The following is a 112449-nucleotide window of genomic DNA, read 5'->3' on the forward strand; positions in this document are numbered from 1 at the left end:
GGCGGCCGCCTGCAGCCGTTGCAGGAACCGGCGGTCAAGGCCTATCTCGAGATCGCCGCCAAGCACAATCTCGACCCGTCGAAGCTGGCGATCGCCTATTGTCTCACCAAGCCCTTCATGGCCTCCGTCATCATCGGCGCAACGTCGATTGCCCAACTCGAGACCGATATCGGCGCAGCCAACGTGACGCTGTCGGAAGAAGTATTGGCAGAGATCGAGAAAGTGCATCGGGTGTATCCGCTGCCAATGTAATCTCCAGGGATAAGGCGCCTTGCCCGTTTTCGGGCGAGGCGCAACGACGGCCTTGGATAACAGCTGCCCACCTGATTTTGCTTTGCGCACGCTATGAGAGCTGCCCGCGCCCTGATTGTCGCGCATAAGTATTGATCGATACGTAAAGTTACTTTAGTCTGATCTGACTTATAATCTCATCTGGATAGTCAGAATGTTCGATGTAAGAAAACTTACTTTTTCCAGCATGGCAGCTATTTTCGATAGATTTCACAGCAATAAATCTATGCAGAGAATGATATTCAATGCCATTCGTCTGAACCGGCCCCAGATATCAGACATCATCTTGAATGAAGACGTCAGATTTATTAGTTATTGCTTATCAAGGAGGGAGCGGTCCAAAGCCCAGATCATGCAGGATTTATGGGTCTGTTTTGAGCTGTCGGAAAAGAGAAACGGGTTTTTCGTGGAATTCGGTTCAACCAATGGACTGAAAAACAGCAATACTTGGCTGCTCGAAAAGAAATTCGACTGGAACGGTATCCTGGCCGAACCCAATCCAATCTGGCACGCGGATCTCGCGGCCAACAGAACAGCCGCTATCGAGCACAAATGCGTCTCTTCGAAATCCAACGAGATTGTCACGTTTATCGCGACCGATGAATCCGATCCCGAACTGAGCGCGATCGCCGATTTCGCCAAGGGCGACCACTTCTCCGACGTTCGCAGCCAGGGAAAGCACATCCAGGTGGAAACCATATCCCTGGACGATCTGCTGGAAAAATATCAGGCACCGCCCACCGTAGACTATCTGTCGATCGACACGGAAGGCAGCGAGCTGGACATATTGTCCGCCTACAGCTTCGACCGGAAATTCGATCTCATATCGGTAGAGAACAATCCAAAGACGGAAAAAGCGATACAAGGGCTGCTGGAGAGCAAGGGATACAAGAGAGTATTCGAGCAATTCTCCCAATGGGACGGCTGGTATGTCTCCGGCAGGCTTCGGGACGGAAAAAAGATCGAGATAGCGGCACCGTCATCTTGATATGCTGGTGGGTCGCATCTGCGAGACCACTTCCCGACCTTCAATGTTTGAGTTCTTGCACCATGGGCAGTTCTCTTTCATCGCCACCCGCCCGGCGACACTCGCCACCCGATATAGGACAATTTCTAGCACAAACATGAATTTCGATAGTTATTTCATCGAAATCGATCGACACATTTCAGATTTCATATATAAAAAACTGCACAATTCACTCTAAGAAAGATATGTTTTCTTACAGTTTACACTGACATGAAGAAAACAACCCAATATCCATTATTCTAAACCAGGAAATTATCAGCTTTAAACCTTAATTATACTGAAACTGATATTTGACCGGAACATCCCCCTAAAAGAGAGGTTCTGGGAATGCGTCGGCTCCAATATGCAATCTGGGCAATTACCTTCAGCGCGACTACGGCCATCTCGTCTATGGCGTGGGCTGATGGCTTCGAAAACATCGTCATCTCCTCAGCCAAGGGCGCAGAGACATCCGAAGACACTTTTGCCCCGGATACCGCCAAAATATTCGTATCGGCCGACCTGACAGATGACATCAAATCGGGATCGACGATCACCGTATCCTGGATAGCCGTAGATACCGCCGGAGCGGCTCCACCGAATTACAAGATCGACGAAGTGAGCTTCGATATCAAAACGAATGAAAATCAGGTCGATTCGTCGATCACCAGGCCGAACAGTGGTTGGCCCATCGGCACCTACAACATCACATTCTCGGTCGATGGCAAGCCGATGGAGACCTCCGACTTCTCCATAGAAGAATAAACCCCTGACCTGGCCAGCGTCTTTGCGCCTGGCCAAGTCAGGGAAAGTGCCTTGGTTCATCGGTTCGAAACATACGCGTCACAGCAAACTTCACGGACATACGTATTGCCATAAGTGACGAAAGCACCCTTCGGGATCTCTTTGCTTTTTCTCAATCGCTGGAACAGCTAAGAATAGATATTCTTGCCATAAACACCCCTGACGGTGACGGCAAAAAGTGCGTCGGAAGTCAGATGAATGGCCAGGGGAGTCTTTGAATTTTGAACGAATGATCGTGCGGTCTCAAAATTCTTGTAAGTGGCAATCTCAATATATTGCTTGCCATACTTGTTTTCGTCGAATTCACGCACCCATACTGATGTGCGGCGCAGATAGCCGGCTTTGTCACCGATCAACACTTGGTACCAGTCCCCGTTGCGACCGACGATCTCCAAGCCGCTTCCATTCGCAAAAGTCGCAATTGTCCGTGATCGTATATCGCGGCTCGCCTTTAAGGAGACTGATCCCTGGTCATCTTGAATAAGTCCGTTTCGAGCGACCGGAATTTGCGGCAACGATGGCTTTTTGCTTGGTGCCAACGTCTTATTCGCGTTGGCTACTGGGGGCTCATTCGATGACGATTCGGCTTCAAAATCCTGCACTTCCTGCAATGACATCGTTGTCACCCGGAACTGCGTCATTTCGCTCGATGACAGATAGCGGATATCGTTGCTGTCGTATTTGAGAGCAAGTTGCAGCAGGCTGGGATCGACGCCCATCTCGGTCATGTAGGAAATCACGTCGGCTGTCTGCACCTGAATAGCCGCAACGGCGTCCTCCACATTCATTCCTCTGGTATCGTCAAATGAAGATTTGTGAACGCCGATTGAGCCCGGCTCGGCAAAACGATTTATCCCACCTAGAAATGATAGGGAACAGGCCGAGGCACAGACCAAGTCCCGCACGGCGACGGTGTTCAGTCCCAGAGATCGGATCAGACGGCCAAACTCCATGGCTTTGTAGACATTCCCACCACCGCTATCGAAGCTGACAGAAAGCGCGTGGTTAGAAAGAACCTTGCTGCGAAATACGCTCAAGTCGTCATCAGCATCAAACCTGCCGGCCACCACGATAAAATTATCGCCATCCTCTGTCGTCCCAACGTCGTAGCTTAGCCGTGCCGCAGCATCATTCGCGATGAGGGCAAGCCCGAAAACAAGACTTGCTGAAGCGAACTTTCTTTTTGAGATATTCACGAACCCACCCCCTGCACTACCCCATCAGCATGAATTCCATAGCTGCTATCGTTTCACAAGCGGCACCAACACGTAGCCAAATGTGTTTCACTCTTGGCCTCCCCTTGCCTTTCCCGCAAAAATCCGTATAAGCCGCCGTGTTCGCAACCCGGTCTTCTGGCTGGTGGCTGAACGGAGGGCCGGTTTTCCTTTGGGAAGATCGTCGGAACGGAAGCGTTCCAGCCTCCCGTGTCTCCGCTCTCGACCGTCTCGGAAACGCTTTTCTTGCTTGGGGTTATCCCTCTCAGGAGCAGTCGTTGAGGCTTAGCCGCTAGAGCCCGGGTGCAGATCAACGCAAGAAAGGCGAAGCTATCATGGCTCTTTACGAACATGTATTCCTTGCCCGACAGGATATTTCCGCACAGCAGGTCGATGCCCTCGTAGAACAGTACAAGGGTGTTATCGAAGCTAACGGCGGTAAAGTCGGGCGTATCGAAAACTGGGGCCTCAAGTCCCTTACCTATCGCATCAAGAAGAACCGCAAGGCTCATTACGCCCTGATGGACATCGATGCACCGGCCGCTGCCGTCCACGAAATGGAACGTCAGATGCGTATCAGCGAAGACGTCCTGCGTTACATGACGATCGCTGTTGAAAAGCACGAAGAAGGCCCGTCTGCGATGATGCAGAAGCGCGACCGCGACGACCGTCCGCGCCGCGATGGCGACCGTCCGGAGCGCAGCTTCGGCGACCGTGATCGTGGTCCGCGCCCGGACCGTGGTGATCGTGAAGACCGTCCGCGCCGTCCGCGCGAAGATCGCGTATAAGGAGATTTGAGAAATGTCTGAAGTTTCCTCCGCACCGGTTCGCCGTCCGTTCCATCGCCGCCGCAAGACCTGCCCGTTCTCGGGCGCCAATGCGCCGCGCATCGACTACAAGGACGTCCGTCTCCTGCAGCGCTACATTTCCGAGCGTGGCAAGATCGTTCCGTCCCGCATCACGGCCGTTTCCCAGAAGAAGCAGCGCGAACTCGCCCAGGCGATCAAGCGCGCCCGTTTCCTCGGCCTGCTGCCTTACGTCGTCGCTTAATTCAAGCCGACGCTGCATGATTTGAGGGAAGGCATTCGTGCCTTCCCTTCTCCCTTTCGCGGTGGGCGCGGATCGGAACTCTAAACCCCATGTTGGGGACGGCTTTTGGACCAGAGTGTCGGAAGCATCCTCTAACTGCTCATACGAAGCAGGACAGCGACGTGAAAAATTTGAACGCTAAAGTGCTGGCTATCGGCGCCCTCGCCGGTTTTACCGCTGCCTTACTCGTGTATGGCGCGACGGTACAGCCGTTGCTGTTCATCCTATTTGGCGCGCTCTCCGCCCTCCCTATTCTCATTGTCGGCCTCGGCTGGGGCAACATTGCCGTCATCACCGCCGTCGTTACGGCCGGCATTGTCGGCGCGGTCGGCCAGTCGCCGTCCTTCGGGCTTTTCGCCGTACTCATGGCGCTGGTGCCGGCCTGGCTCAGCCACCTGGCCAATCTCGCACGTCCCGCCTCCGAACTCGGCGGCCCCGAGCATCTGACGGCCTGGTATCCGCTCTCGGACATCATGCTGCATCTCTGCGGCCTTGCCGCCGCCGTCATCGTCATCGTCGGCGCGATCATGGGCTACAACGCCGATCTCGTCGGTCAGGTGGTCGATGCCTATGTCAGCGTCATGAACCAGCAGCCGCAGCCCGAGCTTCAGCTCAATCCGGCGGTGATCGACAAGACCAAGTCGCTGATGCTCTACGCCATTCCCCTCGTCTGGGGCATGATTTGGGTCATGATGCTGCTGGCCGCCTACTACATGGCCATCCGCATCGTCGCAGCCTCCAGCCGCAACCTGCGCCCGCGCGAGGACATTCCCTCTGCGCTGCGCATGAACCGCAACGCGATCTTCGTCTTTCTCGCGGCTGTTGTCGCCATGTTCTTCGGCGGCATCCCGGCCTTGATCGGCGCCGCCACGCTTGGCGCCTTCGGCGCCGGCTTTATCGTTTCCGGCTTCGCTTCGCTGCATTATCGCACGCGTGGCAAGGACTGGCGCATTCCCGTGCTGATCCTCTGCTACCTGACGTCGCTGATGCTGACGGTGCCGCTCTTCATCATCCTTGTTCTCGGGCTCTACGATACGCGCAAGGCGATCGCGCTCACCCCGAACAAGAATGCCGAAATACCCAAACAACCAGACACGAAAATCTGACATCTGAAAGGAACACTAAAATGGAAGTCATTCTCCTGGAGCGCATCTCCAAGCTCGGCCAGATGGGCGAAGTGGTTAAGGTTCGCGACGGCTTTGCCCGTAACTACCTGCTGCCGCTCGGCAAGGCGCTCCGCGCCAACGCCGCCAACAAGACCCGTTTCGAAGCTGAGCGTGCAACGCTCGAAGCCCGTAACCTTGAGCGCAAGAGCGAAGCCCAGAAGGTTGCCGACGTTCTCGGCGGCAAGTCCTTCATCGTCGTTCGCTCGGCTGGCGAAACCGGCCAGCTCTACGGTTCGGTCGCTGCCCGTGACGTCGTTGAAATCCTCGCTGCTGAAGGCTTCAACATCGGCCGTAGCCAGGTTCACATGAACACGCCGATCAAGGCCATCGGCCTGCACGCCGTTGCGATCGGGCTTCATGCTGAAGTCGAAATCACCGTCGAGCTCAACGTTGCCCGTTCTGCTGAAGAAGCCGAACGTCAGACCAAGGGCGAAACCCTCACCTCCGCTGACGCCATCTACGGCATCGACGAAGATGCCCTGCGTCCGGAAGACTTCTTCGATCCGGAAGCCGACGGCAACGCCGAAGACGACGACGCATAATTTCCAGCCCCTCGCTGGATATCGAAAAGCCCGGATCTCACGATCCGGGCTTTTCTTCTTTGCGGCCATAGAAGCCGGGCCAACGTACGTTTCCCGGAATTGCTTCAGTCGTCGTTGACACCAACCTCCGGCTGGGAGTCCTTGTCGATCGAGACAACGACCGACATGCCCGGTGCCAGATCATCCGCCAGCGGTTGATCCTTGTCGATCTTGATCCTGACGCCGATGCGCTGCGCGACCTTGGTGAAATTGCCGGTCGCGTTGTCAGGCTTGATGACGGCGAATTCCGAGCCCGCCGCCGGCGAGAAGCGCTGGACGTGACCCTTGAGCTGGCGGTGGCCGAGCGCGTCGACCGAGATCGTCGCGGGCTGATCGATCTTCATACCGTCGAGCTGGGTTTCCTTGAAATTGGCGATCACCCAGATATCCTTGGGCACGAGACCCATGAGCTGCGTTCCAGCGGTCACATATTGGCCGAGGCGCACGCCGACTTCTCCGACACGCCCGTCCTGCGGTGCGACGATGGTCGCGTTCTGAAGATCGATCTCGGCAAGCTGCACGGCCGCTTCCGCGCCGCTGACGCCGGCCTCCAGCGAGGCGCGGTTGACGATGATCGTCGTGAGGTTCTGCTGCGATACGTCAAGGGCCGCCTTCGCCTGGTTGACCGATGCCTGCGCCTGTTGCAGCGTCGCCTGTGCCTGCTCGGAATCACTTGTCGTGGACACGCCCTTGGCCACCAGCGTCGTGACGCGATCTGCAGCAAGCTGTGCACGCTTCAGCGCGGCATTGGCGCTGTCGATCTGCGCCTGGCTGGAGGCGATGCCGGCCTTGGCGGCTTGCTCCTGCTGCTGCGAATTGGCAAGCGCCGCCTTCTGGCCGGCCAGCGTCGCGCGCGCCTGCGCCACCTTCTGCTGATAGATGCGGTCGTCGATCTTGGTCAGCACCTCGCCCTGCTTGACGAGCTTGTAGTCCTTGATCGGGACATCGGTGATATAGCCGCTGACCTGCGGGCTGATGGTGGTGACATAGCCTTTGACATAGGCATCGTCGGTCGTCTCGACAGAGCTTTTGAAGGGCGGCAGATGCCAGGCATAAAGCACCAGCATGACGCCGCCGACACCGGCAAGAACGGCAATGACTTCGATGGGGGAGCGAACGAGCCTCGACATGGCGCTATTTCATATCCTCAGGGGTTGGATGCTACGGTCTGCGGCCGATTGTCGGCCAGCCGCGCCTTGATGAAGCGGTAGAATACATGCAGCGAAAGTCCGGCAAGCGATACGACGGCGATTACGCCGGCAACCAGGAAAGCATCGGCATAGGCGAGCGTATTGGCCTCGCGGGTAACCTGCGCACCGAGCAGCGCCAAACCCTCGCCCTTCAAGAGCGCGCTGTCGCCGATCACCTTGCCGTAGGATGATGAAAGCTGGCTGACACGCTGGGCAACATGCGGATCGGTCAGCAGCACGCGCTCGGTCAGTACGGCGGAATGAAATTTTTCGCGGATAACGATCAGCGTTCCATAGAATGCCGAGGCGATCAGGCCGCCGATACTCTGCGTGAAGGTGAAGACCACGAAGAAGGTCACCAGATAAGGCGGACCTTTCGAAAAGGCCGCCTTGAAGCCCTCGGACATGGAAGGCGGCAGGAAAAGAGCCGCTCCCGCCGCGACCAGCGCCTGGCTGAGAAACATCTGCTCGGGCCGGGTCAACGTGGTGACCTGCGCATCCATGAAGGCGCCCGCCGCCATCATGACGAGCGCTGCAAACTGGATCTGCCAGCTCAGCCCATAGCGCATCAGCACCGTGCAGACGAGGCCGCCGAAAATCGTGAAAACCAGGATGATCCAATAGAGCATCGAGAGCTGGTCATAGAGCAGGCCAACGGCATTCTGATAGAACGTCATGATGATCGCACTCTGCTCGCCGAAGATGATGCGAAAGAGCAGAAGAATGCCGGTCAGATGCAGGATTGCCGGACTGAGCAGCCAGCGGACGTCGATCAGCGGCGTCGCCCTGCGCAGCTCTATGACGGCGGCGAGCGTCAGGCTGGCGATACTGATCGCCAACAGCACGCCAAGCCAGGGCACTTCCAACCACCAGTAAAGCCGCCCGACGGAGAGAACGACAGCCAGACAGCCGAAACCGATGGCGATCAGCAGATAGCTGATGATATCCCCGAAGACGATAACCTTTACGCGCGGCGGCGGCGTCAGCGGCAGCAGATAGATGATCGGCATGACCAGCAGCGCCAGTGCCATTTCCAGCGTATAGAGCCCGCGCCATTCACCGTAGTCGAGCAACGACGGCGAGACGAGGCGCGTGATGGGTGCGGCCAGCAATGTGTTCATCATCGCCAGGCTGACGCCGATGGTCATCTTCTTCGCCGGTTCGAAGGCTTCCAGCATGTAGAGAAAGCCGAGCGTCGAAAGCGGTGCCGCGGCAATGCCGCTCAGAAAGCGGACGACGATGGCCGATTGCAGGTCGGAGACGAAGAGATTGAGCAGCGAGGCGACGACGAAGCCGATAATGCTGACCTCGGCGAAATTGCGCACGCCATACTGCATGCGGATCTTCACCAGCGCGATGGCGAGACTGACGTTCGGCGCCATATAGGCGGCCGACAACCATACCGATTCGGTGGTCGTCGCAGCGATCGAACCTTGGATCTGGGTGAGATTGGCAAGAGCGAGATTGAGACCGAGGCCCTGCGTCAGGAAGAACATGACGGATGCAGCGATGTAGAGCAGCATCTTCCAGCCGGGCATGGGCGGTGGAGCAGCTTGAACAGCAGGTGCGGCGGCGGTGGCTTTCGCATTTGCGATCGGGCCTGGCTCACCGCTCATACGTCACCTCATGACTTGCCCACATTCTGCAGATTTGCAGTCATGGCACGGATGACCTTGAGAGCCATGCCGATATCCTCGTCCGGAATTCCCTGCAAGATATCCGCCCGCACGCCGCTGGCAAGAGCCTCCACTTCGGCGGCCACGAGTTTTCCGGATTCCGTCATGAAAATCTGCTTGGCGCGCCGATCCGACGGCACAGCGCGACGCTCGATGAAAGTCTGCGCCTCCATGGCGTCGAGAATGCGGACCAGTGTCGGGGTCTCAAGCTCGAGCTCGTCGGCGAGTTCCCGCTGATTGATACCATCACGGCGCGACAGCTTATGGAAGACCCGGGCTCTCGCCAATGTCATTCCATGCTCGCGCACCAGGCTGTCGAACGCCGCCCTAAGCTTCCGATTAAAAGCGGAAAGCTCGTCGAAGATTTCTCGGCGTTGTGGCTGACCCGGCATATACCTACTTTATATGATTAAAAACCTACCCTATTTCTAGGAAATAGCTGGATTTTTTCATTTTTACAAGGGCGACCGCCAGTTTACCGATGTATGCCGGGGCGGGCTGAGTTAAAATCATCGTCAGACATTCTGCATAAGTGATTCGCGCGTCGGCAATTCCATTGCAAGCCAGCGACAAAGACTTTTTTACTGCGGAGAGTTTGTCCCTGTGGATGAGTGGAACAACGTGAATAGCGCGAGCGAATTCGTCTCGCGCACCACGCCAACGCTCTTCTGCAATTGACCGTGACACCGGAACGTCGCAAACCATTCGGCACACCAAGAGACGAAGAGACGGAAAATGAACGAAGCTGCGCGCAACATTGCCGCCATTGCTCCCGCCGAAGCGCATTACCGCGAGGCGCCGAACAATATCGAGGCGGAGCAGGCCCTGCTCGGCGCCATTCTCGTCAACAATGACGCCTATTACCGTGTCTCCGACTTCCTGAAGCCCATCCATCTCTATGAGCCGCTGCATCGGAAGATCTACGAAGTGGCGGGCGACATCATCCGCATGGGCAAGACCGCCAATCCGGTGACGATCAAGACCTTCCTGCCGGCCGACGACAAGGTCGGCGACATGACCGTAGCGCAATATCTTGCCCGCCTCGCCACCGAAGCCGTGTCGATCATCAATGCCGAGGACTACGGCCGCGCCATCTATGACCTTGCCCTGCGCCGCGCGCTGATCACCATCGGCGAGGACGTGGTCAACATCGCCTATGACGCACCGCTCGACATGCCGCCGCAGAGCCAAATCGAGGACACCGAGCGCCGGCTGTTCGAGCTTGCCGAAAACGGCCGCTACGACGGCGGCTTCCAAGCCTTCAACGACGCGGTAGCGCTGGCGATCGACATGGCGGCCGTCGCCAAGGAACGCGATGGCGGCCTGTCGGGCATTTCCACCGGCATTCATTCGCTCGACAGCAAGATGGGCGGCCTGCAGCGCTCTGACTTGATCATCCTCGCCGGACGTCCCGGCATGGGCAAGACATCGCTTGCCACCAACATCGCCTATAACATCGCCGCCGCCTTCGAAGGCGAAGTGCAGCCGGACGGCTCCACCAAGGCGAAGAACGGCGGCGTTGTCGGCTTCTACTCGCTGGAAATGTCGTCCGAACAGCTCGCCACCCGTATCATCTCCGAGCAGACGGAAGTCTCCTCGTCGAAGATCCGCCGCGGCGACATCAACGATGCCGATTTCGAAAAGCTGGTCGCCTGCTCGATGATGATGCAGAAGGTGCCGCTTTTCATCGACCAGACCGGCGGTATCTCCATCGCCCAGCTGTCTGCCCGCGCGCGGCGCCTGAAGCGACAGCGCGGCCTCGATGTTCTCGTGGTCGACTACGTTCAGCTGATGACCGGCTCGGGGAAATCGAACGAGAACCGCGTCCAGGAAATCACCCAGATCACCACCGGCCTGAAGGCGCTCGGCAAGGAACTGAACGTTCCTATCGTCGCACTCTCTCAGCTCTCGCGCGCGGTCGAAAGCCGCGACGACAAGCGGCCGCAGCTGTCTGACCTTCGCGAATCCGGCTCGATCGAGCAGGACGCCGACGTGGTGCTTTTCGTGTTCCGTGAAGAGTATTATGTCAAGAACTCCGAACCACGCGATCCGGCCGATCCGAAATACGCCGAATGGGAAGCCCTGTTCGAAAAGGTGAAGGGCACGGCCGATGTCATTATCGCCAAACAGCGCCACGGGCCGACCGGTACGGTGAAGCTCGCCTTCCAGTCGGAATTCACCCGCTTCGCCGACCTCGCCGACCCATCCTTCTCCCCCTACGAGGAGCATTGATGACGGTCGCTCACGGCACATATGTGCAGTGCAGCACTTTCTCTTTGCAGCGATGATCACTATCCTGGCCGGAGCAACAGTCCCCTCCGGCCATTTTTCGTTCAGGCGGTTTCATGACAGATAGTTTCGACGACAATGACGCTTTCGCCGCTGCCGGCCTGCGGCTGACGGTCGATCTGGACGCCCTTGTCGAGAACTGGCGCGACATGGCGCACCGCTCGGGACGCGCCCGCACCTCAGCCGTCGTCAAGGCGGACGCCTATGGGCTCGGGATCGAGGATGTCGGTGAGGCGCTCTATCTGGCCGGCGCCCGCGATTTCTTCGTTGCGACCGCCGATGAGGGCGCGACATTGCGGCTCTACGCTCCTGATGCACGCATCTTCGTGCTCTCCGGCATCTGGCCTGGCATGGAGCGCGTCTTCTTCGAAAACGATCTCGTTCCCGTCATAGCCTCGGAAGAGCAGCTCACCTTCTGGATGTCGGTGCTGTCGGATTATGGCGACTACCCTTGTGCGCTACAGGTCGACACCGGCTTCAACCGACTCGGCCTGCCGATGGAGGATGCGCTGGCGCTTGCCGACGACGTCTCCCGCCCGGCAAGCTTTGCGCCGGTGCTGGTCATGAGCCACCTTGCCTGCGGCGACGATCCCGCCAATCCGATGAACCGGCAGCAACTGGAAGCTTTCCGCAAGGTGAGCGCCGCCTTCGAAGGCATCGAGGCGAGCCTTGCCAATTCCGCCGGCATCTTTCTCGGCCCGGAATATCATTTCGATCTTACCCGTCCGGGTATCGCCACCTATGGCGGCGAGGCAGTCCCCGGTATCGCCAATCCGATGCGCCCGGTCGCGACAGCCGAAGCGCGGATCATCCAGACCCGCTTCGTAAAAGCCGGCGAAACCGTCGGCTATGGGCGGGCGATGCAGCTTACGCGTGACAGCCGTCTGGCGATCGTTTCCGCCGGCTATGCCGACGGCTATATGCGCGGCCAGTCGAGCGGCGGCGTACCGCTGCGCCAGACCGACCTGCCCGGCGGCCATGGCTTCATCGCCGGCCACAGGGTTCCTGTTGCCGGCCGCATCACGATGGACCTCACCATCTTCGACATCACCGATCTGCCGGACAATCTCGTCCGCGCAGGCGACTATGTCGAACTCTTCGGCAGCAATATTCTCGTGGACGACGCGGCACGGGCAGCCGGTACGATCGGCTACGAAATGCTGACGAGCCTGGGGCTCCGGCATGAGCGACGGTATGTTTCGGAAGAGGCTGAGGAATAGCCGATCTCAGCGCGTGCTGATCGCCAGGCGGACGCCCAAGGCCACGAACAGCGCGCCAAGCCCACGATCCAGCCACAAGCCGACGCTTCGATTGCGCCGCAGCGCCTCAGTGAGACGGCCGCCGAGGAGGATAAGCGGCGGCTCGATGAAGGCGGCGACCACGATGATGAGACTGCCGTGCAGCAGGAGCTGCGCCCAGACCGGACCGGCGCCTTCAACGACGAACTGCGGCAGGAAGGCGAGAAAAAAGATCGCTACTTTCGGGTTGAGCAACGACACGAAAATACCCTGCCGATAGATCCGGCTCCACGGCAATGTCTTGCCCGTCTCCTTGATCCAAGCACCCTCGCCCTTCGAGCGCAGCGCCTGAATACCGAGCCAGATGAGATAAGCGGCCCCCGCCCATTTTATTGTCGAAAAGGCGATCGCGGAGGCGGCCAAGATTGCCGACAGCCCGGCGGCCGCCATGAGCACATGCAGACACGCGCCGCTCCATATGCCAAACAGTGCAGCAAAACCTGAGCGTATGCCGCTTCTGACCGTATGGCCCAGAATGAAGGCGATGTCCGGTCCCGGCGACAGATTGAGAAGTGTCGCTGCGGATAGAAACGCGATCCAGTGTGCAAGCGAATAGTCGAACATCGGTCATCATCCATCAAAAAGCTGGCATAAGCCTGACACGATCGCCGTTGATGCGGAAATCATTAGTTTTGATAGGCCGCGAAAGACATTATCTGACAGCCGATCGCGATTCGCTTTGAAGAGCGAAGCATTCGAACATTGAGAACAGCATCCGATGGCAAAAGCCCGTACACAATTCATCTGCCAGAACTGCGGCACGATCCACAATCGCTGGGCGGGAAAATGCGACGGCTGCGGCGAGTGGAACACCATCGTCGAGGAAGATCCGATGGGCGGCATCGGCGGCGGTCCCGCCAAGGTGCCGAAGAAGGGTCGAGCGGTGACGTTGACGGCGCTGTCCGGCGAAATCGAGGAAGCGCCGCGCATCTATACGGGCATCTCCGAGCTTGACCGGGCGACCGGCGGCGGTTTCGTGCGTGGTTCGGCCGTGCTGGTCGGCGGCGATCCCGGCATCGGCAAATCGACACTGCTGATGCAAGCGGCTGCCGCCCTTGCCCGGCGCGGACACAAGATCGTCTATGTCTCCGGCGAAGAAGCGGTGGCACAGGTTCGCCTCCGCGCCCAGCGGCTGCACGCCGCAGACACCGACGTGATGCTGGCCGCCGAAACCAATGTCGAGGATATCCTGGCGACGCTTGCCGAAGGCAAGCGGCCGGATCTTGTCATCATCGATTCCATCCAGACGCTGTGGAGCGAGCTTGCTGAATCCGCGCCCGGCACGGTGACGCAGGTACGCACCGGCGTGCAGGCGATGATCCGCTTTGCCAAGCAGACGGGCGCCGCGATGGTGCTGGTCGGCCACGTCACCAAGGACGGCCAGATCGCCGGCCCGCGCGTCGTCGAGCATATGGTCGATGCCGTTCTCTATTTCGAAGGCGATCGCGGCCATCACTACCGCATCCTGCGCACAGTCAAGAATCGCTTCGGCCCAACCGACGAGATCGGCGTTTTCGAAATGTCCGATATGGGCCTGCGCGAAGTGGCCAATCCGTCCGAACTCTTTCTGGGCGAACGCAATTCCAAATCGCCGGGTGCCGCCGTCTTTGCCGGCATGGAAGGCACGCGGCCGATATTGGTCGAGGTACAGGCGCTGGTCGCCCCGACATCGCTCGGCACGCCGAGGCGCGCCGTCGTCGGCTGGGATTCAGCGCGGCTATCGATGATTCTCGCAGTTCTCGAGGCGCATTGTGGCGTGAGGCTCGGCCAGCACGACGTCTATCTCAATATTGCCGGCGGTTATCGCATTTCTGAGCCGGCTGCCGACCTTGCCGTCGCTTCTGCACTGGTTTCCTCCCTGGCCGGTATTGCCCTTCCCGCCGATTGCGTCTATTTCGGCGAAGTCAGCCTGTCGGGCGCCGTCCGGCCGGTTGCGCACACCGGCCAGCGCCTCAAGGAAGCCGAGAAGCTGGGATTTTCAGCAGCGCTTCTCCCGACTGCCTCCGCCGACCTGCCGAAAGGCAATGGCGGACGCTGGAGCGAGATCGACAGCCTGCCGGATCTGGTGGCGCGCATTGCCGGATCGAAAGGCGCGCTCAAGCGTGCGGAAGACGAAGACTGAGCCTTACTTCAGCCGTTCTTGACGGCAAGAGAGGCGCATAGTGAGGCCGATGGCAGCCGTGCTTGGCATGGCAAGTCTTGGAGTGGATTATACATGCCCATTACGATTTTCGACGGTATTGTTATCGGCGTCATCCTGTTCTCCGCCGTTCTGGCCATGGTGCGCGGCTTTTCGCGCGAAATCCTCTCGATCGTCAGTTGGGGCGGCTCGGCCGTCGCCGCCTACTATCTCTATTCGCTGCTCGTACCCTATGCGCTGCGCTACACGGCAGACACGCGTATCGCGACGATCGCCTCTGCCGCGGTCATCTTCCTCATCGCACTGATCATCATTTCCTTCATCACCATCAGGATCGCCGATTTCATCATCGACAGCCGCATCGGCGCGCTGGATCGTACGCTCGGCTTTCTGTTCGGCGCCGCCCGCGGCCTGCTGCTGATGGTCGTCGTCGTCGCCTTCTGGAACTGGCTGGTCGCGCCGCCTGCCCGTCCTGATTGGGTCAACAACGCGAAATCGAAGCCTTTCCTCGATTCGATGGTCGAAAAGCTGAAATCCGCGCTTCCTGAGAACGTTCAGGCGATGCTCCCGGCCGAGATCATCAACAAGATCGCGCCGAATCAACAGCAGTCGCAGCCGCAGGATGGTGGCGCCGCGAACGATACGGCACCGTCCGACGACGCACCTGCGCCGCAAACGAATAACTAACAGTGCGTTTACAGGCTTGACCCGCCGGGCGATAATCGCCATGTGAACGCCATGAAAACCGAAGATCCGGCCCGATAATCTTTCCGGCCGGATTTTCAGCTATTTTTGCATTCAGTAGCGATGCCGCCCCGACCCACCCATGTTGAGAGCAAAGGTCCTGCAGCCATGACCCATTCCCTTTCCATCGAGGATGATATCGACGGCGATACGCTGCATGAAGAGTGCGGCGTATTCGGCATTCTAGGCCATCCCGATGCGGCAACGCTGACGGCGCTCGGCCTGCATGCCCTGCAACATCGCGGCCAGGAAGCAGCCGGCATCGTCTCCTTCGACGGCCAGCGCTTTCATTCCGAACGGCGCATGGGCCTCGTTGGCGATCACTACACCGACCCTGCCACGCTGGCCCGCCTTCCCGGCGACCGGTCGATGGGCCATGTGCGCTACTCGACGACCGGCGAAACCATCCTGCGCAACGTACAGCCGCTGTTTGCCGAACTCGAAGTGGGCGGCATCGCGATCGCTCACAACGGCAATTTCACCAACGGCCTGACCATGCGCCGGCAGTTGATCGCCGACGGTGCGATCTTTCAGGCGACGTCAGACACCGAAGTCGTCCTCCATCTCATTGCCCGCTCCAAGCAGGCCTCCTCCTCCGACCGCTTCATCGATGCGATCCGCCAGATGGAAGGCGGCTATTCAATGCTCGCGATGACGCGCACCAAATTGATCGCAGCGCGCGACCCGATCGGCATTCGGCCGCTGGTGATGGGCGAACTCGACGGCAAGCCGATCTTCTGTTCGGAGACCTGCGCGCTTGATATCATCGGCGCCAAATACGTCCGCGACATCGAAAACGGCGAAGTCGTCATCTGCGAGATCCAGCCGGACGGTTCGATCACCATCGATGCCCGCAAGCCGGAAGTCTCTAAGCCAGAGCGCCTTTGCCTGTTCGAATATGTCTATTTCGCCCGTCCCGATTCTGTGGTCGGCGGCCGCAACGTCTATGTCACCCGCCGGAACATGGGCATCAACCTTGCCAGGGAAGCCCCCGTCGAGGCCGATGTCGTCGTGCCGGTGCCGGATGGCGGCACGCCGGCGGCCATCGGCTATGCGCAGGAAAGCGGCATTCCCTTCGAGCTCGGCATCATCCGCAACCACTATGTCGGCCGCACCTTCATCGAGCCGACGCAGCAGATCCGCGCTTTCGGCGTCAAGCTCAAGCATTCCGCCAATCGCGCTATCATCGAAGGCAAGCGCGTCATTCTCGTGGATGATTCCATCGTGCGCGGCACCACCTCGGTGAAGATCGTGCAGATGATCCGCGATGCCGGCGCCCTTGAAGTGCATGTGCGCGTCGCCAGCCCGATGATCTTCCATCCGGATTTCTACGGCATCGACACGCCGGACGCCGAAAAGCTGCTCGCCAATCAGTACAACAGCCTGAAGGCGATGGGCGATTTCATCGGTGCCGACTCGCTGGCATTTCTGTCGATCGACGGCCTCTACCGCGCCGTCGGCGGCACGCCGCGCGACAATGCGCAGCCGCAGTTCACCGACCACTATTTCACCGGTGACTATCCGACCCGCCTGCTCGACCGGGAAAGCACCAGCAATGTGCGCAAGCTCTCCATGCTTGCCAGCAACGGCTGACCCCGGTAACTGCTGACAAGGGGCGTTTCTTCGCCCCTTTCCTTCCCTAGAGCATTCGGATCCAGGCAGCATGAGCGTCAATCTCAAGGACAAGATCGCCCTCGTTACCGGCGCATCGCGCGGTATCGGCTATTTCACCGCTCTGGAACTGGCCAAGGCCGGCGCGCATGTGATTGCCTGCGCCCGCACGGTGGGCGGCCTTGAGGAGCTTGACGACGCCATCAAGGCTGTCGGCGGGTCCGCAACGCTCGTGCCTTTCGATCTTGCCGACATGAACGCGATCGATGCGCTCGGCGCGTCGATCTTCGAGCGCTGGGGCAAGCTCGATATTCTCGTCGCCAATGCTGGCGTGCTCGGCGTCATCTCGCCGATCGGCCACATCGAGGCCAAGGTGTTCGAGAAAGTGATGACCGTCAACGTCACCGCGACCTGGCGGCTGATCCGCTCGGTCGAGCCGCTGTTGATGCGCTCCGATGCCGGCCGCGCCATCATCCTGTCGTCGGCCGCGGCCCATCGCTGCCGGCCCTTCTGGGGCGCCTACTCGGCCTCCAAGGCCGCCGTCGAGGCGCTTGCCCGCACCTGGGCCGGAGAAACCCAGAGCACACCGCTGCGCATCACCAGCATCGACCCCGGCGCCACCCGCACCGCCATGCGCGCCCAGGCTATGCCGGGCGAAGATCCAGATACGCTGCCGCATCCCCGCGACGTGGCTCAGGCCATCGTGCCGCTCGCCGGCCCGAATGTGACCGAAACCGGCAAACTCTTCGTCGTGCGCGAGAACAAGCTCGTCGATTATCGGACGCCGGAATAATCGCTCGCTGGGTCCCTATCCTGGCTCTTGACCAATCACTGTAGTCGAGCGATAAAGCCTGCCATGAAAACGGTTATCTGCATTATCTGCCGGAAAATTATTCGCTAGCGCTTCGCTGGCCTGGCCGTTTTCGTCTCCCAAAATCCAAGATGACAAACGCCCCGGCCTGCCGGTGACGATATTTTTCGGATTTATGCCTTTGGGAGAATGAAATGGGTACCGAGCCACAATTGAAGCTGTACAACACGCTGACGCGCGAAAAGGTCGACTTCCAGCCGATCGATCGCGAGAACGTGCGCCTGTATGTCTGCGGCCCGACTGTCTATGATTTCGCCCATATCGGCAATGCACGCCCGGCCATCGTCTTCGACGTGCTGTTCCGGCTGCTCAGGCAGGTCTATGGCGAAAACCACGTTACCTATGCGCGCAACATCACCGACGTCGACGACAAGATCAACGCGAGGGCACTGCGCGATCATCCTGGCCTGCCGCTGAACGAGGCGATCCGCCTGGTCACCGAGAAGACCGAGACGCAGTATTATCAGGACACGACTGCCCTCGGTTGCCTGGAGCCGACGGTGCAGCCGCGGGCGACGGACAACATCGCACAGATGATCGAGATCATCGAGAAACTGATCGCCAGAGGCCATGCCTATCAGGCGGCGGGCGAAGTATTGTTCGACACAAAGTCCATGGCCGATTACGGCCAGCTCTCGAAGCGCAATCTCGATGAGCAGCAGGCCGGCGCCCGCATCGCCGTCGACGCCCATAAGAAGAGCCCCGGCGACTTCGTACTCTGGAAGCTATCCGCCGAGAACGAGCCCGGCTGGGAAAGCCCCTGGGGCCGCGGCCGTCCGGGCTGGCATATCGAGTGCTCGGCCATGAGCGGACGCTATCTCGGCGACGTCTTCGATATCCATGGCGGCGGTCTGGACCTAATCTTCCCGCACCATGAAAACGAAATCGCCCAGTCGCGTTGCGCCCATGGCACGGACGTGATGGCGAATGTCTGGATGCACAACGGCTTCCTGCAGGTCGAAGGCCGCAAGATGTCGAAGTCGGAAGGCAATTTCGTCACCATCTACGAACTGCTGCAGACGGAGAAACTCGGCGGCCGGACCTGGCCAGGCGCGGTGCTGCGGCTTGCCATGCTGATGACGCACTATCGCGAACCGATCGACTTCTCCGTGAAGCGACTGGAAGAGGCCGAAAGGCTTCTCGCCAAGTGGCCAGCGGCGGATATCGGTAATGCCAAGCCGGACGCCACCGTGCTGGTCGCCCTTGCCGACGACCTCAACACCGTCGTCGCTATTCAGGCGCTGCATGCCCTGGCGCAAGCCGCCAATGCCGATGCCAGCATCTTGCCCGTGTTTGCGGCAAGTGCTGCATTGCTCGGTCTGCTGCCCGAGAAGGTCGAGATGGATGATGCCGTCGCTTCGGAGATCGATGCACGGGTGCGAGCACGTCTGGAACTGCTGAAAGCGAAGAACTTTGCCGAGGCAGACAAGATCCGAGACACCCTTCTGGCTGAAGGCATTCAGCTAAAGGACGGCAAGGATCCGGCAACGGGCGAGCGCATCACGACCTGGGAGGTCAAGCGGTGAGTGTGACCTACACCGGCGGCTGTCAATGCGGTGCGGTTCGTTTCCGGGTGCGGGGCGAGCTCAAGGACGCGTCGATCTGTCATTGCCGGATGTGTCAGAAGGCCTTCGGCGCCTATTATGCACCACTGGTCTCGACGCGCGGTGCCGAGCTTGTCTGGACGCGGGGGGAGCGGAAGACGTTCCGGTCGTCGAATTTCGTCGAGCGGGGTTTCTGCGGCGATTGCGGCACGCCGCTGACTTATGAGGCGCCGGATGGCATAGCGGTCGCGGCGGGCGCCTTCGATGATCCGGCGCTATTGCCGCCGGTGGTGCAGTTCGGCACGGAAGGCAAGATCGGCTTTGTCGACGGCCTGCATCTGCTGCCCGGCCACCGGACGGAAGAGGATGCGGAACAGGCGCCCTTTGTGCTGGAGCTTGTGTCCTATCAGCATCCGGACCACGATACGACAGCATGGCCACAGGAGACGGGTCAATGACCAAGGCGGCGGGATATAGCGGTGGATGCCAATGCGGCGCGGTTCGCTATCGTACCGCCGGTGCGCTCGGCTATCCGCATCTCTGCCATTGCCGCATGTGCCAGAAGGCATCCGGCAACTATGCCCTGCCGCTGGGCAGTGCCAAGTTTACGGACTTCGAGCTGACGCGCGGCGAGCCCTCGTGGTTTCATTCGTCCGACCTCGTGCGCCGCGGCTTTTGCGGCACCTGCGGCACGCCTCTGTTCTATGATATTCCCGGCGCGGACTCCATCAATGTGACGCTTGGTTCGCTGGACGAGCCGATGGCGGTGCAGCCCGTTGCGCAATCGAACCTCGCGGGAAAAATGCCGTGGTTCCATGCGCTGGATGTGCTGCCGGTGGAAGCGGATGAAGATGAGGCTGACCGCACCGAGGCGATCCGCGCGTCCAACCATCAGCATCCCGATCACGATACCCAAACCTGGCCACAGGAGAAGAGCCATGACTGAAGTCACCAGAAGCGGAGGATGCCAGTGCGGCGCGGTGCGGTTTCGCATTCGCGGTGAACTCGGACGCCCCTCGATCTGCCATTGCCGCATGTGCCAGAAACAGTTCGGCAGCTTCTTCTCCGCTCTGGTGACCGCACCGGACGGTAAGCTGGAATGGACGCGCGGCGAGCCGACCTATTTCCAGTCCTCGGTCAACATCGAGCGCGGCTTCTGCAAGAATTGTGGCACGCCGCTGACCTATCGCCATCCCGGCGGCCTGGAGATCGCCATCGGCGCCTTCGACGAACGCGACGATCTGGCGCCGCAGATCCAGGTGAACCACGCTTCGCGCCTGCCCTGGGTCGAAACCATATTCCAGCAGCCGGTACATCAGGATCCGGATTTTTATGCCCAGCAGGAACGGATCATTTCCTTCCAACACCCCGACCATGACACCGACGTGTGGCCCTCGGAAGGGCTGAAAATATGACGGAAGTTTTGCGCACGCTTTACCCGGAAATCGAGCCCTATGCCTCCGGCTATCTCGATGTCGGTGACGGCCATGTCATCTATTGGGAACGCGCCGGCACGCCTGGCGCCAAGCCTGCCGTCTTCCTGCATGGCGGCCCGGGCGGCGGCATCTCGCCGAGCCATCGCCGTCTGTTCGATCCGGCGCTCTACGACGTGACATTGTTCGACCAACGCGGCTGCGGCAAGTCCACGCCGCATGCGGGGCTCGAGGCCAACACGACCTGGCATCTGGTCGATGATATCGAGCGGCTGCGCGCAATGGCGGGTGTCGACAAGTGGCTGGTGTTCGGCGGCTCCTGGGGATCGACGCTGGCGCTCGCCTATGCGGAAACCCATCCGGGGCATGTTTCGGAACTGGTCGTACGCGGCATCTATACGCTGACCAAAGCCGAGCTCGACTGGTATTATCAGTTCGGCGTCTCGGAAATGTTCCCGGATAAGTGGGAGCGCTTCTTAGCGCCGATCCCGCCGGAAGAACGCCACGAGATGATGCTCGCCTATCACCGCCGGCTGACGCATGAGGACAAGGCGGCACGTCTCGAGGCCGCCAAGGCATGGTCGCTCTGGGAGGGCGAGACCATCACGCTTCTGCCCGACCCTTCGACCAGCACGCCGTTCGAAGATGCGGAATTCGCGCATGCCTTCGCGCGCATCGAGAACCACTTCTTCGTCAATGCCGGCTGGATGGACGAAGGCCAACTGCTGCGCGATGCCTACAAGCTGAAGGACATTCCCGGCGCTATCGTTCATGGCCGCTATGACATGCCCTGCCCGGCAAAATATGCCTGGGCGCTGTACAAGGCATGGCCGAAAGCGGAATTTCATCTGATTGAAGGCGCAGGCCATGCTTATTCCGAGCCCGGTATCCTCGACCAGCTGATCCGCGCCACCGATAAGTTTGCAGGGAAGATCTGAGCCTGAACGATACCTCTCCCCGCCCCTTCGACAAGCTCAAGGTGAGGAGAGGAAGTGACTGAGCAAGAAGAAACCGGCTCGCCGGAGGAAACAGTATGACACGCGAAAAAATCTATCTCTTCGACACGACCTTGCGCGACGGGCAGCAGACGCCCGGCATCGATTTTTCGGTCGAGGACAAGATTTCGATCGCCACCATGCTGGATGAATTCGGCCTCGATTATGTCGAGGGCGGCTATCCCGGCGCCAATCCGACCGATACCGCCTTCTTCAATGAGAAGCGGACGCAGACGGCATCCTTCGTCGCCTTCGGCATGACCAAGCGCGCCGGCGTTTCCACCTCCAACGATCCGGGCCTTGCGACCCTCCTGCAGGCCAAGGCGGACGCGATCTGTTTCGTCGCCAAGAGCTGGGACTATCACGTCAAGGTCGCGCTCGGCTGCACCAACGAGGAAAACCTCGAAAGCATTGCCGAAAGCGTCAAGGCGGCTGTTGGCGCGGGCAAGGAAGCGTTGGTCGACTGCGAACATTTCTTCGACGGCTACAAGGCCAATCCGACCTATGCACTGGCCTGCGCCAAGACGGCTTACGAGGCGGGGGCGCGCTGGGTCGTGCTCTGTGACACCAATGGCGGCACGCAGCCGCCGGAAGTGCGCGCCATCGTCGAGGCCGTGATCGCTGAGGGCGTTCCGGGGCACTGTCTTGGCATTCATGCTCATAACGATACCGGCCAGGCGGTCGCCAACTCGCTTGCCGCCGTCGAAGCCGGCGTGCGGCAGATCCAGGGCACGCTCAACGGCATCGGTGAGCGGTGCGGCAATGCCAATCTGATCACGCTGATCCCGACGCTGGCATTGAAGAGGACCTATAGTGAGCGTTTCGAAACGACGATCGATGGCGAACGGCTTCTTGGCCTCACCAGCCTGTCGCATGCCTTCGATGAGCTGCTGAACCGCTCGCCGGACCATCAGGCCCCCTATGTCGGTGCCTCCGCCTTCGCGACCAAAGCCGGCATCCATGCCTCGGCACTGCTGAAGGATCCGCGCACCTACGAGCATGTGCCGCCGGAAACCGTCGGCAATTTCCGCAAGGTGATGGTCTCCGACCAGGGCGGCAAGTCGAATTTCATCAATGCGCTGAAACGGCGCGGCATCGAGGTCGGCAAGGACGACCCGAAGCTCGATCGGCTGATCCAGATCGTCAAGGAACGGGAAGCCACGGGCTACGCTTATGAGGGCGCCGATGCCAGCTTCGAGCTTCTGGCGCGCCGCACGCTCGGCACCATTCCGGACTTCTTCGCCGTTGACGGCTTCCGCGTCATGGTGGAGCGCCGCTTCGATTCCCACGGCCGTGTGAAGACCGTTTCGGAAGCGGTGGTCAGAATCATCATCGACGGCCAAACGATCATGTCGGTTGCCGAAGGCGACGGCCCGGTCAACGCACTCGACCTGGCGCTGCGCAAGGATTTCGGCAAATACCAGCATGAGATCGACGATCTGGAGCTGGCTGACTTCAAGGTGCGTATTCTCAACGGCGGTACGGGAGCCGTGACCCGTGTCCTGATCGAATCCACCGATAGCGACGGCGTGCGCTGGTGGACGGTCGGCGTTTCCGAAAACATCATCGACGCCTCGTTCCAGGCGCTGATGGATTCCGTAATCTACAAGCTGATGAAGAACCGGCATATGGCGGGCAAAATCGCGGCGGAGTGATCCGCCGCTCATCAAAAACCTTGACCATGCCGTCAAGGAAATGAATTGGCCCCGCACGACGCTTTGGAGTAATCCCGTCCTCAATAAAAATAGCATGGGCGGAAAACACCAATGGCTACCGACACGGTCGCACCTGACGTCAAGAACGAGGACAGCCTGCGCGGCTTCGGCTTCGCGCTGACGGCCTACCTCTTTTGGGGCGTCTTGCCGCTCTACATGAAAGCCTTGGCGCATATTCCGGCCACGGAGATCGTCGCCCACCGTATTTTATGGTCCGTACCCGTTGCCGGGGTCGTGCTTCTGGCGCTCGGTCGTATGGGCGATATCAAGGCGGCACTCAGCAGTCCACGCACGGTCGCCATGGTATCGCTGACGGCGACGCTGGTGACCATCAACTGGGGAACCTATGTCTGGGCGATCAGCGCCGGACATTCGCTCGACGCGGCGCTCGGCTACTTCATCAATCCGCTGTTCAGCATCGCGCTCGGCGCCCTGCTGTTGAAGGAGAAGCTGGCACCGCTACAGATCGCCGCGATCTGCCTTGCAGCGGCAGCGGTGGTCATTCTGACCATCGAGGCCGGCACCGTGCCCTGGGTGGCGCTGACGCTGACCTTATCCTGGGGCTTCTATGCCTTTTTCCGCAAGACGCTGCCGGTAGGGGCAAACCAGGGCTTCTTCCTGGAGGTGCTGCTGCTCTGCATTCCGGCTACGCTTTACATCCTCTATCTGGAAGCGCGCGGCGAAGGCCATCTCTACCGCACGGGCATCTCGGATACGGCGCTTCTGCTCGGTTGCGGCCTGGTGACCGCCCTGCCGCTGATGATCTTCGCCAATGGAGCGAAGCTACTCAGGCTCTCCACTATCGGCATCATGCAGTATATCGCGCCGACGATGATCTTCCTCATCGCCGTCTTCGTATTCAAGGAGCCTTTCGGCACGACGCAGATGATCGCCTTCTCGCTGATCTGGGCGGGGCTGGTGCTCTATAGCTGGTCGATGCTGCGTCAAAGCCGGGCACGCTAACCGGAAAACATGGTTAGCAAGTCCTTAATCAGAGCTTTGAGATAACAGCCTCTTCGCCATCACGCGGTCCCTGCACTTCAGCGGCATGCTTGCGGATCGCCGGGATGATGTCGGCAATCTGGTCGATGACCAGCGGCTGGACGCGATGGGACGTATGGATGAAGCCTTCTTCCGTCATGTGGCGGATCAGCTCCATCATCGGATCCCAGAAACCGTTGATATTGGCAAAGACCATCGGCTTCTCATGACGGCCGAGCTGGCCCCAGGTCATGATCTCGACGATCTCCTCCAGCGTGCCGATACCGCCCGGCAGCGCGACGAAGGCGTCGGCGCGCTCGAACATGCCATGTTTGCGCGTATGCATGTCCGGGGTTATGATGAGCTCGTCCAACTGGCCGAGCGAATGGCGCGTCGCTTCCATATCGACGAGGAATTCCGGAATGATGCCGGTGACCTTGCCGCCATGCGACAGGACACCGCTTGCCACAGCGCCCATGATGCCCTTCGTTCCGCCGCCATAGACGAGGCGCAGCCCGCTCTCGGCGATGTGCTTGCCAAGCTCGCGGCCCGCGGCCATGTGGGCAGGATCGCGTCCCGGCCTGGAGCCGCAATAGACGCAAATGGATCGAATTGGCGCAGAATCGTCAGTCATAAATGCAAACAACTATGCTGCAGATGCTCAGTCAAGAATTTTCACAAGAAAACTTGTGCCAGAACATGCGGAAATGGCTGAGAAAGCTTGTAAAAGCAGGCGAAATCGTTAGCAATTTCAAGAGTGGGGACGATGCCGCCGCTTGGAGATAAATGATGATGAAGAACCGTGCCGGCTGGCTGGCTCTGTTGGTGCTGGTAATTGCGACCCTCCTGATGGTCTTTTTCGTGATGCCGCGCATCAACGGCGACAAGAAGCCGATCGGCGACGCCGTCAATCAGGCCAGCGACGCGGTAAAGAATACGATTACGGAGAGCGCGCAAAAAGCTGACGATGCGGCGCAAAAGGCAAGCGAAGCAACGCAGAACGCTGCCACAACCGCAATCAATGCCGCCGATGTCGTCAAGAAGCTCACCGATCTCAGCGGCGCGGCGACCGCCTCCCTCGCCGACTTCAAGGCGCTCTTCAAGGACGGCAAGGGTCCAAGCGAGGATATATTCGCAGCCACCAAGACGAAGGTGATCACGGCGCTGCAAGCGATCGTTGGTTTTGCCGTTCCCCAAGGGACGGACGCCACCACGACCGCCCTGGTCGACAAGGCGCATGACGGCGCCGGCAAGGCGCTCGCCATCATCCAGTCGCTTCCGGAAAACATCGCCGATGCCAATGCCGCGATCGACAAGGCGCTGGCAACGCTGACCGGCCAGGCCACACCGCAGACACAGGCCGCAGCCGGCTCCTCGACGCCGTCCTTCGACGTGCTGCGTGTCGAGCCCGACGGCTCCACCGTCATTGCCGGCTCGGCCGAGCCCAATTCCAAGCTGGAAATCGTCGACGGCGACAAGGTGGTGACGACCACCCAGGTCGGGCCGACCGGCGATTTCGTTGCCGTACTCGACAATCCGCTGCCGCCCGGCGACCATGAACTGGCGCTGCGCGCAACCGGCAAGGACGGCAAGGCCGTGACATCGGAAGAAGTCGCTACCGTTTCGGTTCCGAAGGACGACAAGAGCCAGCTTCTCGCCATGGTTTCCAAGCCCGGCGCGGCAAGCCGCATCATCACCGCACCATCGGCCAAGCAGGGACGCGTCACTCCGAGTGAGCAGACGACGGCCACCGACGCCAAACCACAGGACAATGCCGCCGTGGCATCCGCCAATCCGGCGACCGCCACTCCACCTGCCGCAACGTCCAGCGGCGAGCCGGACGTAATGGTCAATGCGGTCGAGATCGAGAACGACCGTATCTTCGTTGCCGGAACGACCAAGCCGAACACCAAGGTCCGTGCCTATGCCGACGACAAGCTGATCGGCGAGATCACGGCCGGAGCCGATGGGCACTTCGTCGTCGACGGCACGTTGCCTCTGGCGGTCGGCGACCACAAGATCCGTGTCGATGTCCTCGGCGCCAACGGCGACGTCGTGGTCCGCACCAGCGTCAACTTCACCCGCCCCGCAGGCAATCAGGTGACCGTTGCAGCACAGACACCAGCGGCTGCCGGTGCCAGCGGCAGTCCTGCTGCCACCACCATGGTGCCGCTTGATGAAGGCGAACTCGGCAAGCTGACGGAGAATGCCTCCAAGGCCTTCACCCTGCTTAAGAGCCTGTTCGCCGATGGCAAGCAACCGAATGCCGAACAGCTCGCCGCCGCCCGCTCGGGAACGGAAATCGCGCTCAAGTCCCTTTCGGAATTCCGTCCCACGATCGATGCGAATGCGGCGCTGAAACAGGCGGCCACGGATGCCTCCAACGCGGCGCTCAAGGCGCTGTCCACGCTTCAGGCCCTGCCGAAGGATCCGAAGTCGGTTGGCGATGCGCTGCCCAATCTCGATCAGATGATCGCCGCCGTCGCCAAACCGGAAAAAGCGGCGCCGGCAAGTGCCGAAACCGCCTCCAATGGCGGCGGCCCGAAAACCATCGAACAGGCGCCGCTATCGCAGGACACCAATGCGGTCATCATCCGCCGCGGCGATACGCTCTGGCAGATCTCCCGACGCATCTATGGCGCTGGCGTGCGCTACACGACGATTTACATCGCGAACGAAGACAAGATCAACAATCCGGACCGCATCCTGCCGGGCCAGGTCTTCGGCCTGCCGAAGGACGCGCTGCCGAATGCTGAAGAGCTGCACCGCAAGCGGCTTTCGGGCGGGCACCTGTAAAAGGCACGCTTCACGACAGACCGACACGATATGGCCAGGCGCGATCAGCGGCTGGCCATTGCTTTTACCCGCCATAAAAATGGTATAAGCCTGCCTCCAACCCCATTGCCCTGGTCATGATCCGACCGGGCCTTTCCAGCCAGGCTGCGCGATTGCGCACCGTTGCCCGGCTGCCTCACATATTCGCCGGAGACGGACATGGCAGACCGCAAGAAAACCATATCGGCGGATAGCAGCAATCCATTGAATACGCTCGTCAATCTCTGGCCCTATATGTGGCCGACGGGGCGCATGGACCTGAAGATGCGGGTCGTCTGGGCGACCGTCTATCTGCTGATCTCGAAATTCTTCCTGCTGCTGGTCCCGTATTTCTTCAAATGGTCCGTCGATGCGCTAAACGGCAAGCTGGACATGCAGGGCATCCTGCCGGCCTTCATGGTCGGCGCCCTCGCGCTCATCGTCGCCACCAACGTCACGCGCCTGATCCAGCTCGGTCTCAACCAGCTTCGCGACTCGCTCTTTGCCAGCGTCGGCCAATATGCCGTGCGCCAGCTCGCCTACCGGACCTTCGTGCACATTCATGAGCTGTCGCTGCGCTTTCATCTCGAGCGCAAGACCGGCGGTCTGTCGCGCGTCATCGAGCGCGGCACCAAGGGCATCGAGACGATCGTCCGCTTCACCATCCTCAACACCGTCCCGACCTTCGTCGAGTTTCTTTTGACCGCGATCATCTTCTGGCGCGGCTACGGCTTTTCCTATCTCGCCATCACGGCGGTCACGGTCTGGCTCTATATCTGGTTCACCGTCAAGGCGAGCGACTGGCGCATCTCCATCCGCCGGACGATGAACGAGAGCGATACGGACGCCAACACCAAGGCGATCGATTCTCTCCTGAACTTCGAGACGGTCAAATATTTCGGCAACGAGGAGATGGAGGCCAAGCGTTTCGACCAGTCGATGGCGCGTTACGAGAAGGCCGCCACCGGCGTCTGGACGTCGCTGGGCTGGCTGAACTTCGGTCAGGGCGTCATCTTCGGCCTGGGCACCACGGTCATGATGGTCGTCTCCGGCTGGGCCGTTCTCAACGGCCACCAGACGGTCGGCGACTTCGTCTTCATCAATGCCATGCTGCTGCAGCTTTCCGTGCCGCTCAACTTCATCGGCTTCGTCTACCGCGAAATCCGCCAGGGTCTGACTGATATCGAGGAGATGTTCGACCTTCTGGAGGTAAAGCCCGAGGTGACGGACGCACCCGACGCCAGGGAACTGGTCATCGGCCAGGGCGCCATTTCCTTCAAGGATGTGCATTTCGCCTATGACGCCGCCCGGCCGATCCTCAAGGGCATCTCCTTCGAGGTGCCGGCCGGCAAGACTGTCGCCGTCGTCGGCCCCTCGGGCGCCGGCAAATCCACCCTGTCGCGGCTGCTCTACCGCTTCTACGACGTCCAGAGCGGTACGATCACCATCGACGATCAGGATCTGCGCACGGTGACGCAGAAGAGCCTGCGCAAGGTGATCGGCATGGTGCCGCAGGACACCGTGCTTTTCAACGACACCATCGCCTACAACATCCGCTACGGACGGACGGGTGCGAGCGAGGACGAGGTGATGGCAGCAGCCGAAATTGCCCAGATCGGCGACTTTATCCGCCAGTTGCCCGAGGGTTTCGAAACCAAGGTGGGCGAACGCGGCCTGAAACTTTCCGGCGGCGAAAAGCAGCGTGTCGCCATTGCCCGCACCGTTCTCAAGGCCCCGCCGGTGCTCATCCTCGATGAAGCGACCTCGGCGCTGGACACCACGACCGAACAGGAAATCCAGACGGCCCTCGACGTCGTCTCCAAGAACCGCACGACGCTGGTCATCGCCCACCGGCTCTCCACCGTCATCGGCGCCGACGAAATCATCGTGCTGAAAAGCGGCGAGATCGCCGAACGCGGCACCCATGCCGTCCTTCTGGAACAGAACGGCCTCTACGCCTCGATGTGGAACCGCCAGCGCGAGGCAACGCAGGCCGAAGAACATCTGAAGCAGGTGCGCGAGAACGACGACCTAGGCGTGGTCAACCGGCTAGCGCCGGCGCGCTGAAGCAAGCGGCTGTCATGAGACTGAGATGCGCGCTTGATAGCGAGAGCGGTCACTCATTCGAAGAGGCCCCCGAATGCGCAATCTCGCCAGAACCTTTACCCTCCTTCTCGCCGTCGGTCTTGCCGCGCCGGTCTTCGCCGACGAAGCCAAGCCATTTGCCGATGCCAAGGAGATCAATCTCCTGAACCTTCTGCCCCCACCACCGGCCAATGACTCGGCCCAGACCAAAGCCGAGCTGGGAGAAATCCTGACGCTGCAGGTGACACGCACCCCGGAAATGGCGGCCCGTGCCGTTGCCGACGCCGAGGAAAACGTCTGGCGCTTCTCCGACGTCATCGACAATCCGAAATTCACCAAGGAAAACCTTCCGAAGTTCTCGGCCTTCTTCGATCGTATCGTCGAAACCGAGGGCGCCGTCGTCGATCCGGCCAAGGATGTCTGGAAGCGCCCGCGCCCGCATCTTTACAGCGATCTCGTCAAGCCGATCGTGCCTCTGTCGAAGTCCGGTTCCTATCCGTCCGGCCACACGACGCTCGGAACACTGATGGGTATCGTGCTTTCGAACATGGTGCCGGAAAAGAAGGCTGCCATCATGACCCGCGCCTGGGAATACGGCCATAACCGTATCGTCGGCGGCATCCACTACGCCACCGACATTGAGGCCGGCCGCATCGCGGGCACCGTCATCGCGCAGACCATCACGACCCATGAGGACTATAAGGCCGAATACGAGGCCGCCAGGGACGAGCTGCGAGCCGCCCTCGGCCTCTGATCTTCGCTGATCACAGCACTGGTATCAGCAAGCCGCCGGACCATCTTCCGGCGGCTTTTCATTTGCTGTCGCGACGGCCCTTTCAGCGTCGCGACAGCTTGTGCGTGATCATGCGTTTCGGAATGCGGGCTTATCCCGGCCGGTTTCGCCTGGGGGTGACTGCGTGAAACCATTGCCCATGACGGCTTTTGCCTGTAGTCACCGTCAACTGGCAATCATAGGAGCCCGCCATCGATGAGCTTGTTGAATAGCGTACGCAACGTAATCGTCCCCGTGCACAAGGAAGGTTATCCCTTCGTCGCAGGCTTCTTTGTTGCATCGCTGGTTCTGGGCTGGGTCTTCAAGCCGCTCTTCTGGATCGGCCTGATCCTGACGCTCTGGTGCGCCTATTTCTTCCGCGACCCCGAGCGCATGACGGCGCAGGACGACGATCTCGCAATATCGCCCGCTGACGGTAAGGTCTCCGGCGTGCAGATGGTCACGCCGCCGGCCGAGCTCAATCTCGGCACCGAGCCGATGCTGCGCGTGTCGATCTTCATGAATGTCTTCGATTGCCATGTGAACCGCTCGCCGATGCGCGGCCGCATCACCAACATCGCCTATCGCCAGGGCAGCTTCCTCAATGCCGAGCTGGACAAGGCGAGCGAGCAGAATGAGCGCAACGGCCTCGTGATCGAAACCAAGCATGGCGAAATCGGCGTCGTGCAGATCGCCGGCCTTGTTGCCCGCCGCATCCTTTGCTTCGTCAATGTCAACGAGCCGCTCGACGCCGGCGAGCGCATCGGCCTAATCCGCTTCGGTTCGCGTCTCGATGTCTTTTTCCCCGCAGGCGCCGAACCACGCGTCGCAGTCGGTCAGAGGGCGATTGCCGGCGAGACCATAATCGCCGAATTCGGCTCGCCGAAAGGCCCGACCGTTAGCCGCCGTAGCTGAGCCTCAAGGAAACGAGCAGGATGAAGACGCCTTTTCCACCCTTCGAGCCGAATGGTCCCAATGACGAGGCGCGCGGGCCGCGCCTTAGGGAAATTCCATTGCGGCTGATGGTCCCGAACATGATTACCGTCCTGGCGATCTGCGCGGGCCTGACCGGCATCCGTCTTGCTTTCGAAAACCGCTATGAGCTTGCCGTGGTCGCCGTGCTGGTTGCCGCCTTCCTCGACGGCGTCGACGGGCGCGTGGCGCGGCTGATGAAGGCCACGTCCAAATTCGGCGCGCAGATGGATTCGCTGGCCGATATCGTCAATTTCGGTGTCGCGCCGGCGCTTGTCGTCTATGTCTTCCTGCTCGATCAGGCACGCTCGCTCGGCTGGATCGCAGCCCTGATCTATACCATCGCCGCCGGCTTGCGCCTTGCGCGCTTCAACGTCATGGCGGAGCGCGAGCACAAGGCGTCGTGGCAGTCGGAATATTTCGTCGGCGTGCCGGCGCCGGCCGGCGCCATGTTGGTACTGCTGCCGGTCTATCTCGGCTTTCTGGGCGTGGAGCCGAGCAGAACCTACGCCTATTGGGGTGCCGCCTATACCGTGCTGATCGGCTTCCTGCTGGTCAGCCGCCTGCCCGTCTGGTCCGGCAAAACGGGAGGTAATGGCATTCGCCGCGATCTCGTGCTGCCGGCCATGCTGGCAATCGTCGTCTATGTGGCGCTGCTGATGAGCTACACCTGGCATGTCATGGTGGTGACCGTGATTGCCTACCTGCTGTCGCTGCCGCTCGGCGCCCGCTCCTGGGCGCGCAAATACGGCACCTTCACCATCAACGGCCCCGCCGATCCCGACGTCGACGATTCCAACGACGATATCGGTCGGCATATCTAGCCCAAAAGCCGGCATGGCTCGACGCGCCGCTCGTCTCGTTAGACGACTGGTTGCGACGTTTCACGCAAAGCGCGAAGATGGTTAATGAAGAATTAACACCCTGAGTAGGCGAGGAAAATACGAAAATTTCGCCCTCATCTCGCGAAATATGGTCGGTGTTTACAAAAGCTGATCGCCAGACGCCTTTGATTTGTCATGATTTACGACACATTAGCAAAGCAGTTTGGTGATTCAGAAAACACCAGCGGGAACAAGGTGAGGAGTAACCCATGACCACGAAGAAAGACGAAGCGGCACAACCGCAGGCAAAGATCGATCCGAGCTTGCTTTATCGTCCGCTCGGCCTGAAGGCCGTTCTGGCAGCACATCTGATGCTGAAAGCCAAGCCGATGAAAAAGAAGATCGCCTAAGACCAGACATTATTTGCCAGCCAGGGGGAGCCGACTGTTAGCAGCGGCTTGTGGCAGCGCCGATCTCGACACGAAGCCGTTCAGAAGAGGTTCAACTGGCCATCGCCAGGGTCCGGCTTCTTCGGCGGCTTGGTCGGAGCCTCTATCGCTACCGGCTCCTGCAAGTCAGGTCCCATATTGGCGACCTTGTTGACGCGATCCGAAACCGGGATCGCCTCGAAGAAGTCCTCCTGAACCGGTGCCATCAGGTCGAGAACCTCGCGCGGCTCCTGTGTCTTGCAATCCAGCCAGCGGGCAAAATCCTCCGGCTTGATGACGACGGGCATGCGGTCATGAATGGGACGCATCGCTCTGTTTGCAGCCGTCGTCAGGATCGCACCGGTATCGACTTCCGACCCATCGGCCGATGCCCATGTCTCCATCAGGCCGGCAAAGGCGATGACGCCGCCATCGCGCGGGCGTATCCAATAAGCTTGAGACTTCTCGCCGCTCTCCTTGGCGGGGCGGCGCCATTCGTAGAAACCCGAAGCGGGGATCAGAATGCGCCGATGACGCATGGCGGCGCGGAATGAGGCCTTGCCGATTGCGGTTTCGGCGCGGGCATTGATCAGCAGCGGAAATTCCTTCGGTTCCTTCACCCAGGCGGGCGTAAAGCCCCAGCGCACCAGCACCGCGCGACGATCCGGCAGATTGCTGCCCCGTTCCTGCCGATCGCCCGAGATGACGACGAGGATCGGCTGTGTCGGCGCTATGTTATAGCGCGCAGGAAAGCCTTCGCTGAGCAGGACGCCCAGCGCCTCGCCCACGTATTCCGGCGTCGATGTCAATGCAAAGCGTCCGCACATAGGGTTTGTTTTGCACCCTGAAAGCGCCGGGTCAAGGAGAAGGTCAACCGCGCGGGCCGAAGAGAATGATGGCGCCACCCGCAAGGCAGACCACGGCGCCGAAAATATCCCAGCGATCGGGCAAACGTCCCTCGGCCAGCCAAAGCCAGAGAATGGAGGCGACGATATAGACGCCGCCATAGGCCGCGTAGGTACGCCCCGCCGCATCGCTCGGCACCAGTGCCAAAAGCCAGGCGAACAGCGCCAGCGACACCAGGCCGGGCGCCAGCCACCAGATGGGCTTTGCCAGCCGCAGCCAAGCCCAGAAGGCAAAACAACCGGCAATTTCCGCCAGCGCGGCAAGGGCATAGAGTGCGTAGGTCATGATGATTTCCAGCAACGCGGGCGGCGGTCTCGAATCGAGGTTCTGATTTACGACTAAAAGGGCTTTCATCCGGCACAACAAGAGCCGTATCTTGCGAGGGCTTAGAGCTTTCATCACCGCCTGATATTTCCCTCGGAATCCGAAGATCCATGACCTCGATCCCCCGCCCCGCCTCTTCCGCCATTCTCGAACGCGACGGTCGTTTCCTGTTGGTGCTGCGCCGCAATCCGCCGTCGGCCGATATGTATGCTTTTCCAGGCGGACGGGCCGAGGATGGCGAAACACCAGCGGAAACGGCGTTGCGGGAGTTCGAGGAGGAGACAGGGATATCGGCCCGCAATCCCCGTCTGTTCGAGACTTACGATCTGCGGAGCCATGCAGCAGACGGGAGGCTCACCAGTCACTTTCTCCTCTCCGTCTTTCGGGTCGATGCCGACGAAGAAGCGACCGCCGAAGCGGCCGACGATGCCGCCGCGATCGGCTGGTACTCGCTGGAAGAGATCCGCGTCCTGCCCGTTCCGGCAAGCGTTCTCGAATGCGTCGAGCGGATCGCCGCAACCCGCGACTGACGGGATCAGCCGGGTTCCCGCGTTAACGATGCTTAACAATAACAGGGTGGAAAGCGAGCATTTCGCCTTGTTCCCGTCATGCTTGCCATATCAATTGGGCACATGATTCATCGTCGCCTCATTCATCCGCTTATGATCTGCGCCGCGCTTGCGGCCGCATTTCCGGCGTTTGCGCAGTCGGCGACGACCGTTCCGCAGGGACAGGCGCCCGCCAATAGTGGCGACGCCGAGCAGCCGACGCCCTATGACGACCAGCTTCTGCGGCTCTCCGAAATTCTCGGTTCGGTCAACTATCTGCGCAACCTCTGCAACTCCTCCGCTGAAGACGGTTGGCGGGTTGGCATGCAGCAATTGCTCGATGCCGAGACCAAGAACGAGCCGAAACGCAAGGAAAGACTGACCGCCGCGTTCAACCGTGGATACAGATCCTTTGCGTCGGTTTACACGAATTGCACGTCGCAGGCCGTTGTCGCGGAGGAGCGATACCGTAACGAAGGTGCAACACTTGCTACAGAAATAACCGCTCGCTTTGGAAATTGACGATTTATTAACCCCTTTTCGTACCGAGCCGTGTCGTTTTAGGAAAAGGCTGATAGAGTCGTTAAGCAAGCGGTAAGGACAATGGACGTCTCGAGGAAAGAAATGATGGAAGCCAGCCTGAACGAAATCGATGACATGATCGTCCACGAAAAGATGCAGGCAGCGCTGGAATACCAGAACGAAGCGTGGGCTGACGGGATGGCCGATGGCATTGAGCCGGAGATCATTGCCGACGCTGCGATTGCCCATGCCATCCGCGAGACTATTCGCATTCATGGGGAACAGGGCGCTGAGGCCTTGCTCGAATCGCTTAGGGAACGCATGCTTGCTGGTGAATTCTCTCCGAACCGCACCCTGCAATAACAGCCAGAGATCCTTTATGCATATCGTACCGGGCAATGAGTTTCGACGTTCCATTGCCTCGCTCGCTGCCGCGACCATGTTTTTCGGTAGCCTTGCCCAGCCGCTTCCCGCTCTCGCCTTCTCGCTGATCAATCCCCCCGCCGCTCAGCCGGGTGCTGCGAGCAAGCCCGCGCAGCAGAACAATGACAAGCCGGTCGAGCAGGCGCTGGAGGCGCCCTCCAAGGCTCTTCCCATGCCGGACCCGCTGGTCAAGAGCCAGGGGCAATCCAGCAGCAACGCCACCACCAGCGATGCCTCGACCAGCGGCAAGTCAGCAGAGATCATCTACGATATCAGCAAGGTGCCGGAACCGGTGCGCAAGCTACGCGAAACCATTGTCGAGGCAGCCGCTTCCGGTGATCTTGAGCGCCTGCGCCCGCTGATGAATATCGGCGGCGGCCTCAACCAGACGCAGGTGACGGCGGACGATCCGGGGGAAGACCCGATCAAGACGCTGCATGATCTCTCCGGCGATTCCGATGGCATCGAGATCCTGTCCATCCTCCTCGATATCCTGTCGAGTGCCTGCGCCCATGTCGGCCAGGGAACGCCGAACGAAATGTATGTCTGGCCCTATTTCGCCGAGAAGGACATCAAGACCCTGACCGCGCCGGAAAAGGTCGACCTGATGCGGATCGTCACTGCCGGTGATTTCTCCGACATGCTGGAATTCGGGGGCTATAATTTCTATCGCGTCGGCATCACGCCCGACGGCAAGTGGAAATTCTTCACCTCCGGCGAATGATCCGGCCGCAGAACTTGCGGTTCCCGAGCAGAGGCCCTACCTCTGGGCGATAGGCGAAATTAGCGGGTTCATCATGCCAGCCGTATTCCTCAGAGATCGCTCCTTTCTTCGCGTCACCGGCGCTGAGGCGGAGCCTTTCCTGCACAATCTCATCACCACCGACCTTGTCTCGCTCGGCACGGACGAGGCGCGTCCGGGCGCGCTGCTGACGCCGCAGGGCAAGATCCTGTTCGACTTCATGATCTCCAGGGACGGCCCCGGCTTTCTACTGGAGACCGATACGGCGCAAAGGGATGGGCTGCTGAAACGGCTCACCATGTACCGGCTGCGCGCACCGGTCGATTTCGCTGTCGGGGAAACCGAGGGCGTTACGGTCGCCTGGGGCGACAATGTTGCCGAAGGCCCCAGGGACAGCCGCTTCGCCAAGGCGGGCATTGCATTGACGCGGACATCAGGTCATCACGGCGACGATGCCGAGGCACTTTACGAGGCGCTGCGCATTGCCAATGGCATTGCCGTTTCCGGCCAGGATTTCGCCCTGCAGGACGCTTTTCCGCATGACGTGCTGCTGGACCTCAATGGTGGCCTCGGCTTCCGCAAGGGCTGCTATGTCGGCCAGGAAGTGGTTTCCCGCATGCAGCATCGCAGCACCGCGCGCCGCCGGGTCGTCATCGTCATCGGCAGCGCCGATCTGCCCGCAAGCGGCACGGAACTGACCGCCGGCGGCAAGCCGATCGGCACGCTCGGCTCTATCGAAGGCGCCAACGGGCTTGCCATTGTCCGCATCGACCGCGCCGGCGAAGCTATTGCGGCCGGCACGCCGATCCTGGCAGCCGGTCACGAGGTCTCCGTTGCACTGCCCGTTTGGTCCGGCCTCTCCTTCCCGACGCAGACCGATGAGGCGTCGGCATGACATCGGGTGCTACCCCGCGTGCCTGGCAGCGCATGCTGTCCGGTCGCAGGCTCGACCTACTCGACCCCTCGCCGCTCGACGTCGAAATCAGCGACATCGCCCATGGCCTTGCCCGCGTCGCGCGCTGGAACGGCCAGACCTCGGGGGATCATGCCTTTTCGGTGGCGCAGCATAGTCTCGTGGTCGAGGCGATCTTTCGCCAACTCAATCCGGCGACACCGGACGAACTGCTGGCAGCACTGCTGCACGATGCTCCCGAATATGTCATCGGCGATATGATCTCACCGTTCAAATCGGTGGTCGGCGGCGAGTACAAGCTGGTGGAAATGCGCCTGGAAGCGGCGATCTACCGGCGCTTTGCCCTGCCGCCGCATTGTGCTCCGCAGTTGAAGGCAAAGATCAAGAAGGCCGATACGGTGTCCGCCTATTTCGAGGCGACGCTGCTGGCCGGTTTCACGTCAGCGGAAGCGCGAAAGTTCTTCGGCCAGCCGCGTGGCATTACACAGGACATTCTGCCGATCCAGCCGATGCCGGCGGTGGAAGCCCAGCGGCTTTTCCTGAAGCGTTTTGAAGCGATCGAAGCCGAACGCGCCAGCGTGAGTGCCGAGGCATGACCGCGATCGTCGTATCGCCGCTGGCCCGCATCGCGGAAATGGCCGTACGCCACGGTGCATCCGAAATGATCAGCCTTATGGCGAAGGAACAGAGCTTTCATCGTCCCGCCGTTATCAAGGCGGATAGGCATCTGTTGCTCGGCATGAACGATATCAGCTTTGCCGGCACCGGCAATCTTGTCGCGCCGCAAGAGACGCATGTCCGCGACATCATCGATTTCGCGAGAAGCTGGAATCGCACCGCGCCGCTGCTGATCCATTGCTGGATGGGCGTGTCGCGCTCGCCTGCAGCGGCTTTGATCGCAGCCCTTGCCGTCCATCCCGAAGAGGACGATATGGTTCTCACCCGTCGCCTGCGCGCCGCCTCACCCTATGCCACACCGAACACGCGGCTGGTCATGATCGGTGACGATGTGCTTGGCCGTAAGGGCCGGTTGGTCGACGCCGTCAAGGCGATCGGCCGGGGTGCTGACGCGGACGGCAATGCGCCCTTCGTGCTGCCGCTATTGGCGAAGATCGACGTCCCATAAAAAAACGGAGACTGCATTTGCGCAATCTCCGTCCATTTCAAGTCTTAGCCGTAACCGCCGATCAGGCGGCAACGCTGTCCGTCTGATCCGTATCATACTGACCATAGGTATTTTGATAAACGTTCATCGAGGCCTGCATCTCGCTGATGAAAACTTCCAGAGCATTCTGGTCAGCAGTATCGCCGCTGCTATCGCCAGAGGATTGCTCCTGCGACAGGACATCGGCGGCGGACGGATCGGTCGGCTTCAGGACATCGAGGCCTTCGGCGAACTGATCCTTGTCCAGCGAGCCTGAGTTTTGGGTATCCAGGCTCTTGAACAGGTTCGCAGCATAGCTTTCGCTCATGTCCTTCGGGCGTCCGGCCACGAACTCGTCGGAGGAAACCTTGCCATCCTTGTTGGTGTCAAGGCTGGCGAAGAGCTGGTCCATCGGTGATTGGTCAGACGAGTCGTCGCTCGACGTGTCAGTGCCGGTCTGGCCGCTGGCGCTCGCCTGCTGCATTTGCAGCAGCATGGACGCCAGATTGCCAGAGAACGCACTCGTCGGGCTCTGATCGCTGCTGTCATCGCTATCTTCGTCGCCGAGAACGCTCGCCGACAGAAGCCCTGATTGTGCTGCTTCCTGCAGCTCCTGGGCGTCCACAACGCCGTCATGGTTTTTATCAAGGGGATTGTACGAGGCAGCGCTCATGCTGCTTCCAACTGAAGAAATACCACTCATCCAAATCTCCTGAAGTAAACGCCATCCGGCGCTTTCCGTGGGACGCAGTACGCTTGTTGAAATGCCTGATGGGATAGGCCGATTTGGAGAGGTGGTCAAAGATAGGTGTTAATTGATCATTAACCCCAATTGACAAGCATAGAATCACATCACCGGTGGGTCTCCGCATGCGGAAGACAACCGGCGCGTGGCAAAGATCGGAACAAATGCCGCGAATCACTAAGGCGGCAAAACTATTGGATGACCGCGCAGGCCAGCCGCTTGCCGGCACCGCCAACGGGCTGGCTGCGGTAATCATCGGAGTCCGCGTGGATCATCAGCGTCCGGCCACGGATGCCGTTCTTACCGTCGAGCGATACCATGCCGTTGAAAACCTGCGCCCGCAGCTTGCCGTCCTGATCGACATATTGATTGGGCATATCGCCGGCATGCGGACCATTGGCCGCAAGCAGACCATGCTCCGCCTTGGTGGGATTGAAATGGCCGCCGGCGGAATCGAATCCGTGCGTATGGTCGCAGCGATCGCTCTCGTGGATATGGAAGGCAACCCAGCGGTTGACCGGCAGGCCGGAGACATCGAGCTCGATCAGCACGCCCGTCTTCGCCTCTGTCAGGACCGCCCGTCCCGACTGCTTGCCGTCGGCACCGACAAAATTGGCGATCGCCGTCTGCTTGCCCTGCGCGAACGCCGGCAAAGCCGAAACCAGCGCCAGCGTTGCGGCAATAATGATCGTTCTCATGGATACATCCTCCCTTTTGGCATTACCAATGCAACGCATCACGGGGACGGGTGTTCCGGCGAGGAGGAAAATGAATGGTTTCAATCACAAAGAAGCGGTCCGCCGTTGTCCGGCGAACCGCTATAATCACACTGGCAAAAGAGGATCAGGCCGCTGCGCTGTCCACGTCGTACTGGCCGTAGGTGCTGTTATAGGCATCCATCGGCGTCAGCAGGTCGAGGTCGAAAGCGCTGTTCGTCTCCAGCGATTTGCCCGTCGCAGTCGTGCCGGCAATCGGCATTTGCATAAGCTTCGCCATCAGGCTGCTCAGCGCACTGCTTGTTCCATCGCTGCTTTCGGCATTCGAATCGGCCTCGAGGATACCCGGGCGTTCATCGGCTTCACGCTCCTCACGGCTCAGGACACCATCATCATTCGCGTCGAGCCGCGAAAGAGTGCCCCGATAAGGATAGGAACTGTTGGATATGGAAGATACATGGGACATACAAACCTCCTAGGGTTAGGAGCCGCCTCATGCGACATCGTTTGTACGCAATACATTTCAGTTGAACTATATATGTGCTGATAGGCCGGTTCTCAGCACCGGTAAAGGCCAAATTGTTAATGAGTATTAACAATAGTTTCCAAGTTATAAATTAACACACCCTAATAATTCTAAAGCCGCCAGCAAACCAGAACACGCCATCTCCGGCGCGTAATCCCCTGGAATCATAGGTAAATTGACTGATCTACCCTTACTCCCCGGCTCATTTCGTATAATGTGCGGCCAAGAGCCCATGGAGGGGACATCATGGATTTGCTGCTGATCGCGGTCGTGGTCGTCGGTATTTTTATACTGCGGAGCTACAATCTACGGCTAGGAAAGCTCGAAAGCCGCGTCCAGGAGCTGCAAAATGCACTCGCCGGCCGGGTGCTGGCCATGGGAAGCAGCGAATCAGCCAGTGCGGCCGAAACCATCGATGTGGCCGATTCATACACCGAGGCTGCCGCGCAGCCATTGGCAGAGACGGTCGCGGCGCCTGCGGTGGAAGCCGCCGCCATGACCGATGACGGTGAAACGGCACCAATCCACGAGACCACCGCTCCCGCCTTTGCCCGGGATACCGCGGTCTCCAGTAACGAAAGCCTGGAAAGCACGATCGGCGCCCGCTGGGCCGTATGGGTCGGCGGCATCGCGCTGGCATTCGGCGGCATTTTCATGGTCAAGTATTCGATCGAGAGCGGCCTGCTCAGCCCTGGCGTGCGGCTGGCGCTTGCCGCGCTCTTCGGCCTTGTCCTTGTCGCGGCCGGCGAAGTGATCCGTCGCCGCTCCGAACCCGTTCTTGCCAACACCTTCCAGAATGCGATGATTCCCGGCGTGCTGACGGCGGCGGGTGTCGTCGCGCTGTTCGGCTCGACCTATGCCGCGCATGGCATTTACGGCTTCATCGGACCGGCGACCGCGTTCTTTCTCCTGGCATTGATCTCCCTTGCCACCCTCGGCTTGTCGCTGTTGCACGGCCAGGCGCTTGCCGGCCTCGGTCTGCTGGCCTCGATGGTCACCCCGGCCCTGATCGCCTCGACGGCGCCAAGGCCGTGGGTGCTATTCGGCTATCTCGCCCTGACCTGGCTCGCCACCGCAACCGCATCGCGGCTGCGCCGCTGGCAGATCGCGCCCGCCTTGGCCAATGTGCTCCTCGGCCTTTGGGCACTGCTCTACATTACAAACAGCCCTGTCGTTGACCTTAGCCCCGTAACACTCGCCATGCTGGTGATGATCGCCGGTACGATCTTCATCTGGCCGGGGCGTTATGAAGCCGTAGCAGCACCTAGCGAAGACCCTCCAGCGCTAGCAGAGCTAAGCGACTCAGAAGAGTCGCCAGCCTCGCAACCCGCGAGCCATCCGGTCCTGTTCCTGGCCCGCGAGCCGCTCGGCATGACGCTGACGGCATCCATTGGCGCCAGTGCAGTCGCCCTGTCGCTGTTGGGCTACAGCCTGCTGAACGGATACCCACTGCCGAACGCTACCCTTCTGTTCGCGGCGATCGTTGCGGCGGTCGCGGCCTTCGGAGCCAGCCGTTTGCATGCGGCCTGGGCGGCAATCCTGTCGGTCGCCGCCGCCGGCCTTGGCATGTCCATGGTCCTGACATCCCCGATGAATGCCGCGGATTGGGGTCTCGCGGAGGTCTCGCCGGCGCTTTATAATGTCGTGGTCTATGAAGGTCTCGGCCTCGGTGCAGTCTTCGTGCTGATCGGCGTCTTTTTCCTCAAACGGTTCGGCGAGAGCGAGAAGCCCTTTGCGGCGGTCTGGAGCGTCATCATGGCGGCCACGCCGCTGGCGATCGCTGTCATCAGCTATATCACCTTCGGCAACTGGACCCGCGACTGGCTGCATGGGCTCTATGGCATCGGGCTCGCCGTCATCCTGATGGCGCTCGCCGAATGGCAGCATCGCCGCTCCGCCGAGAGCAGTCTGGCGCTGCCGACGAATATCCTCGCGGCCGGCTCCTTCGCCGCTGCCGTCCTTGCCCTGCATACGCTTGCCCACGACGCCGTGGCGACGATCCTGCTGCCGGTGCTGGGCATTGCCTATCTGCTGGCCGGGCGGGTCCGCTCGTGGCTGGTGCTGCCATGGACGATGGTCGCGGCGCTGATCATCGCCATGGGGCGCATTGCCTGGCAGCCGACGATCGTCGACCCGGGTGAGCTCGGCACGACGCCGGTCTTCAACATGCTGCTTGCCGGCTACGGTATCCCCGCCGCACTCGCCGTCTGGTCCGCCTTTGAGGTCAGGCATTTGCCGAGCCTCAGACTGCGCAACGCATTGCAGGCGCTGGCGAGCCTTCTGGTGCTGCTGACCATCGCCATCCTCGTGCGTCATGCGATGAATGGCGGCGTGCTGAATTCAAACGTTCCGACGCTTGGCGAACAATCGATCTACACATTGCTGGCGATCGGAGCCTCGGCGACGCTGATGGCGCTCGATCTCAGCGCATCGAGCCCTGTCTTCCGCTATGGCGGCATGGCAGTCGGCGTCCTCTCCGTCATCTCGATCCTGACGCTGCATCTGCTCGGGCTCAATCCGTTCATCACCGGCGAGAGTACGGGCCGGATCCCCTTCTTCAACCTGCTGCTGCTCGGCTATCTGCTGCCGGCGCTCGCCTATGCCGGGTTGGCGCTCTATGCGCGAAACAGGCGGCCCCTGCCCTATGTGACCATGCTGGCAGTCGCCGGCGCCGTCATGACCTTTGCCTGGGCGACGCTATCGGTGCGCCGCTTCTGGCAGGGCGAGTATATTGCGCTCTGGAACGGCTTCATTCAGGGAGAACTCTACTCCTACTCCGTCGTCTGGTTGGCGATCGGCATCGCCCTTCTCTGGCTCGGGGCACGCTTCGATGCGCGCAGCCTGCGCATCGCCTCCGCCGCGCTGGTCTTCGTCGCCGTCGTCAAGGTCTTCCTGATCGACATGGCAAATCTGGAGGGTTTCCTGCGGGCACTGTCCTTCATCGGCCTCGGCGCGGTATTGATCGGCATCGGCTTGTTCTATCAGAAGCTCCTGACGGGCAAGAAGGCCTCGGAGTGATTGCAGAGAATCTCCGCGCTCGATAGGAACAGGAGAGATCATTCCGACACGGGGCTGACGATGGACACCAACAGGATGGCGCGGGCCTTTGCCCCGTTCGAAACGCTGGCTGCGGATCTTATCCCGCATTCGGCCGATGGCGATGACGGTTCGCATGACATCGCCCATATCCTGCGCGTATTCAGAAACGCCATGGCCATCCAGGCCGAGGAAGGCGGCAATGCCCGCATCCTCGCCGCCGCCGTATTGCTGCATGACTGTGTCTCGGTCGAGAAGAACTCGCCGCATCGCGCCCAGGCATCGAGGCTCGCCGCCGAGAAGGCATCCGGTGTTTTTAGGGAGCTTGGATGGGCCGATGAGGATATCGCCGCCGCTGCGCATGCCATTACCACGCACAGCTTCTCGGCCAATCTGCCGCCGGAAACGCTGGAGGCGAAGATATTGCAGGACGCCGACCGGCTGGATGCGATCGGCATGGTCGGCGCCGCCCGCTGTTTCTATATTGCCGGGCGTATGGGCTCCGGTCTCTACGATCCGTTCGATCCACTTGCCACGGAGCGGCCGCTTGACGACAAGCGCTTCGCCATCGATCATTTCGAGACGAAGCTGTTCAAACTGGCGGATGGGTTCCAGACCGAAGCCGGCCGCAGGTTCGCCGGCGACCGGCATGAGCGGCTGAAGACCGTGCTGGCAATGTTCATCGACGAAATCTGAGGGCTATTCATGCAGGTCAGCGACCTCTTCATCTATCCGCTCAAGAGCGCGCGCGGCATAGCCATTTCCTCCGCCACCATCGATGCCTTCGGTCTGGCCGGCGATCGCCGGGCCATGCTAGTCGACCCCTCAGGCCGTTTCATTACCCAGCGCGAATTGCAGGATATTGCCCGCATCGAAATCCAGCCGGCTCCCTCTTATTTGCGGCTGAAAATGGAGGGCAAGGCCGACATTATCGTGCCCCCGCCCCACCCGGATAATCGAATGGACGTCGTCGTCTGGAAGTCGGCCGTCAATGCCTCCGTCGCCGACGACGCGACGAACACGGCGCTGTCCGGCTGGCTCGGGCGCGATATCAGGATGGTGTTCTTCGACAGGCTCGCCACGCGCATTGCCAGCCCGGAATGGGCGGGCGACGGGACCCCGGTCACCTTTTCCGATGGCTATCAGATCCTGATCACCACCACCGGCTCGCTGAGGGCGCTGAATGCCGATCTTGCCGCCCATGGCGAGGGCTCGGTCGGCATGGAACGTTTCCGCCCGAACATCGTCATCGACTGCGACGAGGAATGGCCGGAGGACCGCTGGGCGGCGATCGAAATCGGCGGCATTCGCCTCGATCTCGTCAAGCCCTGCGCCCGCTGCATCATGACGACACAGGACCAGCAGACGGGCTCACGCGACGTTCCGAACCCTATGCCGGCCATGGGCCGCGTCCGCATGTCCGCCGATCGCCGTGTTCCAGGCCCGCTCTTCGGCTGGAATGTCGTCCCGCGCGGCGAAGGTACCGTGAAGATCGGCGATGTGGTGACAGTGATCGAGGAACGGGCGGAAGGCTGGGCATTCAAGCGGCGATAGTCGCTTCGCCAATTTAACAAGCCTCAACGTTTGGCGGCGATGACCGGCGGATTGTCCGGTCGATCCAGCGAAACGGCATTCACCGCTTTCAGCGCGGCTTGAATGAAACCCTCGCGCGCCGCGGCGATCTCGATGCCGCGCGGCTCGTAGACATGGCGATGCAGGAAGAAGCCGGTCAGGCGGAAGGCGGCGGCGAGGCTTTCGCCATTCGCGGCCTCGACGGTGCCCGCGGCAAGAAAAGGCGGCAGCGCCAGCATCTTGTCGGCCCAGGGCGCACCGGCCGTACGGCAGACCGCGCGTCCGGTCTTCGGCGAAACGAAAGCCAGGTCGTCACGCACCCCGGTCGCGGCGCATTCACCCAGATCCAGGCCATAGCCAAGCTCGTTGAGCACCGCCAACTCGAAGCGGACGAAAAGCTCGCCTGCGTCCATCGGGTTCTGCATGTTCTCGAGGATGACGTCGAGCGCGTCGTAGAGATAGGGATGCGGATCGCGCTCCGGCAGCAGGCGCAACAAAGCGCCCATGGCCTGCACGCCATAGACCGCGGTCGCCGTCTCCATCAGCCTCGCTGCCCGCAGCCGCACCGGCTCCATGCGGAACTCACCGAGATGTTCGTGCAGCCGCGCGCGCCACGTCACCTCGACCAGATTGCCCGGCTGCAGCACCGGCTGCATGGAACGCGACCGGCCGGAGCGCACCAGTCCCATATGCCGGCCGCGATCACGCGTCATCACCTCGGCGATGACGCTGGTCTCGCCGAGGCGTTTGACGCCCAGAATAATCGCATGGTCCTGCCACTGCATCGGCCGGTTTGTCCCGTAGACTGTCTTGATTCGAGTTTAGGACAAACGGCGGGCGCTGTCACATCTCGGAGGATCTGCTTGCCGATGACAGCTTGTCGACGAACACCCGCATGGCGGCCTCGTCGAAGGGCTTGTTGAGCAGCGGCACATGCCGCAGGTCCGCCGGGAAATCGAGCGTATCGGAATAGCCGCTGACGAAACCGAAGGCGATGCCGCGCTCGACCAGCAACCGGGCAAAGCCGAAGCTCATCGACTCCCCCAGATTCACATCCAGCATCGCAAAATCATAGTGATCGGTATGAATGGCGTTGACTGCCTGCTCCAGGTTCGAGGCGATTTCCACCTCCGCGACCCCGACAAGGCGAAGGATTTCCTCCGCCTCCATGGCAATGATCAAATTATCTTCCAAAATAAGAGCGCGCTGAACCGTCATATCAGCGCCACCCCTGCATGCGTGCGCCTGACGACGCCACGCCCCGTAGTACTTTCCACATCTATCCCTCCGGCGCCAATCATCGGCCCGTGTTGAATGGACGGCATTCCCCCATCCGTGTTGGCTCGGTCTCAAGTCACATGACCTTGCCCTAACCCGCTTCGCACTTTTCGCCCCGCGGTACTATGGGCTCGTGATCATGCTCCAATCGCTTTTGCCGCTGCGGTTAGTAAGAGGTGAAACCGGTCGAAAAGTGACGGTGATAATAGTCTATGTTGATACACTATTAGCCGCCATTAAAAAGACATGTGCCAGATCGTGTCAACGCCCCCGCCTGCCGAGCATTCACTTGTCCGAATAGAGCCGTCCCGATTCGCGCAAGCGTGGTGAACCCGTCGGCCTACCAACAAGCCACAGCTGCGCGCCGCGAGTGGATCAACCCGCGTTTCGATAGCTTTTTCAATGCTTTGTTTGTTAGAACGGCGGAGAGACGGATGAGGTCGCCGGGATCAAATGGGCGACGGCCTGCCAGTGCCCTTCTTCAAGGGGTCTGCTGGAAAGATCCAACCGAAGAGATGCGCGAGGGGGTAATCACCCAAAAAATCGCCGTGCCGGCTCCAGCATTTGTCCGGCGATTGTCGCGAGGTGAGACAATCGCCGGAGCTCAATTCTATCCGCGCGGGAACTCGAGCCCCATTTCGCGGAAGCGTTCGGGATCGTCGCCCCAGTTCTCGCGCACCTTCACGAAGAGGAAGAGATGCACGGGCTGTTCCAGGATCGCTGACAGCTCCTTGCGCGAGGCGGTGGAGATCGCCTTGATCGCCTCGCCCGATTTGCCGAGGGTGATCTTCTTCTGGCTTTCGCGCTCGACATAGATCACCTGCTCGATGCGAACCGAGCCGTCCTTGCGCTCTTCCCACTTTTCCGTCTCGACATGCGAGGAATAGGGAAGCTCCTGATGCAGGCGCAGAAACAGCTTTTCGCGGGTGATTTCGGCGGCAAGCTGGCGCATCGGCAGATCGGAGATCTGGTCTTCCGGATAATACCACGGTCCCTCAGGAAGGGTCTTTGCCAGATAGTTCATGACGTCGTCGCAGCCCGAGCCGTTTTCGGCCGAGACCATGAAGGTCTCCTGGAAGGCGATCTTCTCGTTGGCGGCGGCGGCAAGCGCCAAGAGGTCTTCGCGGCGAACGCGGTCGATCTTGTTGAGAACAAGGATCTTCGGCTGAAAGACTTCCTTCAACCCTTCGAGAATGGCTTCGGCATCGCCGCGTATTCCGCGTTCGCTGTCGATCAGCAGCATGATGAGATCGGCATCCTTGGCGCCACCCCAGGCGGAGGTCACCATGGCGCGGTCGAGACGGCGGCGCGGCTTGAAGATGCCGGGCGTGTCCATGAAGACGATCTGCGCATTGTCGTGGATCGCGATGCCGCGCACGATGGCGCGCGTCGTCTGCACCTTATGGCTGACGATCGACACTTTGGCGCCGACGAGCCGGTTGACGAGCGTCGACTTGCCGGCATTGGTTGGGCCGATAAGAGCCACGAAACCCGAATGCGTCGGGCCGCTATTTTCAGCCGCGCCTTCGCCGGCAGCCGTGTCTTCCTGATTGGTCATTTTTTCCGTCATTTCTGAGCCGACTGCGGCTGCCATATGCCTTCACGCTCCAGGATCCGCGTCGCAGCCACCTGCTCGGCGGCGCGCTTGGAGCGTTCTATACCGGTTTCGGGCGCGGCTCCCGCCACTTCCACCGTCACCGTGAAGCGGGGATCATGATCCGGTCCGCTGCGGTCATCAACCCTATAAACGGGGGTGACGCCGAATTTCGCATGCGCCCATTCCTGCAATTCCGTCTTGGCGTCGCGTCGGGCTCCATCGGGCCGGACAGCACGCCCTTCCCAATAGCGCAGAATGAACTTGCGCGCCACTTCGAGGCCGCCATCGAGATAGAGCGCCGCAATCAGGCTTTCGACGACATCGGCGCGCACGTTCAGCATGCGCTTGCCGGTCAGTTTCTTCACATCGGCACCGGTGCGGATGAAGAGATGCAGCTGCATCTCGTCGGCAACCGCCGCGCAGGTCTCGGCGCTGACGAGCTGGTTGAGGCGCACCGAGAGCTCGCCCTCGGTCGCCGTGCCGAACGTGCGGAACAGGAGCTCGGCGATGCAAAGGCCGAGAACCCGGTCGCCGAGAAATTCCAGCCGCTCGTAATTGCCCGCCTTGTGCGTGCGGGCGCTGGCATGTGTCAGAGCCCAGTCCAGGCGCTCCTTTTCCACGAAGGCATGGCCTATCGCGGCTTCAAGCGTAAGACGATCCGCCTGCGAGAGCGTCGGCGTCTTCGTCATTCGACAACCTTGAAGAGGCGGTCCCAACGCATATTGGTCGGCCATTTCCAGATTTCGCGGAACGACGTGTCATGTCCGAGCGAGAAGAAGATGACGCTGGCGCGACCGATCAGGTTCTCAGCCGGCACGTAGCCGACATCGAAGCGGCTATCGTCGGAATTGTCACGGTTGTCACCCATCATGAAGTAGTGATCGGCCGGAACGACATATTCCTGGGTATTGTCGCCGCGCGAGGTCGGAGAGAGGTCCAGCGTATCGTAGACCTTGCCGGAGTCCGCCAGCCGCTCGCTATAGACGGGGATCTTGTCGCCCGGCTCCTGGCTGTAATCCGAGGCGAAAGTGCCGTGCGGCTCACGCGGAACTGCCTCGCCGTTGATATAGAGAATATCGTTCTTCACCTGAATGCGGTCACCCGGCAGACCGATGACGCGCTTGATATAGTCGACATCCGGGTTCGGCGGGAAACGGAAGACCACGACGTCGCCGCGCTTCGGTTCGCTGCCGAAAATGCGGCCGCTGAACAGGTCAGGCGAGAAAGGCAGAGAATATTTCGAATAGCCGTAGGCGAACTTATTGACGAAGATATAGTCTCCGACAAGAAGCGTCGGCATCATCGAGCCGGACGGAATAGTGAAGGGCTGAAATAGCACCGTGCGGATGATCATGGCCAGGACGAGAGCCTGTACGATAACCTTGATGTTTTCCCAGAGGGCGTTCTGCTGTTTTTCGGCTTTCTCGGACACGCAGTCTTATTCCTTGTTCGCACCCCACCGGCGCACTTTCATTCAGGCACTCTCTACCCGCTTCATACCACGGCGGCAATGGCGCCGGTATCAAAAGCGACATAGGGCTGTCATTCAGCCGGCAATCGGCAGCGCCTCGATAATCACAAAAGCTTGAGCAAGAGGAAAATCATCGGTTATCGTCAAATGAATGGCGGCGCGGTGATTTTCCGGCAGCATGGCGGCCAGCCTCCTGGCTGCTCCGCCCGTCAACTGCATGGTCGGCTTGCCGCTCGGCAGGTTGACCACACCCATGTCACGCCAGAAAACCCCTTGCGCCAGGCCGGTGCCGAGCGCCTTGGAACAGGCTTCCTTGGCGGCGAAACGCTTGGCGTATGAGGCGGCCTTGTTCTTGCGCCCTTCGGACTTGGCACGCTCGATGTCGGTGAAACAGCGCTCGGTGAAGCGTGTGCCGAAACGCTCGATCGATTTCTCGACGCGGCGGATGTCGATGAGGTCGCTGCCGATCCCGATGATCATGAGAAGGCCCTCCAGCCGGCCGCGACGATATCAGCGCTCGTCAGACGCCCGATGCGTTTTCGGCAAGCGACAGGCGCTCGCGGGCGCGTTCCATCAGCCGTTCCTTGCGGCGGGTCTTGAAGCTCTTCACGCCGTAATAGGTCAGGGCATAGACAATGACGCCCGAAACGATTGCCGGTGGAATGCCGCCAATCAGCATCGGCTTCAGAACCGGATCCCAGATTTGCGAGAGATCGCCCTTGTGCCACAGCGCCGGCAGATCGACGCCACCGCCCTGCCCGCCGCTGTCGCGCGCCAGGATCAGATGGCCGATTTCCCAGGTGAAGGCCCAGATGAAGGGGTAGGTAATAGGATTGCCGGCCGCCAGACAGCCGAGCGCGGAGGCAATCACATTGCCGCCGATCAGATAGGCGATGATGATCGCCATCACAAAATGCACGCCGATAAAAGGCGTCCAGGACACGACGATGCCCGCCGCAAAACCAGCCGCCACCGAATGCGGCGAAGCGGCAAGGCGCACAAGGCGTTTTCCAAAATATTGGAACGAGCGGACAAAACCCTTACGGGGCCAAAGATGCTCCCGCAGTTTCTCGCTGAACGTCAGTGGTTTTCGGCGTCGAAATAACATGCGGCTTATCTAGTGTATTGAGGGCCGTCATGACAAGAGCGGCAAAGCGTTCATGCGCTGATTGTACAGCAACCGTGCCCTGCTCTTTGGGGCGCCGCGTGTTCAAGACACGAAAACCGCTCCAACTTCTGGATCAGGAACATTCAATCCGCTCGTGGCGGGATGCTCCAAGGGCGCAGCAACTGTCACGCCCCTTCCCACTCGAAAGTATTGTCAGCGATTAACGCTGACGGAACATGCCGCGATCGACCTGACGCTGACGATATTCAAGGTCAAAACGGTCGTGCGAGCCGTTCAGGTAAGCCATTTCGCGCTCTTCAGCACTCGGAACACGCAAGGCACGGGCGAATTTCTTGATAGGACCAAACATTGTCTTCTCTCATCTCTGTTTCGTTTCTTCGATGACCAGAAGATAAGCGTTGCAAAGGTTAATTACCAACGCTGTAAAACCGATGCAGCCATGCGTATATCGCATGGCTACACATAATGGCGGTCGGATTTGACCATAAATTGGTCACAAAATATGCAGGCACGCCGGATCGGCGCCATCGCTACAGATAATTATTCGTAAAGCCGCTTTACAGTGGCGATGCAGTCGAGCTCCTTCAGCTGCACCAGGAGCTGGTTTAGCTGGCGCAGATCCCAGACTTCGACATCCAGAGCCATTTCGGTAAAGTCGGCGGCAACCCGCACGGTGTTGAGAATGCGGATATTGACGTCGACGCCGGCAACCGTCTGCGCGACCTTGGCGAGCGTGCCGGGTTCGTTCAGCGCATTGATCAGGATCCTCGCGCCAAAGCGGGACTTGTTGGCCTCGTCCAGATCCCAGCGCACATCGATCCAGCGCTCCGGCTGATCGTCGAAGCGCTGCAGCACCGGCGACTGGATCGGATAGATGGTGATCCCCTTGCCTTTTTCCATGATGCCGACGATGCGATCGCCGGGCACGGCGCCGGTCGGGGCGAAATGCACCTCGACATCCGCCGCAAGGCCACGGATCGGCAGGGCATCGATACCCTCGATGCTCGCGGCGAGATCAGCCTTTGTCTTGCCGGGGATCTTGAAGATCATACCGGAGGCGCTGCGGACGTTGAACCAGCCTTCGTCACCGGCGGGCTTGACGGTCACGCGCTCGTCCTGATGGTCGGGATAGACGGCGCGCAGCACATCGAGCGACGACATCTCCCCGCGCCCGACGGCGGCAATCGCGTCCTCGACATCCTTCTGGCCGAGGCGATGCAGCGCCGGCTTCAGCGCCTCGCGCGAAAAGACCTTGCCGGCGCGCTCGAAGGTGCGCTCCAGAATACGGTGACCGAGGCCGGCATATTGCTTGCGGATGGCAAGACGCGTGGCGCGGCGGATGGCGGCGCGCGCCTTGCCGGTCACGACGATCTCTTCCCAGGCAGCCGGCGGCACCTGCACGCCGGAGCGGATGATCTCGACTTCATCGCCATTTGTCAGGCGCGTCACCAGCGGCATGATGCGGCCATTGATCTTGGCGCCGACGGTGGTGTCGCCGATATTGGTGTGAACCGCATAGGCGAAATCGATCGGCGTGGCGCCGCGCGGCAGCGCGATCAGCTTGCCCTTCGGCGTGAAGCAGAAAACCTGATCCTGGAAGAGCTCAAGCTTGGTATGCTCGAGAAATTCTTCCGGGCTGTCGCCTTCGGCCAGAGCCTCGATGGTGTGGCGCAGCCAGGAATAGGCATTGCTTTCGCGCGACAGCAGCTCGCCGTCGCCATTGCTGTTGCCGTCCTTGTCCTTGTAGAGCGCATGGGCGGCAATGCCGAATTCAGCGATTTCATGCATGCGCTTGGTGCGGATCTGCAGCTCGATGCGCTGGCTGGACGGGCCGACGATGGTGGTGTGCAGCGAGCGATAGTCGTTCTGCTTCGGCGTCGAGATGTAATCCTTGAACCGGCCGGGCACGACGCGCCAGCGCGTATGCACGATGCCGAGCGCGCGATAGCAGGAGGGAATATCGTCGACGAGCAGGCGGAAGCCATAGACGTCGGACAGCTGTTCGAAGGAAAGCGACTTCGACTGCATCTTGCGGAAGACCGAATAAGGCTTCTTCTGTCGCCCCTTGACCATGGCATTGGCGAGGCCGTTGGCGACCAGGAGGTCGCGCAGTTCCACCTCGATCTTCTTCACCAGACCTTCATTGCGCCGTGACAGCTCCTCGAGGCGCTTGGTCACCGTTTCATTCGCTTCGGGATTGATGTGGCGGAAGGAAAGCTCCTCCAGCTCTTCGCGCATGTCCTGCATACCCATGCGGCCGGCGAGCGGCGCATAGATTTCCATCGTCTCTTCGGAGATGCGAGCGCGCTTTTCCGGCGACATATGGTCGAGCGTACGCATATTGTGCAGGCGGTCGGCAAGCTTGACCAGCAGCACGCGGACATCGTCGGAAATGGCGAGCAGCAGCTTGCGCAGGTTTTCCGCCTGCTTCGCCTTCTTGGTGACGAGATCGAGCTTCTTGATCTTGGTCAGCCCTTCGACCAGGCGGCCGATATCCTCGCCGAACAGCTCATCGATTTCGGCGCGCGTCGCCGTCGTGTCTTCGATCGTATCGTGCAGGAGAGCGACGGCGATCGTCGATTCATCCAGACGCATGTCCGTCAGGATGGCAGCGACTTCGAGGGGATGGGAAATATAGGGGTCGCCGCTGGCGCGTTTCTGCTGCCCATGTTTCTGCATCGCATAGACATAGGCCTTGTTGAGAAGAGCTTCGTTGGCATCGGGCTTGTATTTCTGCACACGCTCGACAAGCTCGTATTGCCGCATCATTCCCAAGCTACTCCAGCAAAAACAAAAGCGCGCCAGTCATACGACCGGCGCACACATTACTTCATCATATCGCTCTTGGTTAGAGCATCAAGCTCGACGATCAGTAATCGTCGCTTTTTTCTGGCGGAACAAGGCCTTCGATGCCAGCCAGCAGTTCCTCTTCCGACATCTGGTCGAAAGTGACGGCTTCCGGAGCATCTTCTTCCTCGTCGCCCGAAGCAGAGGCGTTGCCGCCAGCGGCCAGCAGGCTCGCCGGATCGGGTTCCGGCTCGTCGATTTCGACGTGCTTCTGCAGCGAATGGATCAGGTCTTCCTTGAGATCGTCGGGAGACAGCGTCTCATCGGCGATTTCGCGCAAGGCCACGACCGGGTTCTTGTCGTTATCGCGGTCGATGGTAATCGAGGAACCCTGCGAAATCAGGCGCGCGCGATGGCTGGCGAGCAACACGAGCTCGAACCGGTTCTCAACTTTATCAATGCAATCTTCTACTGTGACACGGGCCATTGCCTGTCCTTTGCGGTCGTGATGTCGTCATCATGTCTCGGAGTAGCACGCCGATACAAGCAAACGAAGGCAAATTCAAGTTTTTCCTGCTGCAGGGGTCCCAATCCCCCCACAATGCGCTAAAATTCAATAGACAAATCATGGATTCTACTTAAGATTGCTTGGAATATCACATTACGTGCCCTAAATCTCGGCTATATGAATGATTCATAAAGTAATACGAATTGTTCGCCGGCGTCATGCAAGACATTGTTTTGACTACATTTTGCGTACGGTAATTGCATTTTGATAACAGTGGATATGTAAGCGATGTTCGACCCACGCGAAAAAATTGCACTTTTTATAGACGGCGCCAATCTCTACGCCGCATCCAAGAGCCTCGGTTTCGATATTGACTACCGTAAGCTGTTGAAAGCGTTCCAAAAGCGCGGATATCTGCTGCGTGCCTATTATTATACCGCCCTGATCGAGGATCAGGAATATTCCTCGATCCGCCCACTGATCGACTGGCTCGACTACAATGGCTACAAGGTCGTCACCAAGCCGGCGAAGGAATTCACCGACTCCATGGGCCGCCGCAAGATCAAGGGCAACATGGATATCGAGCTGGCGATCGACGCCATGGAGCAGTCCGAAACCGTCGATCATCTGGTGATCTTCTCCGGCGACGGCGACTTCACTACCCTGGTCGAGGCGTTGCAACGTCGCGGCCGCAAGGTGTCGGTCATCTCCACCATGGCCACCCAGCCGCCAATGATCGCCGACGACCTGCGCCGCCAGGCCGATCACTTCATCGACCTCGTCTCGCTGAAGGCCGAAATCGGCCGCGATCCCTCCGATCGTCCACAGCGTCCGGCCGAACCGGCAGCTACTGCGGCTGATGCCGAGGAATAGGTGACCCCGCAGCGGATGCATATCGTATTCGCTGCGCCACCGGCCCTTTACTAGGACATCTTGAGTTCAGCCTAACGGCCGCCCGTCACCGTCACCTATTGTCCTTGAGGATGCGGCCCTTCTGCCGGTTCCAATCGCGTTCCTTCTCGGATTGACGCTTGTCGTGAAGCTTCTTGCCCTTGGCAAGCGCCAGTTCGAGCTTGGCGCGACCATTGTCGTTGAAATAGATCTTCAACGGGATCAGCGTCATGCCTTCACGATTGATGCCGGAGCGCAGCCGGCCGATTTCACGGCCCGAGAGCAACAGCTTGCGGCGGCGGCGCGGCTCGTGATTGAAGCGGTTCGCCTGCAGATATTCCGGCAGATAGGAATTGATCAGCCAGATCTCGCCGTCTTCGTCCGAGGCATAGGATTCGGCGATATTGGCCTTGCCCTCGCGCAGGGACTTGACCTCGGTGCCCATCAGCACGATGCCGGCCTCATAGGTATCGATGATCTCGTAATTGAAGCGCGCCTTGCGGTTCTCCGCGACAATCTTCTTCACTACGCGTTGGCTGCCTTTGGGGGCCATGATTTTTCTTCTTCTTTTTCGTGCGTCAATTCCGAGGTTCCAGACCTTAAATAAGCGAGACCGCCCTCCTTGTGAAGAGAGCGGCCTCGAATAGGACTGGCGTCGGCGTTGCCGTCAGTTCAGCAGGCCGGCATGGCGCATGGCAGCATCGATGGCCGCTTCCGTACCCGGCTCCAGCGTCGAGAGCAGCGGCGAGCGTACATTGCGGCTCATCCGGCCGAGGCGGGACAGGCCGTATTTGGCGCCGCAGAGGCCGGGCTCCAGGAAGATCGCCTTGTGCAGGGGCATCAACCGATCCTGGTAGGCGAGCGCCTTGGCATAATCACCCGCAAGCGTTGCCGCCTGTAGTTCGGCACAAAGGCGCGGCGCGACATTGGCCGTTACCGAGATGCAGCCAACGCCGCCATGGGCGTTGAAGCCGAGCGCCGTCGCATCCTCGCCGGAAAGCTGACGGAAATCGTTGCCGCAGGTGATGCGCTGCTCGGACACGCGCTCGATCTTGCCGGTCGCATCCTTGACGCCAACGATGTTGCCATAGGCCTTGGCAAGCGCGCCCATGGTTTCCGGCATCATGTCGACGACAGAACGGCCAGGAATATTGTAGATATAGATCGGCAGCTTCACCGCTTCCGCAACGGCCGCAAAGTGTGCGTAAAGCCCCTTCTGCGTCGGCTTGTTGTAGTAAGGGGTGACCACCAGAACCGCATCGGCGCCAACCTTTTCGGCATGCTGGGCAAGCTCGATCGCCTCGCGGGTATTGTTGGAGCCGGCGCCGGCCATGACGGGGACGCGCTTGTTCGCAACTTCGATCGAGAGCTCAACGACACGCTTGTGCTCGTCATGCGACAGGGTCGGCGATTCACCCGTCGTGCCGACGGGAACGAGCCCGCTGCTGCCCTCTTTGATCTGCCAATCGACATGGGAAGCGAAAGACGCTTCATCCACCTTGCCGGCGTCAGTGAAGGGCGTAACGAGTGCGGGAATGGACCCCTGGAACATGCAAGTCTCCTGGCGGCGCGCTTTCACGCTTCAGCCGCAATCCATGGTTATGAATCCGCGCACCATAAAGCGCCGACTTGCCGGCGACAAGCAGGCTTTCAATGGTGAAGGGCAGTTTCCGATATCATAATTGATTGAAATTCGGACCAACGCTAAGGTTTCGTTAATATAAATTTCGGCAAATGGAAGGGACCTGTTTTTTGTTGTGAGTAACCGGATGAAAAGACCTCTCGTGATCATGACTGCTGTGGGCGTGGCGGTCGCGTGGGGCGCTTTTGCGTCACAACTTCCCGGTGAACAGGCACTCCCCCGCAAGACGACCGATGTAGCGATGAGCGCACCGGATCCATTGAACACAGGAGCCATCCCGCGCGGCACCGCCGTAGCGCCTCTCAACAGCGACCTCAAGGCCGGCCTCGACGCCCTTTCCAACAAGAACCCGATGCAGGCGCTTGCCATCCGCAACGGCATGGGCCAGGGCACGCTCGACCGTCATATCCTGACCTGGGCGATCGCCACCTCGGGCCAGACCGGCGTTCCCTCCGGCGAAATCGCCGCGGCGGCACGCGAACTTTTGGGATGGCCTGGTCTCGGCAGCCTACGCGCCAACTCCGAACGGGCGCTCTACACCGAAAATCCCCCGACAGATCAGGTCCTTGCCGCCTTCGGCAATACGCAGCCGGAAACGCCGGAAGGCAGCGTGATCCTGTCGCGCGCGCTGGTTTCGCGCGGCGCATCGGCGCAAGCCGCCAAGCTCATTCGCAAGATCTGGCGCGACGAGGCGCTGGACAAATCCTTCGAAGACAAGATCCTCGCGGAATTCTCCGCCCTGCTGACACCCGCCGATCACAAGGCGCGCATGGACTATCTGCTCTATCGCGACCGCACGGCGCAGGCCAAGCGCTTCGGCGATCTCGGCAGGGCGCAATCGCTCTACAAGGCCTGGGCAGCCGTCAACAATCGCTCCGCCAATGCCAGCGCACTGCTTGCCAATATCGATGCGCAATGGCGCAAGGATCCGGCCTATCTTTTCATGCGGATCGAAAACCTGCGCCGCCAGGACAAATATGACGATGCCGCCAGTCTGTTGACACAGATGCCGCGCGACCGCGCAGCACTCGTCAATACGGGCGCATGGTGGAACGAACAGCGCATCGTCAGCCGCGGCCTGGTGGACCAGGGTAATTTCAAAACCGCCTACCGCGTCGTCGATGCCAGTGCTGCCGAGAGCCCGCAGGATGTCGGCGAGGCAGAATTCCATGCCGGCTGGTATGCGCTGCGCGGCCTGCAGAACGGCGCTGCGGCCTCGACGCATTTCCGCAAGATCCTGCAGGTGTCGAACGGCCCGATCTCACAGTCGCGCGCCTGGTACTGGCTCGGCCGCGCGGCCGAAGCCGGCGGTCCCGGCAAGGCTTCAGAATTCTATGCGAAGGCGGCCTCCTATCCGAGCACCTTCTATGGCCAGCTCGCTGCCGAAAAGCTCGGCCGGCGGACATTGAACGTCGCCTACCCCTCGCCGACGAGCGACGACCGGCGCATCTTCCAGTCTCGTGAAGCTGTCCAGGCCATCACGCGGCTCGAAGCGGCAGGCCATGGCTGGCGCGCCGAGGCGCTCTATCGGGCATTGGCCAAGCAATTGGATAGCCCCGGCGAGATCGCCATGCTGGCGGCGCGGGCCGAGCGCTCCGGCAATCACCAGCTCTCCCTTCAGGTCGGCAAGATCGCCTATGGCCGTGGCGTCGATGTCGCGGCACTTGCCTTCCCGATCGGCGTCATTCCGGACAATGCCAATATTTCCGGCTCGGGCAAGGCGCTCGCCTATGCCATCGCCCGGCAGGAAAGCGCCTTCAATCCGGCAGCCGTCTCCTCGGCCAATGCGCGCGGCCTGTTGCAACTTCTGCCAAAGACGGCAAAGGCCGTCGCTGGCCGACATGGTCTGGCCTATTCCGACGCCAAGCTGACGCAGGATGCCGGCTACAACGCAACGCTCGGCGCGCACTATCTCGGCGAGCAGATCGACGCCTTTGGCGGCTCCTACATCCTGACCTTCATTGCCTACAATGCCGGCCCGAACAAGGTTCCGGAATGGATCAGCCGCTATGGCGATCCGCGTGGCAAGTCGATCGACGACGTCGTCGACTGGATCGAGCGCATCCCCTTCCCCGAAACGCGCAATTACGTTCAGCGCGTGATGGAGAACTATCAGGTTTACAAGGCGCGGCTTGGTCAGAAGACCGATATCGAGCGCGATCTGATCTACGGCCGCGGCTAAGTCCATCGCTCGCAAGCCCGATTGTCCACGGCGGCAAAATGGCGTTACATCCCTCGTGAAATGTCATCCACGGGGGACTATCGATGAGCAGCGACGATGAGAGCGGCTTTGTTGTCAGAACGATCTCGGCACCGGACGGACTGAAGCTCTATGCCCGCGATTACGGCGGCAGCGAATCACCGGTCGCCGGTCCGCCACCCGTCATCTGCCTGCCGGGTCTCACCCGCAATTCGCGGGATTTTCATCAGTTGGCGCTGCTTCTGTCCCGCGATCCGGCTGCGCCGCGCAGGGTGATTACGCTCGATGCGCGCGGGCGCGGCTTGTCTGCCAGAGACGACGACAAGAGCCACTATAATCTCGTTGTGGAAGCCCAGGACGTGCTCGCCCTATGCTCCGCGCTCGATATCTCTCAAGCCGTCTTCATCGGCACGTCGCGCGGCGGCCTCGTCCTGCATCTGCTGGCCGCCAGCCGTCCCGATCTTCTGAAGGCGATCATTCTCAACGACATTGGTCCCGTTCTGGAGAAGGAAGGGCTTGGCGATATTCGCGACTATCTGAACCGCGATCGGAAGCCGGCCGACTGGAGCGAGGCCGCCGACATCCTGCGGGAAAATCACGGTGCCACCTTCTCGGCGCTCGCGGATGAGGATTGGCGCGACATGGCGCGGGCGATCTACACTGTCAAAGATGAAAAGATCGTCGCTGATTATGACCCCGCAATTGCCGCACAGATGCAGGCGCTGGACCTTGAGGCGCCGCTTCCGGATCTGTGGCCGCAATTCGAGGCATTCCGAGACATCCCGCTGATGGTGATTCGCGGGGAAAACTCCAAACTGCTGACAATGGCGACGGTCGAGGAAATGGCACGGCGCCATCCCGGCATGACGATCAAGACTGCCGTGGGGCAAGGACATGCGCCCATCCTGCATCTCGGGGATATCCCGGCTGCGGTCGGGGATTTCCTCGCGGCGAGCTGAGCCTGCGCGACAGCAAGCGTAAGCCAAGAACAGAAATGGCCCGGTTGGGAAAACCGGGCCATTTCCTTCTGATCGGAGGTCAGATCAGAATATGAGCTATATCAAATCCGGTTGTTCGAACCGAATTAGAACGTACGCTGGAAGCGCAGGATACCAGCCCAGGTATCCTTGTTAGCGGCGTCATAGTTCACGTAGGTCAATTCCGGCTCGATCAGCAGGTCCTTGACAGGGTTGAACTTGACGTTCGTCGTCGCAGCGAAGGTCTTCACGTCGTCGTAGGAAAGCTGCAGGTTCCACTTCAGCTTGTCGTTGACCGGAACGCCAACGCCGCCCCAGACAGCCCAGTCGCCCCAGCCAAGACCATCTCCGCCTGCGCCGGCATACTTGTTGAGCTTATTGCCATCGGTGTTGTAGCCACCCATAACGAAAGCGGTCAGAATGCCGAAGTCGGCGTCAACGCGAGCCTTGACAGCGCCTTCTTCAACGATGGAGTCGTAGCCACCGACGACACGGAACTGCCAAGCGCCAGCCTTGTAGCCAGCACCGGCGACAACGTCCGGAGCATAGTGGTCGGAGCTGTTTTCGCCATTTGCACCGGTTGCGCCCGTGCCGGAATTGGAATCTTCCAGCGAGATTACAGCGGTGAAGCCATTGCCGGCATCATAGTTGTAGGTGAGCTGGTTCAGCTCGTCGCCACCATTGATACCGTACTCGATCACGTCGTCGTTGATGACGTCGCCGGCATAGCCGAGGAAGGTCGAGTAGACCGAATCGTTCTTACCAACGAGGAAGCCACCGAGGCTGATATTGGCCCAGAGCAGCTTGCTGGTGGTGGAGTTGCCGTCGTTCCAGTCGTAGCGATAGACCGTGCTGGTCTTCAACGGACCGTATTCGGTGTCCGATGCGGTCGAAAGTCTCAGTTCAGCGCGGGTATGCCAGTAGGTGCCGCGTTCACCGGCTTCCTGGCCAGCCTTGTAAGCATTGTACCAGCCACCTTCGGTACGAACCATACCGCCGATCTTGAGGCAGGTTTCGGTGCCCGGAATGAAGAAATAGCCGGCGCCATAGGCGTCGCAGATGCGAACGTATTCAAGCGGCTCGGGCTCGGCAGCGACGATAGCGTCGGCTGCATGAGCACCGGAAACTGCTGCCAGCGCAGCAGCGGAGCCGAGAAGAAGGCTCTTGATGTTCATGGTAACTCCAGTTCCAATATAAATTTAGGTAAGAGAATTCGCGCCGAAAAACGACGTGCCCCACCCCACCTTGCGTTCAAAGTTGACCCCTGATCTGGGAGAAACGAAACCGTAAGCCTCGCTTCTGATTTGCGAACCTACAGATCGAATTTTTCAGAGCAATATCAGAGATAAACTATGAGCATATGTGACGCTCGTTTCGAATTTTGCGTTGCACAAAAATCACGTCGCAAAATTGTCACATGAAATAGCCGATCTTGCCGCCGCACTTTACCCGACATTACTTTCCGGGGATCCTCAAGTTATACGGCGCCCACCATTTATACAAAACTAATACATAAAATAGCGGAGAATGTGCTTCAGACGCCGAAAGCAGAGGGCGATCGACCTTGCCCGGAACGCAAAAAGCCCGGCTCGAAAGCCGGGCTTTTCGTCACTTGCGTGACAAATCAGATCATGACCGAAGTCAAATCAGATTAGAACGAACGCTCGAAGCGGAGGATACCAGCCCACTGGTCCTGATTGATGGAGTCCCAGTTGGTGTAGGATACTTCCGGCTCGATCAGAAGGTTCTTGACCGGGTTGAACTTGAGGTTCGTGGTCGCGGCAAAGATCTTCGAGTCGGTGTAGGCGAGCTGCAGGTTCCACTTCAGCTTTTCGTTGACCGGTACGCCAACGCCGCCCCAAACTGCCCAGTCGCCCCAGCCGATATCAGCAGCGTCGCCGCCACCGTTCGAGCCGGCGTACTTGTTCAGCTTGTTGCCGTCGGTGTTGTAGCCGCCCATGACGAATGCCGAGAAGGCACCGAAGTCAGCGTCGACGCGAGCCTTGACAGCACCTTCTTCGACGATGGAGTCATAACCACCGACGACCTTGAAGGCCCAAGCGCCAGCCTTGTAGCCAACACCGGCGACAACGTCAGGAGCATAATGGTCAGAGCTGTCTTCGCCGTTAACGCCCGTAGCGCCAACGCCGGAGTTGCTGTCTTCGAGCGAGATCACAGCCGTGAAGCCGTTGCCTGCATCGTAGTTGTAGGTCAACTGGTTGAGTTCATACGGGCCGTCATAGACAACGTCGTCGTTGATGACGTCGCCGGCGTAGCCGGTGAACTGGTTGAACTGCGAGTCCGTCTTACCAACGGTGAAGCCACCGAGGCTGATGTAAGCCCACAGCAGATTGGTGTTGGTGGAAGCGCCTTCCTGCCAATCCCAACGAACGATGGTTTCGGTCTTCAGCGGACCATATTCAGTGTCGGTCGCGGTGTTGACGTTCAACTCAGCGCGGGTGTGCCAGAGCGTGCCACGAACGTTGTTCGGGTTGTAGGCATCGTACCACTGACCTTCGGTACGAACCTTACCGCCGATCTTGAGGCAGGTTTCGGTGCCCGGAATGAAGAAGTAGCCGGCGCCGTATGCGTCGCAGATGCGAACGTATTCAAGCGGCTCAGGCTCAGCAGCAACGATAGCGTCAGCTGCATGAGCACCGGAAACTGCTACCAAAGCAGCAGCGGAGCCGAGAAGAAGGCTCTTGATGTTCATTATTGACCTCCAGTCAAAGTTTCATTCGAGAATGAGAACTACCCGAAGGTATTCCCTGCCCCATCCTCGTGTTTCAAGAAGTGGACGATCAATCGCCCTCGCTTCCGAATTTGAAAATACAAGACGCGAACTGTCACGCAATCTACATCTTGCCTGAAAGGGAGATTCACAGGAGCCTTACACAATTCCTGTTGCCGAAAGGACACAAGTCAGCAACACAGGCGCCACATTTGTTTAGACTTCGTTAAGAAAGTCCTTAATGTACGGACACTTACGAGCCGATTTTAAATAAGACATGGAAATGGGACAAGCTGCCAACATGGCAGATCCGCGGCAAATCCGTGATATCAACGACGCTGCACACGCCATTTCCGACATTTACCGCGACCCGCTTCGACAGCGCGGAACGGGCAAACCTCATTCCGAGGTCCCCGACCGGTACTTGCGAGCGCGCGATTCTATTGCGACCGATTCGACGGGGAGCCACGATTTGAGAATTATCCGCTCGCACGATTGCAGCAGAATGACAAAATAGGACCGACAAACCTTATAATGGAGGAAACGGCAGCCGGATGGATGCCACTTCAGCGCCACTCTCTCGACCTTTAGGCCGCGCAGCAGTCTTTGCCAGCCGCCCTCGGGCCACAGCATGCAGCCGTTTCCTGTCTTACCCGATGCCTTGGTTTACAGATCGCCGAACGAGCGACGAGCCGTAGTATGACGCGATCGGCCTCGATGCGCAGCCTACCAACATCAAAAATCTGCATCGCCACATCCGGCGGCCCTACCTCGAGGGTGAGTCGCGCGCCAGCGTCAAGCTCGATTCGTTGAGCAACCTGATCGAGAATCCCCCGAAATTTGTCGACCGACAGGTAATCGCCCTCGCCTTCTTGGGCGATGTCTTCGATCTGCAGGATCGTCTCGCGCCATACATCCGGGTTTCCGCCGCAGTCGAGCGTGACGAATGAGCCGGCCTTCACCTCGGTAACGTGATAGCCGGGCCGGATCGTCTGCCCACCATAGTCGATTACAAGCGCCTTGCCGGCATACGGCTCCAGGGCGGCCAGAAGTGCGCCGAGCGAAGCGTCGCCATGAAAATCCATCTCGCGGGGTCTGGTGTCATCAATCATCTTCGTATACCTTTATCTCAATTACTCTTGAGATATTGAGGCGATAATGAACGAAAAGCAAGCCCTCGACGCTTTCGCGGCACTCTCGCAGGAAACCCGGCTGCGAATCGTCCGCCTGCTGGTGACGGCCGGCCCCGAAGGATTGCCGGCCGGCGCGATCGGCGAAGCCATGGATGGCGCCTCCTCCTCGCGCATATCCTTCCACCTGAGCCATCTCGAACACGCCGGATTGGTCGAATCCCGGCGCGAGGGCCGCTCGATCATCTACACTGCCTCCTATCCGGCGCTCTCCGGTCTCATCGAATTCCTCATGCGCGACTGCTGCCAGGGCCATCCCGATGTGTGCAGCCCGGCTGTTGCGGCGCTATCCTCCTGCTGCGAGCCCGAGAAGGACGCCGCTCATGCGTGATGCCCATCAATCAGACCGCTTCTTCAACGAAATCGCCCGACCCCAAGAGGCAACCGCGCACCGGGATAAAGCCCAACGCAACACAAAGTGAGTCAGATCATGGATGTTATCATTTACCACCACCCCGACTGCGGCACCTCGCGCAACACAGTGGCGCTGATCCGCAATGCCGGCATCGAGCCGCATGTCATCGAATATCTGAAGACGACGCCGTCGCGCGCGATGCTGATACAGCTCATCGCGCGGATGGGAATAGCCACCCGCGAGTTGTTGCGGGAAAAGGGCACGCCCTATGCGGAACTCGGCCTTGGCGATCCGAGCCTGACGGATGATCAGCTTCTCGACGCGATGATGCAGCATCCTATCCTGATCAACCGGCCGATCGTGGTGAGCCCGAAGGGTGTGAAGCTTTGCCGGCCGTCGGAAGAGGTTCTCGATCTGCTGCCTCCCCAGCTCGGTGAATTCTTCAAGGAGGACGGCGAACGCATTGTCGACGAGCACGGCCGCCGCGTCGCGAGCACGTGAGGAGGCGCCATGTCGACCTTTGAACGCTATCTCACCCTCTGGGTCGCCCTCTGCATCGTCGTCGGCATCGCGCTCGGGCACATCATGCCCGGTGCATTCCAGGCCATCGGCGCGGCCGAGATTGCGCGGGTCAACCTGCCGGTCGCCTTGCTGATCTGGCTGATGGTCATTCCGATGCTGCTCAAGATCGATTTCGCCGCCCTTGGCGAAGTCGGCCGCCATTGGCGCGGCATCGGCGTGACACTGTTCATCAACTGGGCGGTGAAACCCTTTTCGATGGCTCTGCTCGGCTGGCTGTTCATAGGCTGGCTGTTCCGGCCCTATCTGCCGGCCGGCCAGATCGACAGCTATATCGCCGGGTTGATCATCCTCGCCGCCGCGCCCTGCACCGCCATGGTGTTCGTCTGGTCGAACCTGACCAAGGGCGAACCGCATTTTACGCTGAGCCAGGTGGCGCTCAACGACGCCATCATGGTCGTCGCCTTTGCGCCACTCGTCGGCCTGTTGCTTGGCCTTTCCGCCATCACCGTGCCGTGGGGCACGCTTGTCCTGTCGGTTGTGCTCTACATCGTCATTCCGGTGATCATCGCACAGCTCCTGCGCCGACGATTGCTTGCCTCGGGCAGCCAGGAGGCTCTCGATCTGCTGCTGGTCAGGCTCGGCCCGGTATCGCTCGCGGCGCTGCTGGCAACGCTGGCGCTGCTGTTCGGCTTCCAGGGCGGAGAGATCGTTGCGCAACCGCTGGTCATCGCACTCCTTGCCATACCAATCCTGATCCAGGTCTATTTCAATGCCGGGTTCGCCTATCTGCTCAATCGCATTGCCGGCGAACAGCATTGCGTCGCCGCCCCCTCCGCATTGATCGGGGCGTCGAACTTCTTCGAGCTTGCCGTTGCCGCCGCAATCAGCCTGTTCGGCTTCCATTCCGGCGCCGCACTCGCCACGGTCGTCGGCGTGCTGATCGAAGTGCCGGTCATGCTTACCGTCGTCTGGGCCGTGAACAGATCCAAGGGCTGGTACGAGCGCAGCGACAGGGTCGCGGGAGTCGCCGAGATCCAGCGCTGATGTCGGGCGATCTCGCGGATGCATCCACCGATTGCCTCAACGGATCCCCGGCGAATCCTTCCGCCGCTACGCCGCGCGCAAGACCCTTGCTCGTCATCGCGGCGCTCGGCCTGACGCAGATCATCGGCTATGGCACGCTCTATTACAGCTTCAGTATTCTGGCGCCCGCCATGGCGCATGACTTTGGATGGCCGACCGAATGGATTTTCGGCGTGCTGTCGGGCGCGCTTTTGATCGGCGGTCTGGCCGCGCCATGGGCAGGCCGCTGGATTGACCACTATGGTGCCGCACGCATCATGACGGTCGGGTCGCTGGCGGCCGCGGCCGCTCTGATCGCCTGCGCCCTGGCACCCGTCGGCATCGCCTTCGTGCCGGCGCTGATCGCCGTCGAGATTGCCTCGACCCTGGTGCAATATGGCGCCGCCTTTGCTCTTCTCGTGCAGCAACAGCCCCGGACCGCGCAGCGCAGCATCGTCCACCTGACGCTGATCGCCGGCCTTGCCTCGACGATCTTCTGGCCGTTCACCACCGCGCTCCATAACGCACTGTCGTGGCAGCAGGTATATTTTGTCTTCGCGGCGATGAACTTTTTCATCTGCCTGCCGATCCATGCATGGCTGTCACGGCTGAACCGGCGTCCCGATAAAACAGGTGACGCCGACGCCACCGCACCGAACGCAACGGTCGACGGCAGCCTTCCCCTCGCCGCGCGACGAAGAGGCTCCATCCTCCTGTCGATCGGCTTTGCGCTCCAGAGCTTCGTCAGCTCGGCCATTCTCGTGCATATGCTGCCGCTTCTCGGCGCGCTGGGGCTCGGCGTTGCCGGCGTCATGGTCGGCACGCTCTTCGGCCCTGCACAGGTGACAAGTCGCTTCATCAACATGATGTTCGGCAAAAACCTGTCCCAGCTCAGGCTTGCGATGATTTCCGCCGCAATGCTACCGGCATCGGCGGCGCTGCTGCTTCTGACCGCACCTTCCGTTCCCGGAGCATTGGCCTTCGCCGTCCTGTTCGGCATGGGGAACGGGCTTTACAGCATTGTCAGCGGCGTATTGCCCCTGGCCCTCTTCGGCAGTGAGGGATACGGCGCCCGCCAGGGTCAGCTCATGTCGGTCCGCCTGATCGTCTCCTCGGCCGCGCCCTTCGCCTTCGCCCTGCTGATGGAGAATATCGGCGTGAATTGGGCGCTAACGATCACCGCTATTCTCGGAAGCGGAGCCTTGCTGGCGTTTCTGGGAATTGCGCGATTGTATCGCGAGCCGCACGCTGGTTGACACCGCTGGCCCTCGAGAGATCAGCGGCGGCGACAGTCTCAAGCGTCATCCACCGGAATGAGACCGGCAACGAGCCGGTTCGCCGGACGGTCACTCTTGCCGAGCCCCTCGGCGACACCCGCCCGGTCCGCCGCGCTGCGGTTCTGGCTCATCTTGCGCTTACCCTCGATTCGGCCGATGGGCAGGCGTAGTCCGACAATGCCCCTGAGCTGGGCCTTGATGAAGGGCTCTGGCGCGTCTGTAACCGCCCATGGCCCGGCGCGCGGCCCTTCGTAAAGATTGGTCAGGCGCGAGACGACCTCCAGCAATCTATCCGCATCCTCGAAGAACTCCACCGGCCCGTAGGCATGTACGGCAGCATAGTTCCAGGTCGGCACGACCTTGCCGTGCTCCCGCTTTGTCGCATACCAGGATGGGCTGACATAGGCATCCGGCCCCATGAAGATGGCGAGAGCCTCGCCGATCACCGGCGTCTTCCATTGCGGATTGGCCCGGGCAAGATGGCCGTAGAGCGTCCCATGCTCGCCCTCGCTCGGATCGAGAAACAGCGGCAGCGGCGTCGAAAGCAATCCGTCCGCGGTTGCCGTGACGAAATTGCAGAGGCGCGCGTCACGCACCATGGCATGGAGTTCGGCGGGATCGTCCTCCCGAAAGGCTGGCGGAACATACATGAAAATCATCCTTGGTTTTCCGGAGCAATACCGGCACACTGGCATGCTATAAACAGCCAGTCTGGATAATAAATGGAAGACCAGTCAGAGGATGGGGCCGGCGATGTGCCGAGGCTCGGCGCACGCCGCATCTATGAAGAGCTGAAGGCGCAGATCGCAAACGGTATCTATGCCTCCGGCTCGCCCATGCCCTCGACCCGCTCGCTCGCGGCCGAGCTTGGCGTGGCGCGCTCGACGGTGACGATCGCCTATGAACAATTGCTGTCTGAGGGCTTCATCGAGAGCAGGCAGGGCGCGCGCACCCGCGTCGCCATGCTGCGCCCGGTCGAATCTCCTCCGGAGCGAGCCGCCTCAACGGCAACGACCAGACGCAACCTCTCCGCCTATGGCGAGCGACTACAAGTGTTGCCGCATCCGCCGCAGCACAATCCATCAAAGCTGATCGCCGATTTCCGCTACGGAGACCTTGCTGCGTCGGACTTTCCGACATTGCTGTGGAAACGGGCGGTCGACGACACAGTCAAGCGGCGTCGGGACCGGTTGGCCTATGACGACCCGCGCGGCAGCCTTGCGCTCCGCACGGCACTGCAAGCCTATCTCTGGCGAGCGCGCGGCATTCGCTGCGAGCTGGGCCAACTCATTATCGTCAACGGATCGCAGCAAGGGCTCGATCTCTGCACGCGCCTGCTCGTCGATCCCGGCGACGCCGTGGTGATCGAAGACCCCTGCTATGCGATGGCGCGCAATGTCTTTGCGGCCATCGGTGCGACCGTCGTGCCGGTCCCGGCCGATCACGAAGGACTGAGGACAGACTTGCTTCAGGCCATCGATGCGCGGCTGGCCTATGTAACGCCCTCGCATCAATTCCCGCTCGGCGGCGTCATGCCGATCGGGCGCCGGAATGCGCTGCTTGCCTGGTCGCGACAATGCGGGGCCTACGTGATCGAGGACGATTACGATGGCGAATACCGTTACGATATCGCACCGGTCCCACCGCTTCAGACGCTGGGCGGAGCGGGCAATGTCATATACCTGGGCACTCTCTCCAAGACGCTGTCACCGACGCTTCGCCTTGGCTACATGGTCGTGCCGCAGGAGCTGGCGGAGGTATTTGCGGCCGCCAAGCGGCTCACCGACCGTCATTCGCCACAGCTGGAACAGGAGGCAGCCGCGATGCTGATTGCGACGGGCGCCTATGAACGGCACGTCCGCCGGACACGGCGACGCAATGCCGCCAGGCGGGTAACCCTGCTTGCCGCGCTGCGCGCCAAACTCGGCGACCGCCTCACGATCGTCGGGGCAGACGCCGGCCTGCACGTCATCGTCTGGTGCAACACCATATCCGCAAACGAGGAAAGCCAACTGATCGAACGCGCCCGGCAAGCGCGAATCGGCCTCTATCCCGTGACGCCGACTTATGCCGCCGCTGATGCGCCCTACCGACCCGATCGCGCCGGCTTCATCATCGGCTATGCGAGCCTTGACGAGCATCAGATAGAGCGTGGAGTGGATGTGCTGGCGACGGTGCTATTGTGAAAGGTCTCTGTCGCGACTGACGCCTGGAGCGTGCCTCACAACCGCTGAAGGAAGAATTCAGCGGAGCCGGCTTTTCGCATTTTTGGGAAAATGGCGGAGAAGATGGGATTCGAACCCACGATACCATCTCTGGTATACTCCCTTAGCAGGGGAGCGCCTTCGACCACTCGGCCACCTCTCCGGTGCGGCCCTGATAGGGCCATTCATTTATCGACGCAAGCCCTTTTTCGCCTGCGCGTGTGTTCTCCCTGCATTCGACGTCACGCGCATCCTGCAGGGAAGAACTCGATAGCCGGCTTGCGGCCTTTCTCAGGCCAGGAGCTGCTTGAGGTCCGTAGCGGGATCGGCCAGAACGGATTTCGCCGGGTTGATGCCGGTTTCCAGCAGCTTCTTGCCGGTCACATAGGCCTTTGCGTCGTTAATGGCATCAACGGCAATGAAACGGCCCTCCTTGAAATACCAGACAGAAGCCGACCCTTCACGGGTGCCGGGGCGCAGAAGGGTCTCGTCGTAGCCGAGGTTGAAGCCAGCGATCTGGAGCTTAACGTCGTATTGATCCGACCAGAACCACGGTTTCGGATCATAGGTCGCATTGCCGCCGGTGATGATCCCGGCTGCGGCTTCGGCCTGATCGACGGCGTTCTGGACCGATTCGAGGCGAATGCGGCCGCCGTTCCAGGGCAATTCGGCGCAATCGCCCGCGGCGAAGATTGAGGGATCGGAGGTACGGGCGAGCGAATCAACGATAATGCCGTTGCCGACCTCCAGGCCAGCTTCCTTGGCGAGCCTGTCGTTCGGGGCGACGCCAATGCCGACGATGACGAAATCGACATCGATGGTGGAGCCGTCGGATAGCTCGGCGGCAACGACGTGACCGTTCTTGCCGATGAGCTGCTTGAGGCCGGTCTTTTCACGGATGACGACGTCATGCTCCCGGTGGATCACCCGCATGATGTCGGCCGTCTCCTTGGCGGCGACGCGCTGCAGGATCCTGTCGGCCATTTCGATGAGGGTGACTTCAAGGCCGCGATGGCGGGCGACAGCCGCCGCTTCGAGGCCGATATAGCCGCCGCCAATGATCAGGACGCGACGGCCGGCGCGCATTTCGGCGGCGAGCTGATCGGCATCGCGCTTGTCGCGGGCGACATAGACGCCTTCGAGGGCGCCGCCGACAGCGGGCGGCAGCCGGCGCGGCGTGGCGCCTGTCGTCAGCGCCAGCGTCTCGTAGTCGAGCGCGGAGCCGTCCTGCATGATGACCTGCTTTGCGGCGCGCTTGATCTGCTCGACCCAGGTGGACAGGCGGATCTCGACATTGTTGTCGGCATACCAGTGCTCCGGGCGGAACAGCAGCCGGTCGAAGGCCATTTCGCCGAGAAGATACTTCTTGGTCAACGGCGGCCGTTGATAGGGAAGGCTTTCTTCGGCGCCGACGATGGTGATCGGCCTCAGATCTCCGAGCGCCCGCACTTTGGCGGCAAGCGCGAATCCGGCCTGCCCGGCCCCGACAATGACCAATCTGCCCGTCACGATCCTCACTCCATTATTGTTATAGCGGCTCGCCGTCCTGATATAGGGCGTCGAGCCTATGGATTTCAGGGGTAACGCTTACCCTTGCAAGCGTCAATTGCAGCTGACCTTGCATCTCGGATCGGGCAGAAATTAGGGCAGACCCTTAGGCTGTTACTTCAACCCACCGGCGCTCGTGGAAGGAACGCGCCATGGCGTGCACCGATTTTTCGATGCGCAAGCCGTCCACGAAGCTGATGACCGATGCCGTATCGCCGGAAATGGCGCGGATCAATTCGCGGCACTCGATAATCTTCAGATCGTTGAAGCCGAGCCCGTGACCGGGCGCGGGGATGAACCGGTCATAGGGCTTGTGCGCGGGAGCGGCGAGGATCTTGCGGAACCCCTGCTCCGAGCCCCTGCCCTCCGCCTGATAAAGCTCGAATTCGTTCATGCGCTCCTGATCGTAGGTGATCGAGCCCTTCGAGCCGAAGATCTGCAGCGCGATGCGGCCTTTGCGACCCCAGGCGGAGCGATTCGCCATCAGCACTGCGGAAATGCCGCCGCCGAGCCGCATCAACACATTGGCGAGATCGTGATTCTCCACAGTCCGCCGGCCTCCCTCCTTCAGCGGGCGTTCGGCATAGGGCTTTGCCATGTCAGTGATAACCGCCTCGACATGGCCGAACAGGAACCAGAGCAGCGACAGCGGATGCACGGCGAAATCATCAAGCGCACCATAGCCGGAGGCGAGCTCGCTCTTCCAGTAGAAGAGGCCTTCCGGATCGGCCATGAAATCTTCGTCCATCTCGACGCGGATATGATTGATCTCGCCGATGGCGTCCTCGCCGATCAGCTGCTTGATATGCCGCATCACCGGGTTCTGGATGTAGTTGTAGCCGAGGATGGCAACCTTGCCCGAGGCCTTGGCGGCGCTCAGCATACGCTCGGCATCCGCATAGCCCGGCGCCATCGGCTTTTCGCACCAGACGTGTTTGCCGGCTTCCAGCGCCGCAATCGCCATTTCCGGATGGAATTGATTGGGTGTGGTGACGGAGACGACATCGACCTCAGGGTCGGCGATCAGCGCGCGCCAGTCGGCGGTCGCCTTTTCGAAACCGAACTCATCGCCGCGCGACCGCGCCAGATCGGCATTGGCCTCGGCAAGATGCACAAGGCGCGGCCGCTCGACGTCACCGAACACGGTCTTGACCGCATTCCAGGCCAGCGCATGGCATTTGCCCATATAGCCGGTTCCGATCAACCCAACGCCCAATGGCTTCATTTCCGTCTCCTCCATAAGCTTCCCTCTGAAGCACGCGCATTTTTTGGAATATTTAGACCGTTTTGACAAGCGGGCTCGTTAGACAGTTATGTCGGAAGATCGGAATAATCGTAATTTAATAGCACAAATTCATGCACTTAAAAATAATCGTGCCGACTGTTTCAAAATCCGTTATCGTTCGAAATATGGAATATTTGTTTCATCAACGGGCATAGCAGCGAAAAGGCGGGGCATGGACAACAGTATCGAGACGCGAACCAAGGTGCCGCGGGATTTCGAAAGCCTGCGCAGCATCATCATAGAGCGCAAGGATTCCATGCCGAAGCGGCTGGCGCAGGTCGCCGCCTTCGCGCTTGCCAATCCCGACGAAATCGCCTTCGGCACAACGGCAAGCATTGCCGCTGCCGCCGATGTCCAACCATCGACGCTTGTGCGCCTCGCCCATCACCTCGGCTATGAAGGCTTTTCCGACCTGCAGAGCATCTTCCGCGAGCGGCTGCGCGACCGGACGCTGAGCTATGAGGAGCGGCTGATCACGCTCGAGCAATCCGGCATCAAGGATGAAGAGGCCGGCATTCTCTCCGGCTTTCTCTCGGCCGCCAGCCAGTCGGTCAACAAGCTTGCCGCCACCATCGAGACCGATACCTTCGCCAAAGCGGTGGATGTGCTCGCGGCGGCCGAGACCATCTATCTGATTGCCAAACGCCGCTCCTATCCGCTGACGGCGCATCTGACCTACGCCTTTTCGAAGCTGAACATCCGTCATCAGATCGTCGCCTCGCCAAACGGTATCGACGGCGAGATCGCGCGCTTTGCGACCGAGAGGGATGCCGCGATCGCCGCAAGCTTCTCCCCCTATGCCGCCGAAAGCCTGCTACAGGCGCAAGACCTTGCCGCGCGCAACGTGCCAGTCATCGCCATCACCGATTCGGCTTTTTCACCCCTCACCGCTTGCGCCACCCACTGGTTCGAAGTAGCCGAGGCGGATTTTGCCGGCTTCCGCTCCTTATCGGCGTCCATGGCACTGATCATGGCCTTTCCCGTCGCCATTGCCGAGCGACGGCGCAAAGAGACGATAGGAAAACCTCAGAAAACTAAAATGGAATAAATATTCCGAATTGACAAAATTTCGGAACCGCTGTTTCATTGCATTCATATTCACGGTCTCGGGAGACGGCCGCGAAATCGACCACAACCCGGATGAAACCAAGACGCACCGGGACTTTCAATGATGCATGACCCAAGGAGAAACTGAAGAGTTTCCGGGATCATGCCTGGACGGGAGGACATCATGGCTCACGACAATCCTGGCACTCAGCCGGAGGCGACACTCGATGTCATCACCATCGGCCGCTCTTCCGTCGATCTTTACGGCCAGCAGATCGGCTCGCGGCTGGAGGATATCGCCTCCTTTGCCAAATCGGTCGGCGGCTGCCCCGCCAACATCGCTATCGGCACGGCGCGACTCGGCCTGAAATCCGGCCTCATCACCCGCGTCGGCGACGAGCAGATGGGGCGCTTCATCCGCGAGCAGACGGCGCGCGAAGGCGTCGCTGTCCAGGGGATCGCCACCGACAAGGAACGGCTGACGGCGCTGGTGCTGCTGGCGGTCGAGGCCGAAGGCGTCTCGCCGATGATCTTCTATCGCTCCGACTGCGCCGACATGGCGCTCGACGAAAACGATATCGATGAGGATTTCATCAAGTCCTCCCGCGCCGTGCTGGTTTCCGGCACGCATTTTTCCAAGCCCAACACCGAGGCCGCGCAGCGCAAGGCGATCCGCATCGCCAAGGCGAACGGCCGCAAGGTGATCTTCGATATCGACTATCGGCCGAACCTCTGGGGCCTCGCCGGTCACGCGGAAGGGTTCGAGCGCTATGTGAAGTCGGATCGCGTTTCCTCGAAGATGCGGGAGACGCTGCCGGATTGCGATCTCATCATCGGCACCGAAGAGGAGATCATGATCGGCTCGGGCGTCGACAACGTGCTCGGCGCGCTGAAGGAAATCCGACGTCTTTCCCCGGCGACCATCGTGCTCAAGCGCGGCGCCATGGGCTGCATCGTCTATGACGGCCCGATCTCGGACGATCTTGAAGCCGGTATCGTCGGTGAGGGATTCCCGATCGAAGTGTTCAACGTGCTCGGCGCCGGCGATGCCTTCATGTCCGGCTTCCTGCGCGGCTACCTGCGCGACGAGCCGCTGAAGACTTGCGCCACCTGGGCGAATGCCTGCGGTGCTTTTGCGGTCTCGCGCCTGCTGTGCTCGCCGGAATATCCGACCTGGGCCGAACTCGACTTCTTCCTGCAGACGGGCAGCAAGCACCGGGCACTGCGCAAGGATGAGGCGATCAACCACATCCATTGGGCCTCGACCCGTAATGGCGACATCCCGCTCCTGATGGCGCTGGCCATCGATCACCGCTCGCAGCTCGTCAGCGTCGCCGATGAACTGGGTGTCGGCCATGACAAGATCGTCGCCTTCAAGCGGCTGGCGGTGGAAGCGGCAGCGCGGGTGTCGGGCGGTCGTTCCGGCTATGGCATGCTGATCGACGAGCGCTTTGGCCGCGATGCCTTCTTCGATGCCGCCACCAAGAATTTCTCCTGGATCGGCCGCCCCGTCGAACTGCCAGGCTCCAAGCCGCTGAAATTCGAGTTCAGCCAGGATATCGGCTCGCAGCTCGTCGAATGGCCGCTCAACCATTGCATCAAGTGCCTGTGCTTCTATCATCCGGACGATCCGAAAGAGCTGAAGGCGGAGCAGCAGGAGAAGCTGCGCACCCTGTTCGAAGCTGCCCGTAAGGTCGGCCGCGAGTTGCTGGTCGAGATCATCGCCGGCAAGAACGGGCCGCTCACCGACGACACGATCGCAACCGCGATGGAAGAGCTCTATGCGCTCGGCATCAAGCCCGACTGGTGGAAGTTGGAACCACAGGATTCGACGGCTGCCTGGAAAAAAATCGATGCCGTGATCGCCAAAAATGATCCATGGTGCCGCGGTATCGTGCTGCTTGGTCTGGAGGCACCTGCGGATGAATTGATCCGTAGCTTCGAAGCCACGCTGGCCGCGCCTTCGGTCAAGGGTTTCGCCGTCGGGCGGACGATCTTTTCCGATGCGGCCCGTGCGTGGCTATCGGGCGGCATGAACGACGAGGAAGCGATCGCCGACATGGCTGGCCGCTTCCGGCAACTGACCCAGGCGTGGTTGAAAACCCGCGGCCTGCAATAGTTTAGAAGCATTTGGGAGGCGCCCCATGGGCAAGACGATCCGATTGACGATGGCACAGGCCGTCACACATTTCCTCACGAAGCAGATGACCGTGATCGATGGTCAGAAGCTGCCGATCTTCGGCGGCGTCTGGGCGATCTTCGGCCACGGCAACGTCGCCGGCATCGGTGAAGCGCTCTATCAGGTGCGCGACGAGCTGACGACCTATCGCGCTCACAATGAACAAGGTATGGCGCATGCTGCCATCGCCTATGCCAAAGCGAGCTTCCGGCAGCGCTTCATGGCGTGCACCACATCGATCGGCCCCGGCGCCCTCAACATGGTGACGGCTGCGGGCGTTGCGCATGTCAACCGCATTCCCGTGCTCTTCCTCCCCGGCGATGTCTTCGCCAACCGCGCGCCCGATCCGGTGTTGCAGCAGATCGAGGATTTCGGCGACGGCACCGTCTCCGCCAACGACGCCTTCCGCTCGGTCTCACGCTATTTTGACCGCATCACCCGGCCCGAACAGATCATCACCGCGCTGAAGCGCGCCATGCAGGTCTTGACCGACCCGCTCGATTGCGGCCCGGTAACGCTGTCGCTTTGCCAGGACGTGCAGGCGGAAGCCTTCGATTATCCGGAAAGCTTCTTCGAGGAGCGCATCTGGACGACGCGCCGCCCGCAGCCGGACGCAGACGAACTCGCCGCTGCGATTGCGATCATCCGCAAGGCTGAAAAGCCGGTCATCATCGCCGGCGGCGGCGTGCTCTATTCGCGCGCGACCAAGGAACTTACGGAGTTTGCAGAGACACACGGCGTACCCGTCGTCGTCAGCCAGGCCGGCAAATCGGCAATCGACGAGCGCCATCCGCTGGCGCTCGGCTCGGTCGGGGTGACCGGAACTTCGGCTGCGAACGCGATTGCCGAAGACACGGATCTGATCATTGCCGTCGGCACGCGATGCCAGGACTTCACCACCGGCTCCTGGGCGCTGTTCAAGAACGAGAAGCTCTCCATCCTTGGCCTCAACATCGCGGCATATGACGCATCGAAGCATGACGGCCGGCCGCTCGTTTGCGACGCGCGCGAAGGGCTGAAGGCGCTTTCGGCCGGGCTCGCCGGCTGGCGGGCACCGGCTGCACTCCTGGAAAAGGCGACCCAAGAAAAGAAGATCTGGGTCGAAGCTGCAGCCAAGGCGATGGCCTCGACTAATACCGCCCTTCCCTCCGACGCCCAGGTCATCGGCGCGGTAACCCGTACGATCGGCGGAGAAAACGCCATTTCCGTCTGCGCCGCTGGCGGCCTGCCGGGCGAGCTGCACAAGCTCTGGCCGGCGACGGTTCCGGGCAGCTACCATATGGAATATGGCTTCTCCTGCATGGGCTATGAGATTGCCGGCGGTCTTGGCACCAAGATGGCTTGCCCGGAAAAGGATGTCATCGTCATGGTCGGCGACGGCTCCTACATGATGCTGAATTCCGAGATCGCCACGTCGGTCATGCTCGGCCTCAAGCTCAACATCGTGTTGCTCGACAATCGCGGTTACGGCTGCATCAACCGGCTGCAAATGGAAACCGGCGGCGCGAACTTCAACAATCTGCTGAAGGATTCGTATTATGAGGTGATGCCGGAGATCGACTTCCGGGCACATGCGGAAAGCATGGGCGCCATTGCCGTCAAGGTCGCCTCCATTGCCGAGCTCGAGCAGGCCATCGAAGCCTCGAAGAAGAACGACCGCACCACGGTCTTCGTCATCGATACCGATCCGCTGATCACGACGAGCGAAGGCGGACACTGGTGGGATGTTGTCGTTCCCGAGGTCAGCCCGCGCCCGCAGGTGAACAAGGCCCGCGCCGCCTATGAACAAGCGCGCGGCGCCCAGCGTATCCGCTGATCGATTTCTGTCATTTTTCTGGAGGAGCGTTGCTGCTCTTCCAAACGATGCCTTTAAGGAGACTATTAATGAAGGCCAAACTCGGCATGTCGCCCATCGCGTGGTGGAACGACGATCTTCCTGAGCTCAGCGATGACGTGTCCCTCGAGGAATGCCTGCGGCAATCGCGCAGCGCCGGTTTTACCGGCATGGAGAAGGGCCGCCGCTTCCCGGATGATCCCGAGGTGATGCTGCCTATCTTGCGCGCCGCCGACGTGACACTTTGCGGCGGCTGGTTCTCGGGCACGCTGGTCAATGAGGAGCTTGCCGTCAACAAGGACCGCATCGCTCCGATGATCGAACTGTTCAAGGCGGTCAATGCACCCTGCATCGTCTATGGCGAGGTCGGCCGTTCTATCCAGGGCGACCGCTCCAAGCCGCTCGCCACCAAGCCGCGCCTTTCGGATGACGAGATGAAGGCCTATGCGCGTCGCCTGACCGAGTTCGGCGAATGGTGCGCCGATCAGGGCATGCCGCTCTCCTATCACCATCACATGGCAGCAGTCGTGGAAACCGAGCCGGAACTCGACGCTTTCATGCGCTATTCGGGTGCAGGCATTCCGCTTCTGCTCGATGCCGGTCATCTTGCCTTTGCCGGCGGCGATGTCCTGCGCGCCATCGACAATCACCACGCCCGCATCAACCACGTTCACGTCAAGGATATCCGCAAGCCTGTCGTGGACGGCCTGGACCGCAGCCGGCAGTCCTTCCTTGACGCAGTGGCGCTTGGCGCCTTCACCGTACCGGGCGACGGCTCGCTCGATTTCGGTGCTATCGTTCAGCGTCTGGCTGGTTACGGCTATGAAGGCTGGTTCGTCGTCGAGGCCGAACAGGACCCGCGCAAGGCTCCTCCGCAAAAAATGGCCGAGATCGGCCATGCCGAATTGATGCGCGTCATGACGGCTGCGGGTTATACGGTGGAAACCGAAGGTTTTCCCAAGGGATAGAGGAAGAACGCCCATGCCAAATCTCAAGGTCAAACCTGATGGCTCCCATGGCCGCGTCACCCATGTCACGCCCGAAAGTGCCGGCTGGACCTATGTCGGCTTCGACCTTCACCGGCTGAAGCCCGGCGAAACGGCTTCGGCCGAAACCGGCGATCGCGAGGTCTGCCTGGTCTGGGTCAGCGGCAAGGGAAGCGCCAAGGCAGGTGCTAAGGATTTCGGCCTGCTCGGCGGTCGTATGAGCCCCTTCGAGGGCGCGCCCCACGCGCTCTATATTCCAGCCGGTTCAAGCTGGTCGGTGACCGCGGAAACCGAGCTGGAACTTGCCGTCTGCTCGGCTCCGGGCGGCGGCTCCTATGAGGCCCGCGCCATTCCGCCGGGTACGCATCCGCCTGTGACGCGCGGCCAGGGCACCAATGTTCGCCACGTCAACAACATCATGCCGGAAGACGATGGCGCGGCGCATTCCCTGCTGGTCGTCGAGGTGATCACGCCCGGTGGCCACACCTCTTCCTATCCGCCGCACAAGCACGATCAGAACAATCTCCCGAACGAGAGCTTCCTCGAGGAGACCTACTATCATCGCCTCAACCCACCGCAGGGCTTCGCCTTCCAGCGCGTCTATACGGACGATCGCTCGCTGGATGAAGTCATGGCGTTGGAAGATGGCGACGTGACGCTGGTGCCGAGGGGATATCACCCTTGCGCCGCCTGCCATGGCTACGATCTCTATTATCTCAACGTCATGGCCGGCCCGAAGCGCATCTGGAAATTCTACAATGCGCCGGAGCATGAGTGGCTCGTCAAGGCTTAGCCTCCTTGGGTACTCAAAGGGCCGCGCCTCGATAGCGCGGCCCTTTTCGTTACGCCGGCAGCAATCCATATCGCCAGCCACGATCCCGGGCGTTGCGCGACAGGACCAGCCAGGCGAGCGCGAACATCCCCGCCTCCGCAAAGACCGGCACCATCCAGATTCCGCGTTCGCCGAAGATGAAGGGCAGCAGGAATGTCAGCGGCAGTGTGAAAAGATAGGGCCGCGACAGGCCGAAGATCGCCCCCCGTTTCGCATCGCCGATCGACTGGAAATAGGACGAGAGCATCATCATCTGCCCATAGAGGAAGTAAGCGCCGATCGTCCAGGGCAAGATCCGCCCCACTTCTCCGACAATGACGGCATCGCCGACGAAGACGCCGCCGAGGTGCCGGGCAAGCAGCTCGACGACCAGTTCAACCGTCGCACAATAGATCAGCGCGGAGATCATCGCGATCTGCAGGCTGCGGCCGACACGGGCCGGAAGCGCGGCACCGTGATTGTGACCGGAGATCGTTTGCAGGGTGATGCTGAGGCCGAGCAGCGGCAGATAGGCAAAAGTCAATATCCGGGTGATGATCCCGTAGGCGGCGACCGTCGCGACATAATCGCGCTCATGCCAGATCGACAGGTTGAACAGGATTGCCGCCGAGCTCAGTGATATGCCGATGAAGCCAAGGCTCATCGGCGCTCCGAAGGTGAGGATTCCAAGCCATTCCGAGACCGCGCCCGTCATGCTGGGCCGGAGTGCTGCGGGATGGCGCCAGCGATAGGCGAGAATGATCGTCGCGCAGATGAATTGCGCCGCGATCGAGCCAGCCGCCGACCCGATGACACCCCAATGCGCGACCGCGATCAGCAGCCAATTGGCGACGATATTGAGCAGCGTCGAAGCAAGAGTCACCAGCGTCATGAAACCGATCTTGCCCTCGCAACGCAGCGCGTCGGTGTGCAGCTGCAAGAGAAAGCTGACCGGTGCGAAGCCGACCATGACTCCCATGAAGGCATTGGCATTGGCGGCAACCGTGGCGTCGCCGGCCGCACTCGCGGCGATGACATGCCGGCCGACGGTCCAATAGGCGGCATTGACCAGGATTGCGACCGCGAGGGCAAGGGCATGGGCCGCAGTGAAGACTTTTCCCGCTCCCGCGCGATCCCCCGCCCCCAGGCGGCGCGCCAAAATGCTCGCCATACCGTTCGAAACCAGAGCTTGCAGGGCGATCAGCAGCATGAGCGCCGGGAAGATCAGGCTCACCGCAGACAGCGCGTCCGCGCCGACATAGATGCCGAGGAAATAGGCGTCAACGACGGCAAACAGGCCACTGATGGTGGTAAGCATGACGATCGGTGCGGCTGTACGGGCAAAGACGCCCGGCAGCCAGCCTGTCAGGAAGATATTGTTTTCGGAATGCTTGGTCATGGCAATATCCACGCGGCATCGCGCGCCACCTGTGGCGGCGGCGATCCATCGATAAAAAGAGGATTGTCAGATGTCGAGTAACAAATGCGGCACGCCGTCCGACGTCTTTCTCGGCGAAATGCCGTCGGCGTCGATCTGGGCGTTGATGCGTCGGCGAAAGGCCGAAAAGCTTTCGAAGGTCACGACATCCACCGGTTCGTCGAAATGGATGGTGATCTTGTGGAGCCCACCCGCTTGCTCCGAAAGGGCCAGAACCTTGCCGGTGAAGGGCTGGTTCAGATAGCGGCCGCGAACGGCGGAGCCGACGGCAAACGGCACGCTCGGCGCGACATTCGGTTTTGCGGCGAGCGCCGACAGCGTATTCCAGTCGCGCAAACCATGTTGCTTGGCAACCAGCTCCAGCGCTGCGCTATGGGCAATATCGTTGCCGCGCTCGGCCATGGCCTGGCGCAGACGCCTGGCTTGCGCCTTCAGTTCATCGATGGACGGATAGATCGTCGTCACGGTATCAGCCTTTGCTAAGGCATGCATCTACGACTGCAAATCGGGGCTCGCATTACCGTCAGTCAGCACGCCTTGAATGGCTGTGACCATATTCGCGAGGGCTTCACCGTGGATTTTCATCCGCGAGCGGCCGGCGCCTCGAACCATCCTTCGTATGGTCGAAGCCGAAGCCCCTGTCAAGACAAGGCGCCGGAATGCGGGGTAGCTCAAAACGCCAGGGAAAGGCGGTTTGCGCCTTTCTATTCTTCTCAGGCGGCCAGATAACGCTCGATCTGATCAACCGGGAAATTCGTCAGATCCTTGGCAAGCTCGGCGACGATGGCTGTTTGCGAATGAGCCCCTAATCGGGGTCGCAGGACGCCAAGCGCCTGAGGCGGTGCCACGAGGATCATGTTCTTGATGCCTTTGCTCTGCACAAGCATATCGATCTTCGTCGCCACACCCTTCAGGAACTCCTCTTCCGCCTGATCTTGCCATGTCGTTTCCTGCACGGCACTGCCGCCAACACCCGCGGCTTGATGGCTGCGCCCCGGCTTACCCGTTCCGAGCTCCCGATCCGGCGTACTCGGCTGCTCGAGGATTTCGCGCGTCTTCAAGTCCAGCTTCAGATCACTGCTTGCATTCTCCAAAAACAATGCCTTGGCGCCGTCGCAAATGACAACCCATGTCCCGCCTGCAATCCTGATGTCGACCATCATCTCTGTCCTCATGCTTTCATGCCACGGCTAAAATTGCCGATGGGAGGGAACGCCTCATGGCCCGAAGGGTTCAAAAATCGGCATATTCGGTAAGCACAGCGGCCCGATCGGCCGCGAAAGCGTCGATTCATTAAAATTCGACGGGCACGATTGACGCTTATGCAAAACCTCCGTGCAAGGTTCATGCTGTACCGAGATGAATTCGGGCCGCCTCCAACGGGGAATGACAATGCTTCGCTCAACGCATCTGGCGAAAGTCAAATCCGAAGTCTATGAACGAAGCTGGGAACGATTCCACGTTCAGCGTCCAGCACGTCTCATTGCCGTGCGACCCTGCCTGACGGGCATTTCCGTGCGTAGCGCGGAGATCGTCGATATCTCCCGGGGAGGTGCCAGCTTCTTTGTCGGCACGACCGTGGGATTGCCGGCGCATTACTATCTCAACATCCTCGGTCTCGCCTATCGCATCGCCTGCGCCGAGGTCAGCCGGATCGACAATCGCATCTACGTCCGCTTCATCAATCTGCTGGAGCCGGAAACATTGAGACGCGTCGTTCGTGCCGATTTCATGATCGGCAACACCGAAGCGCTTGCCGCGCGTGGCAAGCGAATTGCGCGCGCCTAGCGCTACAGCAACGCGCGTCACATTTGACGCGCAAAGGTCGCTGTAGCACTTTAAATCTGCTGCATAATTTTATCCTTAAATCGATGCCGATTTAAGGAATTATGCAGTGGCCTTTTCCGCTCTTGCAACCGCCCGCCAAGCGCCTATTGTGCTGCGCCTTGCAACAGAATTCGGGAAAACCAGCCAGAATGTCCGCCTTTTCGCGCTTCACCCCGCTGATCAGCGCCCTTCCCTCCACCGTGCCCTTCGTCGGACCGGAAGCTCTCGAGCGTCAGCGCGGGCTGACCGTTCAGGCGCGCATCGGCGCCAATGAAAACGGCTTCGGCCCCGCTCCCTCCGTCATTGAGGCGATGCGTGAAAATGCCGGTGACATCTGGAAATACAACGATCCGGAAAATTTCGCGCTGAAGGAGGCGCTGGCCGCACATCTCGGCATCAAACAGGCGAACATCGCCGTCGGCGAAGGCATCGACAGCCTGCTCGGCCTGATCGCCCGCATGGTCATCGAACCGGGAACACCTGTCGTCACCTCGCTCGGCGGCTATCCAACCTTCAATTTCCATGTCGTCGGCTTCGGCGGACGACTGGTGACGGTACCTTATGTCAACGATCGCGAGGATCTGGATGGACTGCTGGACGCGGTCCGCCGAGAGAATGCGCCGCTCGTCTACTTCGCCAACCCCGATAATCCGATGGGAAGCTGGTGGGATGCCGACAGGATCGTCGCCTTTGCCCGCGCCCTGCCGGAAAGCTGCCTGCTCATCCTCGACGAGGCCTATAGCGAGACCGGGCCGGCCAGCTCTCTGCCCGATATCTCCACGCTGATCGATCTGCCGAACGTGCTGCGCACCCGCACCTTCTCCAAGGCCTACGGCCTTGCCGGCGCCCGGGTCGGCTATGCCATCGGCGTGCCGGAAACGGTGCTGGCCTTCGACAAGATCCGCAATCACTTCGGCATGAACCGGCTGGCGACAGCAGCCGCGCTTGCCGCGCTGAAGGACCAAGCCTATCTCGCCGAAGTCGTCGGCAAGATCCAGGCGGCCCGCGAGCAGATCGGCATGATCGCCCGTGACAATGGGCTTTTACCCCTCGCCTCCGCCACCAATTTCGTCGCCGTCGATTGCGGCCGCGACGGGACCTATGCCCGCGCGATCGTCGACGGGCTGATCCAGCACGGCGTCTTCATCCGCATGCCGGGCGTGGCGCCGCTCAACCGCTGCATCCGCATCAGCGTCGGGCCTAGCCAAGATCTCGACCTTCTGGCGGAAGCCCTGCCGAAGGTTCTGAAGGCGATCGGCTAAAGCTGGAGCAACAAAAAACCGCGCCGGCCTTGTTTCCGGCCGGTCGCGGTCTCCCTGTTGGTGGCAACGCGCCTCTCCGCTCGCTGCCGGTCGCCCCTCTTTTGAGGTTATTATTGTCGTATTCTTTGTGGCACGCTTCAGTGCATGGTCATCCATTCACGGGCGGCGCGGAGCGCTGCGGCGAGCTGCATCTTGGTCAGCGTGGCGGCGACATCGGCGCGAAGCTCGGCGGCGCGGTCGCTGCCCTTGATGGCGGCGATATTCAACCATTTATGGGCGGCAACCGGGTCTGCCTTACAGCCCCTGCCGGTTGCATAATTGACGCCCAGTTCACAAAGGGCATCGGCGCTGTTGCCACCCATCATGGCCATTTCAGACATCGGAATTTCGAAGCGTGCCATCGGTTTTATCCCTGTTTCAGTCTCGTTGCGTCTGCCCTGTTTTCCGTCCGGACCTTGCCATCTATCGCAGCTTGATGGTCCTTACGGTCGGCGGGTTTGCCCCGCTCGTTTGATGGCTTCACTATCGCAGACGGCTTTCAAAAAACGGCTAAAATGCATGCTTAATTCGATGCAAACAAAGTACAAATGCTTGGTAAATTTGGGATTTTGTTAAACATCGCTTCCCTTGCAAATTAAGGACTTTTGAGCGAGCTTTACGCATTGTTAAGATCTGGATTTAAACCCTTCCTTCACCATGAAAAGAGCCAGCGAAACAAGACTTGCCGTTTTCCGGTGTGACGAACGGGGCTGGAACCTGAGGAAATTGCGCTTGAAAAGCATATTTACCTTTACGTTCGCGTCAGATAATTTCACCGCGACCCCGGCTATGGGAACGGGAGACTTTCGGGGAGGAAAGATATGATCCGCACGACCATCATTGCCGTTGCACTGGTTTTCAGCGCAGACACCGCTTTTGCCGACGAGCAGATCGTCGGTAATTGGAAGACCGAGGCGGGTGATACCGCCGCCATCACATCCTGCGGCGGCGAATATTGTGTGACGCTGAAGAACGGCAAATATGCCGGCCGACAGATCGGCAAGATGCATGGCGCGGGCGGCACCTATACCGGCGAGATCACCGACCCGGCCGCCGACAAGACCTATGCGGGCTCCGGCTCGGTGAAAGGCAACGCTTTGAAGATGCAGGGCTGCGTCTTGAAGGTCTTCTGCAAATCGCAGACCTGGACGCGGCTTTAAAGACCCCTCGCCTCATCGAAACAGCTTAGCGAGGGCGGACAACGCGCCCTCGTGCAGTCGATAACTATATCTTCGAGGATACGCGCAACGTGATTGACCACATAACCATCGCAGTAAGCGATCTACAGAAGAGCAAACTCTTCTATGAGCGAGCGCTTGCCCCTTTGGGATATCACCTTTCCTTTGGAAAGGAGGGCGTGTTCTGGGCTTTCGACGTTGGCGCGGGCAGTCTGTTCGAGATTCAGCAAACGGATAGCAAGCCACCACTGACACATCTGCACGTCGCCTTCCGGGTCAAGAGCAAGGCGGAAGTCGAGGCATTTTATAACGCTGCTCTTAAGGCGGGAGCCGCGGACAATGGCGCACCTGGCCCGCGACCGGAATATACGCCAAATTATTACGCCTGCTTTGTTCTTGATCCGGATGGCTACAACATCGAAGCCATGCTTAACGAGCCTTCGACGAAGGCGTGATCAAAGCGCCTTCGCCGGACTGGCGTGGTCCATTTTCCCGGTCATCTTCCTGAACGCCGGATGAACCGGTATCTCAGCACCCGTTCAGGCTGACCATGGCAAAACAGTGTCCAGTATAGGGCACGGGTAGGGCCAAGGATATGAACACGATCATCATGGCATGGCGTTTCGCAGTTATCATGCTGTTTGCCGCCGTCTTTGCATTCACGTTTTCGATGGCGGTCGAACATACCGGCCGCAGCGGCGCGCAATCGCATTTCGGCGCGAGCTTCACTTGCCTGCAAACGGGAGCCCCCTATTGCACCACGGTGCAATAGTCGGGGACTTCTGGCCGATTTTCAGGAACTGAACTGCGCAACGGCATAAAAATAGCTGCGAAAATCCCAGACCATGCCTTGCAACGTCGTTTGCTTGTTAAAGATGCCACTATATAATAGCGCATGAGCAACCGAATCTCTCCCTTTTCGCCCCTCGAAATCTCGTCTCCCAGCCCGTTTCAGCCGCGGAGCTTTACCGATCCTGGCAAGGCAGTCGAGGCTCTGACCGAGCTTTACGACCGCAACACCGCCTTCCTGATCGATAATTTTACCAAGCTCGCCAATGGTGAGCCGATCACGGCGCGCTACCGCGCCTTCTACCCACAGGTCAGCATCGAGACGACCAGCTTCGGCCACGTCGATTCGCGCCTTTCCTATGGCCACGTTACGGCACCCGGCGTCTACACCACCACCATCACCCGCCCGCAGCTCTTCAAGCACTATCTGAAGGAACAGCTCGCGCTTTTGATGCGCAGCCATAATGTGCCGGTGGTGGTGTCTGAATCGACGACGCCGATCCCGCTGCATTTCGCCTTTGGCGAAGGCGCCTATGTGGAGGCATCCGCCGCCGGTTTCGCCGATATTCCGCTGCGCGACCTCTTCGATACGCCGGACCTGAACACCACGGATGATGAAATCGCCAACGGCGAATATATCCCGCCGCCGGGCGAGCCCTCGCCGCTCGCGCCGTTTACCGCGCAGCGCATCGACTATTCGCTCGCCCGCCTGTCCCACTATACGGCGACCAGCGCGAAGCATTTCCAGAACTTCGTGCTGTTCACGAACTATCAGTTCTACGTCGATGAATTCTGCAACTGGGCGCGCGACCTCATGGCCAAGGGCGGCGATGGCTATACCGCCTTCGTCGAGCCGGGCAACATCACCACGCCGGCCGGCTCCAGCCAGCCGGAAGGCGACACGACCCCGCCGCGGCTGCCGCAGATGCCGGCCTACCATTTGAAAAAGAAGGGCCATGCCGGCATTACCCTGATCAATATCGGCGTCGGCCCGTCCAACGCCAAGACGATCACCGACCACGTCGCGGTGCTGCGCCCGCATGCCTGGCTGATGCTCGGCCATTGCGCCGGCCTGCGCAACAGCCAGCGGCTTGGCGACTATGTACTGGCGCATGCCTATATGCGCGAGGATCACGTTCTCGACGACGACCTGCCGGTCTGGGTGCCCATCCCGGCGCTTGCCGAAGTGCAGGTGGCGCTGGAAGCAGCCGTTGCCGAAATCACCGGTTTCGAAGGCTTCGAGCTGAAGCGCATCATGCGTACCGGCACGGTCGGCACGATCGACAACCGCAACTGGGAGCTTCGCGATCAGGCGGGACCGGTCAAGCGCCTGTCGCAGGCCCGCGCCGTGGCGCTGGACATGGAGTCAGCGACCATCGCCGCCAACGGCTTCCGTTTCCGCGTTCCCTACGGCACGCTCCTCTGCGTCTCGGACAAGCCGCTGCACGGCGAGCTGAAACTGCCGGGCATGGCGACCGCCTTCTACCGCACCCAGGTGAACCAGCACCTGCAAATCGGCATCCGCGCCATCCAGAAGCTGGCCGAAATGCCGCCGGAAAAGCTGCATTCACGCAAGCTGCGCAGCTTCTTCGAGACGGCGTTTCAATAACGCGATAGGGCCTGCGCGTTACTGCCCTTCCGCAGATACCGCATACGTCTGAGCAGCGGCCGCAACTTGCGGCCGTTCGCTGTTTGGCTCGGCGGTCCAACTCAAGCATAGGATCACCACGGCAAGAACGGCAAATCCGATCATCGTGCGAAGTATGACTTCGCGGGGATTCAACATTTGCAGTATCTCTTCCTCCGACAGTGTCTTCCTGTGCCAGTGATAGATGAGCGCTGCTTCCAGGGTGTGCATGTCCGCCTCTCCTTTGGTGATGACGGATGTTGTCGACCGGCCTCGGCTGTTTTCGACAGCGCTGAATTTTTTTGTCATGCTGCCTGAAAGGATGTCGATTTGCGCGCGGCCCGCTCGTCTATGGCTGTCAGCAAATGGAAGAGGAGACGGCTGCGATGAAATATCTTTGCCAGGTCTGGTTCGACGGCACGAGGCTCGATGCCATGACGAAAGAGGAAAAGCACAGGCTCGATTCGGATTCGCTCGGTTACGACCGGGATCTGATGGCAAGCGGGCACATGATCCACGCCGAGGCGCTGCAATCGCCAAGCGCGGCGGTGACCGTGCGCGTCCGCAACGGCGAGACAGCCGTAACGGATGGCCCCTTCATCGAAACCAAGGAATATCTCGGCGGCTTCATCCTGATCGACGCCAAGGATCTGAATGACGCCATTCGCGTCGCGGCCGGCATTCCGCTGGCGAAGCTCGGTGCCATCGAGGTGCGGCCGATCTACTCCTTCGGCCTCGAACTCTGAGGAGACGACGATGAAATTTCTCTGCCAGGTCTGGTTCGACACCGCCGAGATCGCGACCATTACCGAAGAAGACGGACGGCGGTTGAAGCAGGAGTCCATCGACAACGACAACAGGCTGCGCGACAGCGGGCATCTCATCGTCGCCAATGCCCTGCGGGAGCCGGAGACCGCCAGGACGGTGCGGGTGCGCAAGGGCGAAGCCACGGTTACCGACGGTCCTTTCGCCGAGATCAAGGAACATCTCGGCGGGTTCGTGCTGATCGAGGCAAAGGACATCGACGAAGCGACCCGCATCGCCGCCACCTTCCCCGTCGCCCGTTACGGCATGATTGAGGTCCGTGCAGCCTTCGACATCCGGTTTCCGGATGAATAGTCGCCAAGGGAGAGAGTGATGCGATTTCTATGCCTAATCTACACATCCGTCGACGTCGACGGACGGCTGACGCAAAGCGAGATGAACCATCTGATCGGCGAGCATTTCGTCTATGACGAGGACCTGCGGCAGGACGGCACCCTGATTGTTTCAGATGCGCTGGAACTCCGAAACAAATCGATCGTCATCCGACCACATGGCGACACGTTTTCGGTGACGGATGGGCCATTCGTGGAGACGAAGGAACATCTGGCCGGTTTCTACCTCATAGAGGCGCCCGATCTGGAGAGCGCAACCGATATCGCCAAACACATTCCCTCGGCGCGTTACGGCGCCATCGAGATTCGTCCGGTGCGTATCCTGACCCTTCGGGGAGACCTTGCGGAGGAACGCTGACGCCGTGTCCCTGAACGCAATTATCGACGATATCTACCGCAGCCAGTCGCGCCGCGCGCTGGCGACGCTGATCCGCCTGCTTGGCGATTTCGACCGGGCAGAAGAGGCGCTTCACGATGCCTTCGCGGCCGCAGCGAAGCAATGGACGGAGGAGACGATACCGGCCAACCCCTATGCCTGGCTGGTCTCCGCCGGTCGCTTCCGGGCGATAGACCACATCCGGCGGCGTACACGCTTCGACGCCTCGAGGGCCGATATTGCCGACAGCTTCTATCCGGAGGGCGAGATGATGGAGATCGCCGAGCGCCAGGAGATCGAAGACGATATGCTGCGGCTGGTCTTCACCTGCTGCCATCCACTCATCCCTGCCGAGGCGCAGATGGCCATGGCGCTGCGCGAGGTCTGCGGCCTAACGACGGAAGAGATCGCCCATGCCTTCCTTGTTCCGGCGCCGACCGTCGCCCAGCGCATCGTCCGTGCCAAGAACCGCATCCGCACCGCCCATATTCCCTATGAAGTCCCGGCAAAAGCAGAACTGCCGGAACGGCTGGCGCAGGTGCTGCATGTCATCTATCTCGTCTTCAACGAGGGCTATTCCGCCTCCTCAGGCGCAACGATCGTCCGCGCCGACCTTGCCGCCGAGGCCATCCGTCTCGGCCGCCTGCTGCTGACGCTCCTGCCCGATCCGGAGGTGGCAGGCCTGCTGGCGATGATGCTGCTGCAGGATTCGCGGCGGTCGGCACGGGCAAGCCCCTCCGGCGATCTCATTCTGCTTGCCGATCAGGACCGTGCGCTCTGGGACGGCGCGAAAATCCGCGAAGGACTGGCCTTTGCGACCGAGGCAATGGCCGGCGAAAGCGTCGGCAGCTATGCGCTGCAGGCGGCAATTGCCGCCGAGCACGCGCGCGCGGCAACGCCGGACCAGACCGACTGGCGAGGGATCGTGGCGCTTTACGATCTGTTGCTGGTGGCTCATCCGTCGCCGGTGGTCGAGCTCAACCGGGCTGTCGCCGTTTCGATCTGCGATGGACCGGCCGCTGGGCTGCGGATCGTCGATGGTCTGCTTGGCGAGGATCGATTGGCGAGATATCACCTCGCCCACGCGGCAAGAGCCGATTTCCTGCGCCAGCTCAACCGCGACGACGATGCGCGACAAGCTTACGAAACCGCACTTTCGCTTTGCCACCAGGCGCCCGAGCAAACATTCCTGCGCAAACGATTGGCCGAACTTGCCGGCAAGACCAGGCGGTAGGCTCGATCAGGCACGCTTCCGGGAGGCGAGCAGGCCGAGTGCTGTCCCCGTCAGAGCAGAGACGACGATCAGGAGATGGGCGTTGATGCTGGCCTGCGCGAGATTATCGATCGCCGCCTTTGCGCCCGAGGCGCCGAACGCCATCGCACCGGCGGTAATACCGGCCGGATAGGTGCCGACGCCGCCGGGCGCATGCACCGGCAGCACGGACGAAAGCTCGCCGCCGAGCGCGCCGCCGAAGCTGGCCGAGAGCGGCGTGACATTCATCAGGCCAAGCGCCCAGGCGAGCACCGCGACCTTCACCAACCAGTTGACCACCGTCGTCAGCCAGGCGCGGGCAAAGGCGCCGGCGTCGGCGGGCAAGCCGCGCTCCAGCTCATGCACCAATCCCTGCGCCTTCTTTGGCAATACCTTCGCGGCAAAACGGATCAGCGGCCGGCGCAGAGCAAAGCCGATAACCGGCAGGAGCAGGAAGGCAATCCAGACTATCCAGGCAAGTGCGGGATAGGGCGAGGCAAGAGCAAGGCCGATACCGGCTGCGGCCAGCAGCGCATGCAGGTCGAACAGCCGCATGACAAACAGCGCTGAAGTACTACGGGCGAGAGGAATGCCGAATTCCGAGCGCATCAGCACAGGGAAACTGGTCTCGCCCGCGCGGAAGGGCATCATTATGTTGAGGAGATTATGGACCTGCGTCACGCGGAAGAGTGCGGCGAAATGGCCGCCGGTCTCCTTCGGAAAATAATCGTAGATGCGCCAGGTGCGCAGAAAATAGGTGCCGGTCAAAAGCGCCAGTGCCAGCAGGATGGGCAAGGCGCCGACCTTGCCCCATTGCGCCAGGATCGAACTCCAGCCCCAGAACCATTCGATGAAGGCGGCATAGGCGAGCACGACGGCAAGCGTCAGTAGCGTCATGCGGTTGCGAATAAACCAGCTCTGTCGGCTGGCAACCATCGGAGTCTTCATGTAGTAGAGCACCCAACGCGAGCGGAGGCAGACGCCGGACATGTCGCTCGCTCCGTCCGGCAGGTTCTGCCGGTCTTTTAGGAGAAAGAAGAGTTGCAGACAACGGCAGAGTCGATCCTCTCCCTGGCCGATACCGCGAGCGCCCTTGAGCTTTCGCTGGTCGTGCCCGTCTTTAATGAGGAAGAAAGCGTCGGACCGCTGATCGAGCGCATCTGTTCCGCGATGGTGGATTTCACCAAGCCCTGGGAACTGATCCTGATCGACGACGGCAGCACCGACGCCACGCTCGCCAATGCCCGCCGCTCGCTCGGGCGTGAGGGGCTGACGCTGCGCATCGTCGAGCTTCAGCGCAATTTCGGCCAGACCGCCGCCATGCAGGCCGGCATCGACGCCGCCACCGGCCGGCTGATCGCCACCATGGACGGCGACCTGCAGAACGACCCGAAGGATATCCCCTCGATGGTCGACGAACTGGAGCGCCGGCAGCTCGACCTGCTCGTCGGCTGGCGCAAGAACCGTCAGGACGGGCTTCTCCTGCGCAAGATCCCCTCCTGGTGCGCCAATTACCTCATCGGCCGCATCACCGGCGTCAAGCTGCACGACTATGGCTGCAGCCTGAAAATCTACCGCTCCACGATCATCAAGCAGGTTAAGCTGATGGGCGAAATGCATCGCTTCATCCCCGCCTGGGTCGCCGGCGTCGTACCGAGCTCCCGCATCGGCGAAGTCCCGGTCACACATCACGCGCGCCAGCACGGCACGTCGAAATACGGGATCTCGCGAACCTTCCGGGTCATTCTCGACCTGCTGTCAGTGATGTTCTTCATGCGCTACAAGGCACGGCCGGGCCACTTCTTCGGCTCTCTCGGCCTTGGCCTCGGAGCGCTCGCCGCAATCGTGCTGTTCTGGCTCTTCATCGACAAGTTCATCTTCGGCGACGATATCGGCAACAGGCCGCTGCTGTTGGTCGGCATCGTGCTGCTGCTGTCGTCCGTGCAGATGATCACGACGGGGATTCTCTCGGAAATGATCGCGCGCATCTATTATCGCGACGATCTGTCGCCGAATTATATCGTCCGCAAGATATTCGATCGGAACGATTTGGATGCATAGACTTCTGGTCCGCCGGCCAGATGTTATCCTCCTCTTGCTTGCCGGTTACTTCCTTCTCGAGTTCGTCGTGCGGCTCGCCATGCCGCATGGCATGCGCTACGACGAGTCGCAGCAGGCATTGTTCTCGCAATGGCTGACGCTCGGCTACGATTCGCAGCCGCCGCTTTATAATTGGGTGCAGGCGCTGGTCGTCTCCATCTTCGGCCTGTCGTTGACGACAATCTCCATCGTCAAGAATGTCGTCCTGTTCCTGGTCTATTTCAGCTATTACAAGCTGGCCAAGGAAGTGCTGTCGGACAGGGTGTTCGCGGCGATCGCCACCCTGTCGCTGCTGACGATGCCGCAGCTCTTCTGGGAGGCGCAGCGCGACCTGACGCATACGGTGACGCAGCTCCTGGCCATCAATCTCTTCCTCTATGGCGCGATCCGCACGCTGAAGGCCCCGAGTACAGGCTCCTACGTGCTCACCGGCGTAGCGCTCGGCATCGGCATGCTGTCGAAATATAATTTCGCTTTGCTTGCCGCTGCCGCCACCGTCGCGGTCCTGATGCATCCGCAGGGCCGTGCGCGCATCCTCGACAAACGTTTCCTGCTGACCCTGCTGATCTCGGCTCTGATCTTCCTGCCGCACGGGCTCTGGCTGGTCCACAATCTCGACATCGCCTCCGGACGCACCTTGGGGATTATGGGGCAGAATGCACCCAAAAGCGCCTTTACCAAGCTGCTGAAGGGACCGCTGGAATTCGTGAAGCTGGTCGTCGTCATCGTGGCGCCGACGCTCCTCGTCTATTGGCTCGTCTTCGGGAAAAGCTTCTTAGGGAGCTTGCGGCAGTCGAACGAATGGACGCGTTTTTTTGAAGTCCTGTTCGCCGTAATCGCCGTACTGGTGCTGATCCTTATCGTTGCCATCGGCATGACGGCACTGCGGGACCGTTGGCTGATGCCCTTTCTGTTCCTGCTGCCGATCTATGCCTGCCTGAAGATGGAAGTGGCTGGCGTCAGGGCGGCGGATTTCGGCAAACGCTTCTTCTTTGTCCCTTTGGCCATGATGTTGTTCGTCCCGGTGCTGCTTTTGATTTGCGCCAGATTTCCGCTGCTTTTCGGCTCCTATGAACATTACAACAGCCCCTACCCCACCTTCGTACGCCAGGTCGTCCAGGCGGAAGGCAAGAAGCCGGGGCTGATGCTGACGGACAACTGGTTGCCGGCCGGCAATCTGCATTTGCAGCTACCCGATGTGCCGACCATGTCGCTCTTCTTCGGAAATCTGACGGCAGACTACGTGTGGACCGCAGACCGGCCGATCCTCGTCGTCTGGCAGCCGAGAAGTGACGGCACGGGAATGCCGGCGCCGTTGACGACCTGGCTGCATGACACGCTCGGTCCGCAATATGCCGCACCGGAGGTCAAGCTCGCGGATGTTCAGTATATGAGCGGCAAACCCGGTGATATGATGTCCTTCGCCTATGCCTGGGTCTACCCGAAATAACCGCCGACCATCCGATCCGCGGGGACTGCTGCTCGATTTCAACGCCGGAACCGCTGATGAACCCGACCGATACGCCTGAGAACACGCTGCCTGACTCCACCGATCTTCCGCCATGGCAGGTCAAAAGCTCCACCCATCTGCTGCATGACCGTTGGCTGAAAGTCCGGGCCGACACCTGCGTCACTGCGGAGGGTGTGGAGATTGCGCCCTATTACGTGCTGGAATATCCAGACTGGGTGGAAGTGGTAGCACTTGATGCCGAGGACAACATCTATCTGGTCCAGCAATATCGCCACGGTCTGGGTGTCGTTGCGTTGGAGCTGCCGGGCGGTGCGGTCGACGCGAGTGATGCAAGCCCGGTCGAGGCTGCGGCACGAGAGCTGAGGGAAGAGACCGGGCTCTCTGCTCCTGAATGGGAATATGTGGGCAGCCTTGCCGCCAACCCGGCCACCCACACCAACCTTTGCCATATCGTACTTGCCCGCAATGTCGAGCTCACCGAGAAGCCCTCGGACGATCCGACCGAGCGGATCCGCCTCATTCGCATGCCGATCCGGCAGGCTATCGGGCTGGCGCTCGAGGGCAAGATGATCCAGGTCATTCATGTCGCGGCACTGACGCTTGCCCTGCACAAGGCCGGCAAGTGGGACGCGCCGTCCCCGGCGAACAAGAGCTGACTAGCCTTTCGCCTCAGACCAGACGGCATCCAGCGCCAGCCAGGTGATGCGGACCATCTCGTCTACCTGATCGTGGCTGATGATCAGCGGCGGCGAAGCCAGCATGCGGTCTGCGGTGGCACGCAGGACGAGACCATTGGTCAAGGCGTGGTTGCGGACGGCCGAGCCGATGGCATCCGGCTTTTCGAAGCGGCGGCGGGTGGATTTGTCGGCGGCGAGCTGTAACGCGCCCATCAACCCGATGCTCACCGCTTCGCCGACCATCTCATGGTCCGCGAGGCTGCCCCACACCTTGGCGAAATAAGGGCCGATGTCGTCGCGAACGCGCTCGATCAGCCGTTCATCCTCGATGATCCTGAGATTTTCCAATGCGGCGGCTGCGCAGACCGGGTGGCCGGAATAGGTGAAACCGTGGTTGAACTCGCCGACCTCGTTGATCAGCACATCGGCGATGCGATCGCTAACCAGCACGCCGCCGATCGGCAGATAGCCCGATGACAGACCTTTGGCGATCGGCGCCAGATCGGGCTCTACGCCGAAATGCTGATAGCCGAACCAGGAGCCGAGCCTTCCAAAACCGCAGATCACCTCGTCGCAGACGAGGAGAATGTTCCGTGCCTTGCAGATGCGGGCGATCTCCGGCCAATAGGTCGCGGGCGGGATGATGACGCCCCCTGCCCCTTGCACCGGCTCGGCGATGAAGGCGGCGACATTGTCCTCGCCCAATTCATCGATCTTCTCTTCGAGCTCGCGGGCGACCTTGAGGCCAAACTCCTCCGGCGAGAGACCACCGCCTTCGCCGTACCAATAGGGCTGCCCGATATGGACGACGCCGGGGATCGGCAGATCGCCCTGTTCGTGCATGTATTTCATGCCGCCCATGCTGGCGCCGGCGACGGTCGAGCCGTGATAACCGTTCCTGCGGGCAATGACGGTCTTCTTCGCCGGCTGGCCGATAGCGCTCCAATAGACGCGCGCCATGCGGAACCAGGTGTCGTTGGCCTCCGAGCCGGAATTGGTGAAGAAGACATGGTTGAAATGCGGGCCGGCATGGGCGCAGACTTTCTGCGACAGCAAGGTCGCAGGCGTCGTCGTCGTGCCGAAGAAGGTGTTGTAATAGGGCAGCTCGTTCATCTGCCGGATGGCGGCATCGGCAATTTCCGTTCGCCCGTAGCCGATATTGACGCACCAGAGCCCGGCAAAGCCATCGAGATATTTATTGCCGTTGCTGTCGAAGATGTAGACACCCTGGCCGCGCTGGATGATCCGGGCGCCGTCGGCGTTCAACTTCTTCATGTCCGCGAAGGGATGGAGATGATGAGCGGCGTCGATGGCGGCGAGATTGGAGCGGCTGGAAGTGTCGGACATCGTTTGCAGAATCCCTATCGGATTGAAAGGCTGGCTTCGATCGTTTACGACCATGACGTGAGCATCGGGGAATGACAAGGGCATGGCGGCTGACAACGCGACCAAGGGTACGGCACGCATCGAAGTGCTGATCGCCGACATGAACGGCCGCCTTCGTGGCAAGCAGATCCCCATCGAAGCCGAAAAGAAGGTTTGGAGCGGCGCAGTCCGCTTGCCGACCTCGACGCAATCGCTGGACATCTGGGGCTATGACAATGACGAGATCACCGGCCTGTCGATGACGATCGGCGACCCTGATGGTATCTGCATCGCCGATCCACGCACGCTGGCCGACATGCCCTGGGCGCCGCCGGGATCGAAGCAGGTACTCGCCACCATGCATGAGCTTGACGGCCGCCCGAGCTTCCAGGACCCGCGCGCGATCCTTGGCTCGGTCCTTGAGCGCTACAAGGCGCTCGGACTGACGCCCGTGGTTGCGACCGAGCTGGAATTCTATCTGCTCGCCGGTGACTGGCGCGAGCGCGGTACCCCCTCGCCGCCGCCGGCGCTGATGTATCGCGGCGAGCCGAACGGCTACCAGCTCTACGACATGGATGCCGTCGATCTGCTCGGCGACTATCTCGAGACTTTGCACACCTATGCCAAGGCGCAAGGCCTGCCGGCAGATGCGACGACGGCGGAGTTCGGTCCCGGCCAATTCGAGGTCAATCTGCTGCATCGCCCGGATGCGCTCGCCGCCGCCGACGACTGCATCCTCCTGAAAAGGGTGGCCGAACAAGCGGCGCGCAAACACGGCCTGAAATCGACCTGCATGGCGAAGCCCTATACCGACCATGCCGGTTCCGGCCTGCATGTGCATGCCAGCATCATCGACAGTAAAGGCCGCAATATTCTCGACGCGGCAGGCGGCGAGCCGGTGAAACTGAAATCGATCTCTGCCGGCCTGCTGCAGACGCTGCTGGATGCGCAGCTGGTCTTTGCGCCCTACGCCAATTCCTATCGGCGTTTCCAGCCAGGCTCCTTTGCGCCGGTGGATCTCACCTGGGGCTACGGCCATCGCGGCACCGCCATACGCATCCCCGAGAAGGATGGGCCGGCTGCGCGCATCGAACACCGCGTCGCCGGCGCCGATGCCAATCCATATCTGATGCTGGCGGCGATCCTGGGCGGCATGCTGCTTGGACTGGAGAAGGATCTCGATCCCGGCGAGGAGACGACGCCGAGCCATGTGCCGGCCGACGCGCCACGGCTGACGCATGATTTCTTGACCGCCGTCGAGCGCTTTCGCGCCTCCCCTTTCATCGCCGATATTTTCGGAGAGCGCTATCAGGAGCTCTATGGCGACACCAAGCACAAGGAAGCGATCAGCCACCTGCGCACCGTGTCCGATTTCGATTATCGGACCTATCTGCCGCGTCTCTGAAGAACTTCAGACGGCCGCACTACGGATCGCCTGTTCTTCAGCCGCGCGCGCGGCCGTGCCCTGCCTAATCATCACCTTCAGCTCACCGGCATGCAGCTTGAGCGTGACATCGCGCTCCAGCGGCAGCAGTTCGCCGTCCATGACGCAATTGGCGAGGCTGCGCAGCTTCGGGAAATGCAGGTGCACTTCGCGCGTATGCATGACCATGACATCGGCGTTTTCGCGGAACCGGCCGCGCAGCATATCGACGGCAAGCCGTGCCACGCCCAGCGGCCGCAGGGGCCTTGCCGTGTAGAAGCCGAGCTCACCACTGCGAAGATCGTCGGCATAAAGCAGCGCGTTGGCGCCAAAGGGATTGTTGGAGACCGAAATCGCCGAGACATGCCGGTGCTCGCGAATACCCTCCGCCTCGAAATCAACGGCAAACTCCGGTGGATTGAACACGACACCGAAGGCGGCGCGGGTGCTGGCCGACATTTTGCCGATGCGCGAGCGGTAGGTGTAGCCGTTGCGATAGCGCACCATCCGCGCATGCAGGCCGGCCGAAAACTGATGGATGAAGGGCCGGCCGTTGGCGCTGCCGATATCGACCTGCTCGACCTCGCCGGTCGCCAGCACGTCCAGCACCTGCCAGATATCGAGCGGCAGCTTCAGCGACCGCGCGAAGAGGTTCATGGTTCCAGCCGGAATGACGCCGAGCGCGACGCCGTTCTTCCAGGCGACCGCGGCGGCAGCCGAAATCGTGCCGTCACCGCCGCCGGCGACAATGCCATCGATATCGTCGCGCCGCACCGCGCGCTCCATTGCGGCCACCACCTCGCGGCCCGAGACCACCAGGCCCTCGAACTCGTGGCCTGCGTCCCGGAAAACCTGTTCCGCCTTCTTCTCATAGGCGGCCATATCAGTGGTCTTGAACGTGCCGCCATCGCGGTTGAAAAAGCCGATCAGTTTCATAAATGCTCTCGGTTTTCTCACCAATTGGATCCCAGGAAGGAGCTGATCCCCACGCCTGCTTCTTCACAGATGGTTCCAACCAGAGCGATTTCAAGCAATCAGTGCCGCTTGTGACCAACACGGCCGGCGGCAGATGGGCAAGGCTGCGCGAACACGTATGCACGAGGCGATATGCTGCACTGCAAAAAATGCACGCGACAGAGGTGCAGCCCTGACTAATATAATCGATTAAGGCATGTTCGTGCCTTCCCGATCTTTTCAGTTTCTATGTTGTGCTCGATCCCTGCATGCCGGGTTTCGCTGCCTGCCTCGCGGCACTTGCACATAATTGCCGCCTTGGAGTTTTCGTGAGCGATATCACTGCCGACGTCATCGATTCCCAATCCGTCCTCGAGGCACCGTCGCGCGCCGCGATCGCGCTCGTCACTCTGGCTCTCGCGGTCGGCAGCTTCGGCATCGGTACCGGTGAATTCGTTATCATGGGCCTGTTGCCGAATGTCGCCGACGCATTCGGGGTAACGACCCCACAGGCGGGCCATGTCATCAGCGCCTATGCGCTCGGTGTCGTCGTTGGCGCGCCGATCATCGCCATTCTCGCCGCCAAGATGGCGCGGCGCACGCTGCTTTTGCTGATGATGGCGATTTTTGCCGCCGGCAACATTTCCAGCGCGTTTGCTCCGACCTTCGAAAGTTTTGCGGCCCTGCGCTTCATCACTGGCCTGCCGCATGGCGCCTATTTCGGTGTCGCTGCGCTTGTGGCCGCCTCGATGGTGCCGGTTCATCGCCGCGTCCGCGCCGTCGGCCAAGTCATGCTCGGCCTCACCATCGCCACCCTGATCGGCACGCCGATCGCCACCTTCCTCGGCCAGATCCTGAACTGGCGCGCGGCCTTCATGCTGGTCGGCGGCATCGGCCTTGCGACCATGCTGCTGATCGCCCTATTCCTGCCCAAGGACCGGGTTGAGGAAGGCGCCAGCATTACTCGTGAACTCGGCGCACTCAAGCGCATCCAGGTCTGGCTGACGCTCGGCATCGCAGCCGTTGGCTTCGGCGGCATGTTCTCGGTCTTCAGCTATGTCGCAACGACAACAACGCAGGTTGCCGGCATGGGAACCGCCATGGTGCCGGTCGTGCTGGCGCTCTTCGGCATCGGCATGAATGTCGGCAACGTCGTCGGCTCGCGTCTCGGCGATCTGTCGATCAAGGGCACGATCGGCGGGATGATGGTCTTCAACGTCATCGTCATGACGCTGTTTTCGCTGACCGCCGCCAATCCGGTCATGCTCTGTCTCTGTGTCTTCCTGATCGGCTGCGGCTTTGCTGCCTGCCCCGCCGTGCAGACTCGGCTGATGGATGTCGCCGCCGATGCACAGACGCTTGCAGCCGCCTCCAATCATTCCGCCTTCAATATTGCCAATGCGCTCGGCGCCTGGCTCGGCGGCATGGTGATCGCCTGGGGCTTCACTGCCGCCGCGACCGGTTATGTCGGCGCAGTGCTCTCTGTCCTCGGCCTTGTTGTCTTCGGGATATCAGTTGCCCTGGAGCGCAACAGCCGGAACGCATGAGGCCGGCGAAAGCCGCACCTGCTGCATGCCGGTGTGGCAGAGGACATTTTCCTCACCCCAGACGGCCATCGCCTTGATGATCGGCTCAAGGCTGGTGCCAAGCGGCGTCAGCGCATAGTCGACGCGTGGCGGCACGACCGGGAAAACGGTGCGCGAGACCAGGCCGGACACTTCCAGTTCCCGTAGCTGCTTCGTCAGCATGCGCTGCGTCACCGACGGCAGCTTGCGGCGGATTTCATTGAAGCGCAGCGTCCCCTCCATCAGATGGAACAGAATCACGCCTTTCCACTTGCCATCGAGCAGGCTCAGCGTCGCCTCGACCGGGCAACCGGGGAAATTCTGAACGAGTTTGGCGCGGGGCAGCGACATCGACAGTATCCTTTTGGGTACTACGTATATAATTTGTGCATTCTTGCATCTTCCGATCATAAGACGCATCTGGATCCTGTGCAACAAAGACAGGAGTTTGCCATGCGTGCCATCGCCTACAAGATCCCGCAGCCCATTTCCGCCGAGACGTCGCTTCTCGACATCGACCTCCCGACACCCGAAGCCAAGGGCCGCGATCTCCTGGTCGAAATCAAGGCTGTGTCCGTCAATCCCGTCGATGTCAAAGTTCGCGCCAGCGCCGCCCCTGCCGAGGGCGAATACAAGGTACTCGGCTGGGACGCCGCAGGCATCGTCAAGGCAGTCGGTCCCGACGTCACCATGTTCAAGCCCGGCGACGAAGTCTTCTACGCCGGCGCCATCAATCGTGGCGGCTCGAACGTCGAGTTTCATCTGGTCGACGAACGCATTGTCGGCGCCAAGCCGAAGAGCCTTGATTTCGCAGCTGCTGCTGCCTTGCCACTGACCTCGATCACCGCTTACGAGACCTTATTCGACCGCCTCAAGGTTCAGGACCCGGTTCCGGGTGCTGCCAATACCATTCTCATCATCGGCGGTGCGGGCGGCGTCGGCTCGATCGCCATTCAGATCGCCCGGGCGCTCACCGGCCTCACCGTGATTGCCACCGCCTCGCGGCCAGAAACCCAGACCTGGGTGAAGGAACTCGGTGCCCACCATGTGATCGATCACTCCAAGCCGTTGGCCCCGCAGATCGAAGCTCTTGGCATCGGCGCCCCCGCCTTCGTCTTCTCGACCACCAACACCAGCGATCATATTGCCGCGATCCTGGAGATCATCGCGCCGCAGGGCCGCTTGGGGCTGATCGACGATCCGAAGGTGCTCGATATCGTCCCCTTCAAGCGCAAGGCGATCTCGATCCATTGGGAGATGATGTTCACCCGCCCGCTCTTCAATACGGCCGACATGATCGAGCAGCACAGGCTGCTGACCAAGGTCGCCGATCTGGTCGACACCGGCAAGATCCGCACGACGCTGACCGAAACGCTGGGCACGATCAACGCTGCCAATTTGAAGAAGGCACATGCGCTGGTCGAGACCGGCAAGATGAAGGGCAAGGTCGTCCTGGCCGGTTTCTGAGGCTCATTCCTTCGCTCAAACGGCCGGGTGCAGAACGCCCGGCCAAGCCATTTTTGATCCTTCTGAAATAGTGATTGCTGCAATGCAAAAGTCGTTGGCCGTGCAATCGAATTTTTTCTGCGACATTATGGCATTAACCGTCTCTGCCACTTGACTTTTCGCCACTTCGGAGCGACTTCTGCCCCATGTGGGGAACGGCGTTTTCCATACCGATTAACCGGAGCCATCTTACGATGCCTAGCGACAGTAGTAGTCGATTGCCTTTGCCGTCAGTGGCCTTCGTGCAGTAACCGACTCCTGTCGGCTCGCCACGATCCGCCGCGACGGCAGATCGACTGGAAAGGCGAGCTATAATGAACATCAACAGCTTTCCTGTGCGGGCCGGCAATGCCGCTCGTGCATTCATCAATAACAACCGCGCCGTCACCATCGCGGAACGTGTCGAATCGCTGAATGCGATCGACGCGAAGGAAGCCGCACGCATCCTCGCCAAAATGCCGGAGGAACGCGCCGTGCGTATCCTCGACCGGCCGGAACTGCGCAACGCCTCTGCCATTCTCGAGGTCATGAGCAATGCCGACGCCGCACGGCTGCTGCATGGCATGTCCAACGACCGCGTGGCCGACGTCCTGCTGGAACTGGACGGTGACGCGCGCACCCGGCTGTTTGCCACCCTCGATGAGCCGGTTCGCGTTGCGATCCAGGGCCTGATGGGCTACCCGCCGCGCACGGCAGGCGGCATCATGACGACAGAGTTCGTCAGCGTATCCGCCAGCTGGACCGTCGCCCAGACGCTCGACCATGTTCGCCAGGTCGAACGCTCCCGCGAAACCGTCTATGCGATCTATGTGCTGGACGACGAAACGCAAGCGCTGCTGCATGTCGTGACGCTGCGCCGCCTCATCACCGGCGAGCCCGACGCCTGCATCCTGACGGTCGCGCAGAAGGGCACGCCCGTCACTGCGCCCGCGCTGATGAAGCAGGAGGATGTCGCTCGCCTGATCCGCCGCCATGACCTGCTCGCGCTGCCGGTTGTCGACGAAAACTGTCGCATGCTCGGCATCGTCACGGTCGATGACGTCATCGACACGATGATTGCCGACACGACGGAGGCAGCTCAGAGGTTCGGCGGTATGGAAGCCCTCGGCCAGCCCTATATGAAGATCGGCTTTGCCGGCATGATCCGTAAGCGCGCCGGCTGGCTCGCCGCCCTCTTCCTCGGCGAAATGCTGACGGCAAGCGCCATGCAGCATTTCGAAGGCGAATTGGAAAAGGCCGTCGTGCTGACGCTGTTCATCCCGCTGATCATGAGCTCTGGCGGCAATTCCGGCTCGCAGGCGACCTCGCTGATCATCCGGGCACTGGCGCTCGGCGAACTCAAGCTTTCGGACTGGTGGCGTGTCGCCCTGCGCGAGCTGCCGACCGGCATGGTGCTCGGCTCCATCCTCGGTCTTGTTGGCTTCGCCCGCGTCGTGCTTTGGCAGACCATCGGCCTGTTCGACTACGGCCCGCACTGGCAGTTGGTCGGCCTGACCGTCTTCGCCGCACTGATCGGTATCGTCACCTTCGGCTCGCTTGCCGGCTCGATGCTTCCGTTCCTGCTGCAGAGACTGCGGCTCGATCCGGCCAGCGCATCGGCTCCGGCCGTTGCAACGCTGGTCGATGTGACCGGCTTGGTGATCTACTTCTCGGTCGCGCTGCTGATCCTCAGTGGCACGATGCTCTGAGGGCAATCGAAATCCTGATATCGAAGGGGCCGGCGACGGCCCCTTTTTCGTTTCAGAGCGGCTGAGGCAGCTTCAGGGCGCCATTGGTCTTGAGAGTACGGATGGCGAAATTCGAGCGCAGGTCGGAGACACCGGGCAGCACGAGAAGCTTTTCCGACATCACCTTTTCATAGGCCGCCAAATCCTCCACCACGACCTCGGCCAGAAAGTCGGCCGTTCCTGAAATCAAATGGCAGGAAACGATCTCGGGAATCGCAAGCAATGCCGCCTGCTGCGCCTCGGAATTTTCCTTCGAATGATGCCCGACCTTGAGCTCGACGAAAACCGTCAGGCCGAGACCTGCCGCCTTGCGGTCGATATCGGCGCGGTAGCCGCGCAGCAAACCGGATTTTTCCAGATTGCGGATGCGCCTCAGACAGGGCGACGGAGAGAGGTTCACTTTCTCGGCGATCTCGACATTGGTGGCGCGCGCATCCTCCTGAAGACAGTTGAGGATGGCAATATCGAATTTATCCAGTTTTGGCATTTTTGCGAAATCCAACTGCTTAAATTGGCATATTATGGTTCATAGCATGTTCCATGAGCTATAACTAGCAAGGACATGCCTCGGCCTCCGGCGCTATCTTTTTTTCAACCGGATGATGATCCGGACGGTTAGAAAGGATATGTCGATGACCGCTTTGACCTTCTCCTCCCGCAAGACGATGCCCGCCGCGATCGGCTATGCCGGCGCCATCATCACCGTGCTGATCTGGGCCAACTGGATCCTGGCCACCCGCCACACCGCTGAAACACAGATGAGCACGATCGACCTCGGCCTGATCCGCTACGGCATTCCAGCGCTGGTGCTCTCCCCTGTCTGGCTGCGCACCGGCCTGCTGCCGAAAGGCGTGCCGCTGAAACTCCTGGCGCTAATGGTCTGCGGCTCTGGCGCGCTGTTCTTCCAATTGACCACCTTCGCCATCCACTTCACACCCGCCGCCTCGGCCGGCATCCTGCTCGGCGGCTCGATGCCGCTGGCGGCCGCGCTGATCGGTGTGCTGCTGTTTCGTGAGCGTCCGGATATCACCCGCTGGCTCGGCCTTGGCGGCATCGTCGCCGGGGTCGTCATTCTTCTGGTGCGCAGCCTTTCCGGCGCCGAGGTATCCTGGATCAGCTTCACCCTGCTGCCGCTCGGCGCGCTGCTCTGGGCCGGTTACACCCACGCCTTCCGCCGCTCCGGCCTGAACGCCGTCCAGTCGAGCGCCATCATCGCCGTCTGGTCGTTCCTCATCCACGTCGGACTGGCTTTCATCTTCGGCAGTTCGCTCGCCTCCATCCCGCTACCCGAAATCGGTTTGCAGATCGTGAGCCAGGGCCTACTTTCCGGCCTCGCCGCCACCCTCGCCTACGGCCTTGCCGTCCAGGCTCTGGGCGGTACGCAAGCCGCCGCCTTCACTGCCATCACCCCGGTACTTGCCACCTTCGGCGGCGGGCTGCTGCTGGGCGAGCCACTCGGCATGGCCGAAATCTCGGCGGCGGTGGTTACGGGATTGGGTGTCGCGCTGTCGACGGGGCTGTTGTCACGGAAATGAGCACATCAGCAGTAGTATAGGGAAAGATTGAAGGCTGCCATTGGCAGCCTTCGACATTAAGTACCTTGGAATTGCCGCACTATCTTAACTCAGAACCACAGCGCCATCGCAACCCGGCGAGCCGGGTCGGCGCCATGCTCGACCTCCCTTTCCAGGATCCGCGATAGCTCCGCAGACCTCTCGCCATCATCCAATATGCGGAAGCCAAGCGAGGCATAGAATGGCGCGTTGAAGGGGACATGACGGTCCGTCGTCAGCGTGACACCCGATGCGCCGCGCGCCCGCGCTGTCTCGACGGCAGCCTGCATCAAGCGACGCCCGACGCCCTTTTTCTGCCAATGCCGGATAACATCGATTTCGGCAATATGGACAGCATCTGCCATCGCGATCCCTGCGAGGAAGCCGAACGGCTGGTCCAGCGCATCGGCTGCGACGAACAACAGATCCGCCTCCAGGGATTGCCGGAGCACATCGATCGGCAGGGACGTCGGTTCGCAGGCAACCGCGCCGGCATCGTGCAGTGCCCAAAACGCGTCCACCTCGATGGCGGCCAGCAGGTGCAGTTCGGCCGGGCGAGCCAAGCGTATCGTGTAGATATCCCGCCCGGTCTCCTCCATCCCGATCACATATTCGGATAGACCGGCCCCTCGCCGCCTTGCGGCGGGACCCAGTTGATGTTCTGGTTGGGATCCTTGATGTCGCAGGTCTTGCAGTGGACGCAGTTCTGGGCGTTGATGACGTAGGTCTCCTCGCCGTCCTTCTCCACCCATTCATAGACGCCGGCCGGACAGTAGCGGGTCGAGGGGCCGGCAAAGATATCGTGTTCCGAATTCCTCTGCAGCGCCATATCCTTGACCTTGAGATGAACCGGCTGGTCTTCCTCATGATTGGTGTTCGACAGGAACACCGAGGAGAGACGATCGAAGGTGAGGACGCCGTCCGGCTTCGGATAGTCGATCTTCTTGTGCTTGGCCGCCGGCTCCAGCGACTGGGCGTCGGTCTTGCCGTGCTTCAGCGTGCCGAAGAAAGAGAAGCCGAGGAGCTGGTTCGTCCACATGTCGAGGCCGCCGAGTGCCACGCCGACCGCCGTGCCGAACTTCGACCACAGCGGCTTGACGTTGCGCACGCGCTTCAGATCCTTGCCGATGTCGCTTGCGCGCCATTCGTTCTCGATCTCGATGACTTCGTCATTGGCGCGGCCGGCGGCGATTGCGTCTGCAATCTTGTCGGCAGCCAGCATGCCCGAGAGCACCGCATTGTGGCTGCCCTTGATGCGCGGCACGTTGACGAAGCCGGCCGAACAGCCGATCAGCGCCCCGCCGGGGAATGACAGCTTCGGCACCGACTGATATCCGCCCTCGGTGATGGCGCGGGCGCCATAGGAAATGCGCTTGCCGCCTTCAAACGTGCCGCGAATGGCCGGATGCGTCTTGAAGCGCTGGAATTCCTCGAAGGGATAGAGATAGGGGTTCTTGTAGTTGAGGTGCACGACGAAGCCGACGGCAACCAGATTGTCTTCCAAATGATAGAGGAAGGACCCGCCGCCGGTCTTCATGCCGAGCGGCCAGCCGAAGGAGTGCTGCACGAGACCCTGCTTGTGGTTCTCGGACTTGACCTGCCAGAGCTCCTTGATGCCGATGCCGAACTTCTGCGGCTCGCGGTCTCTGGACAGATCGAACTTGGCAATCAGCTGCTTGGCGAGCGAGCCGCGCACACCTTCGCCGATCAGCACATATTTGCCGAGCAGCTCCATACCGCGGGTATAGTTCGGGCCGGGCTCGCCATTCTTCTCGATGCCCATATCGCCGGTGGCGACACCGATGACGGCGCCGTCGTCATTATAGAGCACTTCAGTCGCGGCAAAGCCGGGATAGATATCGACGCCCAGCGCCTCCGCCTTTTCGGCGAGCCAGCGACAGACATTGCCGAGTGAGACGATATAATTGCCGTGATTGTTCATCAGCGGCGGCATGGCGAAATTCGGCAAGCGGATGGAACCGGCGGGACCCAGAAGCATGAAGTGATCGGCCGTCACCTCGGTCTTGAAGGGATGCCCCTCCTCCTCGCGCCAGCCAGGCAGCAGCCGATCGATACCAACAGGATCGACGACGGCGCCCGACAGGATATGCGCGCCGACCTCGGCGCCCTTCTCGAGCACGACGACCGTCAGGTCCGGATTGACCTGCTTCAGCCGGATCGCCGCCGACAGGCCCGCAGGTCCCGCCCCGACAATCACGACGTCGAATTCCATGCTCTCGCGTTCAGGCAGCTCGCTGGCGTCAGTCATTCACTCTCTCCGATTGGCCAGGCTCCAATTGAACCGGATGCGCGGCCTTGTCCCCTTTGGGCGTCTTCCCCATTTCGATTATCTCTTGTCAAAACGGGAGAGGATTGTCGAGCCGGGAAGCGACAGGCAATCCTCCAATTCACCCAACACGGCAATCACGTTAAATTACGCTTACGTTAACGTCAATATTTTAACCCGTATTTCGCTGTCGTTTGTTGGCATTCAACTTTCAAAAGCAGTTTGCGACGCTCTATAAATTCCGCCTGAAAGACTCAAACACTGTGAAGGATGAACAGGATGGATCTCGGCATCAAGGGTAAGCGGGCGCTGGTTCTCGCCTCGTCCAAGGGATTGGGTCACGGCATCGCAGTGGCGTTGGCGCGTGAAGGAGTCAATGTCCTGCTTTGCGGCCGCAGCGGCGAACGGCTGGAAGCTAATTGTAAGGCCATCAATGCCGAAGGCAAAGGCCGGGCCGACTGGATCTGGGCTGATCTCAACGACGAGAACTTCGTAGACGTCGTCAGCAAGGCGGTTACCGACAAGCTCGGCGGCCTCGACATTCTCGTCAATAATAGCGGCGGGCCGACGCCGGGGACGACGGAGGATATAACCGCCGAGCGGCTGGAGACTTATTTCCTGTCCATGGTGGCGCGGATCATCACGCTCACCAATACGCTGTTGCCAGGCATGAAGACGCAAGGATGGGGGCGTATCCTCACCGTTGCCTCCTCCGGCGTCATCGAGCCGCTCTCCAATCTGGCTCTGTCCAACACGCTGCGCCCCGCGCTTGCCGGATGGAGCAAGACGTTGGCGACAGAAGTGGCGGCGCATGGGATCACCGTCAACATGCTGCTGCCGGGCAGCATCGCCACCGACCGGCTGGCCGACCTCGATAATGCCGCGGCCAAACGCAGCGGCAAAAGCCTGGAGGACATCAGTGCCGAGCGGCAACAGCGCATCCCCGCCGGCCGCTACGGCCGCGTCGAGGAATTCGCCGCCACCGCAGCCTTCCTCTGCAGCGAACCCGCAAGCTATGTGACCGGTTCGATGATCCGCTGCGACGGCGGCGCGGCGCGGTCGCTCTAAATAACAACTTTCACGCGCTAGAAGAGGCGGACTGAAACCACCAAAGGCAACACAATTGCGTGAGTAACAGCGAGTCTCGTCATGGCGGCGGGACTCGCCACTTCAAGATAAACCCAGCAAAAATCGGCTTCGCCTCAGTTTTATTACATGGCGGCAATCAAAAAATAGTCATTTCGATCATTTGCTGCGCTGCGAGAAGCGTCGTGCCGGCAAAGCTTTCCAAGCTTTAATTTTTCACCACCGCGAACTGTGGTAAATTGCGGCGGAATGGCGTTCATGAATTCGCGTTATAGGGACAGAATAACCGAACGTTAGCGGTAACGGCGATGTGAGGAGTTGCAGCGAAACCCATCTTTGTTTGCGCCGCAACAAATCCACTTCGAAGTCATCGCATTTCCCGCAACTCGCCTCGACCGGTTCTTAAATATGAAGAAATTCTGGCTCTCTCTCGGCCTTCTCGTTATTGCCGCCTTTGCAATATGGAATTACCGCGACCGTATTCCCTTTATGTCCGCTTTCGTCGACAAGGCATCCGCCAAAACCGAGGACAGCGCCAAGACGGCGGATGCCGGCGGCCATGGCAAACGCCAGGCCGCCGCCCAGGTCGTCAAGACCGTGGCGGTCACGAAAACGACGTTGGCCAACGATGTTACCGCCACCGGCTGGGCCGATGCGCAGGATACGACGACGATCGCCGCGCAGGAATCTGGCATCATAGTCTCGATCGAAGCCCAGGACGGCGCCATGGTCAAAGCCGGCGATCTGATCGCCAAACTTGATCCGCGCACGGCCCAGGCCTCGGTCGACAAGGATCAGGCGACGCTGGCCAAGGATCAGGCAACCCTGACCCAAGCCGAATCCGCCCTCACCCGCGCCAAGAGCCTGTTGAACGGCGCCGGCACGCAGCAGACATTGGACCAGGCCGTCGCGGCGCGCGATACCGCAGTGGCGACGGTCAACGGCGACAAGGCGCAGCTCGCTTCCGATCAGGTCCTGCTCGAGAACACCCAGATCCGCGCGCCCTACAACGGCCGCCTTGGCGACGTCGCTCTCAGCGTCGGCGCCTATGTGAGCCCCGGCACGGCGATCGTATCGATCGCGCAGTACGATCCGATCTACGTCAAGTTCCATCTGCAGGAGAGCCATCTTCGCGAACTGGAAGAAGCGATGAAGACGGGCTCCGTGCCGGTCAGCACCGTTCCCCGGTCGGAGCAAGGCAAGTCGCGCCAAGGCGCGATGAGCTTTTATGACAACCAGGTCGACGCCGCGTCCGGCACCATCCTCGCCAAGGCGAAGTTCGACAATGCCAATGGCGCAATCTGGCCCGGCCAGTCAGTCAATATCGTCGTGCATTTCAACGACAGCCAACCAGTCATCGTCGCGCCCACGGTCGCAGTCAGCCCCGGTGCCGAGGGCTTCTACGCCTTCGTCGTCAAGGACAATAAGGTTCATATGACTCCGGTCACCGTCGCCCGCCAGAACGGAGGCTTCACCGCCGTCGCCACGGGTCTTTCAGAAGGCGACCATGTGGTGGTCGAAGGCCAGGTGCAGCTCAACGACGGTCAGAGCGTTGTCGAACAGTTCAACGACGGCAAATCTCAGAATGTCGCCTCGGCCGACGGCGAGTCGGGTCAGAAAACCGAAACGATCACGGTTGGAGCACAGCAATGATACCCAATTTCTGTATCCAACGGCCGGTTGCGACGACACTTCTGGCCCTGGGTGTAGTCATGGCCGGCTTGGCCGGCTATCAGCTCGTGCCCGTGGCGGCCCTGCCCCAGGTCGACTTTCCCACCGTCAACGTTACCGCTCAGCTGACCGGCGCCTCCCCGCAAACGATGGCGACCTCGGTTTCGACGCCGCTGATCAAACAGTTCGAAACTATCCCCGGCATCAGTGAAATCTCGTCGACGAACTCGCTCGGCAATACGAGCATCGTTCTGCAGTTCGACCTCAGCCGCGATATCGATGCGGCCGCCGCCGACGTCCAGGCGGCAATCTCGAATGCGACGCGCCAGTTGCCCGACAATCTGACCGTGCCGCCGAGCTATCGCAAGACCAATCCGGCCGATGCGCCGATCCTGCTCTTGGCCGTACAAAGCGATACGATGCCGCGCAGCAAGCTCGATGAAATCGCCGAAGACATCATCTCGCCGTCGCTGTCGACCATTTCCGGTGTCGCCCAGGTGACCGTCTATGGCGCGCAGACCTATGCCGTGCGTGTCGAAGTCGATCCGAGCAAGCTGCAGGACCGCGGCATCGGTATCGATACCGTCAACACCGCGCTTGCCAACGCCAACAGCCAGGTTCCAATCGGCACTCTGCAGAACAAATCGCAGAGCATGACGGTCAACGCCAACACGCAGCTGCTCAACGCCCAGCAGTTCCGCACGCTGGTCATCGCCAACCCCAATGGGGCGCCGATCCATCTGAGCGATGTCGCCGACGTCCAGGACAGTGTGGAAAATACCAATACGGGCTCCTGGTATGACGGCAAGCGGGCGATCATTCTCGCCGTCCAGCGTCAGCCGGACGCCAACACCGTCGACGTGGTCGATGCGATCAATGCCAAGCTGCCGCAGCTGCACGCGGAAATCCCGGCTTCGGTGAAGACGAGCATCATGAACGATTCGGCACAGCCGATCCGCGATGCCATCGCCGACGTCAAATTCACACTGATGCTGACGATCAGCCTTGTGGTCCTGGTCATCTATCTCTTTACCGGCAAGCTGATGGCAACGATCATTCCGGGTCTTGCCGTGCCGCTATCGCTGATCGCGACATTCGGCATGATGTATGTGCTCGGATACAGCGTCGATAACATCTCACTGCTAGGATTGACGCTCGCGGTGGGCCTTGTGGTCGACGACGCCATCGTCATGCTTGAAAACATATTGCGGCACGTCGAAGAAGGCATGCCGGTGCTGCAGGCGGCGATCAAGGGCTCGGCGGAAGTCAGCTACACCATCATCTCGATGTCGATCTCGCTGATCGCGGTCTTCATTCCGATCCTGCTGATGGGCGGCGTGGTCGGTCGCATCTTCAACGAATTCGGCATGGTGGTCGCCATCGCCATCGTGTCATCGGCGATCGTCTCCCTGACCGTCACGCCGATGCTCAGCTCCCGGCTTTCCAACGACCACCGCCCGCCACCGCTGCCGGTGCGCCTCTTCAATATCGGCTTCGACTGGGTCCAGCGCGGCTACGACAGGGGTGTCGCCTGGTGTCTGCGCAACCGTGGCATCGTTCTTCTCTGCTTTGCCGGCTCGATCGGTCTCTCCGTGTACCTGTTCATGGTGCTGCCGGCGAGCTTCTTCCCGCAGGAAGATATCGGCCGCCTGCAGATATCCACCCAGGCCCGTCAGGACATTTCCTATACGGCCATGCGCGATCTGCAGAATCAGGCGGCAGCGGCCATCAAGCAGAACCCCGCCGTTGCGCATGTCATGTCGATCGTCGGCGGCAATGCGCGCCAGCCGTTGAACAACGGCACGATGTTCGTCGAGCTGAAGCCGAAGGATCAGCGTGAGCCCCTGGATACGACGTTGCGTGAACTGCGCGCCAGCATCGGCAAGATCGCCGGTATCAAGGCCTTCATCACGCCACAGCAGAGCCTTCGTTTTGGCGGCCGCCAGACGGCCAGCCAGTATCAGCTCGTCGTCCAGGCGCTGAGTGCCGACCAGACCAACCTCTGGGCCAACAAGATCGAAGACAGCATGCGGCGCGATCCGCGCTTTACCGACGTGACGTCGGACGAGCAGAATAATGCGCTTCAAGCCAATATCGTCGTCGATACCGAAAAGGCGGCGGCCTACGGCATCAATAACAACCAGTTGCGCACCACGCTGGAAGAGGCTTTCAGCAGCTACGAAGCCGCTCAGATCCAATCCACCGGCGATAGCTACGACGTCATCGTCGAGTTCGACACCAGCAAGCCCTGGGATGACCAGAAGCTTCAGGAGATCCAGATCGCTTCGGCAAGCGGCGCTCTCGTTCCGCTGTCGAACTTCGCGCATGTCGAACGCACGACAGGTCCGGTCACCATCAACCAGACCGGACAGCTCGTTTCGACCACCGTGTCCTTCAACCTGCCGGCCGGCGAAGCACTCGGCGACGCCACCGCTCAGATCGAACAGATCAAGAAGGATCTCAATGTGCCGGCGGACGTCTTCACGTCCTACGGCGGCACCGCCCAGATCTTCCAGCAGTCGCAGGGCAGCACGCCTTACCTGATCCTTGCCGCCGTGCTGACGATCTATGTGGTGCTCGGCGTTCTCTATGAAAGCTTCATCCACCCGCTGACCATCCTTTCCGGTCTGCCGGCCGCCGCCCTCGGCGCGCTGCTCGCCCTGAAGCTCTTCGGCTTCGACCTGTCGATCATCGCGCTCATCGGCCTCTTGATGCTGATCGGTATCGTCAAGAAGAACGCGATCATGATGATCGACGTGGCGCTGGAAACGCTTCGATCGACCAGCGGCATATCGCCCGCGGAAGCGATCCATGAAGCCTGCGTGCGCCGTTTCCGTCCGATCATGATGACGACCTTCTGCGCCCTGCTCGGCGCGCTGCCGATCGCCGTCGGCGGCGGCGCCAGCTCGGAGCTTCGCCAGCCGCTCGGTATCGCCGTCGTCGGTGGTCTCGTCGTCTCGCAGATCCTGACGCTGTTCATCACGCCGGTCATCTTCCTCGAGATGAACCGCCTGAACGACTTCGTCGGCCGCCTCGGCAAGCGCAAGGAGAAACCGCCGCACGAAGAGGAAACGCCGACCGCCATCGCGGCCGAGTGATAGATAACGGGCGCCGAGAGGGCGCCCGTTTCGCTTTGGCGCGGTCTCGAACTCAAGGACGGCGCGGCGAAAAGCGCAAGGCCGTTTCCGGATCGGATCCCACCCAAATAAATCCTCCTTCCAGTCTTGCGCTTGCTATCCAGCCATGCCATGACGCGCCCTCTTTCAGACAGGGGCGCGTCGCGCGTTCCATGAGGGGCATCGGTCCCATTCCATAAAATTTCGACAGAAGGGAGTGCGGGCATGGCTCGGGCGCTTGGTCTTGACTTCGGCACAACGAATACGGTTCTGGCTCTGGCCGACGGTCCAGCGACGCAATCGGTCGCCTTCACCAGTGCGGCCGGCACGGCGGACAGCATGCGTACCGCACTGTCTTTCATGAAGGATCCGGGATTGGGTGCCGCGGCCCTGAAGGTCGAGGCGGGGCATGCCGCCATCCGGCAGTTCATCGACAATCCCGGCGACTGTCGCTTTCTGCAATCGATCAAGACCTTTGCCGCCAGCGCGCTCTTCCAGGGCACGCTGATCTATGCCAAGCGCCATACGTTCGAAGATCTGATGGAGATCTTCGTGCGCCGCCTGCGCGCCTATGCCGGCGATGGCTGGCCGGCGGAGGTCGGCCGCATCGTTGCGGGCCGGCCGGTGCATTTCGCCGGCGCCAATCCTGATCCGGAGCTTGCCACCGCACGCTACAACGAGGCGCTATCGCGCTTCGGCTTTCCCGAGATCCATTATGTCTACGAGCCGGTGGCAGCCGCCTTTTACTTCGCCCAGCATCTGAAGACGGATGCGACCGTGCTGGTCGCCGATTTCGGCGGCGGCACGACGGACTATTCGCTGATCCGCTTCGAGAGCCATGC

Annotated in this window: 113 protein-coding genes and 1 tRNA gene (1 of these 114 only partly in view); 71 read left to right on the plus strand and 43 right to left on the minus strand. The window is 60.6% G+C overall.

Translation table 11 applies throughout. The features are described from left to right. The 3 genes from PMI03_RS11075 to PMI03_RS11090 all read left to right on the plus strand — a co-directional run. A partial coding sequence (locus PMI03_RS11075) for an aldo/keto reductase (RefSeq protein WP_007692984.1) occupies window positions 1-252 on the plus strand: 252 nt, incomplete at its 5' end. A 193-nt stretch (window positions 253-445) separates the two neighbouring features. Next, window positions 446-1279 carry an FkbM family methyltransferase gene (locus PMI03_RS11080; RefSeq protein ID WP_007692986.1) on the plus strand — a complete coding sequence of 278 codons (834 nt, stop codon included), beginning with the start codon at window positions 446-448 and terminating at the stop codon, window positions 1277-1279. Window positions 1280-1645: 366 nt separating this feature from the next. Further along, a complete protein-coding gene (locus PMI03_RS11090; protein ID WP_007692990.1) occupies window positions 1646-2062 on the plus strand; it encodes a hypothetical protein in 417 nt (138 codons plus the stop codon). A 167-nt stretch (window positions 2063-2229) separates the two neighbouring features. Here the strand turns inward: PMI03_RS11090 and PMI03_RS11095 are convergent, their stop codons facing one another. Next, window positions 2230-3297, minus strand: a complete 1068-nt coding sequence (locus tag PMI03_RS11095) for a hypothetical protein (protein WP_007692991.1) — start codon at window positions 3295-3297, stop codon at window positions 2230-2232. Window positions 3298-3650: 353 nt separating this feature from the next. Here PMI03_RS11095 and rpsF point away from each other — a divergent pair, with 353 nt between their 5' ends. The 4 genes from rpsF to rplI all read left to right on the plus strand — a co-directional run bounded on the left by rpsF (window position 3651) and on the right by rplI (window position 6112). Next, a complete protein-coding gene (rpsF, locus tag PMI03_RS11100; protein WP_007692992.1) occupies window positions 3651-4103 on the plus strand; it encodes a 30S ribosomal protein S6 in 453 nt (150 codons plus the stop codon). Window positions 4104-4116: 13 nt separating this feature from the next. Further along, window positions 4117-4365: a 30S ribosomal protein S18 gene (gene rpsR / locus PMI03_RS11105; RefSeq protein WP_004122103.1), complete on the plus strand. Its 249-nt coding sequence runs from the start codon at window positions 4117-4119 to the stop codon at window positions 4363-4365. Window positions 4366-4526: 161 nt separating this feature from the next. Continuing rightward, the gene (locus PMI03_RS11110) at window positions 4527-5510 is read left to right on the plus strand and encodes a DUF2232 domain-containing protein (protein WP_007692997.1); all 984 of its coding nucleotides are present in this window, start codon (window positions 4527-4529) and stop codon (window positions 5508-5510) included. A 20-nt stretch (window positions 5511-5530) separates the two neighbouring features. Continuing rightward, entirely contained in the window at window positions 5531-6112 is a 582-nt protein-coding gene (rplI, locus tag PMI03_RS11115; protein ID WP_007693003.1) for a 50S ribosomal protein L9, read from the plus strand. A 104-nt stretch (window positions 6113-6216) separates the two neighbouring features. On the opposite strand, the gene PMI03_RS11120 is transcribed toward rplI, so the two are convergent. From PMI03_RS11120 to PMI03_RS11130, 3 genes are read right to left on the minus strand one after another with little or no spacing between them, the layout of a single operon-like run. After that, window positions 6217-7281: an HlyD family secretion protein gene (locus PMI03_RS11120; RefSeq protein ID WP_007693004.1), complete on the minus strand. Its 1065-nt coding sequence runs from the start codon at window positions 7279-7281 to the stop codon at window positions 6217-6219. Between the two features lie 17 nt (window positions 7282-7298). Then, window positions 7299-8957 (minus strand): MFS transporter, encoded by a 1659-nt coding sequence (locus tag PMI03_RS11125; RefSeq protein ID WP_007693005.1) that lies wholly within the window; start codon window positions 8955-8957, stop codon window positions 7299-7301. 8 nt (window positions 8958-8965) lie between these two features. Continuing rightward, a complete protein-coding gene (locus PMI03_RS11130) occupies window positions 8966-9409 on the minus strand; it encodes a MarR family winged helix-turn-helix transcriptional regulator (RefSeq protein WP_007693006.1) in 444 nt (147 codons plus the stop codon). 343 nt (window positions 9410-9752) lie between these two features. Between PMI03_RS11130 and PMI03_RS11135 the strand changes: the two genes are divergently transcribed. Both PMI03_RS11135 and alr read left to right on the plus strand, forming a co-directional pair. Then, on the plus strand, window positions 9753-11249 hold the full coding sequence (locus tag PMI03_RS11135) for a replicative DNA helicase (protein WP_007693007.1): 1497 nt from the start codon (window positions 9753-9755) through the stop codon (window positions 11247-11249). Between the two features lie 113 nt (window positions 11250-11362). Then, on the plus strand, window positions 11363-12526 hold the full coding sequence (gene alr, locus PMI03_RS11140) for an alanine racemase (protein ID WP_007693009.1): 1164 nt from the start codon (window positions 11363-11365) through the stop codon (window positions 12524-12526). A gap of 6 nt (window positions 12527-12532) precedes the next feature. Here the strand turns inward: alr and PMI03_RS11145 are convergent, their stop codons facing one another. Continuing rightward, window positions 12533-13168: a LysE family translocator gene (locus PMI03_RS11145; protein WP_007693011.1), complete on the minus strand. Its 636-nt coding sequence runs from the start codon at window positions 13166-13168 to the stop codon at window positions 12533-12535. Window positions 13169-13322: 154 nt separating this feature from the next. On the opposite strand from PMI03_RS11145, the gene radA reads away from it, so the two are divergent. The 11 genes from radA (at window position 13323) to rarD (ending at window position 24620) form a co-directional block, all read left to right on the plus strand. Next, a complete protein-coding gene (gene radA / locus PMI03_RS11150) occupies window positions 13323-14726 on the plus strand; it encodes a DNA repair protein RadA (RefSeq protein ID WP_007693013.1) in 1404 nt (467 codons plus the stop codon). Between the two features lie 93 nt (window positions 14727-14819). Further along, a complete protein-coding gene (locus PMI03_RS11155) occupies window positions 14820-15431 on the plus strand; it encodes a CvpA family protein (RefSeq protein ID WP_007693015.1) in 612 nt (203 codons plus the stop codon). A 165-nt stretch (window positions 15432-15596) separates the two neighbouring features. Then, window positions 15597-17081 (plus strand): amidophosphoribosyltransferase, encoded by a 1485-nt coding sequence (purF, locus tag PMI03_RS11160; protein WP_007693016.1) that lies wholly within the window; start codon window positions 15597-15599, stop codon window positions 17079-17081. A 70-nt stretch (window positions 17082-17151) separates the two neighbouring features. After that, a complete protein-coding gene (locus tag PMI03_RS11165) occupies window positions 17152-17892 on the plus strand; it encodes an SDR family NAD(P)-dependent oxidoreductase (RefSeq protein ID WP_007693018.1) in 741 nt (246 codons plus the stop codon). A gap of 212 nt (window positions 17893-18104) precedes the next feature. Further along, the gene (cysS, locus tag PMI03_RS11170) at window positions 18105-19496 is read left to right on the plus strand and encodes a cysteine--tRNA ligase (RefSeq protein ID WP_007693020.1); all 1392 of its coding nucleotides are present in this window, start codon (window positions 18105-18107) and stop codon (window positions 19494-19496) included. Next, window positions 19493-19972, plus strand: a complete 480-nt coding sequence (locus tag PMI03_RS11175; RefSeq protein WP_007693023.1) for a GFA family protein — start codon at window positions 19493-19495, stop codon at window positions 19970-19972. The genes cysS and PMI03_RS11175 overlap by 4 nt, the downstream gene beginning before the upstream one ends. Beyond that, window positions 19969-20460: a GFA family protein gene (locus PMI03_RS11180; RefSeq protein ID WP_007693025.1), complete on the plus strand. Its 492-nt coding sequence runs from the start codon at window positions 19969-19971 to the stop codon at window positions 20458-20460. Before PMI03_RS11175 ends, PMI03_RS11180 begins: the two co-directional genes overlap by 4 nt. Then, window positions 20453-20929, plus strand: a complete 477-nt coding sequence (locus PMI03_RS11185; protein ID WP_007693032.1) for a GFA family protein — start codon at window positions 20453-20455, stop codon at window positions 20927-20929. The genes PMI03_RS11180 and PMI03_RS11185 overlap by 8 nt, the downstream gene beginning before the upstream one ends. Continuing rightward, window positions 20926-21885, plus strand: a complete 960-nt coding sequence (pip, locus tag PMI03_RS11190) for a prolyl aminopeptidase (protein ID WP_007693033.1) — start codon at window positions 20926-20928, stop codon at window positions 21883-21885. The genes PMI03_RS11185 and pip overlap by 4 nt, the downstream gene beginning before the upstream one ends. A 95-nt stretch (window positions 21886-21980) precedes the next feature. Continuing rightward, complete coding sequence (cimA, locus tag PMI03_RS11195; protein ID WP_007693034.1) at window positions 21981-23597, plus strand: citramalate synthase; 1617 nt, start codon at window positions 21981-21983, stop codon at window positions 23595-23597. 111 nt (window positions 23598-23708) lie between these two features. Continuing rightward, on the plus strand, window positions 23709-24620 hold the full coding sequence (rarD, locus tag PMI03_RS11200; RefSeq protein WP_007693035.1) for an EamA family transporter RarD: 912 nt from the start codon (window positions 23709-23711) through the stop codon (window positions 24618-24620). A gap of 28 nt (window positions 24621-24648) precedes the next feature. Here the strand turns inward: rarD and PMI03_RS11205 are convergent, their stop codons facing one another. After that, entirely contained in the window at window positions 24649-25272 is a 624-nt protein-coding gene (locus PMI03_RS11205) for a TIGR00730 family Rossman fold protein (RefSeq protein ID WP_012651182.1), read from the minus strand. A 155-nt stretch (window positions 25273-25427) separates the two neighbouring features. On the opposite strand from PMI03_RS11205, the gene PMI03_RS11210 reads away from it, so the two are divergent. The 6 genes from PMI03_RS11210 to PMI03_RS31620 all read left to right on the plus strand — a co-directional run bounded on the left by PMI03_RS11210 (window position 25428) and on the right by PMI03_RS31620 (window position 32515). Further along, a complete protein-coding gene (locus PMI03_RS11210) occupies window positions 25428-27434 on the plus strand; it encodes a LysM peptidoglycan-binding domain-containing protein (protein ID WP_007693040.1) in 2007 nt (668 codons plus the stop codon). A 198-nt stretch (window positions 27435-27632) separates the two neighbouring features. After that, window positions 27633-29519 carry an ABC transporter ATP-binding protein/permease gene (locus tag PMI03_RS11215; protein ID WP_007693042.1) on the plus strand — a complete coding sequence of 629 codons (1887 nt, stop codon included), beginning with the start codon at window positions 27633-27635 and terminating at the stop codon, window positions 29517-29519. 73 nt (window positions 29520-29592) lie between these two features. Next, window positions 29593-30291 carry a phosphatase PAP2 family protein gene (locus PMI03_RS11220; RefSeq protein ID WP_007693044.1) on the plus strand — a complete coding sequence of 233 codons (699 nt, stop codon included), beginning with the start codon at window positions 29593-29595 and terminating at the stop codon, window positions 30289-30291. 234 nt (window positions 30292-30525) lie between these two features. After that, the gene (locus PMI03_RS11225; RefSeq protein WP_007693046.1) at window positions 30526-31224 is read left to right on the plus strand and encodes a phosphatidylserine decarboxylase; all 699 of its coding nucleotides are present in this window, start codon (window positions 30526-30528) and stop codon (window positions 31222-31224) included. 20 nt (window positions 31225-31244) lie between these two features. After that, the gene (pssA, locus tag PMI03_RS11230) at window positions 31245-32105 is read left to right on the plus strand and encodes a CDP-diacylglycerol--serine O-phosphatidyltransferase (protein ID WP_007693048.1); all 861 of its coding nucleotides are present in this window, start codon (window positions 31245-31247) and stop codon (window positions 32103-32105) included. A 269-nt stretch (window positions 32106-32374) separates the two neighbouring features. After that, a complete protein-coding gene (locus PMI03_RS31620) occupies window positions 32375-32515 on the plus strand; it encodes a hypothetical protein (RefSeq protein WP_007693050.1) in 141 nt (46 codons plus the stop codon). A gap of 80 nt (window positions 32516-32595) precedes the next feature. Here the strand turns inward: PMI03_RS31620 and PMI03_RS11235 are convergent, their stop codons facing one another. Next, window positions 32596-33360 (minus strand): SOS response-associated peptidase, encoded by a 765-nt coding sequence (locus PMI03_RS11235; RefSeq protein ID WP_012651180.1) that lies wholly within the window; start codon window positions 33358-33360, stop codon window positions 32596-32598. 43 nt (window positions 33361-33403) lie between these two features. Further along, window positions 33404-33724, minus strand: coding sequence for a YnfA family protein (locus tag PMI03_RS11240; RefSeq protein ID WP_039973817.1), 321 nt, complete (start codon window positions 33722-33724; stop codon window positions 33404-33406). A 149-nt stretch (window positions 33725-33873) separates the two neighbouring features. Between PMI03_RS11240 and PMI03_RS11245 the strand changes: the two genes are divergently transcribed. The 7 genes from PMI03_RS11245 to PMI03_RS11275 all read left to right on the plus strand — a co-directional run bounded on the left by PMI03_RS11245 (window position 33874) and on the right by PMI03_RS11275 (window position 38037). Beyond that, complete coding sequence (locus tag PMI03_RS11245) at window positions 33874-34293, plus strand: NUDIX hydrolase (protein WP_007693057.1); 420 nt, start codon at window positions 33874-33876, stop codon at window positions 34291-34293. 102 nt (window positions 34294-34395) lie between these two features. Then, window positions 34396-34833, plus strand: a complete 438-nt coding sequence (locus PMI03_RS11250; protein WP_007693058.1) for a TIGR02301 family protein — start codon at window positions 34396-34398, stop codon at window positions 34831-34833. A gap of 105 nt (window positions 34834-34938) precedes the next feature. Further along, on the plus strand, window positions 34939-35196 hold the full coding sequence (locus tag PMI03_RS11255) for a hypothetical protein (RefSeq protein WP_034518861.1): 258 nt from the start codon (window positions 34939-34941) through the stop codon (window positions 35194-35196). 16 nt (window positions 35197-35212) lie between these two features. Beyond that, window positions 35213-35980 (plus strand): hypothetical protein, encoded by a 768-nt coding sequence (locus tag PMI03_RS11260; RefSeq protein WP_007693061.1) that lies wholly within the window; start codon window positions 35213-35215, stop codon window positions 35978-35980. Window positions 35981-36053: 73 nt separating this feature from the next. After that, window positions 36054-36893 (plus strand): folate-binding protein YgfZ, encoded by an 840-nt coding sequence (locus tag PMI03_RS11265; RefSeq protein WP_007693062.1) that lies wholly within the window; start codon window positions 36054-36056, stop codon window positions 36891-36893. Continuing rightward, a complete protein-coding gene (locus PMI03_RS11270) occupies window positions 36890-37507 on the plus strand; it encodes a YfbR-like 5'-deoxynucleotidase (protein WP_007693063.1) in 618 nt (205 codons plus the stop codon). The genes PMI03_RS11265 and PMI03_RS11270 overlap by 4 nt, the downstream gene beginning before the upstream one ends. Beyond that, window positions 37504-38037, plus strand: a complete 534-nt coding sequence (locus PMI03_RS11275) for a tyrosine phosphatase family protein (RefSeq protein WP_007693064.1) — start codon at window positions 37504-37506, stop codon at window positions 38035-38037. Before PMI03_RS11270 ends, PMI03_RS11275 begins: the two co-directional genes overlap by 4 nt. A 61-nt stretch (window positions 38038-38098) precedes the next feature. Here the strand turns inward: PMI03_RS11275 and PMI03_RS11280 are convergent, their stop codons facing one another. The 3 genes from PMI03_RS11280 to PMI03_RS11290 all read right to left on the minus strand — a co-directional run bounded on the left by PMI03_RS11280 (window position 38099) and on the right by PMI03_RS11290 (window position 39982). After that, entirely contained in the window at window positions 38099-38728 is a 630-nt protein-coding gene (locus tag PMI03_RS11280) for an EF-hand domain-containing protein (RefSeq protein ID WP_309574360.1), read from the minus strand. Between the two features lie 263 nt (window positions 38729-38991). Then, window positions 38992-39498, minus strand: coding sequence for a superoxide dismutase family protein (locus PMI03_RS11285; RefSeq protein ID WP_007693068.1), 507 nt, complete (start codon window positions 39496-39498; stop codon window positions 38992-38994). Between the two features lie 145 nt (window positions 39499-39643). Further along, window positions 39644-39982 carry a hypothetical protein gene (locus PMI03_RS11290; protein ID WP_007693070.1) on the minus strand — a complete coding sequence of 113 codons (339 nt, stop codon included), beginning with the start codon at window positions 39980-39982 and terminating at the stop codon, window positions 39644-39646. Between the two features lie 306 nt (window positions 39983-40288). Here PMI03_RS11290 and PMI03_RS11295 point away from each other — a divergent pair, with 306 nt between their 5' ends. The 3 genes from PMI03_RS11295 to PMI03_RS11305 are packed head-to-tail and all read left to right on the plus strand — an operon-like array spanning window position 40289 to window position 44632. Then, entirely contained in the window at window positions 40289-43060 is a 2772-nt protein-coding gene (locus PMI03_RS11295) for a DUF2339 domain-containing protein (RefSeq protein ID WP_007693073.1), read from the plus strand. Window positions 43061-43120: 60 nt separating this feature from the next. Further along, window positions 43121-43774 (plus strand): HD domain-containing protein, encoded by a 654-nt coding sequence (locus PMI03_RS11300; protein WP_234906971.1) that lies wholly within the window; start codon window positions 43121-43123, stop codon window positions 43772-43774. 9 nt (window positions 43775-43783) lie between these two features. Beyond that, window positions 43784-44632: an MOSC domain-containing protein gene (locus PMI03_RS11305; RefSeq protein WP_007693075.1), complete on the plus strand. Its 849-nt coding sequence runs from the start codon at window positions 43784-43786 to the stop codon at window positions 44630-44632. 23 nt (window positions 44633-44655) lie between these two features. Here PMI03_RS11305 and recO read toward each other — a convergent pair whose 3' ends face one another. The 10 genes from recO to rpoZ form a co-directional block, all read right to left on the minus strand. Further along, window positions 44656-45435, minus strand: coding sequence for a DNA repair protein RecO (gene recO, locus PMI03_RS11310; RefSeq protein ID WP_007693076.1), 780 nt, complete (start codon window positions 45433-45435; stop codon window positions 44656-44658). 58 nt (window positions 45436-45493) lie between these two features. Further along, window positions 45494-46003, minus strand: a complete 510-nt coding sequence (locus tag PMI03_RS11315; RefSeq protein ID WP_012651175.1) for a response regulator — start codon at window positions 46001-46003, stop codon at window positions 45494-45496. Window positions 46004-46538: 535 nt separating this feature from the next. Continuing rightward, a complete protein-coding gene (gene era, locus PMI03_RS11320; RefSeq protein WP_034519501.1) occupies window positions 46539-47486 on the minus strand; it encodes a GTPase Era in 948 nt (315 codons plus the stop codon). A gap of 8 nt (window positions 47487-47494) precedes the next feature. Next, window positions 47495-48214: a ribonuclease III gene (gene rnc, locus PMI03_RS11325; protein WP_007693085.1), complete on the minus strand. Its 720-nt coding sequence runs from the start codon at window positions 48212-48214 to the stop codon at window positions 47495-47497. Next, the gene (gene lepB / locus PMI03_RS11330; protein ID WP_007693088.1) at window positions 48211-48957 is read right to left on the minus strand and encodes a signal peptidase I; all 747 of its coding nucleotides are present in this window, start codon (window positions 48955-48957) and stop codon (window positions 48211-48213) included. The genes rnc and lepB overlap by 4 nt, the downstream gene beginning before the upstream one ends. A 114-nt stretch (window positions 48958-49071) precedes the next feature. Then, window positions 49072-49476: a holo-ACP synthase gene (acpS, locus tag PMI03_RS11335; protein WP_007693090.1), complete on the minus strand. Its 405-nt coding sequence runs from the start codon at window positions 49474-49476 to the stop codon at window positions 49072-49074. Between the two features lie 40 nt (window positions 49477-49516). After that, window positions 49517-50104, minus strand: a complete 588-nt coding sequence (locus PMI03_RS11340; protein WP_012651173.1) for a DUF2062 domain-containing protein — start codon at window positions 50102-50104, stop codon at window positions 49517-49519. 220 nt (window positions 50105-50324) lie between these two features. Then, entirely contained in the window at window positions 50325-50474 is a 150-nt protein-coding gene (locus tag PMI03_RS30955) for a DUF3563 family protein (protein WP_007693095.1), read from the minus strand. Between the two features lie 191 nt (window positions 50475-50665). After that, window positions 50666-52894: a bifunctional (p)ppGpp synthetase/guanosine-3',5'-bis(diphosphate) 3'-pyrophosphohydrolase gene (locus PMI03_RS11345; protein ID WP_007693101.1), complete on the minus strand. Its 2229-nt coding sequence runs from the start codon at window positions 52892-52894 to the stop codon at window positions 50666-50668. Window positions 52895-52994: 100 nt separating this feature from the next. Beyond that, on the minus strand, window positions 52995-53399 hold the full coding sequence (gene rpoZ / locus PMI03_RS11350) for a DNA-directed RNA polymerase subunit omega (protein ID WP_007693102.1): 405 nt from the start codon (window positions 53397-53399) through the stop codon (window positions 52995-52997). Window positions 53400-53708: 309 nt separating this feature from the next. On the opposite strand from rpoZ, the gene PMI03_RS11355 reads away from it, so the two are divergent. Then, the gene (locus tag PMI03_RS11355) at window positions 53709-54293 is read left to right on the plus strand and encodes an NYN domain-containing protein (protein WP_007693103.1); all 585 of its coding nucleotides are present in this window, start codon (window positions 53709-53711) and stop codon (window positions 54291-54293) included. A 91-nt stretch (window positions 54294-54384) separates the two neighbouring features. Here the strand turns inward: PMI03_RS11355 and smpB are convergent, their stop codons facing one another. Next, window positions 54385-54864, minus strand: a complete 480-nt coding sequence (smpB, locus tag PMI03_RS11360; protein ID WP_007693105.1) for an SsrA-binding protein SmpB — start codon at window positions 54862-54864, stop codon at window positions 54385-54387. Window positions 54865-54978: 114 nt separating this feature from the next. After that, the gene (gene dapA / locus PMI03_RS11365) at window positions 54979-55863 is read right to left on the minus strand and encodes a 4-hydroxy-tetrahydrodipicolinate synthase (RefSeq protein ID WP_007693107.1); all 885 of its coding nucleotides are present in this window, start codon (window positions 55861-55863) and stop codon (window positions 54979-54981) included. Window positions 55864-56080: 217 nt separating this feature from the next. Between dapA and PMI03_RS11370 the strand changes: the two genes are divergently transcribed. Together PMI03_RS11370 and PMI03_RS11375 are read left to right on the plus strand one after the other, a co-directional pair. Beyond that, window positions 56081-58135 carry a lytic transglycosylase domain-containing protein gene (locus PMI03_RS11370; protein ID WP_007693109.1) on the plus strand — a complete coding sequence of 685 codons (2055 nt, stop codon included), beginning with the start codon at window positions 56081-56083 and terminating at the stop codon, window positions 58133-58135. Window positions 58136-58218: 83 nt separating this feature from the next. Next, a complete protein-coding gene (locus PMI03_RS11375) occupies window positions 58219-59112 on the plus strand; it encodes an alpha/beta fold hydrolase (protein ID WP_007693111.1) in 894 nt (297 codons plus the stop codon). Between the two features lie 125 nt (window positions 59113-59237). Here the strand turns inward: PMI03_RS11375 and PMI03_RS11380 are convergent, their stop codons facing one another. The 3 genes from PMI03_RS11380 to PMI03_RS11390 form a co-directional block, all read right to left on the minus strand. Next, a complete protein-coding gene (locus tag PMI03_RS11380) occupies window positions 59238-60305 on the minus strand; it encodes a porin (protein WP_007693113.1) in 1068 nt (355 codons plus the stop codon). A 476-nt stretch (window positions 60306-60781) separates the two neighbouring features. Further along, complete coding sequence (locus PMI03_RS11385) at window positions 60782-61843, minus strand: porin (protein WP_007693115.1); 1062 nt, start codon at window positions 61841-61843, stop codon at window positions 60782-60784. A gap of 605 nt (window positions 61844-62448) precedes the next feature. After that, window positions 62449-62973, minus strand: coding sequence for a DUF6428 family protein (locus PMI03_RS11390; protein ID WP_007693120.1), 525 nt, complete (start codon window positions 62971-62973; stop codon window positions 62449-62451). A gap of 46 nt (window positions 62974-63019) precedes the next feature. Between PMI03_RS11390 and PMI03_RS11395 the strand changes: the two genes are divergently transcribed. From PMI03_RS11395 to arsK, 4 genes are all read left to right on the plus strand, one after another. Further along, entirely contained in the window at window positions 63020-63382 is a 363-nt protein-coding gene (locus PMI03_RS11395) for a helix-turn-helix transcriptional regulator (RefSeq protein ID WP_007693121.1), read from the plus strand. Between the two features lie 99 nt (window positions 63383-63481). Continuing rightward, window positions 63482-63907, plus strand: a complete 426-nt coding sequence (arsC, locus tag PMI03_RS11400; RefSeq protein ID WP_007693123.1) for an arsenate reductase (glutaredoxin) — start codon at window positions 63482-63484, stop codon at window positions 63905-63907. 9 nt (window positions 63908-63916) lie between these two features. Beyond that, window positions 63917-64972, plus strand: coding sequence for an ACR3 family arsenite efflux transporter (arsB, locus tag PMI03_RS11405; protein ID WP_007693124.1), 1056 nt, complete (start codon window positions 63917-63919; stop codon window positions 64970-64972). After that, on the plus strand, window positions 64972-66246 hold the full coding sequence (gene arsK / locus PMI03_RS11410; protein WP_007693126.1) for an arsenite efflux MFS transporter ArsK: 1275 nt from the start codon (window positions 64972-64974) through the stop codon (window positions 66244-66246). The genes arsB and arsK overlap by 1 nt, the downstream gene beginning before the upstream one ends. A 38-nt stretch (window positions 66247-66284) precedes the next feature. Here the strand turns inward: arsK and PMI03_RS11415 are convergent, their stop codons facing one another. Next, on the minus strand, window positions 66285-66917 hold the full coding sequence (locus tag PMI03_RS11415) for an FMN-binding negative transcriptional regulator (RefSeq protein ID WP_007693127.1): 633 nt from the start codon (window positions 66915-66917) through the stop codon (window positions 66285-66287). A gap of 72 nt (window positions 66918-66989) precedes the next feature. Between PMI03_RS11415 and PMI03_RS11420 the strand changes: the two genes are divergently transcribed. Further along, complete coding sequence (locus PMI03_RS11420) at window positions 66990-68453, plus strand: PLP-dependent aminotransferase family protein (RefSeq protein WP_007693129.1); 1464 nt, start codon at window positions 66990-66992, stop codon at window positions 68451-68453. Window positions 68454-68544: 91 nt separating this feature from the next. On the opposite strand, the gene PMI03_RS11425 is transcribed toward PMI03_RS11420, so the two are convergent. The 3 genes from PMI03_RS11425 to PMI03_RS11435 all read right to left on the minus strand — a co-directional run bounded on the left by PMI03_RS11425 (window position 68545) and on the right by PMI03_RS11435 (window position 71244). After that, window positions 68545-68634 (minus strand) — tRNA-Ser (locus PMI03_RS11425). Window positions 68635-68762: 128 nt separating this feature from the next. Further along, window positions 68763-69980 (minus strand): NAD(P)/FAD-dependent oxidoreductase, encoded by a 1218-nt coding sequence (locus PMI03_RS11430; RefSeq protein ID WP_007693130.1) that lies wholly within the window; start codon window positions 69978-69980, stop codon window positions 68763-68765. Between the two features lie 145 nt (window positions 69981-70125). Then, the gene (locus PMI03_RS11435; RefSeq protein ID WP_007693133.1) at window positions 70126-71244 is read right to left on the minus strand and encodes a Gfo/Idh/MocA family protein; all 1119 of its coding nucleotides are present in this window, start codon (window positions 71242-71244) and stop codon (window positions 70126-70128) included. A 232-nt stretch (window positions 71245-71476) separates the two neighbouring features. Between PMI03_RS11435 and PMI03_RS11440 the strand changes: the two genes are divergently transcribed. The 5 genes from PMI03_RS11440 to iolB all read left to right on the plus strand — a co-directional run bounded on the left by PMI03_RS11440 (window position 71477) and on the right by iolB (window position 78143). After that, window positions 71477-72352 carry a MurR/RpiR family transcriptional regulator gene (locus tag PMI03_RS11440; RefSeq protein WP_007693135.1) on the plus strand — a complete coding sequence of 292 codons (876 nt, stop codon included), beginning with the start codon at window positions 71477-71479 and terminating at the stop codon, window positions 72350-72352. Window positions 72353-72535: 183 nt separating this feature from the next. Further along, entirely contained in the window at window positions 72536-74470 is a 1935-nt protein-coding gene (gene iolC, locus PMI03_RS11445) for a bifunctional 5-dehydro-2-deoxygluconokinase/5-dehydro-2-deoxyphosphogluconate aldolase (protein ID WP_007693137.1), read from the plus strand. A 25-nt stretch (window positions 74471-74495) separates the two neighbouring features. Beyond that, window positions 74496-76346, plus strand: coding sequence for a 3D-(3,5/4)-trihydroxycyclohexane-1,2-dione acylhydrolase (decyclizing) (iolD, locus tag PMI03_RS11450; protein ID WP_007693139.1), 1851 nt, complete (start codon window positions 74496-74498; stop codon window positions 76344-76346). Between the two features lie 68 nt (window positions 76347-76414). Continuing rightward, on the plus strand, window positions 76415-77332 hold the full coding sequence (gene iolE, locus PMI03_RS11455) for a myo-inosose-2 dehydratase (protein ID WP_007693143.1): 918 nt from the start codon (window positions 76415-76417) through the stop codon (window positions 77330-77332). A gap of 13 nt (window positions 77333-77345) precedes the next feature. After that, window positions 77346-78143: a 5-deoxy-glucuronate isomerase gene (iolB, locus tag PMI03_RS11460; protein WP_007693145.1), complete on the plus strand. Its 798-nt coding sequence runs from the start codon at window positions 77346-77348 to the stop codon at window positions 78141-78143. Between the two features lie 49 nt (window positions 78144-78192). On the opposite strand, the gene PMI03_RS11465 is transcribed toward iolB, so the two are convergent. The 3 genes from PMI03_RS11465 to PMI03_RS11475 all read right to left on the minus strand — a co-directional run bounded on the left by PMI03_RS11465 (window position 78193) and on the right by PMI03_RS11475 (window position 80759). Continuing rightward, a complete protein-coding gene (locus PMI03_RS11465) occupies window positions 78193-79560 on the minus strand; it encodes an MATE family efflux transporter (RefSeq protein ID WP_007693146.1) in 1368 nt (455 codons plus the stop codon). Window positions 79561-79626: 66 nt separating this feature from the next. Next, complete coding sequence (locus PMI03_RS11470; RefSeq protein ID WP_007693147.1) at window positions 79627-80064, minus strand: glyoxalase superfamily protein; 438 nt, start codon at window positions 80062-80064, stop codon at window positions 79627-79629. Between the two features lie 248 nt (window positions 80065-80312). Further along, the gene (locus PMI03_RS11475; protein ID WP_039973826.1) at window positions 80313-80759 is read right to left on the minus strand and encodes a host attachment protein; all 447 of its coding nucleotides are present in this window, start codon (window positions 80757-80759) and stop codon (window positions 80313-80315) included. Window positions 80760-80985: 226 nt separating this feature from the next. Here PMI03_RS11475 and PMI03_RS11480 point away from each other — a divergent pair, with 226 nt between their 5' ends. Further along, entirely contained in the window at window positions 80986-81387 is a 402-nt protein-coding gene (locus PMI03_RS11480) for a PilZ domain-containing protein (RefSeq protein ID WP_034519021.1), read from the plus strand. Window positions 81388-81575: 188 nt separating this feature from the next. Beyond that, window positions 81576-82688: a pyridoxal phosphate-dependent aminotransferase gene (locus PMI03_RS11485; protein WP_007693151.1), complete on the plus strand. Its 1113-nt coding sequence runs from the start codon at window positions 81576-81578 to the stop codon at window positions 82686-82688. A gap of 137 nt (window positions 82689-82825) precedes the next feature. On the opposite strand, the gene PMI03_RS11490 is transcribed toward PMI03_RS11485, so the two are convergent. Next, entirely contained in the window at window positions 82826-83089 is a 264-nt protein-coding gene (locus PMI03_RS11490; protein WP_007693152.1) for a sel1 repeat family protein, read from the minus strand. A 459-nt stretch (window positions 83090-83548) separates the two neighbouring features. Here PMI03_RS11490 and PMI03_RS11495 point away from each other — a divergent pair, with 459 nt between their 5' ends. The 4 genes from PMI03_RS11495 to PMI03_RS11505 all read left to right on the plus strand — a co-directional run bounded on the left by PMI03_RS11495 (window position 83549) and on the right by PMI03_RS11505 (window position 86303). Further along, the gene (locus PMI03_RS11495) at window positions 83549-83887 is read left to right on the plus strand and encodes a DUF2147 domain-containing protein (RefSeq protein ID WP_007693153.1); all 339 of its coding nucleotides are present in this window, start codon (window positions 83549-83551) and stop codon (window positions 83885-83887) included. A gap of 89 nt (window positions 83888-83976) precedes the next feature. Next, complete coding sequence (locus PMI03_RS11500; protein WP_007693154.1) at window positions 83977-84360, plus strand: VOC family protein; 384 nt, start codon at window positions 83977-83979, stop codon at window positions 84358-84360. Between the two features lie 140 nt (window positions 84361-84500). Continuing rightward, entirely contained in the window at window positions 84501-84677 is a 177-nt protein-coding gene (locus tag PMI03_RS31625; RefSeq protein WP_007693156.1) for a hypothetical protein, read from the plus strand. Between the two features lie 123 nt (window positions 84678-84800). Beyond that, the gene (locus PMI03_RS11505; RefSeq protein WP_007693157.1) at window positions 84801-86303 is read left to right on the plus strand and encodes an AMP nucleosidase; all 1503 of its coding nucleotides are present in this window, start codon (window positions 84801-84803) and stop codon (window positions 86301-86303) included. Between the two features lie 18 nt (window positions 86304-86321). Here PMI03_RS11505 and PMI03_RS11510 read toward each other — a convergent pair whose 3' ends face one another. Further along, window positions 86322-86552 (minus strand): hypothetical protein, encoded by a 231-nt coding sequence (locus PMI03_RS11510; RefSeq protein WP_007693159.1) that lies wholly within the window; start codon window positions 86550-86552, stop codon window positions 86322-86324. Window positions 86553-86707: 155 nt separating this feature from the next. On the opposite strand from PMI03_RS11510, the gene PMI03_RS11515 reads away from it, so the two are divergent. Genes PMI03_RS11515 through PMI03_RS11530 form a run of 4 tightly spaced genes read left to right on the plus strand, consistent with a single transcriptional unit; the run spans window position 86708 to window position 89088 of the window. Further along, window positions 86708-87067 carry a YciI family protein gene (locus tag PMI03_RS11515; RefSeq protein ID WP_007693160.1) on the plus strand — a complete coding sequence of 120 codons (360 nt, stop codon included), beginning with the start codon at window positions 86708-86710 and terminating at the stop codon, window positions 87065-87067. 10 nt (window positions 87068-87077) lie between these two features. Further along, complete coding sequence (locus tag PMI03_RS11520) at window positions 87078-87440, plus strand: YciI family protein (protein ID WP_007693162.1); 363 nt, start codon at window positions 87078-87080, stop codon at window positions 87438-87440. An 18-nt stretch (window positions 87441-87458) separates the two neighbouring features. Further along, on the plus strand, window positions 87459-87836 hold the full coding sequence (locus PMI03_RS11525) for a YciI family protein (RefSeq protein WP_007693164.1): 378 nt from the start codon (window positions 87459-87461) through the stop codon (window positions 87834-87836). Between the two features lie 10 nt (window positions 87837-87846). Further along, on the plus strand, window positions 87847-89088 hold the full coding sequence (locus PMI03_RS11530) for an RNA polymerase sigma factor (RefSeq protein WP_012651165.1): 1242 nt from the start codon (window positions 87847-87849) through the stop codon (window positions 89086-89088). A gap of 6 nt (window positions 89089-89094) precedes the next feature. Here the strand turns inward: PMI03_RS11530 and PMI03_RS11535 are convergent, their stop codons facing one another. Further along, complete coding sequence (locus PMI03_RS11535; RefSeq protein WP_012651164.1) at window positions 89095-90054, minus strand: lysylphosphatidylglycerol synthase transmembrane domain-containing protein; 960 nt, start codon at window positions 90052-90054, stop codon at window positions 89095-89097. A 93-nt stretch (window positions 90055-90147) separates the two neighbouring features. Here PMI03_RS11535 and PMI03_RS11540 point away from each other — a divergent pair, with 93 nt between their 5' ends. Genes PMI03_RS11540 through PMI03_RS11550 form a run of 3 tightly spaced genes read left to right on the plus strand, consistent with a single transcriptional unit; the run spans window position 90148 to window position 93333 of the window. Continuing rightward, window positions 90148-91167: a glycosyltransferase family 2 protein gene (locus PMI03_RS11540; protein WP_007693168.1), complete on the plus strand. Its 1020-nt coding sequence runs from the start codon at window positions 90148-90150 to the stop codon at window positions 91165-91167. Further along, window positions 91160-92656: a glycosyltransferase family 39 protein gene (locus tag PMI03_RS11545; protein ID WP_007693172.1), complete on the plus strand. Its 1497-nt coding sequence runs from the start codon at window positions 91160-91162 to the stop codon at window positions 92654-92656. The genes PMI03_RS11540 and PMI03_RS11545 overlap by 8 nt, the downstream gene beginning before the upstream one ends. 56 nt (window positions 92657-92712) lie before the next feature. Next, window positions 92713-93333 (plus strand): NUDIX hydrolase, encoded by a 621-nt coding sequence (locus tag PMI03_RS11550; protein ID WP_007693173.1) that lies wholly within the window; start codon window positions 92713-92715, stop codon window positions 93331-93333. Here the strand turns inward: PMI03_RS11550 and PMI03_RS11555 are convergent, their stop codons facing one another. Then, window positions 93334-94701, minus strand: coding sequence for an aspartate aminotransferase family protein (locus PMI03_RS11555; protein WP_007693174.1), 1368 nt, complete (start codon window positions 94699-94701; stop codon window positions 93334-93336). 82 nt (window positions 94702-94783) lie between these two features. Between PMI03_RS11555 and PMI03_RS11560 the strand changes: the two genes are divergently transcribed. Next, a complete protein-coding gene (locus PMI03_RS11560) occupies window positions 94784-96124 on the plus strand; it encodes a glutamine synthetase family protein (protein WP_007693181.1) in 1341 nt (446 codons plus the stop codon). 6 nt (window positions 96125-96130) lie between these two features. Here the strand turns inward: PMI03_RS11560 and PMI03_RS11565 are convergent, their stop codons facing one another. After that, window positions 96131-97078: a diacylglycerol kinase family protein gene (locus tag PMI03_RS11565; RefSeq protein WP_007693182.1), complete on the minus strand. Its 948-nt coding sequence runs from the start codon at window positions 97076-97078 to the stop codon at window positions 96131-96133. Between the two features lie 347 nt (window positions 97079-97425). Here PMI03_RS11565 and PMI03_RS11570 point away from each other — a divergent pair, with 347 nt between their 5' ends. Beyond that, window positions 97426-98643 carry an MFS transporter gene (locus PMI03_RS11570; protein ID WP_007693183.1) on the plus strand — a complete coding sequence of 406 codons (1218 nt, stop codon included), beginning with the start codon at window positions 97426-97428 and terminating at the stop codon, window positions 98641-98643. Here the strand turns inward: PMI03_RS11570 and PMI03_RS11575 are convergent. Further along, window positions 98608-99012 (minus strand): helix-turn-helix domain-containing protein, encoded by a 405-nt coding sequence (locus PMI03_RS11575; RefSeq protein ID WP_007693184.1) that lies wholly within the window; start codon window positions 99010-99012, stop codon window positions 98608-98610. The genes PMI03_RS11570 and PMI03_RS11575 overlap by 36 nt on opposite strands. A 102-nt stretch (window positions 99013-99114) precedes the next feature. Between PMI03_RS11575 and PMI03_RS11580 the strand changes: the two genes are divergently transcribed. Next, the gene (locus PMI03_RS11580; RefSeq protein WP_007693186.1) at window positions 99115-100128 is read left to right on the plus strand and encodes a zinc-binding alcohol dehydrogenase family protein; all 1014 of its coding nucleotides are present in this window, start codon (window positions 99115-99117) and stop codon (window positions 100126-100128) included. A 353-nt stretch (window positions 100129-100481) separates the two neighbouring features. Continuing rightward, window positions 100482-101855 carry a magnesium transporter gene (gene mgtE / locus PMI03_RS11590; RefSeq protein WP_007693187.1) on the plus strand — a complete coding sequence of 458 codons (1374 nt, stop codon included), beginning with the start codon at window positions 100482-100484 and terminating at the stop codon, window positions 101853-101855. A 52-nt stretch (window positions 101856-101907) separates the two neighbouring features. On the opposite strand, the gene PMI03_RS11595 is transcribed toward mgtE, so the two are convergent. Then, on the minus strand, window positions 101908-102381 hold the full coding sequence (locus PMI03_RS11595; protein ID WP_007693188.1) for an Lrp/AsnC family transcriptional regulator: 474 nt from the start codon (window positions 102379-102381) through the stop codon (window positions 101908-101910). Window positions 102382-102526: 145 nt separating this feature from the next. On the opposite strand from PMI03_RS11595, the gene PMI03_RS11600 reads away from it, so the two are divergent. Then, a complete protein-coding gene (locus PMI03_RS11600) occupies window positions 102527-103429 on the plus strand; it encodes a DMT family transporter (protein ID WP_007693190.1) in 903 nt (300 codons plus the stop codon). An 89-nt stretch (window positions 103430-103518) separates the two neighbouring features. Here the strand turns inward: PMI03_RS11600 and PMI03_RS11605 are convergent, their stop codons facing one another. Further along, window positions 103519-104046: a GNAT family N-acetyltransferase gene (locus PMI03_RS11605; protein WP_012651160.1), complete on the minus strand. Its 528-nt coding sequence runs from the start codon at window positions 104044-104046 to the stop codon at window positions 103519-103521. A gap of 5 nt (window positions 104047-104051) precedes the next feature. After that, window positions 104052-105716 (minus strand): electron transfer flavoprotein-ubiquinone oxidoreductase, encoded by a 1665-nt coding sequence (locus PMI03_RS11610; RefSeq protein WP_007693192.1) that lies wholly within the window; start codon window positions 105714-105716, stop codon window positions 104052-104054. A 297-nt stretch (window positions 105717-106013) separates the two neighbouring features. Here PMI03_RS11610 and PMI03_RS11615 point away from each other — a divergent pair, with 297 nt between their 5' ends. Continuing rightward, entirely contained in the window at window positions 106014-106802 is a 789-nt protein-coding gene (locus PMI03_RS11615) for an SDR family oxidoreductase (RefSeq protein WP_007693193.1), read from the plus strand. 143 nt (window positions 106803-106945) lie between these two features. On the opposite strand, the gene PMI03_RS31630 is transcribed toward PMI03_RS11615, so the two are convergent. Further along, window positions 106946-107080 (minus strand): hypothetical protein, encoded by a 135-nt coding sequence (locus PMI03_RS31630; protein ID WP_256367187.1) that lies wholly within the window; start codon window positions 107078-107080, stop codon window positions 106946-106948. Window positions 107081-107228: 148 nt separating this feature from the next. Here PMI03_RS31630 and PMI03_RS11620 point away from each other — a divergent pair, with 148 nt between their 5' ends. The 3 genes from PMI03_RS11620 to PMI03_RS11630 all read left to right on the plus strand — a co-directional run. After that, window positions 107229-108473: an efflux RND transporter periplasmic adaptor subunit gene (locus PMI03_RS11620; protein WP_007693194.1), complete on the plus strand. Its 1245-nt coding sequence runs from the start codon at window positions 107229-107231 to the stop codon at window positions 108471-108473. After that, the gene (locus PMI03_RS11625) at window positions 108470-111589 is read left to right on the plus strand and encodes an efflux RND transporter permease subunit (protein ID WP_007693195.1); all 3120 of its coding nucleotides are present in this window, start codon (window positions 108470-108472) and stop codon (window positions 111587-111589) included. The genes PMI03_RS11620 and PMI03_RS11625 overlap by 4 nt, the downstream gene beginning before the upstream one ends. Before the next feature lie 243 nt (window positions 111590-111832). After that, on the plus strand, window positions 111833-112449 hold the 5' portion of the coding sequence (locus tag PMI03_RS11630; protein ID WP_007693197.1) for an Hsp70 family protein. The gene runs 673 nt beyond the window's last position; 617 of the gene's 1290 nt are visible here — the first part of the coding sequence; the start codon lies at window positions 111833-111835; its stop codon lies beyond the right edge, outside the window.

This window comes from Rhizobium sp. AP16, from assembly GCF_000281735.1.
GTDB lineage: Bacteria > Pseudomonadota > Alphaproteobacteria > Rhizobiales > Rhizobiaceae > Rhizobium > Rhizobium rhizogenes.

Excerpts from the sequence above, each read along its gene's own strand:
- PMI03_RS11080 (WP_007692986.1), top strand. The coding sequence starts at position 446 with ATGTTCGATGTAAGAAAACTTACTTTTTCCAGCATGGCAGCTATTTTC.
- PMI03_RS11090 (WP_007692990.1), top strand. The coding sequence starts at position 1,646 with ATGCGTCGGCTCCAATATGCAATCTGGGCAATTACCTTCAGCGCGACT.
- rpsF (WP_007692992.1), top strand. The coding sequence starts at position 3,651 with ATGGCTCTTTACGAACATGTATTCCTTGCCCGACAGGATATTTCCGCA.
- rpsR (WP_004122103.1), top strand. The coding sequence starts at position 4,117 with ATGTCTGAAGTTTCCTCCGCACCGGTTCGCCGTCCGTTCCATCGCCGC.
- rplI (WP_007693003.1), top strand. The coding sequence starts at position 5,531 with ATGGAAGTCATTCTCCTGGAGCGCATCTCCAAGCTCGGCCAGATGGGC.
- PMI03_RS11120 (WP_007693004.1), bottom strand. The coding sequence starts at position 7,281 with ATGTCGAGGCTCGTTCGCTCCCCCATCGAAGTCATTGCCGTTCTTGCC.
- PMI03_RS11125 (WP_007693005.1), bottom strand. The coding sequence starts at position 8,957 with ATGAGCGGTGAGCCAGGCCCGATCGCAAATGCGAAAGCCACCGCCGCC.
- PMI03_RS11130 (WP_007693006.1), bottom strand. The coding sequence starts at position 9,409 with ATGCCGGGTCAGCCACAACGCCGAGAAATCTTCGACGAGCTTTCCGCT.
- PMI03_RS11135 (WP_007693007.1), top strand. The coding sequence starts at position 9,753 with ATGAACGAAGCTGCGCGCAACATTGCCGCCATTGCTCCCGCCGAAGCG.
- alr (WP_007693009.1), top strand. The coding sequence starts at position 11,363 with ATGACAGATAGTTTCGACGACAATGACGCTTTCGCCGCTGCCGGCCTG.
- PMI03_RS11145 (WP_007693011.1), bottom strand. The coding sequence starts at position 13,168 with ATGTTCGACTATTCGCTTGCACACTGGATCGCGTTTCTATCCGCAGCG.
- radA (WP_007693013.1), top strand. The coding sequence starts at position 13,323 with ATGGCAAAAGCCCGTACACAATTCATCTGCCAGAACTGCGGCACGATC.
- PMI03_RS11155 (WP_007693015.1), top strand. The coding sequence starts at position 14,820 with ATGCCCATTACGATTTTCGACGGTATTGTTATCGGCGTCATCCTGTTC.
- purF (WP_007693016.1), top strand. The coding sequence starts at position 15,597 with ATGACCCATTCCCTTTCCATCGAGGATGATATCGACGGCGATACGCTG.
- PMI03_RS11165 (WP_007693018.1), top strand. The coding sequence starts at position 17,152 with ATGAGCGTCAATCTCAAGGACAAGATCGCCCTCGTTACCGGCGCATCG.
- cysS (WP_007693020.1), top strand. The coding sequence starts at position 18,105 with ATGGGTACCGAGCCACAATTGAAGCTGTACAACACGCTGACGCGCGAA.
- PMI03_RS11180 (WP_007693025.1), top strand. The coding sequence starts at position 19,969 with ATGACCAAGGCGGCGGGATATAGCGGTGGATGCCAATGCGGCGCGGTT.
- PMI03_RS11185 (WP_007693032.1), top strand. The coding sequence starts at position 20,453 with ATGACTGAAGTCACCAGAAGCGGAGGATGCCAGTGCGGCGCGGTGCGG.
- pip (WP_007693033.1), top strand. The coding sequence starts at position 20,926 with ATGACGGAAGTTTTGCGCACGCTTTACCCGGAAATCGAGCCCTATGCC.
- cimA (WP_007693034.1), top strand. The coding sequence starts at position 21,981 with ATGACACGCGAAAAAATCTATCTCTTCGACACGACCTTGCGCGACGGG.
- rarD (WP_007693035.1), top strand. The coding sequence starts at position 23,709 with ATGGCTACCGACACGGTCGCACCTGACGTCAAGAACGAGGACAGCCTG.
- PMI03_RS11205 (WP_012651182.1), bottom strand. The coding sequence starts at position 25,272 with ATGACTGACGATTCTGCGCCAATTCGATCCATTTGCGTCTATTGCGGC.
- PMI03_RS11210 (WP_007693040.1), top strand. The coding sequence starts at position 25,428 with ATGATGAAGAACCGTGCCGGCTGGCTGGCTCTGTTGGTGCTGGTAATT.
- PMI03_RS11215 (WP_007693042.1), top strand. The coding sequence starts at position 27,633 with ATGGCAGACCGCAAGAAAACCATATCGGCGGATAGCAGCAATCCATTG.
- PMI03_RS11220 (WP_007693044.1), top strand. The coding sequence starts at position 29,593 with ATGCGCAATCTCGCCAGAACCTTTACCCTCCTTCTCGCCGTCGGTCTT.
- PMI03_RS11225 (WP_007693046.1), top strand. The coding sequence starts at position 30,526 with ATGAGCTTGTTGAATAGCGTACGCAACGTAATCGTCCCCGTGCACAAG.
- pssA (WP_007693048.1), top strand. The coding sequence starts at position 31,245 with ATGAAGACGCCTTTTCCACCCTTCGAGCCGAATGGTCCCAATGACGAG.
- PMI03_RS31620 (WP_007693050.1), top strand. The coding sequence starts at position 32,375 with ATGACCACGAAGAAAGACGAAGCGGCACAACCGCAGGCAAAGATCGAT.
- PMI03_RS11235 (WP_012651180.1), bottom strand. The coding sequence starts at position 33,360 with ATGTGCGGACGCTTTGCATTGACATCGACGCCGGAATACGTGGGCGAG.
- PMI03_RS11240 (WP_039973817.1), bottom strand. The coding sequence starts at position 33,724 with ATGACCTACGCACTCTATGCCCTTGCCGCGCTGGCGGAAATTGCCGGT.
- PMI03_RS11245 (WP_007693057.1), top strand. The coding sequence starts at position 33,874 with ATGACCTCGATCCCCCGCCCCGCCTCTTCCGCCATTCTCGAACGCGAC.
- PMI03_RS11250 (WP_007693058.1), top strand. The coding sequence starts at position 34,396 with ATGATTCATCGTCGCCTCATTCATCCGCTTATGATCTGCGCCGCGCTT.
- PMI03_RS11255 (WP_034518861.1), top strand. The coding sequence starts at position 34,939 with ATGGAAGCCAGCCTGAACGAAATCGATGACATGATCGTCCACGAAAAG.
- PMI03_RS11260 (WP_007693061.1), top strand. The coding sequence starts at position 35,213 with ATGCATATCGTACCGGGCAATGAGTTTCGACGTTCCATTGCCTCGCTC.
- PMI03_RS11265 (WP_007693062.1), top strand. The coding sequence starts at position 36,054 with ATGCCAGCCGTATTCCTCAGAGATCGCTCCTTTCTTCGCGTCACCGGC.
- PMI03_RS11270 (WP_007693063.1), top strand. The coding sequence starts at position 36,890 with ATGACATCGGGTGCTACCCCGCGTGCCTGGCAGCGCATGCTGTCCGGT.
- PMI03_RS11275 (WP_007693064.1), top strand. The coding sequence starts at position 37,504 with ATGACCGCGATCGTCGTATCGCCGCTGGCCCGCATCGCGGAAATGGCC.
- PMI03_RS11280 (WP_309574360.1), bottom strand. The coding sequence starts at position 38,728 with ATGAGCGCTGCCTCGTACAATCCCCTTGATAAAAACCATGACGGCGTT.
- PMI03_RS11285 (WP_007693068.1), bottom strand. The coding sequence starts at position 39,498 with ATGAGAACGATCATTATTGCCGCAACGCTGGCGCTGGTTTCGGCTTTG.
- PMI03_RS11290 (WP_007693070.1), bottom strand. The coding sequence starts at position 39,982 with ATGTCCCATGTATCTTCCATATCCAACAGTTCCTATCCTTATCGGGGC.
- PMI03_RS11295 (WP_007693073.1), top strand. The coding sequence starts at position 40,289 with ATGGATTTGCTGCTGATCGCGGTCGTGGTCGTCGGTATTTTTATACTG.
- PMI03_RS11300 (WP_234906971.1), top strand. The coding sequence starts at position 43,121 with ATGGACACCAACAGGATGGCGCGGGCCTTTGCCCCGTTCGAAACGCTG.
- PMI03_RS11305 (WP_007693075.1), top strand. The coding sequence starts at position 43,784 with ATGCAGGTCAGCGACCTCTTCATCTATCCGCTCAAGAGCGCGCGCGGC.
- recO (WP_007693076.1), bottom strand. The coding sequence starts at position 45,435 with ATGCAGTGGCAGGACCATGCGATTATTCTGGGCGTCAAACGCCTCGGC.
- era (WP_034519501.1), bottom strand. The coding sequence starts at position 47,486 with ATGACCAATCAGGAAGACACGGCTGCCGGCGAAGGCGCGGCTGAAAAT.
- rnc (WP_007693085.1), bottom strand. The coding sequence starts at position 48,214 with ATGACGAAGACGCCGACGCTCTCGCAGGCGGATCGTCTTACGCTTGAA.
- acpS (WP_007693090.1), bottom strand. The coding sequence starts at position 49,476 with ATGATCATCGGGATCGGCAGCGACCTCATCGACATCCGCCGCGTCGAG.
- PMI03_RS11340 (WP_012651173.1), bottom strand. The coding sequence starts at position 50,104 with ATGTTATTTCGACGCCGAAAACCACTGACGTTCAGCGAGAAACTGCGG.
- PMI03_RS30955 (WP_007693095.1), bottom strand. The coding sequence starts at position 50,474 with ATGTTTGGTCCTATCAAGAAATTCGCCCGTGCCTTGCGTGTTCCGAGT.
- PMI03_RS11345 (WP_007693101.1), bottom strand. The coding sequence starts at position 52,894 with ATGATGCGGCAATACGAGCTTGTCGAGCGTGTGCAGAAATACAAGCCC.
- rpoZ (WP_007693102.1), bottom strand. The coding sequence starts at position 53,399 with ATGGCCCGTGTCACAGTAGAAGATTGCATTGATAAAGTTGAGAACCGG.
- PMI03_RS11355 (WP_007693103.1), top strand. The coding sequence starts at position 53,709 with ATGTTCGACCCACGCGAAAAAATTGCACTTTTTATAGACGGCGCCAAT.
- smpB (WP_007693105.1), bottom strand. The coding sequence starts at position 54,864 with ATGGCCCCCAAAGGCAGCCAACGCGTAGTGAAGAAGATTGTCGCGGAG.
- dapA (WP_007693107.1), bottom strand. The coding sequence starts at position 55,863 with ATGTTCCAGGGGTCCATTCCCGCACTCGTTACGCCCTTCACTGACGCC.
- PMI03_RS11370 (WP_007693109.1), top strand. The coding sequence starts at position 56,081 with ATGAAAAGACCTCTCGTGATCATGACTGCTGTGGGCGTGGCGGTCGCG.
- PMI03_RS11375 (WP_007693111.1), top strand. The coding sequence starts at position 58,219 with ATGAGCAGCGACGATGAGAGCGGCTTTGTTGTCAGAACGATCTCGGCA.
- PMI03_RS11380 (WP_007693113.1), bottom strand. The coding sequence starts at position 60,305 with ATGAACATCAAGAGCCTTCTTCTCGGCTCCGCTGCTGCGCTGGCAGCA.
- PMI03_RS11385 (WP_007693115.1), bottom strand. The coding sequence starts at position 61,843 with ATGAACATCAAGAGCCTTCTTCTCGGCTCCGCTGCTGCTTTGGTAGCA.
- PMI03_RS11390 (WP_007693120.1), bottom strand. The coding sequence starts at position 62,973 with ATGATTGATGACACCAGACCCCGCGAGATGGATTTTCATGGCGACGCT.
- PMI03_RS11395 (WP_007693121.1), top strand. The coding sequence starts at position 63,020 with ATGAACGAAAAGCAAGCCCTCGACGCTTTCGCGGCACTCTCGCAGGAA.
- arsC (WP_007693123.1), top strand. The coding sequence starts at position 63,482 with ATGGATGTTATCATTTACCACCACCCCGACTGCGGCACCTCGCGCAAC.
- arsB (WP_007693124.1), top strand. The coding sequence starts at position 63,917 with ATGTCGACCTTTGAACGCTATCTCACCCTCTGGGTCGCCCTCTGCATC.
- arsK (WP_007693126.1), top strand. The coding sequence starts at position 64,972 with ATGTCGGGCGATCTCGCGGATGCATCCACCGATTGCCTCAACGGATCC.
- PMI03_RS11415 (WP_007693127.1), bottom strand. The coding sequence starts at position 66,917 with ATGTATGTTCCGCCAGCCTTTCGGGAGGACGATCCCGCCGAACTCCAT.
- PMI03_RS11420 (WP_007693129.1), top strand. The coding sequence starts at position 66,990 with ATGGAAGACCAGTCAGAGGATGGGGCCGGCGATGTGCCGAGGCTCGGC.
- PMI03_RS11435 (WP_007693133.1), bottom strand. The coding sequence starts at position 71,244 with ATGAAGCCATTGGGCGTTGGGTTGATCGGAACCGGCTATATGGGCAAA.
- PMI03_RS11440 (WP_007693135.1), top strand. The coding sequence starts at position 71,477 with ATGGACAACAGTATCGAGACGCGAACCAAGGTGCCGCGGGATTTCGAA.
- iolC (WP_007693137.1), top strand. The coding sequence starts at position 72,536 with ATGGCTCACGACAATCCTGGCACTCAGCCGGAGGCGACACTCGATGTC.
- iolD (WP_007693139.1), top strand. The coding sequence starts at position 74,496 with ATGGGCAAGACGATCCGATTGACGATGGCACAGGCCGTCACACATTTC.
- iolE (WP_007693143.1), top strand. The coding sequence starts at position 76,415 with ATGAAGGCCAAACTCGGCATGTCGCCCATCGCGTGGTGGAACGACGAT.
- iolB (WP_007693145.1), top strand. The coding sequence starts at position 77,346 with ATGCCAAATCTCAAGGTCAAACCTGATGGCTCCCATGGCCGCGTCACC.
- PMI03_RS11465 (WP_007693146.1), bottom strand. The coding sequence starts at position 79,560 with ATGACCAAGCATTCCGAAAACAATATCTTCCTGACAGGCTGGCTGCCG.
- PMI03_RS11475 (WP_039973826.1), bottom strand. The coding sequence starts at position 80,759 with ATGGTCGACATCAGGATTGCAGGCGGGACATGGGTTGTCATTTGCGAC.
- PMI03_RS11480 (WP_034519021.1), top strand. The coding sequence starts at position 80,986 with ATGACAATGCTTCGCTCAACGCATCTGGCGAAAGTCAAATCCGAAGTC.
- PMI03_RS11485 (WP_007693151.1), top strand. The coding sequence starts at position 81,576 with ATGTCCGCCTTTTCGCGCTTCACCCCGCTGATCAGCGCCCTTCCCTCC.
- PMI03_RS11490 (WP_007693152.1), bottom strand. The coding sequence starts at position 83,089 with ATGGCACGCTTCGAAATTCCGATGTCTGAAATGGCCATGATGGGTGGC.
- PMI03_RS11495 (WP_007693153.1), top strand. The coding sequence starts at position 83,549 with ATGATCCGCACGACCATCATTGCCGTTGCACTGGTTTTCAGCGCAGAC.
- PMI03_RS31625 (WP_007693156.1), top strand. The coding sequence starts at position 84,501 with ATGAACACGATCATCATGGCATGGCGTTTCGCAGTTATCATGCTGTTT.
- PMI03_RS11505 (WP_007693157.1), top strand. The coding sequence starts at position 84,801 with ATGAGCAACCGAATCTCTCCCTTTTCGCCCCTCGAAATCTCGTCTCCC.
- PMI03_RS11510 (WP_007693159.1), bottom strand. The coding sequence starts at position 86,552 with ATGCACACCCTGGAAGCAGCGCTCATCTATCACTGGCACAGGAAGACA.
- PMI03_RS11515 (WP_007693160.1), top strand. The coding sequence starts at position 86,708 with ATGAAATATCTTTGCCAGGTCTGGTTCGACGGCACGAGGCTCGATGCC.
- PMI03_RS11520 (WP_007693162.1), top strand. The coding sequence starts at position 87,078 with ATGAAATTTCTCTGCCAGGTCTGGTTCGACACCGCCGAGATCGCGACC.
- PMI03_RS11525 (WP_007693164.1), top strand. The coding sequence starts at position 87,459 with ATGCGATTTCTATGCCTAATCTACACATCCGTCGACGTCGACGGACGG.
- PMI03_RS11535 (WP_012651164.1), bottom strand. The coding sequence starts at position 90,054 with ATGAAGACTCCGATGGTTGCCAGCCGACAGAGCTGGTTTATTCGCAAC.
- PMI03_RS11545 (WP_007693172.1), top strand. The coding sequence starts at position 91,160 with ATGCATAGACTTCTGGTCCGCCGGCCAGATGTTATCCTCCTCTTGCTT.
- PMI03_RS11550 (WP_007693173.1), top strand. The coding sequence starts at position 92,713 with ATGAACCCGACCGATACGCCTGAGAACACGCTGCCTGACTCCACCGAT.
- PMI03_RS11555 (WP_007693174.1), bottom strand. The coding sequence starts at position 94,701 with ATGTCCGACACTTCCAGCCGCTCCAATCTCGCCGCCATCGACGCCGCT.
- PMI03_RS11560 (WP_007693181.1), top strand. The coding sequence starts at position 94,784 with ATGGCGGCTGACAACGCGACCAAGGGTACGGCACGCATCGAAGTGCTG.
- PMI03_RS11565 (WP_007693182.1), bottom strand. The coding sequence starts at position 97,078 with ATGAAACTGATCGGCTTTTTCAACCGCGATGGCGGCACGTTCAAGACC.
- PMI03_RS11575 (WP_007693184.1), bottom strand. The coding sequence starts at position 99,012 with ATGTCGCTGCCCCGCGCCAAACTCGTTCAGAATTTCCCCGGTTGCCCG.
- PMI03_RS11580 (WP_007693186.1), top strand. The coding sequence starts at position 99,115 with ATGCGTGCCATCGCCTACAAGATCCCGCAGCCCATTTCCGCCGAGACG.
- mgtE (WP_007693187.1), top strand. The coding sequence starts at position 100,482 with ATGAACATCAACAGCTTTCCTGTGCGGGCCGGCAATGCCGCTCGTGCA.
- PMI03_RS11595 (WP_007693188.1), bottom strand. The coding sequence starts at position 102,381 with ATGCCAAAACTGGATAAATTCGATATTGCCATCCTCAACTGTCTTCAG.
- PMI03_RS11600 (WP_007693190.1), top strand. The coding sequence starts at position 102,527 with ATGACCGCTTTGACCTTCTCCTCCCGCAAGACGATGCCCGCCGCGATC.
- PMI03_RS11605 (WP_012651160.1), bottom strand. The coding sequence starts at position 104,046 with ATGGAGGAGACCGGGCGGGATATCTACACGATACGCTTGGCTCGCCCG.
- PMI03_RS11610 (WP_007693192.1), bottom strand. The coding sequence starts at position 105,716 with ATGACTGACGCCAGCGAGCTGCCTGAACGCGAGAGCATGGAATTCGAC.
- PMI03_RS11615 (WP_007693193.1), top strand. The coding sequence starts at position 106,014 with ATGGATCTCGGCATCAAGGGTAAGCGGGCGCTGGTTCTCGCCTCGTCC.
- PMI03_RS31630 (WP_256367187.1), bottom strand. The coding sequence starts at position 107,080 with ATGAACGCCATTCCGCCGCAATTTACCACAGTTCGCGGTGGTGAAAAA.
- PMI03_RS11620 (WP_007693194.1), top strand. The coding sequence starts at position 107,229 with ATGAAGAAATTCTGGCTCTCTCTCGGCCTTCTCGTTATTGCCGCCTTT.
- PMI03_RS11625 (WP_007693195.1), top strand. The coding sequence starts at position 108,470 with ATGATACCCAATTTCTGTATCCAACGGCCGGTTGCGACGACACTTCTG.